Origin of the sequence: Aurantibrevibacter litoralis (assembly GCF_034651555.1) — a bacterium.
In the GTDB taxonomy this organism is placed as follows: domain Bacteria; phylum Bacteroidota; class Bacteroidia; order Flavobacteriales; family Flavobacteriaceae; genus Aurantibrevibacter; species Aurantibrevibacter litoralis.
The window spans coordinates 115343-230685 of record NZ_JAYEEQ010000003.1 but is presented as its reverse complement, the minus strand read 5'-3'; the positions used below and the strand labels follow the sequence as shown (position 1 = coordinate 230685).

Genomic DNA, 115343 nt, shown 5'->3' with positions numbered 1-115343 from the left:
AAATTTCGATCAAAATAGATAATAATACGAAAGTTATGAACTTTGATACGAAGATTTTTTCGTTATTTGCAACATGAGTAGATTTAGTATTCTTGTATTTTTAGGCTCCTTTTTTTTACTGAGTTGTTATGAGCCATCCAGAAACTGTTCCCAATTTAAGAACGGTACTTTTACATTTACGACAACCATAGACGGAGAGGCTAAAACAACTACTTTTAGAAGAAATGAAGGCGTAGAAATCGAGGTTTTTGAGGGTGAAAGGGATACCGCTGATGTGCGATGGATTAATGATTGTGAGTATATTGTAAAAAAGATAAACCCCAAAAGTATTGCAGAAGGAAAGGCCATTCATATAAAAATATTGAGCACCACGGCAGATGCGTATACCTTTGAATACGGATTGGTAGGGAGCAGCGCAAAGACCGTTGGTACCGCAATTAAAAGTAAATAACAAAGATGGAGGTAAAGGTACGCATCCACCTAGCAATAGTACCCATTCCACAATCAGAACGCACAGAATGCGCATTATATTCAGATTTTTCCGGTTAGCGTTTGGAATATTATGCTGGAAATGAGCGCATAAAAATTGGGCGTAAAATTCAAAAAATACCCTACAGTACAATGAACCTATGAGGTTCTTACCAATAGGCTTTGCTACATTACGCATAGGAAAATTTATGAAGCTATTTATTGCGAAAACAGGAACGCAGGCCGGTTTTTAGGGCATCTCCTAGTTAGGCCTACTAAAGACCATTTTGGGTTGCTCTTTTTGCTGCTTTTTAAACAAACGTTGTTGCTGCTTTACGGTAAGTGTGCTGCCGTCCGGACTCCAACCCGGAGGCCCAAAAATGTACATGAACGCATGCCACAGGTTTTTGGAATTCTTTACATCTCTAATAATGTCCTTGTATTCATGCGTTAAAATCACAATCGGATTATAAGAATCGGGTGCATGAATTACGCCGTATTTCACATCAATATTATCATCTAACTCCTTCCAAGTACCGAATATTTTATCAAAAATATTGAGAAATCCGCCGTGGTTCTTATCTAAGTATTCTACATTTTGAGCATGGTGCACTTGGTGCATGGTATGTGTATTGAATATTTTTTCGATAAAGCCCATTTTTGGAACGTAAACCGAATGCAATTGAAACTGCCATAATGCTTCTATACCTAAGCAGACCACAACCATTTCGGGAGCAAACCCTACAGCGGGCATCCACATATAGAATAAGGGTTTGTATAAAATAGTAAACCATCCGTTACGAACAGCGGTGCCCAAATTAAAATTATCAGACGAGTGGTGCACAATATGCGCCGCCCAAAGCACACGAACTTCGTGGTTGGCTCTATGAAACCAATAATAGGTAAAATCATCGGCTAATTGGCATAAAAGCCAAACGTACCACGCATAGCCAAAAGATTCGTAGCCCAGTATATTTGTCCGAATACCGTTGACCTCAGGATTAAATAGGCCATACACATATTCAAAAATAACCACAGCAGAAACCACTTTTATTAAGGGTGCTATAATAGCCGAACCTACGCCCATAAAACCACTGGCAAACAAATCTTTCCATTCGTAAAGATGGTCATCTCCATGTACTTTGCTATAAGTAAGTTCTAATAAGATGAAGGCAATAAAACAAGGTACTCCGTAAACAAGTGGGTTTGTAAAATCCATACAATTTTTAATATTTCGGCTAAATATAAGGTTATTTACATAGTTTGAAAAGAACTGTATACATTTTAAATCTAGAATAAGGTGGGTTGCCCCGGATTTTGTGTATTGTCTTTAGTGTTTAGTGTTTCTTCGTCTACCACATCGATATCTTCGGGTTCTTTATCTTCTGGCTCTTGATACGGCTGAGAGGGTAATGCATTTACATGTTTCACCTTTTCGGGTGTTAATTGATTTCCCATGGCTTTAATTCCTTTTATAGCAATAAAATCATCTAGCTCAACAATAAGATTGTCTTTAGGATCCTTACCCTTAATTTTGGCAAATGCCACTTCAATCACCGGTCTCCAATCCGTAGAAACCAATTCTAAAAAGGATTTGGGGTGTTCCGTTATAAAGACTTCTTCTTTGTTTTCCTGTTCTACCAAAAATCGCTTTACATAGTAGCGGTCTTTTTCACCTTCATAATAGATAGCGGTTATGGGTTTCTTCGGATTCCATTTTTCCAAAACAATCATATCGTCATCAAAATGACTGGTTAAATCGGGTACCATAGTTTTTACAACTCCTTTTTGAGTAATGACCAACAAAAGATCATCGCCTTTAAATTCTCCCAATAACGCTCCTCTATCATCTACATTTAAACGACGTACGATTTCATCGTACCAAATTTTTCTTGGCTTTAAGGTTGAAACCCCTTTTTCTTTTAATTCTATGCGCTTTATGGCGTATTTAGTAACAATATTTCCTTTAGACGCCCTTCCTTTTATAAGGACATCGGCAAAGTCGATATCCCACTTTAGCTTTTTTATGCTGCCTGCCTGTCGTAGATTTACGGTAATTATTTCTGCTTCTCCATTAGGGTTTTCAGAAAAATACAGAATTTCGGAATTGGGTTTGCCTGTGGTAAGGTCATAGGTTTTGTCGCGGGTAATTCCGGTAACGTTAAACCGTTTAATGTAACTAGCACCGCCTTTTCCGTCTTTATATATGAGATTATAAATTGTTCTGCTATCTTTTTTCTTAAAAACAGCAACATGAATAATATTTTTTCCTATAAACGTTTTGGCATCTACCTTGGTCACGGTCATTTTACCGTCTTTGGTGAACACGATAATGTCATCTATATCACTGCAATCCGTAACGTATTCGTCCTTTTTTAAGGCAGTACCTACAAAACCTTCTTCTCGGTTTACGAAGAGTTTGGTATTTCTGATGACTACTTTAGTAGCCTCAATATCATCAAATACGCGAATTTCAGACTTCCGCTCTCTACCTTTTCCGTAGGTTGCTTTAAGGTTTTTAAAATACGTGATTGCATAATCCGTCAAATGAGCTAAATGATGCTTTACTTCTGCTAATTTAGCTTCTAAACTATCTAGTAACTGTTGCGCTTTGTCTAAATCGAATTTTGAAATTCTTTTGATGCGGATTTCGGTAAGTCGAAGAATATCTTCTTCCGTTACTGCCCTTTTTAGATGCGCAGTAAAGGGTTTTAACCCTTCATCTATGGCCTTAATTACGCCCTCCCAAGTTTCTTCCTCTTCAATATCGCGATAAATTCTGTTTTCGATAAATATCCGCTCTAAGGACGCAAAATGCCATTGTTCTTCTAATTCTTTGCGTTGAATTTCCAATTCCTGACGCAGGAGTTCTACCGTATAGTCCGTAGAACGTTCCAACATTTCTGTTACGCCTATGAATAAAGGTTTGTTGTCTTCTATAATACAACCCAAGGGCGAAATGGAGGATTCACAGGCGGTAAAGGCATAGAGCGCATCTATTGTTTTGTCCGGAGATATGCCGCTGGGCAGGTGTATCAATATTTCTACTTCAGCTGCCGTATTGTCTTCAATTTTTTTTATTTTAATTTTCCCTTTGTCGTTAGCTTTTAATATAGAATCAATTAAAGTAGAAGTGTTAGTTCCGTACGGTATTTCATTAATAACCAGTGTGTTTCTATCTAATTGATTTATTTTAGCCCGTACTCTAATTTTACCTCCTCTTAGACCATCATTGTAATTGGTTACATCGATAATCCCGGCCGTAGGAAAATCAGGAAAGAGCGCAAAACGTTGCCCTTTTAAATGTTTTATGGAAGCATCAATAAGTTCATTAAAATTGTGTGGTAACACTTTCGTTGAAAGTCCCACAGCAATACCTTCTGCGCCTTGAGCCAAAAGTAAGGGGAATTTAACGGGTAAGTTTACAGGCTCTTTTTTTCTGCCATCATAAGACAATTGCCATTCCGTAATTTTTGGACTGAATACGACTTCTAAGGCAAATTTGGAAAGGCGTGCTTCAATATACCGAGGAGCGGCAGCCCCATCTCCCGTAAGAATGTTACCCCAATTTCCCTGAGTGTCTATGAGAAGTTCCTTTTGCCCTATCTGCACCATGGCGTCCCCAATACTGGCATCTCCATGCGGGTGGTATTGCATGGTGTGACCCACCACATTGGCTACCTTATTATACCTACCGTCGTCTAATTCCTTTAATGCATGCATGATACGCCGTTGTACAGGCTTAAAACCATCTTCAATGGCCGGTACAGCACGTTCCAAAATAACATAAGAAGCGTAATCTAGAAACCAATCTTTGTACATCCCCGTAACCTTGGTCAACGCTTCTTGGGATCCTTCTTGTTTTTCCGTATTACCCGGATTTAATTCTTTATTATCTTCCATAGATGAAAACTAGGTATTCGTTTGTTTTATAGTTAGTTTTCTTCAATTAAGTCTATTTCTACTTTAAGATTATTGATGATGAATTCCTGACGATCCGGTGTGTTTTTTCCCATGTAAAACTCCAATAACTGCTCTATAGATACCGCTTTATCCATCATCACCGGCTCTAGTCGAATATCGGCACCAATAAAATGTTTGAATTCGTCCGGAGAAATTTCACCTAGTCCTTTAAAACGAGTAATTTCCGGTTTTCCTGACAGTTTTTCTATTGCTGCTCGCTTTTCATCTTGACTGTAACAATAAAAAGTTTCTTTTTTATTTCGTACTCTAAACAAGGGTGTCTGCAAAATAAATAAGTGATTCTCTTTTATGAGTTCCGGAAAAAATTGCAAAAAGAAGGTAATTAGCAGCAAGCGAATGTGCATGCCATCGACGTCGGCGTCTGTAGCAATTACGATTTTATTGTATCGCAAGTCTTCCATAGATTCTTCGATATTTAATGCGGCTTGCAACAGGTTGAATTCTTCGTTCTCGTATACAATTTTTTTAGACATCCCATAAGAGTTCAATGGCTTTCCGCGCAGGCTGAACACCGCCTGTGTATTTACATCGCGCGATTTGGTGATAGAGCCTGATGCCGAATCGCCCTCGGTTATAAAAAGGGTACTTTCCAAACTCCGATCGTGTTTTGTATCGCCCAAATGAACGCGACAATCTCGTAGTTTTTTGTTGTGTAAGCTTGCTTTTTTAGCGCGATCTCTAGCTAATTTGCGTATGCCTGAAAGTTCTTTTCGTTCTCGTTCGGCTTGCATAATCTTTCGCTGCAATGCTTCTGCTGTTTCAGGATTTTTATGCAAATAATTATCGAGTTGCGTTCCAATAAAATCATTAATATAGGAGCGAACCGTGGGCAAGTTTCCACCCATATCCGTAGAGCCTAATTTGGTTTTGGTCTGACTCTCGAATACTGGTTCCATAACCTTAATTGCGATAGCCGAGATAATTGATTTTCGAATATCGGCAGCCTCATAATTTTTACCGTAAAAATCCCGAATGGTCTTGGCCAAGGCCTCCCTAAAAGCAGCCTGATGTGTGCCTCCTTGAGTGGTGTGCTGCCCATTTACAAAGGAGTGGTATTCTTCACTGTATTGCGATTTGCTATGCGTAAGCGCAACCTCTATATCTTCGCCTTTGAGGTGAATGATAGGGTACACCATATCATCCAAACTATTGTTGTCTTCTAAGAGATCTTTAAGTCCATTTTCAGAATAAAACTTTGTTCCATTAAAAATTATGGTAAGACCAGGATTTAGGTACACATAATTTTTGAGCATGCGTTCTACATACTCGTTGCGGTATTTGTACTTTTTAAAAATAGATTCATCGGGCACAAAAGTAACCCGAGTACCCTTTCGCTTGGTCGTCTCTGTAGGCCCTTCTTCTTTCACCAAATTACCTTGCGAAAATTCGGCAGCCTTCACCAAATTTTCCCGAGAAGATTGTACCTTAAAATAACTGGAAAGTGCATTTACTGCTTTGGTGCCTACCCCATTAAGTCCAACGGATTTTTTAAAGGCACGGGTATCATACTTCCCCCCCGTATTCATTTTGGAAACCACATCGACCAATTTGCCCAATGGAATACCACGACCATAATCCCGAACATCGACAATATTATCTTTGATATTTATTTCGATGGTTTTTCCGGAACCCATGACAAATTCGTCAATGCAATTGTCTATCGTTTCCTTCAATAAAATATAAATACCATCATCTGCCGAGGAGCCATCGCCCAGCTTACCAATATACATTCCTGGACGCAAGCGAATATGCTCTTTCCAGTCCAGCGAACGTATATTATCCTCTGTATATTGGGTATTTTCTGCCATTGATTGGGATTATTGAGAAGTCTCCGCTAATATAGGAAGTGTTGCAAAAAGATAAAACCCCTAGCCCTTAAAGTAATTAACAATGCAAAAGCGGACAATGTTAATAGCACTGTCTACGTATAGAAAGGTAAATAAGCCACAATACGTACTACATTGGGCTGCTACACATTAAACCTAAAGTGCATAATGTCGCCATCCTTAACCACATAATCCTTACCTTCTACACGCATTTTACCGGCTTCCTTTACTTTGGCTTCACTGCCAAAAGCAATATAATCATCAAAAGCAATTACTTCGGCTCTTATAAACCCTTTTTCAAAATCGGTATGGATTACGCCTGCCGCCTGCGGGGCGGTGGCACCTTTGGGAATTGTCCATGCCCGAACTTCCTTTACCCCTGCCGTAAAATACGTTTCTAAATTCAATAATTTGTATGCCCCTCGGATCAATTTTGCAGAACCGGGCTCAGTTAATCCTAAATCTTCCAAAAATAGTTGACGCTCTTCAAAGGTTTCTAATTCCGTAATATCGGCCTCAGTACCTACAGCAAGGACTACAATTTCCGCATTTTCCTGCGCCACGGCCAATTTTACTTTTTCTACATACGCATTTCCTGTTACTGCGGCATCCTCGTCTACATTACACACGTACATGACCGGTTTATCCGTAATCAGTTGCAATGGGGTTACAAATTCCTTTCTATCTTCAATCCGGATGTCAATGGCTCTTATTGAAATTCCTTTTTCCAAGCCCTCTTTAAGCTTTGTTAAAACCGATTCTTCTTTCTGCGCCTCTTTATTTCCTGTTTTAGCAGCGCGCTTTACCTTGTCCATTTTTTTCTCAACCGCTTCCAAATCTTTTAGCTGTAACTCCATGTCTATGGTTTCTTTATCGCGGATGGGATTTACGGAACCATCTACGTGCACAATGTTATCGTTATCAAAACAACGTAATACATGCAAAATGGCGTCCGTTTCCCGTATGTTTCCTAAAAATTGATTTCCTAAACCTTCTCCTTTACTGGCACCTTTCACCAAACCCGCAATATCTACAATCTCTACTGTGGCTGGCACCACACGCTCTGGATTCACTATGGCTTCCAATTTTTGCAATCGGGTATCCGGCACATTAACCACCCCAATATTGGGCTCAATGGTGCAAAAGGGGAAATTGGCACTTTGTGCCTTAGCATTGGATAAACAATTAAAAAGAGTAGATTTTCCTACATTGGGCAACCCTACAATACCTGCTTTCATTTTCTTTTTTTAGAGCGGCAAATATACTATTTCCGTTTCTTTTATGAGAACATCTACAAGAGTTAAATAGATTACGTAATCCTAGGACGTATAACTCACTATTCATTTGGCAGTCAGACAAGGTAATTCCCTTATGCGGCATACTAAATACCTAGCCATTTTTCTTGCAGCATGCACACCATTAAACGCATGTGTATGGAGTATACCGTTACAAATATTTTTTAAGATGTGCCTTTACAAAGACCGCACTATCCGTAATACTCTGCATGGAATTGTATTTAAAATTACCGCCTTGTTCTATATAGTAGTATTCCAACGCATCATGATCTAAGGTGGCTAACATGGAAACATAGTCAATGGAGCCATTGCCCATTTCGGAGTAATCGCCCGTTACTTTGTCCATATCCTTAATGTGCCACATTACAAAACGTCCCGGATTTTCGGCAATCCACTTCGCTGGACTCTTGGCAGACGATTTTACTACCCAATACATATCCATTTGCAATTTTACCCATTTCGGGTCGGTTTCTGCTAGGATTATATCATATCCTATTTGACCATCGTGATCTGTAAATTCAAAATCGTGATTGTGGTAAGCAAAACCGAGTCCTGCTTGGGTCACCCGCTCACCAATACGATTTAATTTTTCGGATAATAGTTTAAAATTGTCAAGGGTTCGGTATTCCGGTGCCAACCAAGGCCAAGTAATATATTTGGCGCCAATACTCAGGGAGCCTTCTATGCATTGATCCACATAGCGTTGCAATGTATCGCTGGACTTATCAAAATAGCTGGAAAAATCATAATGTCCGCTACTCACGGTAAAATCTAAATCCGTGATCATTTTTTTGAATTCTTTGGCCTTAATGCCGTAATAAGCGCCTTTTTCGCCATCAAATCCATAAATCTCTCCATCCTCATACCCCAAAGCTCTTACCGTGCCTAATGTAGAAACAGGGTCTTTGGCCATCGCATCCCTTATGGTAAAAAGCTGTATCCCCATTTTATAGGAAGCTAAAGAACTATTGGAAAATCCGGTAATCGGTAATACCGCTGTGGCTATAACCACCCCAGACTGTTGGATAAACTTTCGTCTACCAGGATAAGGAATTGAATTCATTTGCAGTGAATAAGAGTTTTTTCAAAGATACTATAAGCTGATATTTAAAATACCCGCTTCCTTCTATTTTTAAATAAAAAATTTCTTGAAACTGACTATCCCCGAGGCAAGCCATAGGGGTATACTTCTACTACGTTCAGTACGGGTTTCGCCAGTTTCATTTTGGCCTTTGGGCCAAAAACCAAAATTTTGTATTTTACTTCACCCGGAACTGCAAAAAGGCAGTTCCAACCCTCTAAAGGAGCGATAAATAGGAAACCCTGACCTAAGGGTCGGGGACTCTTTAGATTGAATGGCATTGCCATAAAAACAGCCGTAGACGAACGATCCCTGTAAAAAAAACAGCGACAGCGAACCTTATTTTTATGGAATAATGAGCTCTTTTTATGCTAAGATTACCCTAGGTATTTCTTAAAGAACGCTATGGTTCGTTGCCACGCCAATTCGGCAGCGGCTTTGTCGTATCTGGGCGTAGTGTTGTTATGAAAACCGTGGTTAACCTCGGGGTAATTTATAAACTCATAGGTCTTTCCATGTTTTTTTAAGGCAGCTTCGTAAGCCGGCCAACCTTCATTCACCCGGGTATCTAGGGCGGCGTTTTGGATGAGTAAGGGGGCTTTTATGTTTGCAATATCTTCCTGCGGTTGCCCGCCATAAAAGGGTACCGCAGCGGCTAAGTCGGGTAGTTTTACGGCCAACATATTGGATACCCAACCTCCAAAACAAAATCCCACAACACCCACTTTTCCACTACAATGCGGATGTACCTTTAGATAGTGGTAGGCGGCAATAAAATCTTCTAAGATTTCGTTACGATCGCGTTGGCGTTGCATTTCGCGTCCTTCGTCATCATTCCCAGGATAGCCGCCTAAAGGCGATAAAGCATCCGGCGCTAGCGAAATAAACCCTTCCAAAGCCGCTTGCCGAGCCGTATCTTCAATATAAGGATTAAGACCTCGATTTTCATGCACCACCAGAATACCACCCAACTTTTTAGTATTCCCGGCAGGTTGCGAAAGCAATCCTTTTATCGTACCTCCTCCTTTGGGGGAATCGTAGCTTATCACATCGGAATCTAATCTGGGATCCTCCGGTGAAACCACAACAGAATCCATGTAATTCGGCATTAAAAAACTCATTAGTGAGGCTACCGTTATGCCGCCAACGGCGTATACCGACAGTTTTTCTATAAAGGTGCGACGCGCTATGCGATTGTGGGCATAATCATCATATAAATCAAATACTTCTTGGGTAAGGTGTTCTTTGCTGATTTTCATGTGTTTATTTTTAGTACTGTTACGTGATCCCATGGAACGCCCTACGATAATTATACTCCTGTGCGTCACTATTTTTACATGAGTGTTTCATTTACCTTCATTTATCGTAAGCCTTCATCATGGCTTTTTTTATGTAGGTTTCTGCAGTTCTTCCTAATAAAACCTGCTGTAGGTTTTTAGGAGTATTGTGATCTTATGGGTGCTATGGTTGTGCTTTCGAAATATAGGTAGTTTTACCGATTAAATAAAATGAATTTGTTATAAAAGCACATAATCGATTACGGATATTGTGCCTTAACAACGAAAATGTAAATCAAAAACCTTACTTTTAAGCCTATTTTAACTTAAACAACAACCGATGAATATGTTACGAAAGAACACACTTACGAAATCGCTTTTTATGCTGTTTTTTGCGATGGCTTTGTGCAGCAGCTATGGCCAAAAAAAACTAGGAGGATTGGCCTTGTACACCGTTAGGGATGACATGGGAATTAATGCGCGCGCAACCTTAATGGCCGTTGCCGATGCCGGATACAAAAATATTGAAGCCGCAGGCTATGCCGATGGTAAATTTTATGGAATGACTCCTGTAGAATTTAAAAACCTACTAAAAGAATTGGGTCTAAACCCTATTAGTACCCATCAAGGCTCTGTGACCTTAGAAAATGCCGATGCCATGATTGCTGATGTAAAGGCAGCCGGATTTAAATATTTTGTGATCCCGGTACCGCCAATGGGTACGTTTACCTTTGATGCAACTACGCGAACTATGGGAATGACCGGTGGTGCAGCGCAACTGGCCAACGTACTCACCACCTTGGGAGAAAAATGCAAAAAAGCCGGATTACAGTTGCTGTATCACAACCATGATTTTGAGTTTAAAAAAGATAAGGACGGGATTGTTCCTATCGATTATTTGCTGGAGAATACTGATCCGAAATTAGTAAATTTCCAGATGGATCTGTATTGGGTAACCAAGGCAGAAGCGAGTCCTATTGCTTATTTTAAGAAATACCCCGGTCGTTTTAAAATTTGGCATGTAAAAGATATGGATACTGAGGGAAAATTTGCTCCCGTGGGCAATGGCACTATCGATTTTAGCAAAATTTTAGCCAACAAAAAATTATCCGGGATGAAGTATTATATGGTAGAACAAGACAACACCTTCGACCTTAAACCTTTAGAAGCCATTAGAATTAGCCATAAAGGCATTCAAAAATTTGGATTTAAATAACGCCTTTTTATCAAATTACGACCGAATCCATTTTAAACATCCGTCTCTTGAACTTTCATGAGACGGATTTTTTTTGAATCTTTAGGGCAGTTAATAATCCTTATGGTCAACATTAGGGATCCGCATGTTGAAGTTTTAATCAAAACCGATTATTTTGTACCTTACTGTCTGGAAAAACAAAAAAACAACGTATTTGCATCGGAAATAAGTAAACACCTGCACTAACAAAGTCCATCATTACCTATTTTTATGTCCATAAAAGGATTGTATATTCTAATAGTATTCGCTTTCATAAGGACGCTATCGCCAATAAAGGCTCAAGAACTGTCTCAACATGTTTGGAAGGACAGAGTGCTAATCGTGTTTTCAACAAATGTCACAAACCCTAACTTTTTGCATCAAATTTCGGTATTGCAGCATGACATACAAGGAATGAACGAGCGCAAATTGGTGGTTTATCAATGTATGCCAAAACAATACAAAATGGGGCTTCAAAATAAGAGCACCTGGCGTAACGGAGCCCAATGGTACCAACGCTATAAAAAGGAGAAAAGTGATTTCGAAATCGTACTCATCGGTTTAGACGGTGGCGTAAAGCTTCGAAAAACACAATGGGTGTCTCTAGAAACACTTTTTACGCTCATAGACGGCATGCCTATGCGACAGGCTGAGTTGCGAAATCCAAAGTAAAAAACCGTCTCAAATACGCAGAGACGGTTTGCTTTGTGATGAAATTACAACTAAGGTTTAAGGCAGCACTTCGGTAGCAATGAGTTCAAAATTTTGAATCGTCTTATTACCTGCTGATATGGCGATGCCTTCTTCAGATTGTGATTCAAAACCTTCCAATTCCACTTCCACATCATAGGAGCCTGCAACAAGCCCCATTACCGTATACCCTCCTGTAACATCGGTAAAAGCCGTTGTGTTCAGGGTATCTGCTGCGAATATAGCAACCTGTACCCCTTCTAATCCAACAGCCAATGCCTCTTGGGTAGTGGTAACCACCCCTGCAAGCGTTCCTGCGGTAGTCATATTACTGGCTTTAATCACCGGTTTAAAGTTAAACCCCGTAATTCCTCCAATATCGTGACGACCACCCTTCGGAATGAAAGAACGGCTTACATCAAAATCGAGCAAGAGATCGGAAGACAAACCACCACTTACGACCAAGTTGGGTTTAATAAATACTTTAATCCCACTTTGTGATCCACTAGGTACTTGCAAATCGTAGGTAGTGCCATCGGTAAGCACCACATTAATACCCTTTACAAATACCCTTATTAGATCATAAGATCCTACAGGCACATCGGCATTCACCAATTGAGCCGAAATGCCATTGGTAAGATCCAATAAATTTACAGTAATCTCATTCTCCATGAGCACTTCAAAAGAAGCAGCTTCGTCGGCTGCCTCGTCTATTTCATTACTTTCTCCTTTTAAGCGGGCATCCAATTTAAAAATGGTCACATTAGCCTCAGCCACTAAATCGGATGGAAAAGGGGCGTCCGTAAGTATCACGCTTAAGCGACCAGTAGCACTACTACTATCATTAGCATCTGAACAGCCAAAAAATAAGACGGCTGCAACACTTAATACGATAAACAAATACGTATTTTTCATAAGTTCTGATTTTAATTTAAAAAATAATTCAACTTTTTGGTTTCGCCTCCTAATAAGGGTACACCTTTAAAACAGCGCAAGTTGCTTATACCCTACCTAAAAAGCGCTCTTTATCTATTTTTTTCGATGAACTACCCCATTTATTTTAAACGTTTTAGGCTTATACCTAACCAACGTCCTGTAATACCCCATATTGCTTACTTTTGAATTTCCATTACAGGTTTTTTACCAATAAACACAATAGATCCTTTTATGCCACAGGTTCATTATAAACTGTACAAACCCTTCGGAATGTTAAGTCAATTACATTCTAATGATCCCAAAGAGATGCGTAAAAAACGGTTTTTAGACGCACTGTTCCCTTTTCCAAAAGGCAGCATGCCTATAGGGCGCTTAGATGAAAAATCGGAAGGTTTGTTACTCATGACCACCGATGGTAAATTGAGTGATACTGTGAACAGTTCAGGAATTGAAAAAGAATATTATGCGCAATTAGACGGCGAAATCTCTGGAGATGCGGCAGAAACATTAGCTAAAGGCGTCCACATTGGAATCTGCGGAAAAAAATATCTAACTAAACCTTGTCGTGTAAGGGTATTGGGGGTAACGCCAAATTTACCAAAGGCCGATATCAAATTGCGTATAGATCGCCACAGACCCAGTTCATGGATTAGCATAACACTCACAGAAGGCAAGTTTAGACAAGTTCGTAAAATGACAGCCGCCGTGGGATTTCCTACCTTAAGACTGGTACGCGTACGCATTGCCGGTATATCCCTTGGAACTATGGCTCCCGGTGAGGTAGCTGCCTGCAATCTACCCCACCTCTTGCAGTAATTTTTTAGATTTCCGATACGGAAAAGAATTGAAAATACTGCGTTTGGCAAACCGATATTGTTTTGGTGAATTAATGAGTTTACTATAAATATTTTTCGACACTCCAAAATATTCGTAGGTACTCCCGTCCAAAAATGTAACTTCTAACAAAAGACCTTTGTGTTGAAAATCGGCTATACCAGATTCCGTTATGGTTTTGGTATAGGCAACCAAATTGGCTGCTTTGGTTTCCGGTGCCATGCTTACCAAAAAATGATAGCCATCTATAATCGTTCTACTTCTAATTTCCGCTTCCTCACGGAGTGGGTCGCCCTCCTGAAACTTGTCCGGGTGCCATTGCTTTACCAAGTCCCGATATTTTATTTTTAGTGTTTTCAATTCGATTTCCTTTTCAATGGAAAACATTTTTTTGTATTCGGTAATACGTTTCATAGGTATCGATTTTAATAACCAGCCGCGAAAGTACTCCTTTTATGTGGATGTGAAGGTCGCTACCCCCAAACGAACGTCAATTCCCGTAAAGGGAAGAGCTACTGAAACCTATTTTTTACTATATTGGATCTTAAAGTGAATTCTTTGTAATCTAAACACTGCTACTATGCCTCATTTTAAGACACTGCCAACGCTACTTTTAGTACTTACCACTCTGTCTTCATGTGGCGAGTCAAAAAAAGCGTCCAAAAAATTGCCGGAACAGCAAAGCACCACCGAAGCTGCTAGTTTTATTTCCATTTTTGACGGTCAATCTTTAGAGGATTGGGAAGGAGATCCCACCTACTGGCGGGTAGAAGACGGGAATTTGGTAGGCGAGGTTACACCTACTACCCTACTCAAAAAAAATACCTTTATTATATGGAAAGGTGGACAACCTTCTGATTTTGAATTGGAATTGGAGTTCAACATAGCAGATGCCGGAAATAGTGGCATTAATTACCGCAGTGAACGATTAGACAGCGTACCTTTTGCGCTCCGGGGCTACCAAGCCGATATTGATGGTAAAATCAGATATACGGGGCAAAATTACGAAGAACGCAAACGCACGACTTTGGCTTACAGAGGTGAAAAAGTAACCGTAAGTACACAACCTAACCCTGAAAAAGAGGGATCGTTTCGTGCCAACATCGCACAAAATGCCTGGCAAAGTAGAGCGGTGGTGGGCTCTTTGGGACATATAGATTCTTTAAAATCAAAAATTAAGCATGAAGACTGGAACAGCTGTCGCCTTGTCATTCAAGGGAATCGTATGCAGCACTATATCAACGGAATTTTAATGAGCGATGTTATGGATAATGACACCATAAACAGACGGTTAGCAGGCTATCTGGGGGTTCAGGTGCATGTAGGCCCTCCTATGAAAGTGGCCTATCGCAATATTCGTTTAAAAAAGTTGTAGTTCCTATTTTTTAAGGCAACACCTTGATTCCAGCACTAGCTACCTTAACCATCACCTTTTCTTGCGTTTGTTCAACGCCTTATCTCCTCGGGTTTTGGGCTTTTTGTATTTTACTTTTATGGTGCGTTTGTATTTGCTTCCTAGGTTTGTTTTTTTGTTTTTTTCGGACTTCTCATGAAAACTAGCACCTTTAGAACCGTCTTCCGAAGGTTTTATCGGGTTATTCGGCTCTGTGTTTTTAGGCGTCTCTTCCGGTGTTAATTGCTCTGAAATTTGGACTTCCGGAGGACAGGCTAAGGTCGGTATTTTCATTTGCATCAGCGCTTCTATTCGCTCTTTGGCAGGGCGTTCTGTTTCCGTAAAAAACAAAATGGCTTTGCCTTTTTCTGTTGCCCGCCCGGTTCTTCCTATTCTATGGATGTAGTTTTCAGGAAACATAGGGGTGTCAAAGTTAATGACGTGCGAAATTTTCTCCAAATCCAGTCCGCGTGCCATGACATCGGTAGTGACCATAATTCGATTTTTGCCCTCATCAAATTGTTTTATAGATCGCAATCTGTAGTTTTGGGTTTTGTTAGAATGAATAAGGCATAACTCTTCCCCAAAAAATTCATCCAAGGATTCAAATAGGCGATCGGCACTTTTTTTGTTAGACACAAAGACCAACACCTTATGAAAAACGACGGTGTCCTGAAGCAAATGGATTACAACGTTTACCTTCGTATAAAAATTGGGAACGGCATACGCTTGTTGCGCAATATTTTCTAAAGGGGTACCGCTAAGGGCTACTGATACTTTTTCCGGCTGCACAAAAAAGTCATTAATAAGAGCGTCCACCTCGTCCGTCATGGTAGCCGAAAACATGATGTTCTGACGCCGTTCGGGCAAAAGTTCAAAAATATTGGTCAGTTGAAATCGAAAGCCAAGATCGAGCATTACATCTACTTCATCAATCACCAACTTATGAATCAATTTTAGGCGAAGCGCACCACTCAATACCAAATCGTACAATCTACCGGGCGTGGCCACCACAATATCAGAACCATCGGCTAAGGCATTTTTTTGTCGGTTCATAGGCACACCACCATAGACACCAACGGTTTTTACACTTGTGTATTTGGCAAATTTTTCAATTTCGCTAACCACTTGCACCACCAGTTCTCTGGTGGGTACCAGGACCAACACCCTTGGATGCCGGTCTTTATTAAAGGCAAATGTTTGTAAAATGGGCAACATATACGCTAACGTCTTTCCTGTTCCGGTCTGGGCAATGCCTACCATATCTTTCCCGGCGGTAATCACTCCATAGGAAGCCGATTGTATAGGGGTGGGCTTCTCAAACCCCATATCCGATATCGCATTGCGTAAGGCTTGTGAAATTTTAAAATCTTCAAAGGTAGCTGTCATCTTTTTTATGTTGCATTTTTTTTGATGTACGATTTAGCATTCTGCGGGACAATATGCACTCTTTGGTCACAGCGCTATTAAATGAGCGTGATGCGTACTTTTTTTTGTTTTAATTTAGTTTTGTTTAAATGCGTCGCAAGCGTTTGAGCAATTTCTACTGGCACTGCGACAAAGGTACAATCCTGTTTTAACTCAATTACCCCTAGTTGATCGGGATGAATGTTACCTTGCTTGAAAAACAATCCGGCAATATCGCCCTTAGAAATCTTATCTTTTCGCCCTCCGGACAATAATAATGTTTGCCAATACGGCGGTTTCACCTTCGCCTTTTTTCCAAGGGTAACGATGCTCGAATCTTTAATAAAATCTGGCAAAACCTCCTTTTCCCATTGCAGCACATAGGCGGTACCCTTGGCATTTACGCGTGCAGTTCTTCCATTTCTGTGTGTAAATTCCTTTTCTTGTAACGGCAATTCTAAATGTACAATATACTTCAATTCGGGAATATCAATGCCTCTGGCCGCCAAATCGGTCGCTATAATAATCTTATAACTGCCGTTTCTGAATTTTATAAGGGTGCGTTCCCTTTCCTTTTGCTCCATATCCCCGTGAAAACAGCCGTGGACAATATTATTTTTATCTAAAAATCGGCTCACTTTCAGAATACTTTCCCTGAGGTTACAGAAAACAATTCCGGATTGGTGTTCTTCTTCTTGTATAAGATCAAAAAGGGTGGCTAACTTATTCTTCTGCGAGGCTAATACCGTTTTTAAAGTTAATTTTGAAGCAACTCCTCCTAAATAATTGACTGTTTTGGGTTGTTGTAATCGCACAAAAGCGGGAATGCGAACACTTTCGGTGGCAGAGGTTAAAATTCGTTTGCGAACGGCAGGCAGGGCTCCTAAAATAAATTTCATCTCGTCTTCAAAACCCACTTCCAGCGATTTATCAAACTCATCCAAAATCAAGGTCTTTATGTGCTTTGTGGTAATTCTTTCATTGTCAATATGATCGGAGATACGCCCCGGGGTGCCAATTAAAATCGTGGGGGCATGTTTTAATTCCGTTTTATCTTTGGCCATGGCTCTGCCACCATAGACTGCATTAACCTTATAGCCAGAACCCATTTCGCGAATTACCTGCTCTATTTGCAGGGCCAGTTCCCGGGAAGGCACTAAAATTAAAGCCTGAATTTCGGGCAGGTTTGGATCTAAAATTTCGATAATGGGCAACAAAAATGCCAAGGTCTTGCCAGTGCCTGTGGGACTGAGCAAAATGGTGTTGGTATTGGCGCAGATGACCCCTATTGCTTCCTCTTGCATGGGATTTAGTTGATGAATATTTAATTTTTCTAAAATATCCTTTTGTGTTTTTAGCGCGTTGGCCATAGGTCTGTTTATATTTCTGCTACTGTATGTCATTTGGGTGATCGCTATTACCATGGCTTCTCATTTACGAAAACACAGGCTGCTGTATTGTACTTGTAAAGCTCAGGGATACCAAAGAAATATAAGATTACCCTAGATAATCTTTCTGTTGCCGTAAAGATAGCTACTCTTTTGTCAGAAAATGGCAAGCTGTAAATTTTTGAGAATCAGGAGGCATTACAATCATGCTCTTGTGAAGCTTAAAATAGTGCTATTCCCCGATTTCCTTTTGAGGATTTCGCTCTCAGATTTACGCTATGGCTAACCCATACAACCCACTTTGCTGTTACTCCAATGAATTAGCAAGGACTTAGGATTTCCCTACACTCCGAAATCTCGAAAACAGCGCCAATTTTTTCTTCGTGTTAATAAAATATACGCCCGTAAGCATCAAAATAGCGGCTAAGACCGATTGCGTGGAAATTTGTTCTTTTAAAAAAAACCAACCTAAAAGTAATGCGACAATAGGGTTTACATAGGTGGAGGTTGCTACTTTTTCGGGCGACACTGTTTTTAAGAGGTAATTAAAGGACGTAAAAGCTACAATACTACCAAAAAGAACAAGCAGTACCATCGAAATCTGCACGGGGCTGCTCCAGGCTGTTGGTAGTGACCAATATTCTCCAAAAAGCAAACTTGCAATACTCAGCATGATGCCTCCGGTAACCATTTGATAGCCTGTATTTACAAAATAATTAGAGGGAAGATCTGATGTACCTACAAAGATGCTCCCATAAGACCAACTGATCATACAAAAGAAAATCATTACCATACCCGCAACCGAGCCTTCTTGGGTTAGTACCTGTTTCTGACTTACTAACAAATAAATGCCGATGATGCCCAATACCACACCCACCACAGACATGGCCTTAATTTTCTTTCCTTGCAATACACGCATCAAGAGTAAAATTACAAGGGGTTGTGCCGATATTTCTAATGCCGCAAAACCACTGTCTACAAATTTTAGTGCCCAAACCACTACCCCATTTCCAAAGGTAAGGAACAGAAATCCGGCAATGACCGTATTTTTAAATTGCTTCGGTGTAATGCGTATAGAAATTCCCATTATTTTGGCAATGATAAAAATGAGAATACCGGCGGTCAAAAATCGTATAGCAGCCAACATGAAAGGCGGGAGTTCTGAAACAGCAATTTTATTGAGCAAATAGGTAGATCCCCAAATTACGTAAATGGCAAAGAAGGCAAGGATAATTAGCGACGTTTTTGGCAGCTTGGCCATAGTTTATGCTGTTCTATTGTTGTACAAATTTATTTTAAAGCCCATTGGGGTCGCAATTACATATGCACAGCAAAGGTACAGCCTTATGGTTTCTGGTTGTAAAATTACACAAACGAAACAAACTGCACTCAACTATTAAAAAATGTTACTGTGTTGGCGGAATGAAAAGTGACTACGACCGCATGTCCTGAGAAAAACCTTGTAATTCAAAAATTTCAAGATCAAAATACGGGACGGCGGCAATGATGTGGTCAAAAATATCGGCCATGATATATTCATAATTCTGCCATCGTTTGTCGGCACTAAAGGCATAGATTTCTAACGGTATTCCCTGAGTGGTGGGTGCCAACTGTCGGGTCATAATCATCATATCTTTGTTAATTGCAGAATGCCCTTGTATGTAGCTTTCGATGTATTTCCGAAAAACCCCCAAATTGGTCAGGTTGCGTCCGTTGAGCAACAGCGTTTTGTCTATTTCTTGTTGATGATTGTAGTTTTTGATTTCGGTTTGACGATGGTGTAAATAGTCGGCAATAATCGTTATAGCACGAAGTCTATCCACATCAGTTTCCGTAAGATATTTAATGCTCTTCATGCGAATATTGATGGCTCTTCGAATACGTCTACCTCCGGATTCGGACATACCGCGCCAGTTTTTAAAAGAGTCGGAGATTAAGGCATAGGTGGGTATGGTGGTGATGGTTTTGTCAAAATTTTGCACTTTAACAGTAGCCAAGTTAATTTCGATGACATCGCCATCGGCACCGTATTTTTCAAAAGTAATCCAGTCCCCTATGCGCACCATATCGTTTATGGAAACCTGAATACTGGCCACAAACCCCAACAGCGTATCCTTAAAAATCAATAAAATAACCGCAGAAACGGCACCTAAACTGGTGATAAAAGTGACGAATTTTATCTCTGTTAGGATGGCTATGGCCGAAAAGATGCCCAATACCCATATAAATATCATAAACACCTGTACGTAGCTGTCTATGGGTTTTTGTTTAAAATTATCTAAGGTCTTTAAATAATCCTTGCAGGCATTTAGCACACTGCGCACTAGCCATAAAAGTAGCACTATAGCAAAAACCCATAGTGCTTTTTCCACCAAAATTTCTACATAAGGAAAATCGGAAAATACTGTGGGCACAAATTCTAGCGCCAGAAGAAAAGGTACAATATGGGCTATATTGCGGGGTACTTTATTTTGTATAACAATATCATCAAATTTGGTTTCCGTACGCTTCGCAAATTGCGTAAAGGAACTTAAAATCAATTTTCGCAAAATAAAATCGATAAAAAAAATCAAGAAAAGCAATGCGATGAGTAAGAGTACCGCATTGGCTATCTCTATCCACAACGGATTAATTTGAAAATCGGAAAGTATCTCCGTGAGCCATTTTTTTAACATACCAATACATCTATACTATATGAATTGCAAAAATACACATTGCACTATGAATGTAAGAGATGTATTTGCCTTTTCCGCTTTACGATATCATTACGATTTGCATATAATCTCCAGAGATTTTACCACTATTCCTTTTAACCTAATGTTTTAGGCAGCTAATACCCGGGCCACTTCTATAAGGTCCGAACACGTCAGGTCTGCCTCGGCAACCAAAGGATACTGGAATTGCGACGGACGTGCAATAAAACAACTTTGAATACCTGCTTGTTGTGCGCCCATAATATCCCAGCCGTGTGCTGCGATCATCATGGCATCATTCCCAGCACAATTCATAGTTTTAAGGGCGTGCGCATACGCATTGGGATGAGGTTTATAATAGCCAACACTTTCCACACTTAAAACCATATCAAAATAAGGACGTATTCCGGCGTAATTCAGTTGGGCTTCAGCTACTTTAAGGTCGCCATTGGTTAGTGCTGCTATTTTATATTGTGCCAACTTTAGATTTGTAAGTCCTTCGGCAACATCAGGATGAGCAGGTAGTTTTGTAATGGTACTCAATATATTTTGAATATCAGCGGGAGTCAGAGACACATTAAACTGTTGCGACACCATTTCAAAGGTGGCTGCTGCAATGGCGCTAAAACTTCGATAACGTTGCGACACGGATTCTACAAGGGAATAATGAAGTAATGTTGAAAACCAAATTGCAAAAGCAAAATCGTTTTTTAGCGCAAAATTTACCTTAGATTTTAAGGGTTGCATATTGAGAAGCGTCTCGTTTACATCAAAAATTAATAACTTAGGCTTTGTCAACATGGATGAAAAGATATAATAGGCAACGTAGTTTAGAGATTTCCTGTAGCGTTAAGTCGATCTAATTCCTCGTTGGTAAATAGTCGAGATCGAATCATGAATCGGACTCCCATAGGAATTTCTAGTGAAAAACTAGAACCACGCCCTTTGGTGACATCTAGTGTAAGGTGGGTATGTTTCCAATATTCATATTGATCTCTCGACATGTAAAACGGACAATCGTGTACCCTACCCAATAAGATATCGCTCTCGCCAATTTTAAATTCTCCGTATTCAAAACACATGGGAGATGAGCCATCGCAACAGCCACCACTTTGGTGAAACATTAATGGTCCGAAGCGTTTCCGTAGTGTTTCTATGACTTCTTCGGCTTTAGGGGTTGCCTCTACTCGTGTTACTGCTATAGTATTCATACGTTTATTTTTAAGGATGATACACCATCTTTAGGTTGCAAAATTTTATTAAAAATTAAAGAGAAGGTAGCGGATTACCTTCTCTTCAAAAATTAGATCACTATCTTCTTAGATTGATCTAAAAAAAACCTAATTTCTTCTTATCGTAAGAAATAAGCATGTTCTTGGTGTTTCTATAATGGTTAAGCATCATCTTGTGGTTTTCTCTACCAAATCCGGATTTTTTATACCCTCCAAAAGGCGCGTGAGCCGGATAAGCGTGATAACAATTTACCCATACCCTACCCGCTTTAATAGCACGTGGCATTTGGTAAATTTCATGCGCGTCTCGGGTCCATATTCCGGCACCCAAGCCATATAATGTATCGTTGGCAATGGCTATGGCTTCGTCTGCATTTTTAAAGGTGGTTACGGAAGTTACAGGACCAAAAATTTCTTCCTGAAAAATTCGCATTTTATTATGTCCTTTAAAAATGGTAGGTTGTATGTAATAGCCGTTTTCTAAACCGGAATTGAGGTGTGCCGAATCTCCTCCACAAAGCACTTCGGCTCCTTCTTGTTTTCCTATGTCTAAATACGAAAGAATTTTTTCATATTGATCATTCGATGCTTGTGCCCCCATCATGGTATCGTCGGCCAACGGATGACCCATTTTTATAGCCTTGGTTCTGGCCACAACCCGTTCCATAAAGCGGTCATAAATAGATTCATCTACCAAAATTCGGGACGGACAGGTACATACCTCTCCTTGGTTCAAGGCAAACATAACGGCACCTTCTACACATTTGTCAAAAAAGTCATCATCGGCATCAGCAATACTCTTCATAAAAATATTGGGCGATTTCCCTCCCAATTCCATGGTCACAGGAATAAGGTTTTCCGAGGCATATTGCATAATCAATCTGCCGGTAGTGGTTTCTCCTGTAAAGGCCACTTTAGCGATCCGAGGCGACATGGCCAAGGGTTTTCCTGCTTCGGTTCCAAAACCGGTAACCACATTTAATACGCCCGGAGGCACAATATCTTGAATTAACTCCATAAGCACCATTATGCTGGTAGGCGTTTGTTCAGCAGGCTTTACCACCGTGCAGCAGCCGGCAGCCAGCGCAGGTGCTATTTTCCATGTGGCCATAAGCAATGGAAAATTCCAAGGTATAATCTGTCCAACCACACCTAGGGGTTCTTGCAGATTAATACTGATGGTATTAGAATCGTGTTCGGAGATAGAACTTTCATCGGCTCGTATGGCACCTGCAAAATATCTAAAATGATCTATACAGAGCGGTAAGTCGGCTGCCCTAGTTTCCCGGAGTGCTTTCCCGTTGTCCACGGTTTCTATTCGTGCTAAAAATTCCAAATTTTCTTCAATGACATCGGCTATTTTTAGGAGCACGTTGGCTCTCGCAGCGGCGGAAGTGGTAGACCATTTCGGAAATGCCGCATGGGCCGCATCTAATGCCCTATTAATATCGTCTTTGTTTCCTCTCGCTGCTTGTGTAAAGACTTTGCCGTCTATAGGGCTAATATTATCAAAATACTCCCCACTACTGGGTTTTACCCATTCACCTCCAATAAAGTGATCATACCTTTCTTTAAATTTGGGTCGTTCTACGGTATTGTAGACTGCTTCTTGTGTTTCCATATTCGCTTATTTATTAGATTATTTTCTCCTAAGAAAGGTACTAAATTTATTCTTTTTGAAAGAAAATTAGATTCGCTAAGTATCAACAATTATGATTATTTAACAATATTAATCCCTGTATTTTGTCAATATTATAATTTGAAGGGTTATTTTTGGTTTTTCAATGAATATCACCCGTCGGGTTACGAATCATAGAATGAATTTTTAGGATATCTATTGGGTTGAAAAAAAATGAATTAAGGTACTTGCTGACTGTCTTCTACCTCTTCATTAAGATCTAATTTTCGAAATTTCGGAGCCCATAATGCCGTACTACTTACTGTAATCAGGGTCATTATTCCTCCAAAAACGACTGCATTAACGGTACCCATCAGTTTTGCCGTTAATCCACTTTCGAACGCACCTAACTCGTTGGAAGATCCTACGAAAATAGCGTTTACAGAAGCCACTCTACCTCGCATATGATCGGGGATTTTTAATTGCAATATCGTTTGGCGGATGATCATTGAAATACCGTCTGTAACGCCGCTAAAAAATAAGGCCATCACCGAAAGCCAATACCACGATGAAAGCCCAAAAACAATAATACAAAGTCCAAAACCAAAAATCGCAACAAGTAATTTTAGTCCGGCCTTTTTAGTTAAAGGGAAATATGCCGACAAGAACATCATTAAAAAAGCGCCTACAGCAGGAGCAGCGCGCAAAACGCCAAATCCATCTGCGCCCACTTTTAAAATATCTTGTGCAAAAATAGGCAACAAAGCCACAGCACCACCAAATAACACCGCAACCATATCTAATGCAAGGGCAACGAGAATTACCTTGGTATCTCTTACAAATTTCAGTCCCACTTTTAAGCTTTTCCACAGGGGATCTCTCAAATTAGGATTTAATAACGGCTTTTTTTGGATGCGGCTAAGGCTCAGCATAGCGACACCAACAAAGGCAAGAATGAGACACATAGCCCAATGAACCCCAATCCATCCAATGGCAAATCCTGCAAGAGCAGGGCCAAGTACCGCGCCTATTTGCCATACCGAACTGCTCCAAGTAGCCGCATTAGCATAGACTTTTTTAGGAACAATTAAGGCAAAAAGTGAAAAGACGGTAGGTCCTATAAAGGCACGTACTAACCCTCCGAGAAAAACCAAAAAATAGATGGTGTACAGGGTGGCAGTAAACGATATTGTACTCGTTATTCTAGGCCAAGTGAGTAGAAAAAGTCCGAAACTGATCCCGAAAAACCCCAATAAACACCAAAATAAGAGTGTTCTTTTTTCCTTCTGATCCACAATATGACCCGCAAACAGTGCCATGCCAACCGCAGGAATAACCTCCATTAAACCGATAATCCCTAACGATAGTGGATTTTTTGTAAGGCTGTACACTTCCCATTCTATTATTACAAATTGCATGGACCACGCAAATACCATGGCAAAGCGTACAATAAGAAATATATTGAACTCTTGAAACCGCAAAGCGGCATAAGGATCCGATTTGGTCATAAACAATGAAACCCTCATCGAGGGATTTAGTACAGTAATGTACATTGCCTCTCCCACCGAAAAGGGAAAACCAATAGTAAATTTGCAGGTAAAACGGTTTCTGTAACAACCCTAACCATGTCACCTTAAATGATTACATTACCTATATTATAAAGAAACTACAAACTTCTATGAGTTGTTTTTGCGACGAAGTATGACCCAAATTGACAACAGTTCAACGGTATGTACCGAACTACACTTTCTTTACTCTAACAGCGTTCATGCCTTTTTGCCCACGCTCCAATTCAAAAGAAACCTTATCGTTTTCTTCAATGGCTTCGAGGACACCACTTACATGTACAAAATACTTTTCCTGGTTTTCACTGTCTATGATAAAACCAAAACCTTTAGAACTATCAAAAAAAGAAACTTTACCCTTCCGAATAGGATCTTCGGGTTCTTGTTCTTCCTTTTTAGGTACCCCAATAACGATACTCTCAGCATCCACTTTAATTCTTTTCGATGGATCTGGCGGCGTATCGGTAAGTTGACCAAATTCATCTACATAAACCAACATATTCTCCAAGCCTCCACCGGTAGCATTGGCCTTTCGTTCTACTTTCTTTTTCTGCTTTTCCTCTTTTTTCTTTAAGCGTTTTTTTTCTCTTTCCTTTTTACCAAAGGTTTCTTGAGCTCTCGCCATAGGTGCTTTTAATTTTTTAAGTTAATTTTAATTACAGATCTCTGTTACCCGCTTATAATAGCAATAAAAAATACGAAGTATTTGTTATAGTCTAATTCAATTTGCCAGGAAGTTTACGGTTGCGCTGTAATTTAACACTAAAAAAACAACACTCCAATATCCGTTACAAATATAAGGTGCAATTTTTGATTATTATGGATTGTTTACGCAATTGATGTTCAAAAACACAGACAAAAATAACAAGCCGTTGCTAAAAGCGTAGTATTACAGCACATCTACAGAAAGTAAAAAATCGTCTGCGGTAATATATAGCGTATGTTCGTCTGCCGAAAATGTACAATTTGAAGTCGCTAATCCTGTGTGAATCCTTGCAATAGCCTTGGCTTTTTCGGTAAAAACCCAAACACCACCCGGTCCTGTAGCAAAAAGATAGTTACGAGAATGCATTACCATGCCATCGGGCAAGCCCTGTTCCCCTTCTTTTCCTATGAGATGTGTAACATCATAAAACAAATGTTTGTTGGCTACCTGCCCGGGATCCTCGATATCATAGGTATACCAAACCGCATGCGATTCGTCTGAAACTGCCACGTATAAGGTTTTTTCATCGGTGGAAAGTACAATGCCATTAGGCCGTGATAGTTTATCCAATAGAATTAGTTCACCATTGGTACGCAAGAAATACACGCCTTGAAAATCGAGTTCTTTGCTCGGGTCTGCCATCCCAGCTGGAAGGCCATAAGGAGGATCTGTAAAATAGAGGTTACCTTCTCTGTCGAATACGCCATCATTGGGGCTATTCAATTTTTTTCCTTGGTAATTGTCTACAAGGGTTATGAAATTGGTCGACGGTGCATCTAAAGGGGCGTTCATTTTAACAATTCTTCGATCGCCATGTTGCATGAGCACCAATTCGCCCTGCGGATTAAGCAATAGTCCATTAGCACCGGGTTCTTTACTGTAATAGCCGGCACCGCTATAGCCCGATGGTTGCAGGTAAACCGTAGTGTCGTTTACAGCGTCCCATTTATACACCTTATTCCCGGGGATTTCTGAAAAAAGCAAATAATTTCCCGATGAAATCCAAAGAGGCCCTTCAGTCCATTGAAAACCCCCTGCTAGAACTTTTAGTTCAGCTTCGGGATCTAATAGATTCAGCGCTTCATCGTCCAAAATTTCAATCGAAAAATGGAATTCTTTTGTTTCCGGTTGAGAGATTTCCTTTTGTGGCACTTCCTTACAGGCCAACAAAAGGATGGCAAATGGCAGTAAGGTTATTCTAAGCTTTTTCATTCTTAACAGTTTCTCATTTAACTACTTCTAAAGATACACTTTTAAAGAAAATAGCTAGTGGTTTTTGATGAAGTAGAAAATCTATTCTTAAAAATTCAATTTCACAGGTTATAGGTATACATGCTATCCTGTTTTTTGTTAAATTTATAACAAGCAACCTGAATTTCAGATTGCCAAATAACAATTTCACCGTAAAATCGTTAGGAATATAACCTTAAAAGTATAAAGCTATGCAGTTTCTATCGCCGCAAATCGCATCGTTGATAAAAAAGAAAAAAGAAAAATCACTCATTAAAAAGGAGAACTCCTGTGGTATTTTTCAGGATTACGGTAAAAATGTAAAGCCAATGTCCACTACTGAACCGTAAGCTTATTTTGGGCATTTACTATTCAAATAACTTTTTATCCAGTCCGGGTATAAGTTTTAATGCGTTTTCATAATATACCTTCCTTAGCACATTATCTGGCAAATCTAAACCATACATAGCCCAAAAGGCATGGTACTTTTTATGATATGGAAAATATTCGTCTGCCGTTTCCAGCACCCGGAAATAGGTAGGAAATTCTTCCGGGATCCAACTGTCTTTTCCGAACAAAATACGGTCTTGATAGGTGATAAAAAATTGCCTGGCATGCCGCGGTTGCCTTCCGAGTTCAGCGATAATGGCTCCTATGCCTACAGACATGTTGGGGTACTTGTCCATTAATTTTCCTAACGTATCCAAATCATTGGCATACCACCCCATGTGGGCATTTATAAATTTTGTGTTCGGATGCTTGGCAAACACGCGGTGCTGTTCCGATATAATTTGTTGCCAGGGTGCCGGATCGGTATCGCTCCTTTTTCTCCCCGGTCTTGTTTTTAATTCTAACCATCGTTCATTGTCGCCATTGACATCGTCCCAAAATGATTTAGGGTCAGCAGCATGTATAAGCACCGGAATGCCCAACTCCCCACATTTTTTCCAAATAGGATCTAACCGCACATCATCTATAGCCAAACGATTTCCATTTTCGTCCGTATCTCTAAGTCCTAAACCTTTGAATACTTTTAACCCTTTTGCTCCATTTTTTACGTCTTCTTCAAGTTGTGCAACAGCCTTTGCTGCCCATTGGGCACCCCCAGCCCCATTAAATTGCACGTTCGCAAAAACTACAAATCTGGAAGGATAGTTTTGACTGATGTTCTGTACTGCACTTTTGATAGCCTCTCCGGAACCGCCACTGAGGTTTACCATAATCCCCATGTTCAGTTTATCCATGTCTGAAATTAATTGGGATAAGTCCTGACTCCCCATATTGCGTTGATGACTATGTACATCAATAAATGGAAATTTCGCTTTTTTTACCTCATGTGCTGGCACAACCAAGGTAGATTTGGGGTTGTAATCTTCAAAACTCATTTCTTGTGCTTTCAAACTAGAGAAGATTATGGCACAAAGTACCAGAGACAACATAATTTTTCGCATACGTTTAGAATTTTAAAGGTTTTCTGTCAAGATTCATTTTTCAGATTATAATTTTTAAGTCGCACGTAATCTTCCGGACTATCAATATCTGCAGTTTTTCCAGCGGATTTCATCGCTAAAATACGGTCTTTATAGTTTTCTATAATCATTTTAGCGCCAAAATCATCATGCAACATAGCCAATTCCCGAAAGTAATCCGGACTAAATAGGGCAGGCACGCCATATCTGTTCTTGTATTTTGTAGCTATAATGCTGTTGGGAGCTTCTTCAAAACGAAGCATCATTTCGTTGAGAAAAGCAGTATTTACAAGCGGTTGATCGGCAAGCATTAGTAGCACACCTTTCGGTTTGTTTGGGTGATTTTGAATATATTGTACTCCAAAGGCAATGGAAGTGCCCAAACCAGATGCCCAGTTTTTGTTCTCTAAGTATTTTACACCGTGTATCGGTTTATTTTTTTTAATTTTTTCGGCATGAGCTCCTAAAATCACAATGACCTCGTTAGCATGCGAGGCCGTAGCTTGCTGAATGGCGTTTTCTAGTAAGGTGCCATTTTTCCACGGTAACAATTGCTTGACGCTTCCCATACGAGAAGAATTCCCGGCAGCGAGAATGAGGATCACGAACTTCTTCATTGTGCGCTGTATTTAATCATGTATGCCGCCTTTTTTATCTTTAAGCATCATTGGGGTTTGCTTCCGAATTACGGAAAGGATCTCAGCTATAATAGCAATGGCTATTTCTTGTGGCGTCTCTGCCCCTATATTGATACCGGCGGGTCCGTGAATGCTTTCCACAAATTCTAGAGCTACATCCGGGTCGTGCTCCATAATTGCGGCCAATATCTTTTCCCTACGTTTGGCAGGTCCTAAAAGACCGAGGTACAACGGTTTTGCCTCACGCAACTGCAACATATACTTTAAATCTTTTGCATAACTATGTGTCATGACTACCACGGCCGTTTGTGCGTCTATAGCACTACAGTCTAAGGCTTCAGGTAATGCTGTTATAAGTTCTTCTGCCCCTATAAAATCCGTTACTTCTTTAGCCTCCATGGGGGTAGCCACAATACCTACTTCCCAACCCATAAAGGCCGCACAAGAAGAAAGCTGAACTGCGTCATGTTCCGTACCAATGATCATTAGCTTATAACAGGGTTTCATGCGTTCCTCAAAAACGCGTAGTTCACTTTGTCTTTTATTCATCGGATGCACAGGCATGCTTTTGTCCTGAAATTGCACATGCGTACCCAATCCATCCGTGGTACCTTCCTGTAGCTGAAAATAGGAGCCTATTGTAAAATGGGCTCTATGTTGCATGGTTCTTTTAAAGATTTCTAAAAAATCCGATGTCGGGGCAAAAGGTTCTATCAGGATGTATAGGATGCCTTCGCAACCCAAACGATACCGTCCATCATAGGTCATCATTTTCGGTTTTTTTGTCGTAAAAACACTAGCGGCTTGGCGGTACACTTCTTTTTCTACGCAGCCTCCGCTTACAGCACCAACCATGTGACCGTCTTCTAGGATGAGCATGCGTACTCCCGGTTTTCGATACGAAGAACCTTCCAGATGCACCACTGTAGCCAAAACGGTAAATTTTCCATTTTTTAGAGCCTTTTCATAGGCTTGTACTATTTTTTTGAACTCGTGTGTCATTTAAAACTAGGTATAACAGGTACAAAGGGTACCACACTGCCTTTATCATACGTTTCCTCCTTTGGCGACAGTCTTACAAAACCATCGACCCATACCAAACTTGTTAAATCGCCAGAACCGTTTTCGTTGATTGGCCATGCCCACAAAACGCCATCTTCCAATTGGACTTTTACCCCCATAAAACGTGTTAAGCTACCCGAAACTTTTGCGCTTTCCCTTAACTTTACCGTTCCTTTGGGAACCGCTAATCCCAAGGAAGTAGCGAGCCAATCTTTAAAATAAACATGGTAATTTACAAAAGTAGATACGGGATTCCCCGGAAACGAAAAAATTAACTTTCCGGAAGCCTGATGGTGTCCAAACCAAAACGGTTTCCCCGGCTTTTGCAACACGCCGTGAAATATTTTTGTAACCTCCAATTCCGAGAGTATTTCTGGAATAAAATCGAATTTTCCCTTAGACACGCCTCCGCTTAGCAGTAGTAGGTCCGACTCACGCAAGGCATCTGCAAGCTCCCTTCTCAGCACTGCTTTGTCATCTGGCATATGCCGCAAATTGGGCGTAATCCCTTCATGGCCTAACAAGGCAAACAGGGAATGTACATTGGATTTTCGGATTTGGTGTGGCAGCGGTATTTGATCCACTTCTACCAATTCATCTCCCGTTGAAACCAGTGTTATTTTCGGTACTTTTTTAACCAAAACCGAGGCTTTACCCACGCTTGCCAATACTCCAATAGACGCCGCTGTAATTTTGCTGTTTGCCTCTAAAACAACACTTCCCTTTTTTGTGTCGCTACCTTGGTAATGCACATTTGCTCCTTTTTCAGGTATGTTATGAAGGATAACCGAATCATTTTCTATGGAAATATCTTCGTACATCACTACCGTATCGGCATTTTTTGGCAGCACTGCTCCGGTCATAATTTCCAAACAGCATTCCATATTGTTAAGCGCACCTTGTGCCGTTCCGGCCGCTATAACACCAACTATCCGAAATTGACTGCCGTGTTGCAAGCCCTTAAACGCAATGGCAATACCGTCTTTAGTAGCTCTATCGAACGGCGGAAAATCCCGATCGGCATACACAGGCTCTGCCAACACCCTACCCAATGCCCTAAACAACGGTACTTCCTCTGTGCCGTAGTGCCTTTGGGCAGCCAATACATGGTCATAGGCCTTAGCAAATGTAATCATACCATTTTTTTATTTTTTATACATGCTACTGCATCTTTTCAATTCTTAATTTTTCAAAAAAAACAGCGGGTATAAAACCTCCTTGGCAAAACGTTGAGGATCACGTTATAAATTATTTTCCGTATCAAGCCGTAGTAACTGTCATTTTGTTAATACCACCAACCACGTTGTAAATAGTGGCTCTTTCCGAAATTTTTTGTAGCGCTCCTGCCGCTGCTTTACTTCGAATTCCGGACTGGCAGACGGCATAAATAGGTTCTATAAAGTTGATTTCGTTTACGCGTCTTTCCAATTCGTTTAGCGGAATATTGATGGAGTTTGGAAGATGAAAGGTATCGAACTCTTGTGGGGTGCGCACATCCAGAATTTGAAATGATTTTCCGGCATGAATTTCCTTCTGAAAGTCGCCCGCATGTATCTCTTGCGTCGTAAAACAATGTCCCCATTCATAAAAATCTCGAAGAATCTTTATGGTCTTATTTTCTGATTTTACCGGAAATGACATCTTAACTATAGATTGATTTAATCCATTATATAGCAATAATTTACCAGACAACACCTCACCTACTCCTGTAAGCACTTTAACCGCTTCTAAAGCCTGAAAATTACCAATAATTCCGGGAATTACACCTAAAACACCATTGTCATTGCAATTGGGAATTTCATTGGGTGTGGGCATTTCCGGGAACAAGCAACGGTAAGTAGGTCCGTCTTTGTAATTAAACACACTTACCTGACCTTCAAAAGCGTGCAAAGCCCCATATACAAATGGCTTTTTAAGGATCACGCATGCGTCATTGATTAAAAAACGAGTGGCAAAATTATCGGAAGCATCTACCACTACATCAAACTCAGCAATGAGGTCGAGCGCATTTTCCTTGGTTAGAGCGACTTCATAAGGCTTAAAAATTGTGGTTGTATTTTGCGCTTTTAAAAAGGACAATGCCACCTTCAGTTTAGATTTTCCCACATCCCCTTCGGTGTACAACACTTGCCGCTGAAGATTTGTGATGTCAATAGTATCATGTTCTACGAGGCCTAAAGTACCTACACCCATAGCATTGAGGTATTGCACTACCGGAATGCCAAGTCCACCAATACCTACTACTAAAACCTTGGATTCACTCAATTTATGTTGCGCATCAGCACCGAATTCCTTCAGCACCGTCTGACGTATATACCGATTGGTTTTCATTTTGAATTCAATTTTGAAATAGCCTCCTCATAGTCTTCTTTGGAATTGGCGTTGAGCAACACTTTGTCATTTACGGGATACACCAATGCCACTTCCGAATTTATTAAAAATTTCCTCGGACAGGTTACCGTACCATTATTCAGAAAAAGGAAGGAATCTTTTAGCCCGTCGGGTTCCCAAATAGCACATAAGGGTTCGGGAAGTCCACTCTCACGGGTCGCAAATGCAGTCGCTTTTTTTTTGGGATCGCGATGCGCTATTAACTGTCCTAAAGCTGCTGAATCCATTAAGGGCAAATCACATGCGAGAACCAGCCAAGCTGCATCAGGATAATCTAAATGAGCACTTAGAAGGCCATTGTAAGGCCCTTTATATTCATTTTTATCTACAATAACAGGAATGTCATTGGGCAGTTCTTGTACTTGATCTGTTCGTACACTTAAAAATGTTTTATCGCACACTTGGTTCAATAAATGATATAAATGTTCCCGTTGCGGAATACCATGGTATGCAATGGTACTTTTGTCGCTGCCCATTCTGCTACTCTTACCGCCAGAAAGTACCAATCCGTATAATCTATCGCTACTCATCACCTTTACATCTCATTTTTTAGCCCCCTATAGACGTCATGGAGTTATTAAATACATTTTCGTAGTTTTCTTGTGCTTCAAAACCTGTCTTAGCTCTGCTTCCAACAGCCTTTAAAATAGCGTTCTTAATATTTGATTCGGAATCTCCTCCACGTAATATGCTCCTTAAATTAGAGGTTGGTTTGCCATACAAACAGGTAATTACATCTCCGGTCGCAGAAATTCGGAGTCGGTTACAGCTTCCACAAAACGTACGGCTAAACGAAGGAATAAGACCAAAGGTACTTCTATGACCTTCTATTTTATAATTGATGGAGGTTGATGTTTTTGGAGATTCTAGCTTTTCAATTTCCGGAAAGGCAGATGCAATATGCTCCAAAATGCGTTTATAGTCCCAATGAATGGTATTGAATTTTTTTGAACCCCCGTTAAAAGGCATTTCTTCCAAAAAACGTACCGAAACCGGATAATGCTTCATCAATTCTAAAATGGGAATAATATCTTGTATGTTCTGATTTTGGAGCACTATAAAATTGATACGCACATTAAATCCCTCCGAGATTAATCGAATTAAATTATTGTGTACCGTATCGTATTGGTTTCGCCGTGTAATACGTTCAAAAGTATCCCTGTTGATTGCATCTAAACTTACATTAATATTCCGAATTCCTAAGGCCTTTAATTCATCGATGTGGGCGCCAATTAATGTGGCATTCGTGGTGATCGATATATCTTTAAGATCCTTTAATAGCGACAAATGTCGTAGCAATTTCATCAAATCTTTACGAACAAAAGGCTCGCCTCCAGTTATTCTAATTTTATCGATACCTTGGCTCACCAGTATCTCACTTAACCTACAAAGTTCTGCTATGGTAAAGAGTTTGTTGTTTTTCACAAAATCAATTCCTTCCGAAGGCATGCAATAATTGCAGCGCAGGTTACAGCGATCTGTAACGGCCAAACGCAGGTAATTAATAATTCTATTGTGATTGTCTATAAGCATCTTCTAACCTGTTTTTACTATCCTCCACTTACGGGCGGAATTAAGGCAATTTCATCAAAAGTATCAATTTTTTTATCGTCCGTAGCATACGCACTATTCACAGCAATGGCTAAAGAGGAAAGTTGTAATAATTGTGGGTATTTTTCACCTAAATACCGCTTTAAATCGCCCACGGTTTTTTTTCCGCCTTGCGCAAAGACACTGTCTTTAGGAATTGTTAATGCGGAACTTCCTACGATATCCTTGGTAATTCCAAACAGCAATACAGTCATGATATCTTTTCTTTTGTTAATCCCTAAGGCAAGTTACTAAAAATGCTAAGGACCCGATCTACTTTAACAGATATTTAAAGGAAAATAGCACTCCATTTTGTCCGTTTTAGTGCGGCAATCTATACAAACAAGGCTGTTTGATAGTAAATTACGTAGACACCGGCCAGAACAAGTAAAAATGCGGTAATCCGTTCCATATAAGGCAGTATTTTCCTTAAATAACGCAGTAGAAAATTCTTGGCAAACATAGCTAATAAAATAGTGAGTATCATCATGCCGCTTATCCCTGAAAAATACGCAAGAATATAGGCACCGCCCTCCAAACTACTATCTGCCGCCATCGCCTGAGTAGCTACAATAAGAAATAATGGGAACAAACACCCTAACGCCCCTATGGCATAGGCGATACCGAATAAAAAAGCCTCGATAGCTTCGGTTTTAGGATTCGAATTTTGAAGCTGCAAGGAGAATGAAATTGATTTACCTAAAAGCATTAAAACACCTAAGATGATAAGTACAAGTCCCATGCCTACCGTGATCCATTTCATATAGGCTTTAAGTATTTGCGCCGCCATTATAATCATGACTCCCGCCAACAAATAAATAAGAAGTATGCCCAAAATACTTAAAAAAGCCAATTTAAACCCTCGCAATAAACGGATGGAAAGTTGGGATTCATCGGTGGTATTTCGCGAAATAAATGCGAGAATATACCCGGGTAATAATGCTACGGCACAGGGCGCAAAAAAAGCAAGCACACCTTGTAAAAATGAGAAGCCTACAAAATCCATTTAATTTAAGAGCTGCTCAAATAGCTTGCGATATTCTTCCTCGGAAAGCGTACTTTTATTTTTTTGGAATAGAATATCCCCTTCTTTGTTAATGCCAACCGTGGTCGCTTGACTCTCTACACCAAAATCTAACATGACTTTTGGGTTTCCCGGAGCAACCGGAAATTGGAATGCCTTATCCTTGGCGAGATTAGTCATGACCTCTTTGTCATCCGTGGGATCTATACTTATGGCCACAAAGTTTACTTTGTCTTTGTATTCCGGATAAGCAGCGGAAATTGCCGGCCAATTTTTGGCACACATGGGGCACCAAGATGCGGTAAAGTAAACTACCGTAGGTTTGTTTTCCGCCAAAGATTGTTTCAAACTTACCTGCGCCCCGGTTATAGTAGTTACCTCAAATTGAGGGGCCTTTTTTAATTCCTCTTTTAATGCTGTTTCTACTTTCTCAGGCGTAGCTTCCACCGCATTTGTGGCATCGGATTTTTTAAAATTACACGCAGCTAAAACCATGACTACAGAAAGAACTAATGCGTATACTTTTACGGGTTTTATCATAATATGGGTATAATGATTTTTACTATACTGTTCGCTTCCTTCTAAAAAACTTAGGTTATCAATAAGGAATAACGATTGCTATAAAGGTATTCAAATTATCAGGGGCTTCCATGTATTTAACAGATTTTTAAAGAGGAATCCTTAGGGAAATGTGCTTTATAAATTCAGCCAATAGGTCATTTTAAGAGTGATAGACCAATCCCTCCCCGTAAAGGGAGCCGTTAGATAATTATTGGTATAGACCAAAAACAGGTCCGAAGCCGGCTTGTAACGCCATTGAAACCGGGAGTTGAGATTGAAATTTTTAGTTTGCTCATTGTACTGGAACAAATTGGCAAAAAACAGGGTATTGGTAAAAGTGATGTCTACTTCGGAGCCCACGAGCCAAAATTCGGTTTTGTTCCACGGATCTGGCATATTGATTTGATTGTAATTAACATTGGCACTAAGACTTACAAAAGGTTGAAAACGATATCCCAACTCACTGGCAATACTCGTACGGTTCCCATGGAGGTAATAGCCCCCATAGCGTCCGCCAATAGCATAGGTAAAGAGGCTTTGGGGTTTAGACACAAAATCGATCGAGATACCGTTCCAATTACTTTTTGTTCCGGTAGCCAAGGAGTCCTTTCCCGATCGCGTAGGATCGAAAGGAGCAAGCAGTTCTATCTGTTCATTTTGGAACGCCATATTTAAGGTGCTGCGACTTCTGAATTCTACCAAATATTCCATCGCATTAAAATTGTCGGTTCGCTTTAGGTCTTCTGTAAAAAAATAACTGCCGTTTAGCCTCGGTCCATGGCTTAGGATAAAACCCTCCTTTGGAAAAAACAAATACCCTGCAAAAGAATTGATGTTCACATAGCCTCGTCTGGGTACAAAGCCCACTTCTGCTGTATACTTTTCTTCCACCCATTCTTCTTGAATACGCCAATTCCAGTGCCTACTTTTATATTCCAAATGGGCTGCCTGGGTAATTCCATTACCGATTTTTCCTGGAGCATAGGATTGTAAAAAGAAAGCTTTTCCGGTCCATAAATTGTTCGGGGAGGCCAAATTGTACTCCAATCCCAAATTGCGGTTAAATTTTGGAAAGATGGTGCGGATGGAATCGTTGTCGATAGGGTAGTTTAGTGATTCTTTATTTACAAACAATAAATTGATATTAGATCTGCTGAACATTCTTCGCTGTAGGGAAACAACACCAAAATTTTGATTGGGCAACCCTATATGATCAATGCTCGATGTTTGGATATCCATGACCCCCAAACGCCACTTTTCATTGAGATTACCACTAAGTCGAACCCCAGCATCAATAGGAACCCCCAAGCCAATGCGCCTTGAAAAGAACGGACGAATATTGGTATAGCCAAAATTGGCAAACAGATCGCCATTTTCTAAAAAGAACTGTCGGCGTTCCGGAAAAAAAAGCTCGAATCGATCCAGATTGGTTACCTGCCTGTCCACTTCCACTTGCGAAAAATCGGGATTCACGGTAACATCCAAATTTAAAGATGAGGTAAGGCTCCATTTTAGATCGCCCCCTATTTTACCATCCAATTCGGTATCGCCATTGGCAAGAACATCCCTCGTTGAGCTCCCTAAAACATAAGGGATTAGGGAAATATTAGTGCCGGGCGAAGGTGGTGGGGCATCCCAAACCAACACCCCGGTATAGGCTAGGGAAGCCGTTGGAAATTGGCGGGGAATGGGTGTCCAACTCGATTTTTCACCCGATTTAAGATCGAGCCGGCTGAAATTTATACCCCATTCGGTAACATCGGCTTCATAGCGAATGGATTTAAACGGGATGGCCATTTCCAGCACCCACTTTTCATCGTCCTGGGTTACCTCGGATCGCCATTTGGTGTCCCAGTTCAAATCCACGTTTCCTCCATTGTACATGGTTCCGTCCCATTGCGCTCCAAAGGCATTGGCACCAAAGGAAAAACCGGTTGTTTGGTTGTTAAACGGATCTAAAAAGAGTAAGAAATTGTCGTTTTTACCAAAAATAAAATCCCTACGAAGCGATTCTACAAAATAGGCCGCTTTGGTAGCGTTGTAAAAAGTGGCTAGTACGTACAGGTTTTCAGTATCATACGTCATCCGTATCTCGGTGGTTTCTTGGGCTTTTCCCGTGTCCATGGGCAGCACCATAAAAAAATCTTTGGCCACATCGGTATCTTTCCAAGCTTGTTCATCGCCCACGCCATCGAGTATGATCGGAAATACGGTTTTACGGATGTGTATCTTAAAAGACTCATTCTTTTTTTGGGCATGTAATGGGGAAAAGAGCGCTATAAAAAAAAGGAACAGGCCCATTCTTAGATAGGGCACATCGGAACAATATGCATTACGGCCAAATATAAAGCTATTCATTAAACACAAACAGAGGTTGGTTAAAACGCTCTAAATTACGGGTTTTTTAGGGTTACGGCACCAGATGGAGCCACAATTTGTATAGAGACACCTTATCATGAACCTAAAAAATATGCGTAGAAGGTAAAAAACCTCACTTTCCCCTCACTATTTTATCTCGTATCTCTCGCCAAGTGACCAATACAATGTTATTTTCTTTCAACAAGGCATCATTTGCGGTATCAGAAAAGAACTCATAATCGGCTTGGCGCCATGCCGCTCCCCATTCGGGATGATCTACCGTAACGGCTTGCATTTCTGCATCGTCAAAAGCGAGATGAATCAACAAACAATTAAGTCCGGGGTTCAAATTGTTTAAAAGTGTCTCGTAGTATTGATGCGTTCCTTTTTCCTGATCTTCGGGTAATTTGGTGGGAATGGCGTCGGCAACAACGTCAGTTTCATTAAGTAATTCGGTTATGGTACTGCCCATAGTATAAATTCTACCATCTAAAAGTACCGGAAGCTGAAATTCCTTCCCTATTTTAATATAAACTTCAAGAAATTTAGGAGTGCTCACCGCAGCACCCATATGCGCATCTAAATGGGTAACGTCAATGCCAAATTGATACGCTTTTTTAACTTGGTTTCGCAATTCAATTTCCACATGTTTCGGAGAAGCATGCGCAATTAGGCTATCTACGGAGCTATAGAAATACCCATCTTCGTTCACTAAACTCGGTACCACGTCGGTTGAGGTTACAGGTCCCCATTTATAGTATTTCCATTCACTTGTTAAGGTAAGGTGCAGTCCTAAATCGGCTCCCTTGTTCTTTCGGGCATAGGCTGCAATTTCGGGAAACCAAGGACAAGGCACCATAATGCTGGCCGAGTTAACAGGTGTTTCCTCTAAACCGGCTATACTGGCTCGGTTTTCTGAATGAGTTACACCCAAGTCATCGGCATGAATGATAAGCAATTTAGCGTCTTTAGCATAACCCAAACGTTCTGCTACAGTTAAACTTTGCGAAAATAGGGGTGCAAAAAACAACAGAAATAAGGCATTCAAAATGAATTTAGAGTTCATGAAGATATTATTTACATATTGAAAATAAATTAGTTACAGTATATTCAGGCAACTATCAATCCGCTTTAACAATTATTAACAAACTTTATTGAAAGATATATAATTTTATCCACAAATGGACGTTTCATAGCCGAACATTAATTTATTTGAAGATGAAATTTTATCAAAAGATCAGCACCCTTTTTATAGCCACTTTTCTTTTTTTTTCCTGCGGAAATGCCGATGATGACGTTTCTTTTAATCCTAATCTTAATGGTGATTTAGGAGCGGGTAAGCCCGTTGACAACTGCTTAAATCTGGGCGAAAATCAACTGATATTATCGATACAAGACCAATTTACAACGCTCCCGGGTAAGGTTTCTATTTTGTTTAAAGTATCTGACACGAATGGGGCACCGGTGCCAGGATTAACAGCGAATCAATTTACAATTTACGAACAGGGTCGTAATGACGATTGTTTTAATACCATTTCTACATCGGAATCTTTTGCGAGAATTTCTCCCAATGCTCAAGTATTTAACAGCAAGACCATTTTGGTGCTCGATTTAAGCAATAGTGTCCTGAGCAGCAGCCTGCCTGAATTAAAATTGGCTTCGATAAGTTTTGTGAATAATGTAATGCCGCAAACTACTCAAGAGGCCTTTAAAATGGCGATTTATTGGTTTGATGGTGAAAACAAATTACATTTATTAAATCCGCTTACGGCTTCCAAGGACGCATTAATAACTGCTATAGAAGGCATTACAACCGATATTAGCAAGGATCCGTCCACAGATTTGTATGGGGCTGTTATTAAAGCAACGGATATTGCCTCCAATCTTTTACGGGAAAGTGCCAATCAAGATATTATTAGTGCAGCCTCGGTAGTTATTTTTACCGACGGTACAGACCAAGCGTCTCGTTTTACCAAGGATGCCGCTCTAAAAAAAGTTAATGAAGCCAATCCTAATATTTCGTTCTTCAGTATCGGACTAGGTGCGGAAATAGATACTCAAGTATTAGAAGATATCGGCAAAACCTTTAGCGTTTTTGCCGGAAACAAAGCCGAACTAGAAAATACGTTCAACGCTATTTCCTTACGTATTTCGGAGCGTGCCAACAGTTTTTACTTATTTGAGTACTGTACGCCCAAACGCGATGGCAGCGGGGAAAGTAACTTGGCAATACAGGTAAGAGACGGCAGCCGCCAAGGTGCGGTACAATCTAAGTTTAACGCCAAAGGATTTACGGGAGGTTGCGAATAACAAAACGAAATACCTATTAAAAGGAGTTCCGTAAAGGGTACTCTTTTTTCTTTGAATATGCCTGCCTATAAATAAGGCCTATTTAAGCATTAAGGCGTTTTTAAAATCACTAGTTCCTGTAGTTAAATCTATAAGATAGCCGTTCATAACGGCATATCGTATTTCACCTTCCTTTTCTAATAAAAAGGTAGCATTTGCACCGGGCTGTAGTTTTAGATTGCGCCGTTTGTAGTTGGCACTTACCACATGTATCGGAAGGGTCACATGCTTTATATTATTTGGTACATTTTCTACCCGTACATGGGTGTAACCCGATTTTAAAAGTTGCAAAATATCCATTTTGGATAAGACGTCAATGGATTTAATTATTTCCGGAACCAATTTCCCTTCTTTTAACCTGTAGGTATTGGCATCAAAGGTTTCATAGCCATAATAGGTCGATAAATCGCCCTGATCTGCTATTTGTCCAGCCACATAAAAATCTTTATTCCCTGGAAAATCATTTTCGACACGATTAATGCCTATATCCAACCTATAGTCTTTTCCAAGCAGATGGTAGGTTACCCCTTCTATTTTAAGGTCAAAAAGTTTTCGGTCGTTTTCCGGTATCTTTTCATAATCGGCAACAGGTATATTCATATAACTTTTGTTGGCAATAGTAGCTAGGGCAGATAAAATGGAGACGTAATTAAGCTTTCTAATTTCTTGTTTTTCAATATCATTGGGATATCCACCCGATTCAATTAAAATTGCACTGGTGCCCCATTTCTGAATATTGTCGCCAAAAGCTCGGGGTTCAAAATCATCGTTATACCGACCTACCTGACCCGGTGCGTAATTTTGTATGATGCTGTTCATATACACGATAACCTTCATGGCATTGGCACGAACGGTATTGATGTCCTTTTCATAGTTAAAAGCCGGTGCCAAATATGATATTGTCGCCGGTTTTTCTGTCCGCTCCGCATTATAATAGGTGCTTTGGTCGTGCAAGTTAAAACCAAAATCGGCCTGCAAACTATCTCGCACTCTTTTCAAAATTCTACTTTCCGGAGATTGTAGTTGCAGGGCATCCCTGTTGATATCGATTCCCAGCGTATTCCTTCGCTGAAAGTTTTCTGCACCATCCGGATTCAGCATGGGTAAAAAGTGGAGGGTAAGCGCCGCTAGCATTTCCTTTTTCTCTGCTACAAAATCATCACTTTGTAAAAAATTAAAAATATCAAAAATGGCTTGGGTTGCCGTAGGCTCATTGCCGTGCATTTGCGACCATAAAAATACATCTGTTTCCCCTGTGCCAATACTGATAAGTGAAATACTGCGCCCTTCAATAGACTCTCCCACTTTTGCAACAGTGAATTCATCTACAGCTTTAAGTTTAGCTATTAAAGGCTGTAGCTCTGAATGTTTTATACGACGCTCGGCGAGCGTACTTTCTTGGTATTTTTCGTAGCTATCGTATAAGGCCGAAGTTACATTATTTAATTGTCCGAAGGCATTACAAACATAGCCTAAAGCCAATAGCACTAGTAGATATTTTATTTTCATTGGTTCACTTTATTTTTGGTGTGGGTTTAAAATTAAGATTTTTGGTAGCTTTTTTTACCTTCCGTAGAAATTCTTTTCCGGGATCGGTCTTTTGCGTTCGGTAGGCACTATCTTTTTCTAGCCATAACGCATGCTGCTCAAATTGGGTGTATTCATAATGGCCAATAAGGTAATCGATGGGATATTTGCGTTTCAAATAGTGAACCAACCAAATGTTGGCTTTTTTTTGAGCTCGTGTCAGCGGACGTTCCTCAGTGCCTCCTACATTTTCGATCCCGATAGCACTATGATTAAGCCCGATTACATGCCGCGCCATAGTAGTTTCCGGCATTAAGCGATATATGGTTCCGTCCTGATCTACCAAAAACTGAGAAGACACATTAAGGCCACTTACACCTTCTAATTCCGGCCTCCAATTTGGTAGCGTAGGCTGATTAAAGGCTGAGAAAGATCCTTTTAACGTTGGTATAGCTGTCCAATGCAGCACAATCATCTTGGGTACAATAGTACTTGTATCTTGCGCTATACCATACCGTTGAACCATATATTGCCGGGTAAGCAGCTCCCTTTCTTCATTAAACAAAATAGGAATATCCACGATTTTTTGGGATGATTTACAAGCTGTTATCAGCAATAGCATACCGAGGATTCTAATTTGCTTCATGTATTCCTTTATTTTAGTCGTTGCGGTTTATAACCATAGTACTTATTCATTACGAACACGGGTGGATTTGATGGGTCATTTTAGATCATTGTGCACGTATTCTATACGCTAATCAAAATTTAGATGCTCCTACACATGCCTACCATTATCATCGCCGTCCTTAAGGACAAGGGCAGACATCGAAACTTACGGTAAAGGTTCCTTTTGAAGCCTTGTTGATATGCTTCGAGCTTATTTATTTTGTTTTAGATTCCGTAGGTGCTGTCATTGCAGCACTATCTTTCTTAACTGCATATTGAATTTCAATTTTTTTCCGGCCCCATTCTTTGGCTATTTTTTTGTCTAATCCCATATAAATATCGATTCTATTGCGCCATCGGTGATGCATTTTATCCTTGACCAAATAAATACCTTCAAAACCATCAATTTTAACCATTGTATTGTATTGCAGTCCTTTTTTTAGCAAATCTCTGGATACTGCAATATACTTTAAGCCCGGTTTTAAGGAATCTCCCCAAGCGGTGATACCGGAATGCTCATAAGACGTTTGGTTAGGCAACGAATTATAGGCGGTTGCTGTAACCACCATAGGAATCCATACATAGGGGTCTTCTTTTTCTACAGGGCTGCAACCAAACAGCAGTGTACTAAAAATCCAGATGAGGCCGTATGTCCGCGTCATGATAGTCTCATTTTTTTAGTGTACTGTATTTTCGAGCCACAGGATATCTATATCACTTTCTTTCCAAACATCCGATAATTTCTTAGGTACCGGCGTAAAGGCATACGTAAAAGAACTTAACACAATATCTTCGTCGCCGTCGCCGTCCACATCCGCAGCATCCATCAAAAACCAACGACCTAACGCCGCATCTGTAAAAGTGTACGGTTGAAAATGGTAGTGCTGCGGCATCTTATTTTCTAAATATACAAATGAAAGTTCAGGTTTGGCATCATAATCTGGAAAAGTTGAAAGCAGCCCAAAATCGATATCTCCATCCTTATCAAAATCTCTTGCAACCACACGGGTTGCACCGTTTAAGGGATAGAAATAGGTTTCTTGAAAATTATTTTGGCCATCATTTAAATGAATTCGCATCCCGTGATAGGGTTTATGCACGTACGATTTATCGGCATTATCACCATTTACGGTAATGATGTCCATATGACCGTCGCCGTTGTAATCTGCCAACTCAAACCAGCTGCTGCCATACACAGGACTAAACCGGATAGCCTGCTGCATAGCGAATTGTAAGTTTTCCTTTTGATATAAAATGGTGATGCTTTCATTACCTTGCGAAGTAAGCACCACCAAATCGTCCTTCCCGTCTTTGTCCATATCTGAGGGTACAACACGGATTACCCCGGGTTGCTTTAATAGCACTGTTTTTAGAAAACTTCCGGAAATATCCTTTTTTAGCAGGGATAATTGACCGGTAAAATCACCAAATTCGCTCACTATAATCTCATCAATTCCATCCTTGTCCAAATCATGAACTAAGGTATGCACAGGCCTATGCAAAGAGTCGGCTATTATTGTATTTTCCCCCTTTTGCCACATAACAATACTCCCTAAGGCCTGTTCGGAAGGATCTAAATACCCCACTAAAGTACTATACGAGGTATCTTGTAAGTGCGTATGGGCTGTGATACCGCTACGCATATTCGAAATCAAGGTGTTGGTTTGCTTTGTTGTAAAATCGTAAGACCGTAAATTACCCCTTAAATCTCCCGTTAGTAAAACCTTAAATGGTTTGTTATATTCCATAAAAGTTAGGAGCGATCCTTTTGTGCTATCCAAATTTATGGGTTGAGGTTTAAATAGTACCAATTCTTTAGATGCCACGCCGGCTTTAACCGCTTCTAAGGTGTCCGGCGCTAAAGTCAACACATAATTTTTTAAGAGGTGCCAATCCGATTCGGAAATTAAGGGTGCATACGGATAAACTCCTGCTTGTAAAATAAGGCCTTGCTCATGAAACGAAACGCCTTTGAACTTGTTGTATGAAGCGTCCTTTACGCCTAAACGGGCTCCCATTTCGGGCAATATGGCAGATTCCCAAATCGTTTCGGGCAAGGCGTCAATGGCCGGCAATACATGACAACTGCCACAATAATTTTGATAAAGCGCCACCGCCCTTTTTTCTTTGGGAGAGGAACAGGAAATACTTAAACTAAAAAAGACCCCCCATATAGAATACCGCGGAATCATAACCTTTATTTTTCTCATTGTAGCCAGTCGCATTAAAAAATGAAGATAGGCATAGGACGTATGGCATCCAAAACAATAGCTAAAAAAATCCATTATTCTAGGATGTCCTTCGAAGGTCTATACTAGTACCGGTTGCACTTTAAGGGTTGAAAACACTCCCATGAGATATCCCTCTGAGAATTGGTTCTACGCTTGTAAATGGAACAAATTCATCGTTTTAAGTAGATTGCAAGGCTTCGCTTCACTTTTTAAAATAGGTGAACTATCTTTTTACTACATTCATTTTGAGTGGAACAAGAAAAGGGTCGTTCTGTGCACTCCCCCAAAAAGTAAAAACCTTACATTAGTGGTCTGTATTGATTTTCCCTTTTTTGAATGAAATAGCGTATTTATGAAATTATTGAAAAGACTACTGCTTGTACTTGGCTTGCTGCTCGTTCTAGCTATCATTTATAATTATCCTAAACTACATATTATTTCAGGGTTTGCAGCTAAAAATATGGCGTCTACCGTGTTTATTGCGAAAAGATCCGTAGAATCCATCAACAAAAATGACCATAATGTACCCTTAATTAAATTGGCAAACTCAGAGGTTGATAAGGAAAATCAGAAAGCTTCGGCCAGCGTTTTTGGTCTCATGAAAAGGGAAGCAGTATACCGTGATGGACTGGGAGCTGTGCTCTTAAATTCACACGACACCTTAGTAAATAGTACGCCGAATAGAACCCCAGTCCGCCGAGACGCACCATTTCCGTACGGCCAAGGAGAACCTCGGGATACGATTTTTGAAAACGTAGATTATCCTATGCTCGAGGCTGCCATCGGCAAGGCATTTTCCGATTCGGAAACACAAAAGACGAGAACGGTTCTCGTACTGTATAAAGATCGAATTATTGCAGAACACTATACCGATGGGTTTACCAAAAACACCCCTATTTTGGGATGGTCGGCCACCAAAAGCGTATTGGCAACATTATATGGCATTTTAGAATATCAAGGTACGCTAAACGTTACGCAAACTGCCTCTATTGAAGCGTGGAAAAACGACAATCGGAGGCAAATCACCCTTAACCATTTGCTGCGTATGCAAAGTGGCTTGGCCTGGGATGAAGATTACGCGGCTATTTCCGATGTTACCAAAATGTTGTTTTTGGATGGTGATATGAGTTTGGCTCAAAAAAACAAACAAGCTATTGCAAAACCCGGAGAAAAGTGGAACTATTCATCCGGCACTTCAAATCTGTTATCCGGTATCTTACGGCAGCAATTTAAGTCGCATCAAGCCTATTTAGATTTTCCATACCACGCCTTAATCGATAAAATTGGAATGCATTCTATGCTGCTAGAAACCGATATGGTTGGTAATTTTGTAGGTTCTTCGTATGCTTGGGCAACCACACGCGATTGGGCCAAGTTTGGCTTGTTATACCTACATAAGGGCAACTGGAACGGCGAACAGCTCTTTAAACCGTCTTGGGTAGCCTATGTTACTCAACCCACCGAACATTCTAATGGCACCTATGGGGCGCATTTTTGGCTCAATGCCCACGGAAAATTTCCTGACGTACCCCGGGATATGTATTCCGCCAACGGCTATCAGGGACAATATGTGTTTATAATTCCGTCCAAAGAAGTGGTGGTGGTACGTACCGGATTGGCTGAAAACCCCAAGTTCGACGTAAATTTATTTTTAAAAGATATTTTAGCGGCCATTCATTAGTTTTTTAACGCAACCACAAAGAATGGCCATACCAATACGTCATTCATTGCGATCTATATATCGTATTAGGATACACAAATCGGTAGCTATAAAGTTTTGGTTTTATGTACCCGCAGCATTTTACAAGCTAAACTTTCAACCTAAAAAATAACCCGCGACAGCGTATAAAGAGACGTTAAGATAATTAAAGTTCCCACGATGATTAACAACTGTCTTTTCGGGATTTTTTTGGTGATATAAGCCCCCAGAGGAGCCGCAATGGTACCTCCTATAATGAGTCCTAAAATTATTTGCCAGCTCTGAATTCCGGCAAAATAAATTAAAATTCCAGCACTGGTATACGTCACAAAAAACTCCGCAGTATTTACCGTGCCAATAACCTTTGCCGGAGTATTGCCCTGATTAATAAGGTTTGATGTAACTATGGGCCCCCAACCCCCACCCCCAATGGAGTCTAGAAACCCTCCTGCTAAGGCAAAAAGGGAAGCATTTTTAGTGTTCTCTTTGGTGTTTATATTTTTTTTAAATGCTTTTAAGAGAATTAAGATCCCCAAAATCAACAAGTAGGCCATAATATAAGGCCGTATCACTTTTCCATCTAAGACATCGCCCAAAAGATAGGCACCTAAGGAGGCACTTAAAATACCCGGTACTAGGAGTTTAAAAAATAATTTTTTATCAAAATTACCAAATTTCATATGCGAGAGACCCGAAACACCGGTAGTAAAAACTTCCGCTGTATGGACTGCCGCAGAGGCCACTTTGGGCGAAAGGCCAAAACCGAGCAGAATGGAATTTGAAGTAACCCCATAGGCCATGCCCAACGCACCATCTACAATCTGTGCCATAAACCCTGCCAAAATAAACCATAAAAAAGTTTCATTAAAGGTTAAATCCTCTTCTGTAGCCTGAGGTAGGTATTTAAAAGCTACAATAGCGATTAGGGAGATTTTAAGAAAAACAATTAGGATTGAAATATGCTTTATTTGTATTTTTTCCATTAGTGCTTTAGGATTTAATTACTTCATTTTAATTTCTGATGATGTCTAAAATAATCGAGGAAGTTGACGGACAGTTCTACGTATAAAAAATTGGATACACTTGCATTTTCTCCATTTGCGGCGAATTGCCTGTTCTGTATAAAGTCGCCAAAACGGTAATGCGTATATCCCATATTCACATCTAAAAAGGGCGTTGGAGCAAAGCGAGTTCTAAAATCGAGCCCATGCCCTAAGAATTTGCCGGAGTTCCCGGAAGAATCTCGGTTAAGTGTTGTGCCTCCCAGCAAATTAGCAAAGCGGTCGGTATTGCTCGCCAGCCAATAAAAACTGTATCCACCATCAAACTTAAATAAGAGTCCTTTGATACGAGATTGGAATTCTACCTTTAGTTTTGGCGTTACTATGTTCTCCATCACCACGTAATCATCAGAAGACCAGGGACGGGCAAAACCAAAATAGCGTTCAAATCGGTTATTTCTGTTATCGTTCGGATTCTTATCGCCGCTTACATATCCGAAAAAAGCACTTACGCGGGGTTTTAATGGGGTAGATTTTACAGTATAGCCTATTTCTGATGTAAAGGCATACGCCCTATGATCTTGCCCGTTATCTTTCCCTATTTGATACATTCCCGTGAGATCATAATTAAAACCTGAGGTATGTATCCAACCATATAGCCGAAGGCCAAAACCATGTATTTCTCTGATCCTGTTATTATTTTCTATAGTTGCGTTTTGCTTTAGCCCCAAATAATAAGGTTCAATCGTTACGATTTGCGACCACTTACGCCAATGGCCCATTAAAGCATAAAACCACCTCTCTTTATCGGTACGATCTAAGGCACTAATATCTCTATTTATGGGTTGTACCAAAAGGCCATCAAGTTGCCAGTCATTCTGTTCATCTCCTAAAGCCAATCTCAGTCCCGTGAAGGTATTGGTGGTGTTTCGCCAATTGTTTCGTGCAATGAGGCGTCTATCCAAAAATTCAAAAGCCATGCGTCCGTAGCGGATGGAAATGGGTCTTGCGTTGCCCAACGCATCGGTACCAAGCGCCTTATTAAAATACAATTCGGCATAGGCTTGTATCATTTCTGTTTTGTTCGCTTCTCTGTTCGTTATTGGGTAATTACCGTTATTTTGTCGTGCATCCTCCAATTCAACAGCCACACGTAGAGGATCGAGCACATGTAGCACACCCAAATAGATACGTTGTCTTAAAAGTAAAGTGAAATCTTCATTAAAACTATCAGACCTTCGGATATCGTTGTACCGCAATTCTATACGGGCTCTACTATCCCACCCTGCTACAAGCCCATCATAAAATCCTGAACTGCGAACACCCAACGTTGAAAAGCGGCGTGCATAATTCGGAATAGCCGGTTCTCTTTTAGTCCCTAAAGATCCTGGCTCTATATAAAATGAGGTGCGATTTAGTGGTGCCTTGGCAGTAGACAAGGAATCGGAAACCCGTTCTTGCGCTTGTACACAAATTCCGACGTGAAGCAGAATGCCAACAATTATGAAGATGCTATTTTTTATCTTAAGGGTATTTAGAGTAACAAGGGGCAAATGTAACAAAATAGAAACAATCCTACTACTCTACTAGGGTATAAATCTATAAAAAAATAGAGCTGTCATAAAACACCAACCACACGAATAACCTATTTGACCACAATATCTGTAGCATTGGCAACTTCTATTTTACAGGGCTCCTTACAGATCGTACTTTAGTCCTGTATTTAAAAAGGAAGTTAATTTTTTCATTTTCATATAGTGTTCTCGATAAAAGAGTCTTGTCTGCCGATAAGACTCTTTTTGGTTTAAGCTAGCGGTTGATAGTTGACGGTTGATAGTTGAAAGATTGCAGCGCGCCTTGAAACCATAAACTAATACTATGTGACATTCTACTTGGGACTTTGGCTTAAAACTTCACGTTTTTAGTATTTTAAGGAATCCATTTGTCACTACCAAAATTGGGTTTTCGTTTTTCTAAAAAGGCATTCCTACCTTCTTTAGCTTCTTCGGTCATGTACGCTAAGCGCGTGGCTTCACCCGCAAAAACCTGCTGCCCTACCATACCATCATCCGTCAGGTTCATCGCAAATTTCAACATTTTTATGGATGTGGGCGATTTTGCCAAGATTTCTTGTGCCCACTCAAAAGCGGTTTCTTCTAAATGTTCATGAGGTATAATGGCGTTTACCATTCCCATATCTAAGGCTTCCTGAGCGGAATAATTCCGCCCTAAAAAGAAAATTTCCCTTGCCTTCTTCTGACCCACCATTTTTGCTAAATAGGCAGATCCGTAACCACCATCAAAGCTGGTTACATCGGCATCGGTTTGCTTAAAAATAGCGTGTTCCTTGCTCGCCAAGGTAAGATCACAAACTACATGAAGACTGTGTCCGCCCCCCACAGCCCAACCGGGAACAACGGCTATGACCACTTTAGGCATAAATCGAATTAAACGTTGTACTTCCAAAATATTTAGACGATGCATGCCGTCTTCTCCCACATATCCTTGCGCTCCTCTCGCTTTTTGATCTCCGCCACTACAAAAGGAATACACCCCGTCTTTGGGAGAAGGTCCTTCGGCCGAGAGTAAGATTACACCAATTGAAGTATCTTCTTGCGCATCGTAGAATGCTTGGTACAATTCGCTTGTTGTTTTTGGTCTAAAGGCGTTGCGTACTTCGGGTCTGTTGAATGCAATGCGAGCCACTCCTTGGCATTTTTTATAGGTGATGTCTGTAAATTCTAGAGCTGTAACCCAATCGATATTCGTCATTAGTTTCAAGTTATGTGTTTAAATATACGTATAATTAGACTTTTTGCGACCCTTTTGATCTGTTTATAGAGCACCAACCTTTAGTTTATCGCATTCTTTAATTGAATCCATCGCGACATATATTTGGTGGCTGCCATGGTTTGATGCTGCAGTAGCGCTCCTGTAAAATTTGCTGCCCTATGAACTTCTAATTTTTTTTGTTTTAGGCTTAGTATATCCTGCAATCTTTTGAGGTGATCTATCCTATTAAATCGTTCTGCCAAAATGTGAACACCCTTGGTCTGTGCCTGTAACCATAGCGCTTCATCATGATATAATTGCACGGCAGCTTCTGCAAATTCTACGGCATCATTTTGCACAAAACCACCCCAAGGAAGGGTATCATTTATTCCTTCTGCCCCAATAGGGGTGGTTACACTTGGCGTTCCGTACTGCATCGCATCCACTAATTTTCCTTTAAGTCCGGCACCAAACCGCAAAGGAGCCAAACACACTCTTGCCTCCGAAATAACTGTTTTGGCCTCTTTTGCCCAACCCAACACATAAAACCCATCTTTGGGTTGGTGCATTTGCATAATAAATTCAGGAAAATACGAACCGTAAATTTTAAGTTGCGCCGATGGCATTAATCTGCGTATTGCAGGCCAAATATCGTGCTTTAACCATTTGATGGCGTCTATATTTGGAGCATGCTTACCCGTTCCTATAAACACAAAATTATTACGCTCCTCATAGCTTGGCCATTGCGCTTTTTCTTTTTTAGTAAGGTTTTCTACCAAAAAAGGTAGATAAAAAAGCAAGTTCTTATCTATTTTTAGTTCCGTTGTAAGCAATTTCATTTCAAAAGAAGAGATGATAAGGGACAGGTCGCATCGGTAGACACTGGCTATTTCACGTTTGGTTGTTTCGTTTTGTACCCAAACAAGGGGCGTAAAAGGAATTCCCACTTTAACGCAGTGCTCTCTTGCGGCTCTTAAGGAATGTAGATCTTCCGTATCTAAAATACGCAGGGCATCGGGTACTTGCTCTGCAATGCGCCACCCAAATTGTTCTTCGGTATAAAACCGATCAAAAATAACGATATCCGGATTTAGATTTCGAACAAAATCATCAAAACTATCATGATTTAGCGTAATTGATGCTGTAACGACATCCTTCATGAGAAGCACATGAGCATCGGTTGTTACCGTTGCTGTACTTGCAAATGTAATCTTACACTTTTGGGCAATAAAAAATTGAATGAGATGCATTATGCGTATGCCCGCAGCGGTAGCGGTTGGCTCGGGCCAAGAAAGACCTATAAATAATACGTTCTGTGGTATCAAAAGGGGGTTCGCATTACATTTTTTCTGAAAATTTTTGAGAAATACGAAGTCGTAGCTTACGCTCGTAATCTTCCTCTAACCATTCCTTATAATTCTTTGTGTTGTTCATTATACAATACGAGTATTGGCGTACCCGGTATGCAATTTCTTCTTTAAGCTGTTTGGCTAGGATTCGCGCTTCAAAAACATCCTTGCTATTTTCTACGCAAAGTTGGGCGTGCTGCGCTATGCTCATTTCCAAGACCGTTTTAGATCGAAGACCCTGCGCCATTATTTTTTTGTACACTTCTTTAATATTGAACTCCAAGTTCGATGATTTTCCAAATTTAGCTCTTAGTTCAAATGGCATTTCATATACAAACTCGCGCTCTATATCCTCGTCATTTTTGATATTTTCCAAATAGAAATCTGGAAAATGAAATATCTCCTGCCAATCAATAGGGGCATCCCAAAGTCCAAAACGAGCCACATTATTTCCCATATCGATCACATTAAAGGTGTCTTTATTAGGCAATATCCGCGAGCCTCTTCCAATCATTTGGAAATATAAAGTCAGGGATCTTGTGGCCCTATTTAGAATGATGGTCTCCACCGTAGGTTCGTCAAAGCCTGTAGTTAGAATACTCACCGAGGTTAAGATGGCATCCGGTGTTTCAGAAAACCAATTTAAAATATCGCGTCTTTCTGATGCCGTGTTTTTATTATCTAAATGCTGAATGTTGTACCCCGCTTTCTTGAAGATTTCATACACATAGCGTGATGTATTAATACCGTTATTAAAGATTAGGGTTTTGGTGCCTTTACCCACTTCTTCGTAGGCGTGCATTAATTTGCCCAACATGTTTTGATTGCTGTAAAGCTCATCTGACGATTTTATGGTATAATCGCCGCTAATACCCAATTTTAAGGTTCTAAGACTCACATCGTAATTATAAATTTCCGCCTTGGCTAAAAACTTTCTTTTAATAAGCGAGGGTATCGATTCTCCAACAATAAGTTTGCTGTAGTTGTCCTTCATGGGCAACTTTACGTTAGAACTAAGTGGCGTAGCGGTAACACCTAAGATCACAGATTTTCTGAAATATTTAAAAAGCTTTCGAAACGAATTATAATGGGCTTCATCAATAATTACCAGGCCAATATTGTTTATTTGGATCTTTTCTTCTTGCAGCCTATTATTTAAGGTCTCTACCATGGCCACAAAACACATATAATCATCCTGATCTATCAATTCCTTTACGTCGCTATTGATGATTTTGTTTTTGACACCAAAATCGTTCAACATTTTCGACGTTTGTGCACTAAGTTCGATGCGATGCGTAAGCACCACCACCTTTTTTTGGGTGTTGGAAATATACCTTCGGGCTATTTCAGAAAAAACCACCGTTTTGCCGCCTCCTGTAGGAAGCTGATACAACACATTAACATCGTTCGGTGCTTCCTCGAGATAATCAAAAATGGTATTTAAATCTTGTAATTGATAATTGTAAAGCGTTTTCTCCTTTATGTCTTGTTGTACCTCCAAATTTAGGGCTGTTTTTGTAAATAAATAAACCTTACAAAATTAGCAGTTTTTTTAAGCTTAAAAGAAACTTTGGCGAACAAATCCGGAATTTTGTATCTGAGATGTTTAAATTAAAAGTAACCAATTGATATTTAAGTAGTTATTTGTAATGATTTTTTTGGATAGAGCTACTACATCCCGCGATACGTGTTTTAAGTGTTTATTTTTATTGCTTTTAAGGGATGATATGAAAGGCCCTACCAATCATCCTCCTAGGCGTTGATAGTTTCGCTTATGCCTTTTATGTGCATATCGATAAGGCGTGTTTCCTTATTCCGGCACATGCGTTACAACCCATGAAAACGCTTCGCTATTAGGCCATTGCATTCTCTTTATGTATTCGTAAAATTGGCAGATACGGCTTTTAAAATCGGGCCACAATTTATGGTAAATAATATGTTGCAATGCGCGGTTAAAGGAAGTCAACATACTTTTATAGAAGGCTTCAGCTACCCCTTTTTCCATGCTATAACGTTGCGCAATTTCCAAATTGTACATCATCAAATCGGCTAGCATAGAAGAATCCATGCCTAAACTTTTAAAATGCGTGATGTATTTTTGAGCCACAGAGCGTCTTGCTTTTGGGCGCCTTGATCGCAATGGAAAATATTCGTTGTAAATCTTGCGTTTAGCTTCTTGTATGAGTTGCTCTTCTTTAGGATTAAAAACAAAATCATAGTAGGTTTTCACCACCGGAAAGCGATCATAAAGATCGATCAACTGTTGCGCAACTGCCTTTTTATCTAAAGAAGAAACATAAGAAATTAGTGCTCGTTTGCTCATAAGTCCAAATAGTGTTATTCATTGTTTTGCTGAAGAAGATCGTTCATTCGTCCAAAAATAAGGATTGTGGAGTAGAATTAGCTCATTTGACCTTTGTTTGTAAGGGTATCTTAAACTTCTCATAAATTGTGTATAACAACTCTCATATTTTTTGGATAATACAAGAGAAAGGTGTAATATGTTAGCTATAACTAAAAGGTAATATATGAGGCAATTAAAGATCATCAAACAGGTTACAAACAGGGAATCGAAATCACTTGACAAGTACCTGCAAGATATCAGTAAAATAGGATTGATAAACGCCAATGAAGAAGTAGAATTGGCACAAAAAATACGTGCAGGAGATCAGGCTGCATTAGAGAAACTCACCAATGCCAATCTAAGATTTGTGGTTTCTGTGGCAAAACAGTACCAAAATCAAGGGTTAACCTTACCGGACTTAATTAACGAAGGAAATGTGGGTCTTGTTAAGGCAGCCGGCCGGTTTGATGAAACACGGGGGTTTAAATTTATTTCTTATGCGGTTTGGTGGATTCGTCAATCTATCCTTCAAGCCTTGGCAGAGCAATCTCGAGTGGTACGGCTTCCGCTCAATAAAATAGGATCGATCAACAAAATTAAAAAAGCCTTTTCGTATTTGGAACAAGCACATCAGCGCCCGCCTTCGGCAGAAGAAATTGCCACCGAATTAGAAATGACGGTAAATGAAGTAAAACAGTCTATGAAAAATGCCGGCCACCATATCTCTATGGATGCGCCTTTGCGGGAAGGGGAAGACTCTAATTTGTACGACGTATTGCGTTCTGGTGAATCGCCTAGACCAGACATGCATTTATTACAACAATCATTGAACACGGAGATAAATAGGGCGTTGGAAACCTTGTCGCAACGCGAAGCAGATGTGGTAAAATTGTATTACGGAATTGGCGATAATGAGTCGATGACTTTAACGGAAATTGGTTTAACGTTTGATCTTACACGCGAACGGGTACGCCAAATACGTGAAAAGGCCATTCGGAAACTGAGACTAGATTCTCGAAATAAGTTGCTAAAAACCTATTTGGGGTAATCCTAAGACAAAAAAAAGAGCCCGCTCACATGGACTCTTTCTTAAAATAGAATTCGTATTTTAATACTGATTTAATTTATGGATGTTATAGTCCATTAAAATTTCGTTTAAATTTTCAAGAAAATTTAAATACGCGGTGCTGTCGTGGTTTTGATGTGCCATACTTTTTGTTTTTAATTTAAGAATAGCCGAACGGAATTACATAAAATCCAATTCGGCTAATTCGTTTACACTTAAAATTTCATTTAAATCTTGAAGGAACAATAGGTATTCCTCTCCGTAGGTGTCGTACAACATGGTTCGATTTGGTGTTTGTGTTGTTATTCGGATTTGGGTTCTAAACTTATGTTAAACTTAGCGCTTATGCCTTAAACGATCAACAAAATGTGGTGTAGGATCTATTTTTTGTTGCGAAACTAAAATTTTGGTGTGTATAGCGAATCTTATGTAGCTCATAGTGCACTGTGAAGCTCGTGTTGCTTTTAACATAAAATAGTTCACTTTGCAATTTTTGGATATTTACTGTTGTGAGTTTCGTTCATTTTTTAGCCGTTCAATCTCAAAATGGATGGCGTTTTCCGCAATCGGATACGCTGCGACAAATTCTTGATACAACAAGGCTATCCCAGATATATCGGTTTTTTCTTTGGCATTTTGGTGTATGGCTATCATTTTTTGATGCAGTCCGTTTAGTTGCATCATCAAAAGTCCCGGTTTCATTTTATGAGCGGCAAATTCTATTCCTTTAAAATCCTTCTTTTCTAAATGATTTTTCGTTTTTTCGATAAACTCCAGAACATTTTGTTGAAACAATTTGATCAACTCTTCCATGAGATCTATTTGCCCCATGCATTCCGCTAAGAGCGGCCTAAGATGTATACGTTCTTTCCCTTGTTGCGTGTTACGGGGTATGGCATTTTTAGATTTTGACACCCCTTTCTGCTGCGCGCTAATACGTTTCAGATGCGCTATTTTTGATACTAATTGGGGAGCGCTGTACGGTTTCAATATAAAATCATTAATTCCGACCGCACCGCAACGGGCTTTATCATTGCCACTAAAGTCTGCTGATAGGGCTATAATCGGTATTTCAGACGCACCGGATATACCGCATTCTTTAATACGACGCGTTACTTCAAAACCATCCATTTCAGGCATTCGCAAGTCCATCAGAATGAGATCGATGCTACTGTTTTTTAATACGGTAAGTCCGTAATTCAATTGATCCGTAATATGCACCTTACATCCCCACGATTTCAAACGTTCCGCTATAAGTCGTTGATTAAGGATATTATCTTCAAAAACAAGAATCCGCATGCCCTTTACAGTATTGAGATGTGCGTTTGTGGCTATTTCCTTTTGCTGTTCCTGTGCGTGTATCAACGCTTTCTTTGCTTTGGCAAAAGGCAATTGAAAGGTAAAGGTGGTTCCTACACCTAGGGTACTGCGTACCGCAATTTTTCCCCTTAATTGAGTTATTAGCTGATGTACAATGTGAAGTCCAAGGCCGTATCCTCCGTATTTCTCGAAGGTGTTTTCTTCTGCTTGTGAAAATGCATTGAAGATGTTTTGTAATTGGTCTGTTGCGATGCCTATTCCTGTATCTTTCACCTCAAATGCCAACCAATGAATTCCGTCTTTTTGATGCATCCATTGAACATTAACATGAATAGTTCCTTCATTCACAAACTTTATGGCATTACCAAGCAAGTTCAATAAAATCTGAGAAAGTTTGGAAGGATCGCCTTGCAACACAGCGGGTATATTAGGGTCTATCTCTAGGGCAATGGATACCTTTTTATTTAAAATTAGTGTATTGCATAAAAAAGTTACGTTTTGTAAAATGCCTTCAAGATTAAAATCGATCATGGCTAGCTTTTCCTTTCCGGAAGAAAGTCTGCTGTACGCTAACAACTCGTTAATCACTTCCAATAAATGATGAGATGCCGATCTTATTGCTTTTACATGACCTTGTTGCACCTCGTTTAGTGGTGTTTCATCGAGCAGGTCGGTAAATCCAATAATCCCATTTAGTGGTGTCCGTAAATCGTGGCTTACATGGGCAATTAGTGTTTCGGGTTTCATTTCTTGTTGCCCTAAATTATGGGAATCTTTTTCGCCGAGTGGCGCTTTTAAAAGTGGTTGGGTAGATTCGCTTTTATGCCCTGCTATTTTCGATTGCAAGATGCATTTAAAATCGTCAAACGCATTTTTCACGATTTGGGCATCTAATGTGGATAGTTCCGCTACAGAAAAACCACTTAATTCTTTTTCTACTTCAACTATACACGCTAAAAGTTGATGCGATGCTAATGGCTTTGGTTTAAGATTGCTCAAAAGATATAAATTTGGTTGTTTAACTAATTTTTTTTGCTAATGAAAGCACGAATTGCATCTTAAAATTCCACCTTTTTTCTAACAGAACCTATTAAATGTTACCTACAGCCCTATTTTTGTGGTCAAAATGCGTAATTTGTAAGTGAAAATAATGAACTGAAACAAGCCATGCGAAAAAGTGTACTCTACAGAGAATGCGCATTGGCGCGTTACATCTGACCGAGTTAATAAATTAAATATTTACGTAAATGAAACAGTTTATCGGATTTTTAAGCATTATATCGCTACTTTCTTGCAAACAGTCTACAAACCCGGTGGAAGAAAGTAGCGCAGAAAAGGCACTGAAAATTCACAAAAAAGTCATTACCATTGACACGCATTGCGACATCAATGTGAAAAATTTTACGGACAGTATAAATTACACACAAAATTTAGACACCCAAGTTACCCTTCCCAAGATGACTAAAGGCGGTTTGGATGTAGCTTGGTTTATTGTATATACAGGCCAAGGTGCATTAAGCGAAGAAGGGTATGCCAAAGCCAAAGAAAACGCTAATGCTAAATTTGATGCTATTCACCAACTTACTACCCGTTGGGCTCCGGATCAAATAGCATTGGCGAGAACCTCCGAAGAAGTCCGCCGCATTCATGCATCCGGAAAAAAAGTAGCCATGATTGGCGTAGAAAATGCGTATCCCATTGGGGAAGACCTTTCGGAAATAGAAAATTATTACCATTTAGGTGCCCGATATATATCCCTATCCCATAATGGTCACAGTCAATTTTGCGATTCTAATACGGGAGAAGCGGATAACGAATGGCTGCACAATGGTTTAAGTGATTTAGGCAAACAAGCGGTGGTAGCAATGAATAGATTGGGCATAATGATCGACATTTCGCACCCTTCTAAAGAGTCGATGAAACAAATTATTGCGCTTACCGAAGCTCCGATTATTGCATCGCATTCCTCGGCAAGAGCTTTGTGCGACCATAGCAGAAATTTGGATGACGAACAATTGTTACTGCTCAAAGAAAATGGCGGTGTCGTACAGGCGGTTGCCTTTTCGGCATATCTGAACACCAAAAAACATGAAGATTACAATGCGTACATGAAGCAAGTGTACGCCAGCATAGCCGATTCGCTACAAATAGAATGGTTTGAGCGATCTCAGTTTTCCGAACTAAGCACTACGCAGCAAATGACTTTTATGGAAAACTATCCAAAAGTAGTGAAAATGGCCAAAGAAAAGGTAAAGCGTCTAAACGATGTGCCTCCGCAAGTAAATGTAGCCGATTTTGTAGATCATATAGACTATATGGTAAACCTTATAGGTATTGACCATGTCGGTATTAGCTCCGATTTTGATGGCGGTGGCGGCATTGAAGGCTGGGCTGATGCCTCCGAAACGTTTAATGTAACATTAGAATTGGTACAAAGAGGCTATACCGAACATGATATTGAAAAACTTTGGGGCGCCAATCTTTTAAGAGTTTTGGACGAAGTTGAAGCCGTTGCCAAAAAGATGGCTGTACACTAAAAATCTTCGGCAAGGCGATCTTTTACATATTCAATTTTTGTTTTGCCGTGGGGTGCCGGTTTGCCGTTTTCATCCAAGTTTACCATTATAATATTATCAACCGTAACAATGGTTTCTCGTGTCATTTTGTTGCGTACCTCACAATTGAGTGTCAGCGAGGTTTTTCCAAATTTAACCACCTCTACCCCAATTTCTATAACATCGCCCTGCTTTGCCGTACTCATAAAATTAATTTCGGACATGTATTTGGTTACGATGCGCTTACTTTCTAATTGAATAATGGTATAAAGCGCAGCCTCTTCATCAATCCAAGCCAAAACCCTTCCGCCAAAAAGCGTTTCATTAGCATTTAAATCTTCCGGTTTAACCCATTTTCTAGTGTGAAATCTCATCGTATCTTCGTTTTCTTCTACAAAATTACAATAAGACTATCGTTTAAAAATCGTAATTAACAGAAGCACAAAAGGTTTTAGCGAATTGTTGTTGGTTCTATCCAATTTTCCAAAACATCGCAATATTGCCATGCCATTTTCACGGAGTTGGCAACGCCATCGCTTACTATGATATTGCCATTTTAACAAAACGCCCAAGGCTCTACTCATAATAGGAATTCCATAAACAGCGCTAACCTAAAAAGGCATGTACACGTACCCTTCCGTGTTCATAAAGCCGTTAAAAACTAAATGGCATGTTCCTATCTGTTGCCACCTTATTCTTTAATTTTATACAAACAGAGGATTCCTATGGATAGAGCTACACAATTAATCCAAATTAGACCCCATATTCCGGCAGCAAAGACTAACGAACACATGGGTAAAAATGAACTTTTTCAAAACAGCACCTTACGGCCTATTCTAAAATTGCAAAACCATTTGTTGTTGGCAGTCTTTAAAAACTACATTGCAAAGCACAAAAATTCGTTTTATGAATTAAGCCTTCAAAAAAAGCTTGCCTACATTGAAAATGCGATACAAAAAGATGTAAAATTTAGGAATTCGTTGAAAGGAATTATTATAGGAATGTTTACCCTGGCGGAATATGAAACCTATATTTTAGATTCTTCGGCTCTTAACAAAAGAATGATGCAAATGGTCATTGAGCGTCTAAAAGACCAAATTCAATTTTTTGAACTTCCTGTTTTAGTCTAATAAAGACTCGCCATTCAAGTTGGTGGTCAAAATATCGCTCATAAGATCGAAATAGGGTCGAATGGCCTTAAAGGATTCATCAATTTGGGTACTAAAAGTTGGGGACAGCACTTCTGTATCCTTAAAATTACGAACAAATATAAACTGCTTCTTGCGAATCAAACCAATGTTGGGATGTTCTTTGTGGAATCCTTTAGGAGCTGTTTTTACTTCATCGCCTTGCAACGTACCCCAAATTTCTTGAAAATAGCGTTGTTGGCAGATTTCATTAAAATGAGAGGCATCCGATTCAAATTCCTTTCGTATCCGAAATAGATCATCTTTATTGGGTTCCCAAAACCCGGTGGCGATAAAACTATTTCCGGGTTTTAAATGAAGGTAATACCCGCCTCTCAGACGTGCACCCCTTCGGGAAAAAGAGCCTCCAAAATGGGTTTTATAGGGAGTTTTATCCTTGGAAAAACGAACATCCCTGTATATTCGGAAGAGTTTCACCTTTTCTATATCGTCATGATGCTTTAAATCGTCCATGATTGCCGTGTAGTAGGTCCTCACCTCTTTTTCCACTTGTGTAAACGTATCTTTATGCGCTAAAAACCACTCCTTATTGTTGTTGTTTTCCAATGCCTTAAGAAAATTAAAAATGTTTTTAGTTAGTACGGCCCGTTGCATGCGACTATGTCCCTGTTTATTTTAAGCTAAAGTTAACCATTTTGGATAAGTTACTTTAGAAATATTGGTTAATTTTGAACTCCTAACAACCATTTCATGAACAGAAAATCGATCATAGAGCAGATCAATGAACACAAAAAACAGCCCAACCTAAAATATAGATTAAAACGCAAGACAGAAACATTTACAGATCTCTTATTCTACACCCTATTTGATAGTGAAACCCCTGTAGATGAAAATTTGAGTGAACTTGCGATACAATTTGATGAATTGGTAACCTTGGCGTGTTGGGAGGTAGATAGACCTTGCAAAAAAGTTTGGGAAAATTATGTGGTGAAATTGCCTTATATTTTAGAAAAACTAAATTTAGATGCAGAGGCCTTTCTAAATTGCGATCCTGCGGCTTCTTCTATAGAGGAAATTTACTTGGCCTATCCCGGTTTTTATGCTATTGCAATTTATCGTTTGGCACACGAACTGTACACGGAAGGTTTTCCACTAGTACCCCGATTAATGACAGAATACGCACACCGACAAACGGGCGTAGACATTAACCCGGGGGCTACCATAGGAAACTCCTTTTTTTTAGATCACGGTACAGGAGTGGTTATTGGCGAAGCTGCAGTAATCATGGATCACGTACGCATTTACCAGGGCGTTACCTTGGGTGGTTTATACGTGGCCAGAAATTTAAGAAAGACCAAAAGGCACCCTACTATTGAAAGTAATGTTACCATCTATGCCAATGCCACCATTTTAGGAGGAAAAACCGTTATAGGTGAAAACAGTGTTATTGGGGGAAATGCATTTATTACCTCTTCCGTACCCAAGAACTCTACGGTGTACCAAAAATCGGAAATCAAAATAAAAACGAGTCCGAATGCCACATAGCATTGTTGATTTAATTGGGAATACCCCCATGGTAATCTCAAGGGTACTAAACCAAAATAAAAATGTACGCTTGTATTTTAAACTTGAAGGGAATAATCCCGGTGGAAGTGTAAAAGACAGGGCTGCATTAAACATGATTAAAAGCGGGTTAGAACGAGGGGATATCACCAAAAAATCACGTCTTATTGAAGCTACCAGTGGTAATACGGGTATTGCATTGGCCATGATTGCCGGAATATATGGTTTGGAAATTGAATTGGTAATGCCCGAAAACTCGACCAAAGAACGGGTACAGACCATGCGTGCCTATGGTGCCAAAGTAACCCTTACCCCTGCGGATATTGGTATTGAAGGCGCGCGCGATTATGCAGAAGCCAAAGTTAAAAATGAAGGTTTACTCATGCTAAACCAGTTTGGCAACAATGACAACTGGCAGGCCCATTACAAAACTACGGGCCCGGAGTTGTGGCGAGATACCGCTGGGAAAATTACCCATTTTGTGTCTTCTATGGGAACTACCGGCACCATTATGGGAACCTCAACCTTTTTAAAGGAAAAAAATAAGGCCATTGAGATTGTTGGGGTGCAACCTACAGATGATGCCAAAATTCCCGGCATTCGGAAATGGCCGGAAGCCTATTTGCCTAAAATATTTGATCCCAAAAAAGTAGATCGGATTATGGAAGTAAATGAAGCAGAAGCCGTAGCCATGACCAAGCGATTGGCCAAAGAAGAAGGAATATTTGCAGGCATGAGCAGCGGCGGTGCGGCAGCCGCTGCGTTGCGACTTGCCGAAACCCTAGATAGCGGTGTTATTGTATCCATTGTTTGTGATCGGGGCGATCGGTATTTGTCCTCCGATTTATTTGAATAAAAAATTTCTTAAAATTGACTATCCCCGAGGCTTGCCTTAGTGGGTATCCCTTCGTTGTGCGGCATACAAAAAAAGCCAACCGTACTTACAGCACGTTTGGCTTTTGCCAACGCACGGACAGGGAAACAGACATAAAAAAAGTAAATTTGACACGAACAGAAAATATATAGATGAACAATAAACCTTTTGAGATTTTGACGCCCGACAAAAGATGGGCACCAGGACAAGCTCAACTTGATGCTTTTAAGAATAAATATGAAATGCTTCTTGCACCGCTTGTACACAAAGTCAGAAAAGCAGTTGAAGAATGGAGAAACAGCGAGTATGAAGGAGCAACCGAGACTACAAAAGCACTTTTAAACCATTGGTTTAACCGAGAACACACCAATGAAAACGGACAAAAATTTAGTTTCTATTTTTCACAGAGAGAATCTGTAGAGTCTGTAATTTACTTATATGAAATAGCCAAAGCCAAGGACAAATTCGAGTTACTGAAATTTGACGGATCGGGTCGTGTGAGTACTGGTATGTTTGACGAAAATTGGACACGCTATGTAATTAAAATGGCAACAGGAACAGGAAAAACCAAAGTCTTAGGCTTAGTGTTGTCTTGGTCGTACTTCAATGCTAAATATGAAGAAAACACAGGACTTTCAAAAAACTTCTTGGTAATTGCACCAAACATCATTGTTCTCAATAGAATTAGAAAAGATTTTGACGGTCTTAAATACTTTTTTGAAGACCCGTTTATTCCAGAAAATGGTTGGGCAGACCGTGATTGGCTCAATGATTTTCAACTGACATTACACATTCAAGACGAACTTAAACCTATAACTGATTCAGGAAATATCTTTTTGACAAACATTCATAGAGTATTCTTGAATGAAGATGCAGAGCCAAGTGTAGAAGAAATGTTTTTGGGCAAAAAACCCAAACCAGATGCCGACACTTCCAAAGGACTTGACCTTGGGAAAGTATTGAGAAGCGATAAAATTAAAGATTTGGTTATTCTCAATGATGAAGCACACCATATTCACGACCCATCTTTGGCTTGGTTTAAAAGTATAGAAGACATTAGCAATAAATTAAAGCTTAAAACAGGCAAACATATTGGTTTGCAATGTGATGTAACTGCAACCCCAAAACACAACAACGGAGCAATTTTCGTACAGACCATTTGCGACTATCCTTTAGTGGAAGCCATTCAACAAAATGTAGTGAAATCGCCCGTTTTGCCTGACGAAGCATCAAGACATAAATTAGAAGAGAAGCCATCTGATGACGTAGTAGAACGTTACAAAGACTTTATTCATTTGGGCTACATTGAATGGGAAAAGCAATATGAAGAACTGAAAAGCCAAAAAACACCTTTGCTTTTCATTATGGCAATGACCACAAAAGAATCTGATGCCATTGCTGAATATTTAGAACGAACTTACCCATTGCTAAAAAATGCAGTGTTGAGTATTCACACCAACAGTAAAGGGGAGATTTCAGAATCATCAAGCAAAAAAGCCAAAGATGAATTGGATGTTTTGAGAAAAGCGGCTGATGATGTGGACAAAGACGATTCCCCTTATAAAGCCATTTGTTCCGTTTTAATGCTTCGAGAAGGTTGGGACGTCAAAAATGTAACCACCATTGTTGGGCTTCGCCCATTTAATGCTGATTCTAAAATTTTGCCTGAACAGTCCATCGGTCGTGGCTTGCGTAAAATGTTCTCTTTAGATGTTCACGAAACTTTGTCAGTAATTGGAACGCCTGCCTTTATTGAGTTTGTAGAGTCGCTAAAAACAGAAGGTGTAGAATTTCAATATTCACCTATGGGCAAGGGTAAGCGTGGCAAAAACCCAATCATTGTGGAAGTGGACAAAGAAAATCCTAACAAGGACTTAGATGAATTGGACATTCCTATTCCGCAAATGACCCCAAGAATTTATAGAGAATACAAGAATTTGGAAGAGTTGGATATTTCGACATTGAAATTTGAAAAATCACCTTTTAAAACATTCAATTCGGAAGAACTAAAGGAAATTGTTTTTAAAGATATTGAAGATAAAATTTCACACACCACCATATTTAAAGACAGCATTGCAGATTATAGAAACGTAATCAGCTTCTTTACGCAAGCCATTTTAAAAGAAAGTCGTTTGGAGAGTGGTTTCAATATTTTATACCCCAAAGTAGAAAGCTTTATTCAGTACCAACTATTTGGTAAATCGGTTGATTTATCAGATGCTCAAAGCATTCGCAACCTTTCTGAAGCACAACCAAAAGCGATTCTTTACAGCACGTTTAAAAACGCTATCAATGACCTTACGGTAACCGATAGCGGTAGAGCAGAAATCAAAAATTACATATCGCTAAAAACGGTTCGCCCAAAAGTTACAGACGAGCAACCTTTCTTGATTCCTAAAAAGTCCATTTTCAATAAAGTCATTGGCGACAACCCTTTTGAGTTAGAGTTTGCTTCTTATTGTGAAAATCGTTTTGCAGATGTTGTTTCTTTTGCTAAAAACACAATGGGAGACGGTGGTGTAAATTTCAAAATCGAATATCAGGCGGAAGACGGAAATATTAGAGAGTACTTTCCAGATTTTTTCGTGAAAACAAGCGATAAAACCGTTTTTATAGTGGAAACCAAAGGACGTGAAGATTTGGACGATATACGCAAAGTAAGGCGATTGGCCCAATGGTGCACAGATGTGAATGCCCAGCAAAGCGATAAAACATACACCGCTATCTACATCAAGCAAGAAGATTGGGAAAAACACCAAGCCAGTTTAAAATCATTTCATGACGTTAAAGCCATATTTCCGGCAGAATAAAACAAACACTATGGCGAAGAAGAAAAAAATTGAAGTAAAGGGTACAGAAATCACTATCGTAAAGGATAGTAAGGGCGACTTTGTATCACTTACCGATATGCTCAAAGCCAAAGATGGCGATTTTTTTATTTCTGATTGGCTTAGAAATAGAAATACTGTTGAGTTTTTAGGCATTTGGGAATCGGTTTTTAATCCAGATTTTAATTATGGCGAATTCGCCATAATTAAAAGTCAAGCAGGACTGAATAGTTATAAAATAAGTGTGAAAGAATGGGTAGAAAAAACCAACGCTATGGGCATCAGGGCCACTTCGGGTAGGTATGGCGGTACTTACGCCCATAGTGATATCGCTTTTGAATTTGGTATGTGGATAAGTGCCGAGTTTAAGGTCTATCTCATTAAAGAATTTCAACGCTTAAAAAACGAAGAAAGCGACCGCCTAAAACTTGAATGGAATTATCAACGACACCTTACCAAAGTAAACTACCTCATTCATACCGATGCCATTAAAGACAATTTAATACCCGCTGAAATTGACAAAAAACAAACGGCTATTATTTATGCCAATGAAGCTGATGTACTAAACATAGCCCTATTTGGTAAAACGGCCAAACAATGGCGAGACGAAAACCCCAACGAAAAAGGAAACATCCGCGATGTGGCTACTATTGAGCAATTGGTGGTGCTCTCTAATATGGAAAGCACCAATGCCTTGCTCATTCATCAAGGCATACCACAAAGCGAGCGGTTAGTGCAACTCAATGGTTTGGCCATCACTCAAATGAAGTCCTTATTGAAGCACCAAAACACAAAAAAATTAAAGTAAATGAATCTTTCAGATAAGGAAAAAGAATGGGTTATTCAGGCGATTAAAAATAATCAGCCGATACCCAAGGAGTACATCTACAAAATGCACAGTGATGAAGAAGACGTTTTCTTGTTTTGGAATGGCAGAAAAGAAGACATCACCAATGTGGCGCTGCCTTTTCATCACATTGAGCATATAGACGAACCACGTAAAGAAGCTAATGAAGCCAATTTATTGTTTGATATGAAAGGCAGACAAAAAGCAGGTTGGCACAACAAACTCATTTGGGGCGATAACAAGCTCATTCTTTCTTCTTTGGCAAATGGCCCTTTGCGTGAAGAAATTGAAAAAGAAGGCGGACTAAAACTCGTGTATATTGACCCACCTTTTGCAGTTGGGGCTGATTTCAGCCATACCATAGAACTAAATGGCGAAACCGCCACCAAAAGCCAAAGCGTTTTAGAAGAAATTGCCTATCGTGATACTTGGCAAAAGGGGATTTCTTCTTATTTAAGTATGATGTATGAACGGTTGAAACTTATACATAACCCTTTTTGGCAGAAGATGGCACAGTATATTTGCATTGCGATTGGAGAGTAAATGCACAACTAAGATTTTTGTGTGATGATATTTTTGGGCGTAATAATTTTTTGAATGAAATTATATGGACATATTTTGCCTTCAAGCGAAAAACATCAAAAAAATTCCCTCAAAAACACGATTATCTTTTTTCTTACAAAAAAAATTCGGACAATTTCACTTGGAACACACAATTTAAACCGCATAGTGAAGACTATCTGAAAAGGTGGAAAAAGGATGAATCAGGAAGATTATATCGAGATGACGTTAACCCAACAAAAGGTGGAACAAGAATAATTTACCTTGATGAACTTGAAGGAGATATTGTTGATTCCGTTTGGGATGATATTAATCCAGTTAACCCTATGGGTAAAGAGAAAGTAGATTACCCTACTCAAAAACCAGAATCATTATTAGAACGCATCATCAAAGCCAGTAGCAATGAAGGGGATTTAGTGGCCGATTTCTTTTGTGGCAGTGGCACTACGGCAGCCGTAGCCGAGAAACTGAATAGAAAATGGATTACCACCGATTTGGGACGATTTTCTATTCATACCACCCGAAAACGGCTTATCAATGTTCAAAGGGAACTCAAAGAAAACGGCAACGATTTCAGAGCATTTGAGATTTTGAATTTGGGCAAATACGAACGCCAGTTTTTTATAGACGATTTGATAAACGGACAACGCAAACGCAAAGAAGAAGCCTATTTGGACTTAATTTGCAGAGCCTATTCCGCTCAACGCATAGAAAACTATGCTACCCTTCACGCCAAAAAAGCCAGCCGTTTTGTACACATCGGCCCTTTGGATATGCCCGTAACCCAAAGCAGAGTGCAAGAAATTTTTGAAGAATGTAGAACCAATTTGATAACGCAAGTAGATGTATTGGGCTTTGAGTTTGAAATGGGCTTACAGCCACGCATCAACCAAGAATTTAAAGAACAGGGTGTTGATATTCGCTTGCGATACATTCCAAAAGATGTTTTCGACCCAAGAGCAGTGGACAAAGGACAAGTAAAGTTTTATGATGTTTCGTATTTACAAGCCAAACCCATCATAAAAGGCAATAAAGTAAAAATAGAACTCACCGACTTTGTAACCAACTACACGCAAGACGATATAGAAGACATACAAGAAAGTATGCGAGCAGGGAGCAAAGTAGTCATAGAAAACGGTCAAATCATCAAAGTAACCAAAGACAAAAACGGTATTATAAACCGTGAAACGTTAACTGAAAATTGGCACGATTGGATTGACTATTGGAGTGTGGACTTTGACTATAACAGCAAAAAAGAAATCATCCGCATAAAAAACGAAGCAGGAGAAATAGAAGAAAAATGGACAGGCAACTATATTTTTGAAAACGAATGGCAGACCTTTAGAACCAAGCAAGACCGAACATTGGAATTTATTTCTGCCGAACACGAATACACGCAAAAAGTAACATTCAGAGTAATGGTAAAAGTAGTTGACATTTTAGGAGTAGATACAAGTCAAATTTTAGAAATCAAACTATAATGCCAACGCTAAAAGCCATACACATTTGCAATTACTCACGTGTTTTTAATTTGTTTTTGGAGTTCGTAAACTTCGTTTCGCACCATCCAACTCTGCAACCAAAAATTGCAGGCAGCGTATGTCTTTGCCAACGCTGACAGACGGACGAAAAAAAAGTACGAAGGCCTAAAAAATGCCACAATTAGTTTATCGATGCACGCAGCGCAGGTTTCGCCCGTCTTATTTACACTTAAAGGTCAAAACCGACATTCATTATTTTACCTAACCCGAAACTACCAATAGCAGTTTTAATCGCTTCAAAGAAGAAGTAGATGCGGAAACCCCAGAGCTTGCCGAGGAGAATTTTCTAGATTAAAGCCATTTTTTTCTTTTGAAATACATCAGCATCAGTACAAATAAAACTGCCATAATTCCTAGTAGAATAAAATAGCCATTTTTCATTTGCAGTTCCGGCATATACTCAAAATTCATCCCGTAAATTCCTGCCACAAAAGTAAGAGGAATAAAAATGGATGCCATAATGGTAAGAACCTTCATCACCTCGTTCATTTTATTGCTCATATTACTCATGTACATTTCCATAAGGCTGATGGACATTTCCCTATAAATTTGGATGCTGTCATTAATTTCTATGGTATGATCTAGAATATCTTTTAAAAATAATTTCGTCCCTTTTTTGATCAATGGGTTTTCAGTTTCAATTAACCTATTTACCAATTCCTTCACCGGATATATGTAATTTCGAAGTTTTAAAATTTCCTTTTTTAGCAGTTGTATTTTTTGGGCAACCTCCGGGGTAGGATTGGCATATACGTCTTCCTCCAAAACCTCAATTTTATGATTGATATGTTCTAAAACCAAAAAATAATTATCAATGATGGCATCTAAAAGGGCAAAAAAAAGATAATCGGAACCGCTACTCCGAATACGGCCTGCGGGCAATGTTATGCGCTCCCGTACGCCCGTAAAAACGTCATCTTGAAGTTCCTGAAATACCAAAACGCAATTCTCCAGTAGCACCAACGCCACATGTTCGGTGATTATGTGTTGATCTTCATCTAAATAGATCATTTTAAATACTCCAAAAATATAATCCTCATACACATCTATCTTGGGTCGCTGATTGGTATTTACTGTATCTTCAAGAATTAAAGCATTTAGCCCAAATTGCTTCCCCAGTATACCAATAAATGCTTCGTTACTAATCCCTATCACATTTATCCAAGAAATCATGGGCCCGGTTTTAAGAGAAAGCAACGCTTCCAAGGTAATTGCTGTTTTCTCATCAAACCCGTCTATGTTGTAACTTATACTGTTAACCAGGCTCTCCCCTCCTTCCCTAGTTCCCATATAGGTAATAGTGCCCGGCGATTTTCCCATTTTTTGATGCAATCGCGACTTCTTTTTTCCGGTAGTCTTTAGGCCTGTTTTTTTCTTACTCATGCGATACGTCCGCTTTAGGATAACTAAATATAAGGATTAACTTTTGAATTCCGTTTTGTTCAATACCAAACCAGAACCGGGAGCAACGAACGAAATTGCCAATGCTTTACCTCCCGTAAGCGATGCGGCAATGGCATCTAGGGAAAGTGCTCCTTTGCCCAAAAGAATTAAAGCTCCCATAATCATCCTTACCTGGTATCGCATAAAACCCTCACTTGCCATACAAAGCGCATAACTTTTTTTCGGAAAGAAGTTGGCTGTGAGATACGTATTGGGCGAAATGGTACAATGCGTTAGGGTACGAATAACCTTGGTGTTTTCTTGTGGTCTTGCCGTATAGCAGGAAAAATTATGCGTGCCCACAAACAAACAGGCCCCTTCTTGCATCAAGCTCACATCAAGTTCGTCCATTATATTGGCCATAAATGGTGCTGCAAACGGATGGTTTTTTTGTCCAAAAGAAAAGAGATACACATATTCTTTTTGTTTGCTGTGTTGAATGATATTAAAACTTGAATCTACCTCGTGCATGTGTAGCACTCGGATATCCGGAGGTAGGTTTTTGTTGAATAGAATTACAAATTCAATAAGGTTATCTATAGGTGTGCCCCACACAAAAAGCTCAAAAGCCATGTCTAGTGCCGATACTTTGGCATCGGTTCTCCCGGCGCTCAGAATTTTAATTTTCCGATCGGGAATTATAAATTTCAAGGTTTTTATAAGCATGCTTTCCACGGTTCTTTGGCCCGGCTGTTTTTGCCAGCCACTATATCGGAATCCTAAATATTGAAGGTGAATTACATAATAAAAACGGGGTTGCATAGGTCGTATGATTTGAACACTGTTGGATTACGTAAGATGGATGCAAGCTAAATTAATTAATTAGGGTTACCAAGTATAACCCTGACTGAAACCCATATTCTAAAACTTTATATGGATATGCAACCGAATGCTACAACGAATTGAGAGCGTTTCAAAAGACGAATTCACCACACTTTTTTATGGATACCCAACATTCCCGGCGGTTCATCGATTAATTTAAAATATCTCGATACCCTTGCCGTTCTTTCCATAAACTAAGTTCCCCCAAACCCTTTGAACCCTACTTGTATGAAATTTATCTTGCGATCCGTATCTTGGAAAACCCTTATGGTACTATCCGTAAGTACACTTATACCTTTAATTATTCTAAGCTTCTACGGTCTTTATACCCACAAATTTTACTTTTTTAAATTCGATAATTATATTTTTCCCCTGCTAACAAGTATTCATTTTGTGTATTTGTACGTAATGCAGTTTAAAATTCGAGAACAAGAACCAAGCGATCCGCAAATGCGGAATTTGGAATATGCCTTATACATTATTTTTATTATTTATGTCTTTAAGGGGGTAGATGCCCTAATGATACTTCTAAGTTATCAGGATTTCGAAAGTCATTTAATACCGATCACATTTATACCTATGGGGCTACTTGTGGTAACCTTGCATTTTGTTTTACTCGTCTTAACGCTACTAAGCTTTGCCTTTAGAAAGGCCTTTGTAGGAGCCTATTCTTTTGAAAATAACAACCAAGCGATAGACCCATGGGAATGAAGTTTGCATCTTTGTTGGGTATTGTTATTCCTATTGATGGCATTCTACCCTAGACTTCGTAAGGTTGCTATATAGACTTTCAGCGAAGTTCATCAAATAAAAATAGGATAGCCTTGTCAGGTTTAACTTCCTTCTGCGTCTAATAAAGTGTTCCTAGTTTGAGTGTTGCAGCAAAACGATTCTGAAAAAATGTTTTCGGAAAATGAATTGCTATGAATTACAAAGCCCCTTATTGTAATGGTAAGGGACTTTGCTATTTTGGCTTATAACCTGTTGATGATACTGCCGTATAAATCCTTAAACTGATATCCTTTAACAAAGCGATGTTTGCTTAGTTTTTTATAGGCAACAAGACCCCATAAAATAATTTCCTTTACAAAATAAACATCCGCTTTCGCTAAAGAAGGTTGGTATCTTTTTATTAAATCTGTTAATGGCGAAACACTGTCTAATTGTTTTTGATACATCTCGTCTGTAGCATCATCGAGCAATTCAAAGCCTTCACCTTCAAAAAACCAAGCAATTAAATCATCATAGGCTGTATCGGCATCTTTGCGCTGCAATTTTTCTATCTTAGGAAAATAAATAGAAAAAATGCTTTTTATAGCGTTATCTATAAGTTGCAAGGCCACGCCATCGGCTCCTTCCTGTTCCCCTTCATACACCAATTCAATTTTTCCGGTAATAGCGGGAATAATGCCAATAAAATCGGTTAAACGCACCGCTGTAGATGTTTCCCCATTGCGTAAAGCGCGTCGTTCTGCCGTGCTTAATAAATTTTCAAAAGCCGTTATACTCATCCGTGCACTTACACCGCTTTTGGCATCTACATACTCACTTTTACGAGCCTCAAAACTAATTTGCTCTAACAGATCTTTGGCCAAATCGGGAACATAGACCGAATTTACCTGACGGCTATCCAATTTAGACTCTTGTTCTGTAATTTTCCTAGCTGTTTCCAGGTTTTCGGGATAATGCGTTAGTATTTGAGAGCCTATTCTGTCCTTAAGAGGGGTAACAATACTTCCTCTATTGGTATAATCTTCCGGATTTGCCGTAAACACAAATTGAATATCCATCGGTAACCGCAATTTAAAACCCCGTATCTGAATATCTCCTTCTTGTAAAATATTAAATAAGGACACCTGAATACGCGCCTGTAAATCGGGCAACTCATTAATGACAAAAATAGAACGATTCGCTCTCGGTATCATCCCATAGTGTATGACCCTATCGTCGGCGTAAGACAGTTTTAAATTTGCTGCTTTTATAGGATCTATATCGCCAATTAAATCGGCTACCGTAACATCGGGAGTGGCTAATTTTTCGTAAAAACGCTCATCGCGGTGTATCCATGAAATTGGCGTCTTCTCGCCCTTTTCTTTTATCAATTCTTTGGCATATCGGGAAATAGGTTTCAGCGGATCGTCATTTATTTCTGAACCTTCTACTATCGGAATCCATTCGTCCAGCAAATTCACCATCAATCGGGCAAGGCGTGTCTTGGCCTGTCCGCGTAGCCCTAATAAATTGATATTATGTCGTGATAGAATTGCACGTTCTACTTCCGGAATCACAGAATTTTCAAACCCCCAAATACCGGAAAAAGTATCTTCCCCTTTTTGTATTTTATGAATGAGATTTTCCCTTAGTTCATCTTTAATGTTTTTACTTTTATACGCAGATGCTTGTAATGCTCCTAGTGTCGTAATTTCTTTGTAATTGATGTTCATTCGCGATTTTTTTTTGTTGCTTGCTAATTTCGTTATTGTTTGCTGTTGGGTTTTGGCTGTTGGCATTTGGCTGTTGGCTGTTGGCTTTTTCCTTTTGGCGGTTGGTTTTTTCCTAATTATAATTCCATGGTTATCAATACTTTGTACTAAATACCTGCTACTGAATACTGACCGCTTTCCGCTGCTACTTCAGCTTTTTCCTTCGATTGGCCTCATAATCTTCAAAAATCATTTCACCCAAACCTTTTAAGCCTGTAAAGAAGGCTTTTCCTTTGTTGGCTTCTGTAAAGTGCCTAATAAACTGCATCAAATAGGGATCTTGCGCGATCATAAACGTGGTGATGGGAATATGTAGTTTTCTGGCCTGCCGTGCCATATTGTAGCACTTTTCCACAATCAAATCATCTAAACCCACGCTATTTTTATAGTAATCTCCATTGGGCATACGCAAACAGCTTGGTTTGCCATCGGTAATCATAAAGATTTGTTTGTTGGTATTGCGCTTTCTCCGTAACATGTCCATGGCCAACTGTAAGCCTGCCACGGTATTGGTATGGTAAGGCCCTACTTTTAAATACGGGAGTTCTTGAATTGAAATAGGCCAAGCATCGTTACCGAAAACCAGAATATCTAAAGTATCCTTTGGATACCGAGTAGTAATTAACTCTGCCAAGGCCATGGCCACTTTTTTTGCCGGAGTGATGCGATCTTCACCATATAAAATCATGCTATGACTAATATCAATCATCAAGACGGTGCTCATTTGTGCCTTGTATTGGGTATCCTCTACTACCAAATCATCTTCGGTAAGTGAAAAACTATCCATCCCATGATGAATTTGGGCATTCTTTAGGCTTTCGGTCATCGAAAGGTGCTCCAATCCATCACCAAAACGGTATTCTCGGAGTTCCCCGGTGTGCTCATCGCCTTGACCTGATTTACCTGTCTTATGATTTCCGGCACCACTGCGTTTCAGTTTTCCAAAAATTTGATCTAAGGCTTGCTGCCGGATAATCCGTTCCATTTTTGCAGTAATGGCCAGATCACCCTTACCGGGTTCAGTGCCTTTGCCATCGCCTTCTTTAAATTCCTCTCTAAGAAAACCTTTTGCCTTTAAATCTTCAATAAAATCATCGATGGTGTAGTTCTCGTCTGTAAGTTCATATTCCTTATCTAACTCACGAAGCCAGTCGAGCGCTTCATCTACATCGCCCGAAGTATGGGTGACGAGTTCCCTAAAAATCTCAAAAAGTTTATCAAAAGGTGCTTGTTCGGGCGCTTCGTATACTTGAAAACGAAACCCTTTTCTTAAATTCATAGCCATAGCCTAAAATTAACATATTTCCGGCATTCACTAACGGATTTAGCGAAAACTTAACGATTTATAACCTATGGTAGATTAGGACTACCTTATGCGGTGTCTGGACTCTAAAACGGAGACAATATCCTTTAAAAAGAATCCTTTAGCCTGCAATAAAATAAGGTAATGAAATAATAAATCTGCACTTTCATCTAAAAACAGTTCATCATTATTGTCTTTAGATTCAATAACTACCTCAACGGCCTCTTCCCCTACTTTTTGTGCTATTTTATTTATTCCTTTTTGAAAAAGCGACGACACATAACTCTCCGATGTCGCAGCATTCGTTTTTCGATCGGTAATGACGTCCTCTAACTGGCTTAAAAATCCAAAATTAATGCGATTCTCTTCTTGCCAGCAGGTATCGGCACCGGTGTGGCAGGTGGGTCCTACAGGGGTTACATATACGAGTAAGGTGTCGCTATCACAGTCGATTTTAATATCGATCAAATTCAAAAAATTCCCACTTTCCTCTCCTTTTGTCCACAAACGTTCTTTTGTACGACTGAAAAAAGTAATTTTTTTTGTTTTCAACGTTTTTGCCAACGCCTCCTGATTCATATATCCTAGCATCAACACCATTCTCGTCTTTGCATCCTGTATAATGGCCGGTACCAGACCGTCTTTATTTTTTGTAAAATCTACTGTCATTTCTTTACTTTTATTTTCGTTGTTGGTTGCTCGTTGTTGGTTGCTCGTTAATCATTATTCATGAAACGAGAAACCCTTTAAAGTATAAACCTATAATACATAAACGTTTAAAGCCTTACCAAAATTCCATTTTGCTTTAATTCTTCTTTTAAATCTTTAATTTTAATTTCCTTAAAATGAAAAACACTGGCTGCTAAAGCGGCATCTGCTTTTCCTTGGATGAAAGTGTCCGTAAAGTGCTGCATATTGCCGGCACCCCCGGAAGCAATAACGGGAATGTTTATTTCCGCAGATAACCGAGCCAGAGCTTCGTTGGCAAAACCGTTCTTGGTGCCGTCATGATCCATGGACGTAAATAGAATCTCCCCTGCTCCCCTCTTCTCCACTTCTTTTGCCCACTGAAACAAATTGATTTCTGTAGGTACTTTACCCCCCACTAAGTGTACTAGCCATTCGCCGTTCACTTGCTTGGCATCTATGGCAACCACAATACATTGGGAGCCAAATTTAGCCACCAAATCATTAATTAATTGAGGGTTTTTCACTGCCGATGAATTAATAGACACTTTATCGGCACCATTTTGCAACAAAATATCTACATCTTCAACGGACGAAATGCCACCCCCTACGGTAAACGGAATATTTACCTTTTCCGCTACGTGATATACTAAATCTGCCAGGGTTCTTCTGCGTTCTTCTGTGGCAGAGATATCTAAAAATACCAGTTCGTCTGCGCCCTCATTGGCATAAATTTCCGCAAGGGCCACAGGATCTCCGGCATCTCGTAAATCTACAAAATTTACGCCTTTTACGGTGCGTCCATTTTTAATATCTAGGCAGGGTATGATTCGTTTTGTTATCATAGTTTTTTGGTTGTTCTTTGCTTGTTGCTCGCTTTTGGTTGCTCGTTGTCCGTTTATGGTTGAACCTCTCTTATCCCCTCCCAAGGAGTTGGATGTGGTATTATTACATTTTCAAATTGCTACATTTTCAAATTTTCAAATCATTGTTGGTTGTTCGTTGTTCGCTTTTGGTTGCTCGTTGTCCGTTGACGGTTGTTCGTTTCGTACTTCTCACTTCAAATTTACAACTTCTTATTTCTTACTTCGTACTTTGTCTTTGTACTACTTACTTTGTACTTTAAGCTTTCAATTTTTGCTGAGCTATAAATCATTTTTATTATTAAGGTCTGTGCCTTCATAGAATCCCAAAGGTTTGTTCTTTGCTTGTTTTACCCAAAAGGCGATTTGTCCCGTATGATACGAATAGTGCTCTACCACATGCATGATGATTCCTATTCCGGTGAGCTCAAAGCCTTGTACCTTTCTCAACCTTATTAAATTATCCATGGAACAATTTTCTATCACTTCTTTTGCTTTGGAGACCGTTGCTTCCAATTTAGCTAATAATTCTGCCTTGGAAAGGCCATTAACAGTTGTAAATTCCGCATCCCGATCTCGGGTATCCAATGTCTCCCCTAAGGAAGAAATAGCATATTGGGTAATGTTCCCGCATAAATGCAATAGCTGATTTCCTATACTATTCGAAATACCGTTAGGTCGCTCCCAAATCTTGGCATCTGAAAGGTCTTTTAAGGCGATAGCAATCATGCGACTGCTCTCATCCATTCTGTATAATGCAGCTGATTTTATTTCCTCAGCCAAAATGGATTCTTGGTTACGCATGTAAAATATAGTTTTCCAATTGTTTTAAGCTAATCTTGTTTTCATAAATGGCTTTACCAATAATAACCCCTTCGCAACCTATTTCTGCCAATTTCGGCAGTTCATCAAAAGTAGAAATTCCACCACTTGCAATAAGGCGAATTCTAGTAAGTTTAGAATGTTCACCAGTCCATGTCTCAGCTAAAATTTTCTCATATAAATCAAAAGAAGGCCCTTGCAACATGCCGTCTTTACTGATATCGGTACAAATAACATAGCTAATCCCTTTTTCATGATAGGCTTTTATAAAGGGTATCAATTCTTCTGTTGATTCTTCCATCCACCCGGAAACAGCAACCTTTTCATCCAACGCATCAGCACCCAAAATAATTTTTTCGGCTCCAAACCGACCAATCCACCCCAAAAACACTTCCTTATCTTTTACTGCAATACTACCGCCGGTAATTTGATTTGCCCCGCTTTCAAAAGCTATTTGCAAGTCCGCATCGGTTTTTAATCCCCCGCCAAAATCAATTTTCAAATTAGTTTGCGAAGCTATTTTTTCCAAAACTTTATGGTTTACAACGTGTTTGGACTTGGCTCCGTCTAAATCTACCAAATGCACATACCGTATGCCATGGGCTTCAAATTCTTTGGCCACTTCAAGCGGATTTTCATTGTAAATTTTCTTGGTACTATAATCCCCTTTGGAGAGTCTTACACATTTACCGTCTATGATGTCTATGGCTGGGATGATACGCATGAGTTAAGTATTTAGTTATCAGTACTAAGTAGTCAGTACTAAGTAGTCAGTACTAAGTAGTTATGACTCTTTAATTAAACTTCTTTGAAGTGAATAATTCATCTTTCTAATTTCCTTGCACAAATTCAATAATGGAATAGTTCTATTTTCTTCCATTAAATTAAGTCTATTGAGAAGCAATAGTTGTGTCTCTAATTCTGCTGTTGAGCCATTTGCTATACTTAAAAATCGAATAAATTCCTTTTTAGAGTTCCTTCCTACCCCCTCAGCAATATTTGAAGGTATAGAAACGCTGGATCTTTTAAGTTGTGTAACCAGTCCATACTTTTCATCACTTGGCAATTCACTGGCTAAAAAATAGGTTAACTCAACAAGATCCATTCCCTTTTTCCAAACTTTTAAATCTTCATACTTGTTCATTTATTCCTCTTATTTAACTATGTGTTTACAATGCTTTATTTAATACTTTGTACTGTGTACTGTGTACTTTGGTCTTTGGTCTTTGGCCATAAACTAAATAAGGAGAAAATTTTCAAGAATTTTACTTCCAACTGTACTACTCTTCTCCGGATGAAACTGGGTGCCGTAAAAATTATCTTTTTGCAAAGCGGCACTATAAGATAATCCATACTCAGTAGTGGCAATAGTTTCTTTGCACAAGGGAGCGTAATAGCTGTGCACCAAATAAATATATTCCTGATCTGATATACCTTTAAATAAGGGCGATTTTAAATCGGAAATTTGATTCCAACCTATTTGCGGTACTTTCAAGGTGTTGGCAAATTTCAGTACCTCTACATCAAAAATTCCCAATCCTTTGGTGTTGCCTTCTTCAGAAGAATTACACATTAATTGCATTCCCAAACAGATTCCCAGCACCGGTTGGGTTAATGTTGGGATGACCTTATCGAGCCCGCTGGCAACCAATTTGGTCATGGCACTGCTGGCCTCACCCACACCGGGAAATATAACCTTATCGGCATTCCGGATTTCTTCAACATCATCGCTCAGAACTGCATTATAGCCCAGACGATTAATAGCAAACTTAATGCTTTGTATGTTTCCCGCGCCGTAATTGACAATTACAATCTCCATTCTAAGTACGAATTTAGAAGTACGAATTTAGAATTATGAAATGAATGAGTGTTAATGGGTCTATTGAATCCTAAACACATCTAATCATACTAAACCCGTATTTATATTTAATTTTAACTATTACTTTTATTTTTTCTTGTTGTAGTTATGGAAGCTATCGTAATTACCAATAAATCAATTACTCCATGCTTTATTTTTTAATCGCACGGGGATTTTGTCTCATTAATATTATCAATCTAAAGAAACCTTTGCATTCTTTCTCTTAAATCCCTAACCATTGCCTAACTACACTTTTAACTTCGTATTTCTAATTTCGTATTTCACCTAATTCCCTTTAGGCTTACAGCATTCCCTTTGTACTTGGCAGCACCATTTTTTCTACATCGCGCTTCACCGCCATTTTAATGGATTTGGCAAAGGCTTTAAAAATAGCTTCAATTTTATGGTGTTCATTGGTACCCTCCGCTTTTACATTCAGGTTGGCTTTGGCTCCGTCGGTAAAGGATTTAAAAAAATGATAAAACATTTCAGTAGGCATTTCTCCGATTTTTTCACGTTTAAAATCCGCTTCCCATACCAACCAATTCCGGCCGCCGAAATCGATAGCTACTTGCGCCAAACAATCGTCCATCGGCAAACAAAACCCATAGCGCTCAATTCCTAATTTGTTCCCCAAAGCGTTATGAAATACTTCTCCCAACGCAATGGCTGTGTCTTCAATGGTATGATGTTCATCGACTTCCAAATCGCCATTTACTTTGATCTCCAAGTCCATTTGTCCGTGGCGGGCCAATTGATCTAACATGTGATCAAAAAATGCGAGTCCGGTAGCTATGCTACTTTTTCCCGTACCATCGAGATTCAATTTAATTTGAATATCCGTTTCGTTGGTTTTTCGGGCGATTTCTGAAACCCGCTCTTTTAATTTTAGAAATTCATATATTTTTTCCCAATCATTCGTTTCAAGGGCAATATAGGAATCCAATTCATCTCGCTTTAAGGTAATTTCCCCAGTTCCTAAATGGGTCTCATCGTTGATAAAAATACCTTTGGCACCAAGATTTTTTGCAAGTTCTATATCGGTTAACCGATCTCCGATGACAAAAGAATTCTTTAAATCATAGGCTTCAGAAAAATATTCGGTTAACAATCCGGTTCCCGGTTTTCGGGTATTGGCATTTTCGTGCGGAAAGGTGCGATCTAAAAAAACCTGATCAAATACAACTCCTTCGTTTTCAAAGGACTTAAGTATGAAATTATGTACAGGCCAAAAAGTTTCTTCCGGAAAAGAAGCCGTTCCCAAACCGTCTTGATTGGTTATCATCACCAATTCATAATCTAGCTCCTTTGCAATTTTTCCTAAATACGTAAAGGCTTTTGGATAAAAAACCATCTTTTCAAAAGCGTCGATTTGCTCGTCTACCGTCTCTTTGATGATGGTGCCATCCCTATCAATAAAAAGTACTTTTTTCATTATATATCCTTTAAAACTTTAATCAATTTTATATTTTCTTCTGGCGTTCCCACCGTAAAGCGTAAAGTGTTCTCGCACAAGGCCTGAGTAGTTCTGTTTCTTATCACAATACCCCTTTCCAAAAGTTCTTGATACCTTTTATTGGCATCGTCTACCTTAGCTAAAACAAAGTTAGCATCCGTGTCATATACTTTAGAAACAAAATGAACTGCTTGCAAAGCCTTCGACAAGGTGTCTCTTTCCTCTAAAATGGACTTTACTTCCTGAGTAACCCTGTCCACATTTAAAACCCGTTCCATAGCCCTTTGTTGGGTAAGTTCGTTTACATTATACGGGGGTTTTATTTTGTTTAAAATGGCAATAATTGCGGTGGAGGCGTAACAAATTCCCAATCGAATTCCGGCCATGCCATAGGCTTTGGACAAGGTTTGGGTAATGATCAAATTGGGATAGTTATGCAATTGAGTTAACCAGCTCGTATTTTTCGAGAAATCGATATACGCCTCATCGATAACCACTAGTCCATGGAAATTTTTTAATAAATAAGAAATTTTATCCTCTGTAAAACTATTTCCTGTAGGATTGTTTGGCGAACACAAAAAGACAATCTTAGTAAAATCATCAACTTCATCCAAAATGGCTTCCAAATTGGGTTGAAAATCCGCTGTAAGTACAACTTGCTTATTAAAAACTGAATTGATATTGGCTAAAACAGCATACATACCATAGGTGGGCGGCAAGGTGATAATATTGTCTATCCTGGGCTCGCAAAAAGCCCTAAAAATAAGGTCCAATACCTCATCGCTCCCATTACCTAAAAGTATATTTTCTATTCCTACTCCTTTTTGCCCGGCTAAAACAGATTTTAAATTGCGCTGTTGGGGATCCGGATACCGATTTACGCCGTTCTGAAATGGATTTTCATTGGCATCCAAAAATACCATTTCCGACCCATTGGACACATACTCATCCCGGGCGGAAGAATAGGGTTTTAAACCTTTTACATTCTCCCTAATGATATTATTTAAGTTAAAACCCTTGTTCATTTTAAGCTATTTAATCGCAATGTAACCGCATTTTTGTGAGCTTGTAGTCCTTCTGCCTCTGCCATAATCTCAATGGCTTTTCCGATGTTCAGAATCCCTTCTTTAGTCAGTTTCTGAAAGGTCATGCTTTTCATAAAGCTATCTAGATGTACCCCGCTGTATTGTTTGGCATACCCGTTGGTGGGCAGCGTATGGTTGGTTCCGGAAGCATAATCTCCGGCACTCTCAGGGGTATAATTTCCAATAAACACAGAACCCGCATTTATTGTGTTTTCCAGATAAAAATCTTCATTTGCCACACACACAATATAGTGTTCGGGACCGTATTCATTGATTAGGTCGATGGCCGTTTGATCATCTTCCACGTAAATGAGCTTGCTATTATCAATTGCTTTTTGGGCAATATCCTTTCTGGGCAGCACACTAATTTGGTTTTCAATTTCTGATTCGACTAAATCTATAAAATCTTTGGAAGTAGATATCAGAATAACCTGACTATCTACACCATGCTCTGCCTGACTGAGTAAGTCTGATGCAACAAAAGCGGCATTGGCTGTATCATCTGCAACTACTAACAATTCACTGGGTCCGGCGGGCATATCTATGGCCACCCCATATTTGGTTGCAATTTGTTTGGCTACCGTTACGTACTGGTTTCCGGGTCCAAAAATTTTATAGACCTGTGGAATGGTTGCTGTTCCAAACGTCATCCCGGCAATGGCCTGAATACCACCGACTTTAAAAATTTGCGTCACCTCACATAACTGCGCGGTATACAGAATGGCGGGATTAATTTTTCCTTCTTTGTTGGGAGGCGTACAAAGTACGACCTCTTTGCATCCTGCTATTTTGGCCGGAATGGCAAGCATCAAAATGGTTGAAAATAAGGGTGCTGTTCCTCCGGGAATGTACAATCCCACTTTTTGAATGGCTCTTTTTTCTTGCCAACACAAGACGCCTTTGGCGGTTTCAACTTCTACTCTTTCTGTAACCTGAGCGTTATGGAATTTTTCGATATTTTGCTTTGCCAGCTGTATCGCAGCTATCAGTTCGTCTGAAATCAGGCTAAGGGCTTCATTGATTTCAACATCAGAAACGGAAATGGATTCTAATTTGACTCCATCAAACTTTTCTGTAAATTCCTTTATGACCCGATCCCCTTCTTTTTCCACTTGTTTGAAGATGGTATTGACTGTATCTTCTATATCAGTGAAATTCTGTGTGGGCCGTTTTAAAACCGTTTTCCAATCTGCTTTGGCTGGTTTGTATATTTTGTTCATTTCTATTTATAATACCATTTTTTCAATAGGACATACCAAAATACCTTCGGCTCCTGCCTTTTTCAACTCTGTAATTACTTCCCAAAATTTATCTTTGTTGATTACCGTATGGACGGAACTCCATCCCTCTTCTGCTAAAGGCAATACGGTCGGACTTCGCATGCCCGGCAAAAGCGCGATAATTGCATCTAGCTTGTCATTGGGTGCATTCAACAACACATATTTAGATTGTCTTGCCCTGAGTACAGACTGAATCCGAAATTGTAACTGCTCCAAAATAGGTATTCTTTCCGCCGAGATTTCCGGAGAGACTGCAAGTACGGCTTCACTGGTTAGCATCACTTCAACCTCTTTTAAGTTATTTTTGAAAAGCGTGCTGCCACTAGATACAATATCGCAAATGGCATCTGCCAGTCCTATGTTGGGAGCTATTTCCACCGAACCACTAATAATGTGAAGTTCCGCTGTGATTCCTTTGGCATCCAAATAGGCTTTTACCGTATTGGGATAGGAGGTTGCAATCTTTTTGCCTTGAAAATCGAGAACAGAATTATATGCTACGGCTTTAGGCACTGCAAGCGATACCTTGCATTTTGAGAACCCCAACTTTTCCGCAATTCGGATGTCGCCTCCTTTTTCAATTAATACATTTTCGCCGATAACAGCGATGTCTACCACACCATCTTTTAAATATTGCGGAATATCCCCATTGCGCAAATAAAAAACTTCCAAGGGAAAGTTTCGTGAAACTGCTTTAAGTTGATCTCGTCCGTTATCTATGGAAATTCCGCAATCCTTTAACAACTGCAGCGAATCTTCATGTAGCCTGCCTGCCTTTTGTATGGCGATTCTAATTTTTGTCATTTTTAATATATTAGCTTTTACGTGCTTTGATTAACTAAAAAACCCGTTTGATTCCTCAAACGGGTTTTAAATATGTTGTAACACTACAATACATTTTTACCTCGCCTGAGTGCAAGTATAAAAATGATGGTGTGTATTTTTTATTTTCATGATGGTGTAAAATTAAAATTTATTTTAATTCAAAAAAACTTTAATTCTATAATTTTTAATTATTTCCCAAAATTAAGGGCATCCCGCCATCGCCGCCGCCAATAACAACCACTTTAGAATTTGGAGATTCTGATAGTTTTAAGGTTGCATCTATACCCTTGTCTTTTAAAATCTGGTCGTTGAGCGATGCACTCAAAATTCTATTGGCATCGGCTTTTCCTTGTGCCTCAATCCGTACCTTTTCGGCTTCCTTTTCGGCGGTAACCAATCTAAATTCATACTCTAAAGATTCCTGTTCTTGGCGTAATTTCCGCTCAATGGCTTCTTTTATAGTAGGGGGCAAGGTTACATCGCGAACCAAAACTTCATTTAATTGAATATACTGACCGTCTACAATTTTCTTGGTTTCTTGGTAAATTTCATCTTGAATGGCATCACGCTTACTGGAATATAGTTGTTCCGGGGTGTAGCGACCTACAACGCTTCTTGCAGCCGAGCGAATGGTAGGCAACAAGACCCGTTGTACATATTCTTCTCCCTTTTCCTGATGCAGTTTTCCGAGGGTAGACCGTATTGGCTCGAACCAAATAGAAGCGTCCAATTTGATTTCAAGCCCGTTGGAAGACAACACCTGCATTTTTTCATATACTTCTTGTTGGCGAACCTCATAAATTGTAATATTGTTCCATGGTGCTACCAAGTGAAACCCTTCACCCAATGGAGGTTGATCGGTTACCACCCCGCCACCAAACGTTTTATATAGCACACCGGCTTGTCCGGAACCAATGGTAATGGCCGATTTTGAAATTAAAATAATGACAATAATCATAATAAATATTGCAGGTAATGCAACTTTGGGTAACTTATCCATTTGTTTCTATTTAAATTAATCCGTTATATTTTCTGATAAACCACTCCGAAGCAAAAGCAATCACTATGAGTGCTAAGAGCCATCGAAAATCGATCAAAGATACAACATTTTGTTCGCTTCTTTGTATAGGTGCCCATTGCGGATCTGTGATAAGACTTTGAAGTAATGTACTTCCTTCAGAAGAAAAATAAAGTTTTCCATTGCTGTTGTTAGCTAGGGTCTGCAATTTTTGATAATTAGCCGACAAAAATTGTTTTTCAATATCAAAATCTTGTATTATAAAACTCCCGGACTTCGACATATTGGTTTCGGAAACCGTGGCGACAAATTCGTAACTTCCCGCTGGAAGGTTGCTTAAATCGGCTTCGTAATAATTTCCCTTTAAAAGCAAAGGTATCTCCATAGACGAGCCTGTATCTTTGTGTACTACTTTTATGGTTATGTTTACGGTAGTATCAAAAATATAAGTTTCATCAAAATACGTCGCTTTTAGTACAGCTTCACTACTGCGCTGATAAATAGGACTATATTCCAAATTAAAGCGGTTTTTCGTCGGCGTCATGCTTAAATTCAGCATGATTTTCCCAATAAAATCATCAAAATTTTTAAAATGCTGATCATTCCTATAGCTTTGCATCCGCCATTTCCAAATATTCTCACCAAAGAGTACTGCATTTCGGACAGGATCTTCCGTAATTATAGAAAGTAAAGGAGTGTTTAGGTCTACTCCCTTGATACGTTGCGTTAAAATCGCATCATTTTTCCCGGTAAGCACTATTTCGCCCAGAATGCCTTCCAAGGGCGGAAATCCATCTAAAGAAAAATCGGAGACATCAAAATAACTAAAGGCAGCATTTTTTACGGCACTTACCTCTTCTTTTTGTCCATAACTCTCTACCGTAAAACCCGTTTGTATTGCGTTCAAAAAATTCCAGTCTGTTTTGGTTCCTGTAATCGTGAATGCATTGGCCTTTTTTTTCGCCATAAAATCATAAATAGGTGCAAATGCAGCATTGGGCTGGTACAACAGGAACACATCTGCATCTTCGATCTCGGCTAAGGCTACTGACGGTTTCACAAGGGTTACCGTTCGCTGTTCGTTGCTTTCTATGGACTTCTTAAGGGCTCCCACATCAGGATGCATTACCTCGGAGACCAACGCAATTTTCGTTTTTTCATCAATCACCTCTACGGCCAACTGCCGTTGGTTATTTTGCGTATTTTTTTCGTTGGCGAAAGGCTGTAGTTTAACGGTAATATTTTTAACACCGACGGTACTCGCATGTAACAAAGTTGTTAGGTACTGCGAATTTTGTGTCGCAGAAAAAGGCAATACCTTGGTAAACACTACTTTTCCGTCCATGATTATCGAGAGCTGAGCGTTTACCGCGCCGGTACCCTCGTATGAGGCAAAAATCTCAATGGGAAAGGAATTTTTTAAAAAGGCAAAACTATTGCTATTTATCCGATCTATTTTTAAGTCCTGATAGCGGGTAGTGTCTCCTACCGCGATGGGAAATATGGGATGTTTTATCTGATCAGCCAGAAACACATAATCATTTCCAATGGTTTGGTTACCATCGGTTATTAACAAAATGACGCTCGGGGTATTTCCGTAAATGGAAGCAACCGACGTCAGTGCTTTCGCAATATTGGAATTGGATTCGTCAAAGGTGAGGTTGGTATTGGTATTTAATCCGGTTCCGAAACTGTGTTTGCGTAGGTTAAACCTAGCTTCCAATTCCGTATTTTGATCAACTTGATCTATAAGGGAGGTAATCTCACTTGCGGCATCCAATTCGGTTATCGAGGCCGAATTATCTTGCAACACTATAAGATTGGGTTTTTCGGTAAATAAAGCCGTTTTGGTCAATTTTGGATTAATGAGAAGAAGTAATACCCCAAAAATCGCAACAAAGCGCAATCCCCTTAGGAACCAGTATAAGGTTCCTTTTTGCTGTTGCTTATGGCTATACTGAAACCAAACGACGGCTACGGAAACGACAAGGGCAAGTAAAATCAGAAAAAACGTTTCTATAGGCATCGATACAAGACTCTTTCATGGCCAAAGGGACACTGAATTTAGGTAAGCATTCCACCATCTACATTTAAAACCTGACCGGTTATATAGGCCGATAAGTCGGAAGCAAAAAACAAACAGGCATTGGCTACATCAGCAGGTGAACCACCTCGTTTTAAAGGAATACCATCGCGCCATCCTTGTACCGTTTTTTCGTCTAGTCTATCGGTCATTTCTGTTTCAATGAAACCGGGCGCAATGGCATTACACCGAATGTTTCGCGATCCCAATTCTAAAGCAACGGACTTTGTAAAACCTATCATTCCAGCTTTTGAAGCGGCATAATTGGTTTGGCCTGCATTACCCTTTACCCCTACCACACTACTCATATTTATGATAGACCCGCTTCGTTGTTTTAGAAAGGTTCTTTGAATGGCCTTCGTCATATTAAAAACAGATTTTAAATTGGTCTCTATCACCGTATCAAAATCGGCTTCTCCCATGCGCATTAATAAATTATCCTTTGTAATACCGGCATTGTTAATCAATACATCTACACCGCCAAAATCTTCCAAAACTTGCGTTACTAACTGTTCGGCCTCGGTGTAGCTTGCTGCATTGCTTTTATACGCTTTTGCCCTAACCCCTTTGGCCTTAAGTTCTTTTTCGAGCACTAGTGCCGGAGCTTCGCTTGCGCTGTAGGTAAAGGCCACATTAGCCCCATGATCGGCAAATACTTCTGCAATACCCCTACCAATTCCCCTGCTGGCACCCGTGATGATTACATTTTTTCCTTCTAACAATTTCATTATTTGCGCTTTTAGTACGATGTTTTCAAAGATCTAGTTTGAACTGGTAAATTACGAAAAAAATCCCGACGATTGCGGGATTTTTAACCTCAAAAGAAGGATTTTATCCTAGAACCTCTTTTACTTTTTTTCCAATTTCTGCGGGAGAATCTACTACGTGAATACCGCATTCTCGCATGATGCGTTTTTTGGCCTGAGCAGTATCATCACTACCACCCACAATAGCACCGGCATGACCCATAGTACGACCCGCCGGGGCAGTTTCGCCGGCGATAAACCCAATTATTGGTTTTTTACTGCCACTATTTTTATACCAGTTTGCGGCATCGGCCTCTAATTGTCCGCCTATTTCACCAATCATCACCACGCAATGCGTTTCGGGGTCATTGATTAATAATTCAACCGCTTCCTTGGTTGTCGTTCCAATAATTGGATCGCCACCAATACCTATTGCTGTGGTAATACCCAAGCCTTGACGTACCACTTGGTCTGCAGCTTCATAAGTTAAGGTGCCTGACTTAGACACAATACCCACATGACCTTTTTTAAATACAAATCCGGGCATAATGCCAACTTTGGCTTCCTCGGGCGTAATTACACCGGGGCAGTTGGGGCCTATCAGCCTACAATCCATATTTTTGATATAATCATATGCTTTTACCATGTCTGCAACAGGAATACCTTCTGTGATGGTAATAATCACCTTTATGCCCGCATTAGCCGCTTCCATAATGGCATCTGCCGCAAAAGCCGGCGGTACAAAGATAATTGACACATCGGCACCAGCCTTTTGTACTGCATCCTCCACGGTATTAAACACCGGTCTTCCCAAATGCTCTTGCCCCCCTTTACCCGGAGTAACCCCGCCTACTACATTGGTACCATAATCGATCATTTGTTCTGCATGAAAAGTGCCTTCACTTCCTGTAAACCCCTGAACTATAATTTTGGAATTTTTATTAACTAATACGCTCATAACTCTATTTGGTTCTTATTATATGCTTTAAATGGATCACAAAAATAGGGCATCAAAAAAGAATATCTATTATTCTTTCATTTTTTTTAAAATTTCAGGAATTCTTTTGATGTGCGCCATCTGCTTTAATTTTTCTCTAGCCTCTTCTGCCGGACTCCCAAAATAGGTTTTGCCTCCCTCTAAGGATTTTGCCACCCCGGTTTGGGCAAGTACTACCGCTTTTGCTCCTATAGTTGCGGCACTTGTGATACCTACTTGACCCCAAAGCGTAACTTCGTCTTCAATAACAACACAACCGGCAATACCTGTTTGTGCCGCAATGAGACATTTTTTACCAATAACGGTGTCATGCCCCACTTGCACTTGATTGTCTAGTTTTGTGCCTTCCTTAATTCTGGTGTCTCCCGTAACTCCTTTATCTATGGTACATAGAGCGCCAATGTCAACATGATCTTCGATAACCACCCTACCTCCAGAACGCAATTTATCGAATCCTTCCGGTCTTTTCTTATAGTAAAAGGCATCTGCGCCAAGCACTGCCCCTGCATGAATTGTTACATGATCTCCAATAATGCAATTGTCATAAATAGCCACATTGGCGTGTATAAGACAATGTGCTCCTATTTCCACATTATTTCCTATAAATACATTGGGCTGTATAATGGTGTTTTCTCCAATAATGGCCGAAGGTGCAATAGTATGGTGCGATTTTTCGAAAGGTCTGAAAAAATCCGTTAATATATTAAAATCACGAAAGGGATCGGTAGAAATTAATAGAGCCTTACCCTCTGGACAAGTGACATTTTTATTTATAAGCACCACACTTGCTTTGGAATGCAAGGCTTTGTCATAATATTTGGGATGATCTACAAAAACAATGTCACCCGGTTCTACCACATGAATTTCGTTCATCCCTAGTACAGGAAAATCGGCATCACCTACAAAATCTACCTTAAGTAGGTTTGCTATTTGTTTTAGACGGTATGGAACAGGAAATTTCATTTAATGATAATATTTAATATCCTATTTTTTTCGGTGGAACTATTCGATGATTTTAAAATAAGGCACCTTTTCTGCTATTGATTTTTAGTTTCTAAGAATTACACCTAGACGCTACCTTTTTTGAATGTTTTTTATAGCCCTGAATACATACAACGCAACCAATACATTTCAAAAAGGCATGCATAAAACCGTTTTCGTTGCCGTTATTTTACACGTTCTACATAGGATCCCTTTTCGGTATCAATTTTAATTTTATCGCCTTCATTTATAAAAAGAGGCACATTTACCTTAGCGCCTGTTTCTACTGTGGCGGGTTTGGTGGCATTGGTTGCTGTATTTCCTTTAACACCGGGTTCGGCGTGTATTACTTCTAAAACTACATTTGCCGGCATATCTACAGACAAAGGCATATTGTCTTCCGAATTGAATAAAATCGTAACCACTTCACCTTCCTTAAGTAATCCCGGGGCATCCAAAGCACTTTCTAAAAGACTAATTTGGTTATAGTCGTCCGTATTCATAAAATGGTACGTTTCTCCTTCAGCATACAAAAACTGATAGTTTCGTGTTTCTACCCGTACATCCTCAATCTTATGGCCACCAGAAAATGTATTATCTATAACCTTTCCTGTGGTAACGCTTTTCAATTTAGTACGTACGAAAGCGGGACCCTTGCCGGGCTTCACATGTAAAAATTCAATAATTTTAAAAATATCATTGTTGTACCTAATGCACAACCCTTTTCTAATATCGGATGTTGTTGCCATATATTGTGTTACGTTAAACTAAAATATCCTTTCATTATGCCGCGTTGCGAATCTCTGATAAACTGCAAAATTTCGTCCCTTTCCGGGGTAGCCTCCATTTCGGCTTCTATAATGCGAACGGCCTGCGAATTGTTATAATTTTTTTGATATAAGATGCGATAGATGTTTTGTATCTCCCGGATTTTATTAGAATCGAATCCCCTACGTCTAAGTCCAACCGAATTGATGCCTACATAAGATAATGGCTCGCGCGCTGCTTTTACATAGGGCGGTACGTCTTTACGGACTAAAGATCCGCCGGTTACGAAGGCGTGGTTTCCTATAGATACAAATTGGTGTACCGCAACTAAACCTGCCAGAATTACATTATCGCCTATGGTTACATGACCCGCCAAAGTAGAATTGTTAGAAAAAATACAATTGTTTCCAACGAAACAGTCATGTGCAATATGGCAATAAGCCATAATAAGGCAGTTGTTCCCAATGACGGTTTTTAGCCGATCCGAGGTTCCTTTGTGTATGGTTGCGCATTCTCTTACCGTAGTATTGTTTCCTATTACTACCGTGGTTTCTTCCCCGTTGTACTTAAGATCTTGGGGTGGTGCCGAAATAACTGCACCTGGAAAAATATTACAATTTTTGCCAATACGGGCACCTTCCATGATGGTCACATTTGATCCTATCCAGGTGCCTTCACCAATGATTACGTTATTGTGAATGGTGGTAAAGGGTTCTACTACTACGTTCTTCGCTATTTTTGCACCGGGGTGAATATAGGCTAGGGGTTGATTCATTTACTGCTTTTTTACAATTTGAGCCATCATTTCGGCCTCGCACACGAGTTTGGAATTGGCATAGGCATAGGCTTGCATGTGGCAAATTCCTCTTCGTATTGGCGAAATAAGGCTACAATGAAAAATAAGGGTATCGCCGGGCAACACTTTTTGTTTAAACTTTACATTGTCTATTTTCATAAACAAGGTAAGATAATTTTCAGGATCGGGCACGGTACTTAGCACCAGAATACCTCCAGTTTGCGCCATGGCCTCTACCTGAAGTACGCCGGGCATTACGGGGGCACCAGGGAAATGCCCAATAAAAAAGGGCTCGTTCATGGTAACGTTTTTCATACCAACCACATGACTGTCTGATAGCTCTAAGATTCGATCGATCAGTAAAAACGGAGGTCTGTGGGGCAACATCGCCATAATTTGATGGATGTCCATCAATGGGGTTTTGTTGAGATCGTACTGAGGTACACTATTCCTTTTTTCCAACTTTATTATTTTGGATAATTTTTTTGCAAATTGGGTATTTATATAGTGCCCGGGTTTATTGGCGATAATTTTACCTCTTACTCGGGTACCAATTAAGGCTAAATCGCCAATGACATCTAACAATTTATGGCGTGCCGCTTCGTTGGGTTGATGCAGCGTTAAATTATCTAATATACCATTTGGTTTTACGGATAATTTTTCCTTGTTAAAGGCTTTCTGCAATTTCTTCATCGTTGCCTCCGAAATCTCCTTATCTACATATACTATGGCATTATTAAGGTCGCCTCCCTTAATTAATCCATTTTCCAAAAGCATTTCTAATTCGTGCAAAAAACTAAAAGTTCGGGCATTCGCTATTTCCGATTTAAAGTCGGATAAGCGATCCAATGTAGCGTTTTGGGTGCCTAGCACTTTGGTGCCAAAGTCGACCATGGCGGTTATCTGGTAGTCATCGGAAGGAATAACCGTAATTTCACTCCCCGAATCTTCATCCTTATAGGTAATTACCTCTTTTACGATATATTCTTCGCGTTCTGCTTCTTGTTCTACGATCCCGGCAGCCTCCAATGCTTCTACAAAATATTTTGAGGATCCATCCATAATGGGAGGTTCCGGTGCATTTAGTTCAATAATCGCATTATCAATTTCCAAACCTACTAAGGCGGCAAGCACATGCTCTGAGGTCTGAATCTTTACCCCTCTTTTTTCTAGGTTGGTTCCTCTTTGGGTATTTACCACATAGTTGGCATCTGCCTCAATTATGGGCGATCCGTCGAGATCTACGCGCTTAAAAGCATACCCGTGATTAATGGGTGCCGGTACAAACCTTAAGGTTACATTTTCTCCGGTATGCAGCCCAACGCCTGTAAGCTCAACCTCTTTGGCAATGGTTCTTTGCTTGGTTGTATTTTTATTCCCCATTCCTATTTTTTTTCAAGTTTATCGATTCTTTCAACTACCCTCGGTAAATTTTTGAAATGCACATAGGATTTATTATAGTCGCCATAATTTAATGCTGGTGAACCCTGTAGCACTTCATCGTCCTTTACATTTCGGCCTATACCGGATTGGGCTTGTATCCGAACCCTATCGCCTATAACAATATGCCCTACAATACCTACCTGACCTCCAATAAGACAATGTTTACCAATTTTTGTAGATCCTGCAATCCCTGTTTGCGCAGCAATTACGGTGTGAGCACCTATTTCTACATTATGCGCCACTTGTATTTGGTTGTCTAGCTTTACACCCTTTCTCAGTATGGTTGCGCCTAAAGTAGCCCTGTCTATGGTAGTACCTGCTCCTATATCTACGTCATCTTCCAAAATTACCTTACCGGTTTGCGGTACTTTGGTGAATTCACCATTTTCGTTAGGACTAAATCCGAAACCGTCTGCTCCCAAAATTACCCCACTATGTATTACACAATTGTTCCCAATTTCCGTTTCGGAGTAAATTTTGGCTCCTGCAAAAACAGTAACGTTGTTTCCAATAGTTACATTATCACCAATATATACATTGGGATATATCTTTACGTTGTTGCCCAAATTAACATTGGCACCCACGTACGAAAATGCCCCTAAATAAAATTCAGAACCATAGGTTACGTTATCCGATACAAACACCGGATTTTCTATTCCCACCTTATTGTTTTTTACCTGATTGTAATACTCTAAAAGTTTAGAAAAGGATTTATAGGCGTCTTCCACTTTAATCAGTGTGGTGTTTATGAGCTGATCGGGAATAAAGTCTTTGTTCACTATGGTTATGGACGCCTTTGTCGTATAAATAAAAGAGGTGTACTTTGGATTGGCCAAAAACGTAAGCGATCCTGTTTCTCCTTCCTCTATTTTAGCAAGTTTATGAACGGCTACATCGGGATTTCCTTCGACCTCCCCTTCTAAGATGCCTGCAATTTGACTAGCGGTAAATTCCATGGTGACAAAAGTAAGAAAAATTGTTAAACTCCCTCCTTGGGAAAACACATATAATATTTTGTCACTTCCTTAGAGAGGGCTCTAATATTGACATGGTCGGAGGCTTTGGCTATATCCTGTAATTTTCCGTTTCTTTTAAGAATACGAATTGTTTGATAGTTGGGATTATATGCAGTGTTCGTCACCCTACCCGAAAACACAAAGTAGGCAGCCTCTTCGGAGGAAAGGTCATGCCGCTGTTGAAATGCCTTTTTACACTTTTCTACCTTTTCTGCACTAAAAGGTTGTGTTCGCATTTTTGTTTTAAGCAGCTCCCTATTTACCAACATAGTACATAGTTTAGACAACACAAAATCCGGATGGTATTGCCATGCTTTTAACGCACCCAAAATATCCACATCATCAAGTTGGGCAAAAAGCGCTAAGGTAGCGGCGTCCAAATGGTCTTTATTAATAGTGTTTTGCATAAAAAAAAGCAGTCCGCTACTCCCTTCAAGTGCCACGCCTTGCCCCATAAGGCTCTTGGCACGTTGTAAGGCGCGAATTAAAAGCTGTTCTGCCACAAGACCGGTTTTGTGAAGGTACACCTGCCAATACATAAATCGCCTTGCCATTAAAAATTTCTCAACAGAATAAATGCCCTTCTCTTCTACTACCAAATCGCCCTTAACTACGTGTAACATCGTAATTAGGCGTTCGGCATTAATATTTCCCTCGGCTACACCGGTATAAAAACTGTCTCTTTTAAGATAGTCTAACCGATCCATATCTAGTTGGCTGGACACCAACTGATTTAAAAATTTCTTTGGATGCACTCCTTTAAAAATGTCGAGCGCAAGCGTTAAACTCCCGTTAAACTTCTGGTTCAATAGTTGCATAAACAGCAATGAAATGTGTTCGTGACTCACATTGGTCACAATACTATTTTCCATGGCATGCGAAAAGGGCCCATGCCCCATATCGTGCAATAAAATGGCACATAAAAGCCCCTCTTCTTCAGCTTCAGATATTTCAACTCCTTTAAAACGAAGTACTTGAATGGCCTGTTGCATTAAATGCATACTACCCAAAGCGTGATGAAAACGGGTATGATGCGCTCCGGGATATACCAAATAAGAAAGTCCCATTTGCGAAATGCGGCGCAGTCTTTGAAAATAAGGTTGGGCAATCAGGTTAAAAATGAGTGTACTTGGTATGGTAATAAATCCGTAAATTGGGTCATTAAAAATTTTAAGTTTGTTCGATTTTGTCAAAATAAATGTTTTTACAATCAAAAAACCAAAGTTAGGCAATTGCGTTGAGATCGGGAATGGGAAATGCGCGCCATATCTTCGATTATTTTTGCCACATACTACATCCTATTAATTGCTGCAAAATACCTATTTAGAATGAGTAGAATAACCATACTGTGGGCCGATGACGAAATTGATTTATTGAAGCCACACATCTTTTTTTTGGAGAATAAAAATTATCGAGTAATTACCTGTAAAAGCGGACGAGAAGCACTAGAGGAAATAGAAAGACAAAGGATAGACATTGTGTTTTTAGATGAAAATATGCCCGGTATTTCCGGCTTAGAAACGTTGACTGAAATTAAGAACATAGACAATTCCATTCCTGTGGTAATGATCACGAAAAGTGAGGAAGAGATGATTATGGAAGAAGCCATTGGTTCTAAAATCGCCGATTACCTTATCAAACCCGTGAATCCCAATCAAATTTTGCTGTCCCTAAAAAAAAGCCTGGATCATTCGCGTTTGGTATCAGAAAAAACAACATCTAATTATCAGCAAGAATTCCGGAAAATAGCCATGGAACTGGCTGTGGTAAACAGCCACGAAGAATGGGCAGATCTTTATAAGAAATTGATTTCATGGGAATTGCGCTTGGAAGAAATTGAGGATTCTAATATGTTTGAAATATTGGAATCGCAGAAAACAGAAGCCAATCAACAATTTGGGAAATTTATCGAAAAAAACTATGCCGATTGGTTTTCCGAAAATGATGCCCCGGTGATGTCGCATACCCTTTTTAAGGAATACATTATACCCGAGTTGCCTCAAAAAAAAACCTTATTGATTGTCATCGATAATTTGCGATACGATCAGTGGCTTGGCATTGAGGATAGTTTTGCGGCCTACTATAAAAAAATAAAGGAGCGCTCTTATTACAGCATATTACCCACCGCTACCCAATATGCCCGTAATGCTATATTTGCTGGATTAATGCCAGCCGATATGGAAAAAAAATACCCGAAATGGTGGAAAAACGATACGGAAGATGGCGGTAAAAATTTGTTTGAAGCCGAATTTTTGGGGGAACAATTAAAACGTTTAGGCAAAGATGTACGATGGGAATACCATAAAATTAGTAGCCTGAAACAAGGTAAGCAGTTGTCACAAACTTTTAAATCGCAAAAAGACAACGACCTCACTGTGATTGTCTATAATTTTGTAGATATGCTTTCGCATGCAAAGACCGAAATGGAGGTGATTAAAGAATTGGCTGCCAACGACAAAGCCTATAGATCTTTAACCAAAAGTTGGTTTAAGAATTCGCCTTTATTAGAGATTATTCAACAGGCACAAACCATGGGATTACAAATTATTCTTACCACCGATCATGGCACTATAAATGCTAAACAGCCTTCTAAAGTGGTAGGCGATAAAGAGACCAGTCTAAACCTAAGGTATAAAACCGGCAGAAGTTTAACCTACGACACCAAAGATGTGTACGAAGCAAAAGATCCAAAAAAGATACATTTACCCAACATTAACGTAAGCAGTTCTTTTATTTTTGCCAAGAATGACCTGTTTTTTGCATACCCCAATAACTACAACCATTATGTAAGTTATTACCGAAATACGTACCAGCACGGTGGCGTTTCTTTGGAAGAGATGATTGTACCTTTTGTAGTTTTGGAGCCGAAGTAAATCCAAAATATAAATTAACAAAAACAACCTTTTCCTTAAACCATGAATTACAAGATTGAAATTTCCTTGTTTTTTATACCTTTGAGCCCTCTGTAAACAGCCAAGAATATAATGTTTTCTTAATGCCTACCCTAACTTATACGGAAAAAGACCTTCCCAAGGTTGTAACAGAACTTATTGCTCGTGTACCCAGCAAAGTTTTGGCTTTTCATGGTGCCATGGGAGCTGGGAAAACCACCTTGATAAAAGCGTTGGTAAAAGAACTCGGTGGAGCCGGTAATGCCAACAGTCCCACCTTTGGATTGGTTAATGAGTATCATTGTACAGACGGTACGTTGTTGGGCTATCATTTTGACTTTTACCGTTTAAAGAATGAAATGGAGGCGCTAGATATGGGTCTGGAAGAGTATTTGGACCAAAAGGCGTGGGTTTTTATGGAGTGGCCAGAGAAAATTGCTTCTCTGTTACCTGTTGAAACAACATCGATTTATATTGAAATAATCGACCCTAAGTTGCGGACGATCTCTTGGTGACACGGAACGCCATCTAACACCTTTTTTGTAACAACCTCAACGGCATGATCTAAACCCCTATTCTTAAAATAGCACCGAAGCTTCCATAAAAGAATTAAACCTACATTCTGTATCTTTACGGAATGATCTTCAATACACTATGAAACAAAAATCCATTACCCTTTTTTACGTCGCACTTTTGATGCTTGCCATAATCGGTTGTTCTGGTGGACAAAAAGTACAGAACCCTCATTTTGAAAGCAATTTTACAGCGGCGCAAATGGAGATGATTATGGCCGGAGACAGTAGTCAGCCTATGCGGGTTTTCAAAATAAACAAAGCATCAGATTCTATTTTATTACGTACTAAAAGTGAACCGGTAATCGTGAATCCTAAGGATCCTGTACTGACCCATTTTATTAAACGTCTGTTTGCCACCGTAAGAGACAGTATGTCACTGGGGGTGGGTATTGCTGCGCCTCAAGTAGGCATTTTAAAAAATATTATTTGGGTGCAACGATTTGATAAGGAACATATGCCTTTTGAAGTGTACCTAAACCCTAAAATAGTTCAGTATTCTAAAATGACACAAGATTGTCTAGAAGGTTGTCTTTCTATCCCGGATCGTAGGGATACCACTAAAACACGTGCGTATGCCCTATTGCTAGAATACGATACCCTTGAAAATACGCAGGTTACCGAAATGGTAGAAGCCTTTACCGCGGTCATTTTTCAGCACGAAATAGACCATCTCAACGGCATACTTTATTTGGATCATTTAGAAAAAGAAGTGAAAGGTAGTGCACACCAATAACGTTTCATTGCGGTTTGGTTTTATTGGCAACAGTATACCCATCGCCTTCATTTTTCCTGCTTTCTTAACCATAGTGAGATGCTAAAAAAAATATTAAAAATTGCTTTGGGATTGATTGTTTTGGTCATCGCAATCTTTGGAATCCTTTACTTCATGTATAACGAACCATTGCCCAAGGGCACTTCCGGAGCCGAAGCCGATCAATTAGCTTACAAAATGCTAGAGGCCATTAATTATAGTGCTTACGAGAAGACTCAATTTTTGGAATGGACTTTTGCCGGCGGAAAACACAGGTATTTTTGGGATAAAAAAAATAGTACAGTTAGGGTTGCATGGGACACTTATGTGGTAGACTTACATCTACAAAACCACGCAAAAAGTACCGTGCTTAAAAACAAGCACCCGGTTTCTGGAAGTGAAAAAGCCAAGCGCATCGCTACTGCGATTTCTTATTTTAACAATGACTCTTTTTGGCTGGTAGCTCCCTTTAAGGTTTTTGATGCCGGCACCGAACGCCGTAGTGTGCACATGCCAGATGGCACACTAGGTTTATTGGTTACCTACACCACAGGTGGCAGTACCCCGGGAGATTCCTATCTTTGGAAATTAAATGAAAATGGTTTTCCGGAAAGTTTTAAAATGTGGGTAAACATAATTCCTATTGGTGGTTTAAAGGCCACTTGGGACGATTGGAGAATTTTGGAAAGTGGTGCCTTTTTGCCAAGTTCGCACCAACTTGGTCCTATAACCTTGGACATGGGGAATGTTAAAGCCTATACGCCATGAACCTTAAAAGATTAACCTCCGAAGACTATACGCCTGCACTGCGCAATGAAATTATTGGGCTTTTTCAACAACTTAACCCCAATATAGCGACAATACCTCTTGAAGCGATTTTAAAAAAAGACAATAGCATTATTCTGGTGGTGTGCGAGTTCAATGGCACCCTTGTAGGGATGGCCTCTGTGGCCACCTACCGCGTTATTTCGGGTCATAAAGGAATGATAGAAGATGTGGTGGTGGATAAAAATCATAGAGGACGAGGCATTGGGCGTGCCCTGATGCAAAAGGTAGTGGAAGAAGCCCTAAATCTTAAGGTAACATCCCTTTTACTATATACCGGTCACCACCGTATCGCTGCCATTGCACTCTATCAAAAGCTGGGTTTCGTATTAAAAAATAGTGGGTTATATACCCTGGATCTCAACTCGAAGCCTGTTGTTTAAATTGGCGTTTTAGTTCGTCCATCGATTCTTGTAGCTGCCGTAATAAACCGGTTTCGGTAGTGGCATCTACGGCAAAGGTGATCTTACTGGTTACTAGCCATATTTCTTGAATCTGAAAGGGTTTTATTTCATAGGGTGGATAGGTCTCATTTAAGGAAATTAACGTAACATTATTGCTGTTTGGTTTTTTGATCACCTTTTTTACCAATACGGCATCCTGTAGTACCACCACGTACATTTTGTTGGGATTTACGTCATCGATATGCTCAATGGCGCGGGCCAACACCCATTCTCCCGGCCTTAGATTGGGCAACATGCTATCGCCTTCCACTTGGAAACCCCTGTAGGTAGCGTTCCGAAACTCGGGCAAGGGCAGATCGAAAGCGGGCAATTGTCGGTACCATGACGTATCCTGAATATTTTGCGGATACCCGGCAGCAGCCTTGGCATTGACCAGCACCATATTGTCATTTTCCTCAGAATCTACGGTAACTACTTTGGGCATGACACTGGTATTCGACGTTTCCAGATACTGTTGTTGGCTCTCGCCAAATAGCCAAAGGGGATTGATTTTAAACTGTTTTAAGAGTTCTGCCACCACTTTTCCGGAGAGTTTGGTGCGGCCCCGTTCTATATCCGCCGTGGTATTAGAAACGCCCAAGAGTTCGGCAAACTCCGCCTGAGTGTAGCCCAGATGCCTGCGAATTTCTGTAAATCGTTTTAAGGTGAGTTCGTTTTCCATGATCGTTTTTTATAGATGTCTCTTTTGTGCTATGTTCGTTAATTTTTGGCCTTTGGCCAATTTCCTCAGGGTGCTGGCAATTCGGTTTACTTTTGTGGTATCGGTCTTGGCGGCATAAATCCAGTCGATGAACGCTTTTTGTTCCCCGTTGGTGCGGCCCAAAAACGTTTCAAGGGCGTTAGGTTCCTCCAACAAGCAAAGTCGCAACGCTTCCGGTATTTCGGTCGGTTCGTTATCGGCATATAAGGTAACGTGCACATAATCGCCCGCCTGTTTTCTTAGTTTCTTTCGGATGTCGGCCTTTACGGGTAAAAACAGTTTTCCGTTCCCCATGGGCATCAGATGGTAATTTTTAATTTCAAAATCGTCTATGGTTCCCCGAACCCGTACCCAGCCAAAAGGGGCATTTTTGTCCGGCAAAATTTCGGGGATTTGGGCATACGTCCACCCTCCTTTTCCGGGAAACTTTTCAAGCCTGTATTCCATATCTACCAAAACCGTTGCCAAGTACCCTTATTTTGTTTTGCTCTTTGTTACCTCAACCCAATGCCTATATATCGGAATAAACCTCTCAATACCTCGACAAGCTCGGTACAAGCGGCGAGGTAAATAGGAAACCCTGACACCGAGAAATTAGGAAATCTTTACATTAAGATTCAGACAACGCTAGGCAATCCTAAATTGGTTATATTTTATACACCTTATTTGATATATCTATCATTATACGTTCAACGGTATCGTTAACTTCTTCTTTTATTTGAAATTCAAGGCGGTCTAATGCAATAGCAGATTTTCCTTTTCGCAACTCTGCGTATAATAATCCTTCGAGATAGTCAAATTCATTGGCACCAACACCAAAATAATCAAAGATTAATGCGTCATGTTTATCGAAATCACATATCAACGCCATAGCTTTTCTTTTACCAATAAGTAGATTCTTTACTTTTTCTTCAAGATATAATTCTAAATATTCGCTAATACGCTTAGCTTTTTTTATATCATTATTTAACTGCTTATTTAAATATTCTTCAACGGTCAAGGATCTTAAAAATCTTCGAATTCCTCTTTCAGAATATTCCTTTGTCCATTTAAGCTTGAGTCCTTTTCTTTCAAAATATTTTAATAAATCGAAACGAAATCTATGAACTAAATCATTTCCTATAGAATCATTGTTAGGTAAACAAATTCTTATTAGTTTTCCCGACTTCAAATCAAATTCTGGAATAATAATTCCATTTAATTCAAATTCTGGACTATGAAGGATATGGTTTTTCATTATGCTGACTTCTTGTTCTTATTTTATAAAACCTATTTTACTTCAAAGACACAACTAAATAACATAATGACCAATAGTTATGTTTTTACGTCATTTCGTTGTCGTCATTTCGTTTCTTTTGCTTGTACCAAAGTCTTACACACCACAAACTAAAAACATTCTCCTCCGGAAATTACCTTTTTAATTTCCTCAAACATACACCATTTTGGATTTATTCCAAAATAATTTACGGAATATTTCCATATTCAGGAAATAATCCCTAAATTAATGCTGCATAAAGCCTCGCTCCTTAAGAAAACCGCAGCAACATTGGTCTGTGACCTGCAATTGCAAGGTGAATTGTAGCCAAATGGTATTTTATTTATACAATGGGTTGCGATCGGTATTTGTTGGGTAAGGATGAAGATAAATACCCTAACGATTTAGCTTTGTAAGTGCCTCAATTGAAAAAGATCGACCAAGACGTTATCTACCTTTTTTAGTTCTTCGTCGGAAAGTTCACCAAGCTTACCTAAAACCAAATCCTTGTCAATGGTAGCCAATTTAAAGAGTCGTATTAAAGAAGTCTTTTTGAGCCCATTAGTTTGCATTGGTTCTATTTTAACATCAAAATCTTCTTGCCACTTTAATTGAGTAGTCATAAAAGAAACTGTTACATCCGCTTCCCCCACAGCGAGAATTAGGGCCGGTCTATTCTTTAATCCAGAAAGATCTGTAAATGGAAATGGTATTAAAACGATATCACCCTTTTTCACTTATAGCGTTCTTTTAAATCTTCTATGGAATAAAGATTATCATCAGCCTCTAAGAAGTCGAATGATTTTGAATCTGACACCAACTTTTGAATCCCCTCCGTAAGTATTTTATTCTCAATGCTATGCAATAGGTATTCGGCAAAGTCAGAAACTTCCTTTAAATTTTGATCAGGAAGTTTAGCCAAGCTATCTAAGGTTTTCTTTATCAAAGCTTCTCGTGTCATTGGTTTCATTTTATTCCAAATTTACACAATTATTTTCTAGTTTCAGATGCTTTCGCAGCCAAGTCACAGCGCACAAAATGCCATATCCCCAAATAGCAGACCATTCCACATTAAAGTTAGACCGTCTTTCCAATACTCTATTAAATTTGGATTTATTCCAAAATAATTTACGGAATATTTCCATATATAGGAATTATTCCATATTTTTGGATTAATTACAAAACATCGCGCTATGGATACTTCAACCACATTAGTTTACGACGGTTCTTTTAACGGCTTTCTAAGCTGTATTTATACCGCCTTTGAGCGTAAAAACAAGCTTACTTCCATTACAAAGTCCGATAGGGGTACTCAAGACTTATTTGGCAAGGAACATTATGTAGCTACGGACATTGTTTTGGCAAAATTAGTATGGAACGGTATCAGTCAAAAAAAACCTGCAGCCATAAAAACAATCTACTTTGCCTTTCTAAGTGAATCGGAAGGGGTAGAAATGCTTATTTACGCCTATATCCGTCATATAATGAATGTAGCCCGTCCGGATGAATTTGTTGTGTTGCATCAAATAGAGCTCACACTTAGTCAATTAGAGGAAAAAGTAGCTAAGGAAAAACGAAGAATGGAGGCTTTTGTAAGCTTTCAACTTCGGGAAGATCAGGTTTATGTGGCAGAAGTGAAACCCAAATACAATGTAGTGCCTTTATTATCGAAGCATATCAAAACCCTGTTTAAAGCCAAAGATTGGCGCATCTACGACGCTAAACGCAATATTGGGATTGCATGTACCCAAGGCCAACTGGAATTTACTTCAGGTCATGAAAAAATGAGTGAAGCCGTATAGGAATAACAAAGGCCTATTTGGTTTTTTCGCCCACAAAATGGTCGCTTTGGTTTTTAAAGAGTACGTTAAAGGTAGTAAGGCTCCCATAAATGCGGGTAATGTATTGCTGCAATTCTATTTTGTCTTGATCGTCTAAAGCCGAACTTGAATTTATTTTTTGCTCCATAACACGTATACGATCACGTACCATTACAATTTTATGAAAAAAGGTATCTATGGGTATTTCTTTATCTGTAAGGTTCGCATTCCCCGGTTTTAGCACCAAACTTCCTCCTTTCCATTTATCGGCAATAGGGGTAACTTGGGAAGTATCACTCCACCGGCGCAAAATGGAGATAAGTGATTGTTCTACTTCTGAAAAACTTATGGTATCTACTTCATCTTCCAACACTTCTATAACCTCAAAATCGGCATCAATAGGAATCGTTTCTAAACCATGCGTAATAAAAGTAACCCAATAATGTTTAGAGGTTACATTGGTGACTACTCCCTTGCCATATTCTTTATGATCTATCCGAGATCCTATCCCTAAAAGTTGCATTTTCTTAAATTTGAATTCAGCGCACTAAGGTAAGTGTTATGATGCCAATTAACAAAAATCTAAGTTAAGCAAGCGTCATTTTTAATGTCAAAATTGTAACTTCGCCCCTTTGCTATTGAAAATGAAAAAGTACGAGGAGCACATTGAGATTACAGGAGCCCGAGTCCATAATCTTAAAAATATTGATGTACGCATACCCAGAGATAAATTGGTGGTCATTACCGGGCTTTCGGGAAGTGGAAAATCTTCCTTGGCCTTTGATACTATTTATGCAGAAGGACAGCGGCGCTATATCGAAACTTTTTCGGCCTACGCCAGGCAATTTCTTGGCGGGTTAGAGCGCCCTGATGTTGATAAGATTGATGGTCTTTCGCCCGTTATTGCGATTGAGCAAAAAACCACTTCAAAATCGCCCCGTTCTACAGTAGGCACCATCACCGAAATTTATGATTTTTTACGACTATTATTCGCCAGAGCTTCGGATGCGTATAGCTATCATACCGGAGAGAAAATGGTAAGCTACAGTGATGCTCAAATTAAGGAATTGATTAAAGCGGATTATAAGGATAAAAAAATAAATATTTTGGCGCCGGTGGTGAAATCTCGCAAAGGCCACTATAGAGAGTTGTTTGAACAGATTGCCAAGCAGGGTTTTGTAAAGGTGCGTGTAGATGGGGAAATCAAGGACATTGTAAAAGGTCTGAAAGTAGATCGCTACAAGACCCATGATATTGAGATTGTTATAGACCGATTAAAAGTTAGCTCCGGTGATGAATTGGACAAGCGCATTGCCGAAACCCTAAATACAGCCATGTACAGCGGTAATAATGTTCTCATGGTTCTGGAAGAAGGTACTACAGCCCCCCGCCACTTTAGTCGCGATCTTATGTGCCCTACCACCGGCATTAGTTATCCATTACCGGAACCCAACACCTTTTCGTTTAATTCTCCTAAAGGCATGTGTCCCCATTGCAATGGTCTGGGGCATCTATATGAGGTAAACGAAACCAAAATTTTTCCGAATAAAAAATTGTCTATTTCCGCCGGTGGCATTGCTCCTTTGGGTGAATACAAGAAATCTTGGGCGTTTAAACAAATAGAAACCATTGCACAACGGTATCATTTTAAATTAACGGATGCCATTGCCGAAATTCCGGAGGCGGCTTTGGATGTCATTCTTAATGGAGGAAAAGACCGCTTTGAAGTTAATTCTGAAACGCTGGGTGTAAAACGAGATTATAAGATAGATTATGAGGGCATAGCCAACTTTATAAAGGCGCAGTTTACCGAATCTGAATCGGCTTCTATAAAACGTTGGGCTAAGGAATACATGGATAAAATATCTTGTCCGGAATGCCAAGGCACCCGTTTGCGCAAAGAATCGCTTTTCTTTAAAATAGACAGTAAAAACATAGCGGAACTGGCGGAACTGGATATAAGTGATCTGGCTCTTTTTTTTACCGATTTGGAAAAGCGATTGGATAGCACTCAAAGCATCATCGCTGAAGAAATTTTAAAGGAAATAAACGCAAGAATTCAATTTTTACTCGATGTAGGCTTAGATTATTTGGCCTTGGGAAGGAGTTCTAAATCACTTTCCGGTGGTGAAGCACAACGGATTCGGTTGGCAACCCAAATTGGATCCCAATTGGTAGGTGTGCTTTATATTTTAGACGAACCCAGTATTGGGCTGCATCAAAGAGATAATGAACGGCTTATTAGTTCGCTGGAGTCCCTCCGAGATATTGGCAATTCGGTTCTGGTGGTAGAGCACGATAAGGACATGATAGAACGGGCAGATTATGTGATTGACATTGGCCCGCGTGCCGGAAAACACGGTGGTGAAATTATCTCAGAAGGGAGCCCCGAAGAAATAAAGCATCACCGAACCCTTACTGCCGACTACCTTTCCGGTATTCGAAGCATTAACGTACCTCTAACACGTAGGAAAGGAAACGGAAATTCTATAGTGCTTTCCGGCTGCACGGGAAACAACCTTAAAAACGTTACAGTAACCCTGCCATTAGGCACCATGATTGGGGTAACCGGCGTTTCAGGAAGCGGCAAATCAACGCTCATTAATGAAACCCTCTACCCTATTATGAACGCTCATTATTTTAATGGCGTAAAAGTACCTATGCCGTACAAAAAAATCACCGGTTTGGAGCACATTGATAAAGTCATCGACATTAATCAATCTCCCATTGGGCGAACACCAAGATCTAATCCTGCCACCTACACCGGTGTCTTTAGCGAAATACGCGCCTTATTTACACAAACCCCGGAAGCAGCTATACGAGGGTATAAACCGGGTCGATTTAGTTTTAATGTGGCCGGAGGACGCTGTGAAACCTGCCAAGGTGGAGGTCTTCGGGTTATAGAAATGAATTTCCTACCTGATGTATATGTAGCATGCGAAACCTGTAATGGGAAACGCTTTAACCGAGAAACACTGGAGATCCGTTATAAAGGAAAATCCATTGCCGATATCTTAGACATGACCATCGATGAGTCTGTTGCCTTCTTCGAAAACATTCCAAAAATTTATCGAAAATTGGTAACTATCCGCGATGTGGGTCTAGGGTATATTTCCTTAGGACAACAATCTACCACACTCTCCGGCGGGGAAGCCCAGCGGATTAAGCTGGCATCGGAATTGGCTAAACGCGATACCGGAAACACCTTTTATATTTTAGATGAACCTACCACAGGCCTCCATTTTGAGGATATTCGTGTATTGATGAATGTGTTGGATACGCTGGTAAATAAAGGCAATACCGTATTGATTATAGAACACAATATGGATGTCATTAAAATGGCCGATTATCTTATCGATATTGGCTATGAAGGTGGTCGCGGTGGCGGTATGATCGTTGCCAAGGGAACCCCTGAGGATGTAGCGAAAGACCCAAAAAGTTACACCGCACAATTTTTAAGAAAAGAATTGAATACAAAAGCTATTACAGAAAAGGTGTGCTAAATAGGAAAACACCATAGGAACTATAAAAACCCAAAACGTGCACAACATATAAAAATGAGTTCATCGCTCATAGCAATTTAAAAAGCAGATTGCGTACTATTGCGCCATCAAGTGCTAAAAACATTATAACACAATACCAATGCGAAAAGAACAACACCCTAAAGGATGGAATGAAATTAAAACAAACGACTCCTGGGCCATATTTAAAATTATGGGAGAATTTGTTTATGGTTTCGAAAAAATGAGTCAAATAGGCCCGTGTGTGTCCATCTTCGGTTCGGCCCGTACCAAACTGGGCGACACCTATTACGAGTTGGCCGTTTCTATATCCAAACGTATTTCGGAAGCCGGATATGGAATTATAACCGGTGGTGGGCCCGGAATTATGGAGGCGGGAAACAAAGGAGCCCATTTAGCAGGAGGCACTTCGGTGGGCTTAAATATTGATTTGCCTTTTGAGCAGCACGATAATCCCTATATAGACGGAGACAAAAGTCTCGATTTTGATTACTTTTTTGTGAGAAAGGTAATGTTTGTGAAGTACTCTCAAGGTTTTGTGGTAATGCCCGGTGGATTTGGCACGCTGGATGAGCTGTTTGAGGCCATTACTTTAATACAAACCCATAAAATAGGAAAGTTCCCTATAATTCTTGTGGGTGTCGACTTTTGGAGTGGTCTTTTTAATTGGATAAAAACAACCATGTTAGCGGCAGGTAACATAAGTCCGCAGGATTTAGACCTTATAAAAATAGTAGACACAGAAACGGAAGTGGTAGAAATTATCGATAATTTTTACAAGGGCAGAAACCTAAGCCCAAATTTTTAAATCTGAAAATGCGTATGCGCAGCACACGTTTCGTCATCAAACTAGGTTACACCGCTTTATTTTTTCTCGGTGTAGCAGAAATGCGTGCCCAACATATAAATACCCTTACGGCCAATTTAAACGGAGAAGATAAGACGATACGCATTCGTCAAGAATTTACCTACAAAAATGATTCGCCCGACACCCTACGTGTGCTTTATTTTAACGACTGGGCCAACGCTTATTCTAGCAAAAAGACACCTTTAGCAAAGCGTTTTGCGGAAGAATTTAAGCGAAGTTTACACTTGGCCAAAGATCAGGATCGAGGGAGAACAGATATTGTAAGTGTAGTAGATGCCGACCATGCCGGATGCACTTGGAAACGTGCTCCAAAACGAGATTTGATTCAGGTAACGCTCAATAATCCAGTCCTGCCCAACGCCTCTGTACCCCTATTTTTTACCTACACCGTAACATTACCTCCCAATAAGTACACCCCATACGGGTATGGGCCGCGAAACGAATACTATTTAAAGGATTGGTATTTAACACCAGCTGTTTACCAAAATGGTCGCTGGGAACTGTATTCTAATAAAAATTTGGAAGATCTTTATACGGGCATAACCAATACCAAACTTGTTTTCATCTATCCCGAAAATGTCTTTCTTGTATCTAATTATAAGACCAGCAACAACACGAAATTTCCGGGTGGACAGCAGCTTACACTGTACGGAAATAATCAAACCAGTGCGGAAATAATCCTTTCGCCTATTACTAAATTTACGAAACACGTCACCCCATATCTCACTTTAACCACCGATATCACGGTAAGTAAGTACGACGAAATTTCCAAAGGACTGTCCATAAACAAGGTAGCCGAATTTATAAACGAAACTTTGGGAAACTACCCACAGGGCGAATTGTTGGTCAGTGAAATTGATTATGCGAAGAATCCGCTCTATGGCATAAATCAGTTACCTTCTTTTATGCGGCCCTATGAAGATAAATTTCATTTTGAAATGAAGCTTTTAAAAACGGCTTTAAAAAGCTATGTAAGAGAAACCTTCTTCTTTAACCCTAGAAAAGAAAAATGGATTAACGATGCCATGGTAAATTATCTGATGATCTTGTATGTGGATAAAAACTATCCCGATCAGAAGTTAATGGGGAATTTATCTACTATTTGGGGATTTCGAAATTTTCGATTAGCACAAATGGATTTTAATGACCAATATGCATTTTTATATATGCTGTCTGCACGCAGAAACACAGATCAATCTCTGTCAACTTCCGGAGACGACCTCATTAAGTTTAACCATAAAATCGCCAACCCCTATAAAGCTGGTCTCGGAATAGCCTATATGGCCAGTTATTTAGGGAAGGATAAAATCAATGAAAATCTTACCTCATTTTTTGAAATGTATAAATCGAAACCGGTTGCTGCCGATGATTTTCGAAGGGTTATGTCCCAAAATACCGAGAAAGACATCGATTGGTTTTTTGACGAATACGTAGCTACCAGTGATCAAATCAACTTTAAAATTAAGAAGATTGTGAAATACGAAGATTCAATCGCCGTTACCATAAAAAACAAACAAGGTACTAATGTTCCTATCTCGCTTTTTGGGCTAAAAAAAGATTCGGTAGTTTCCAAATATTGGTTTTCTAACATTGTAGACCAAAGCACCTTTACGATTCCAAAAAATGGAGAGGATCGTTTGGTACTAAATTATGATCATAATATCCCGGAACTAAACGAAAGAGACAATTGGAAAACCCTCAACGGATTTTTATCGAGCAATAAAAAATTGAAACTTCAATTTATGAAAGATGCCGAAGATCCGTACTACAACCAGATTTTCTATGTGCCGGTGCTTACTTTTAATATTTATGACGGTGTTACACCCGGTATGCGATTAACAAACAAGACCTTATTGCAAAGGCCGTTTATTTTTGATATGGCACCTTCTTTTGGTTTACGTGAAAAAGCTTTGGTAGGATATGGACGCTTTAACTATCAGAAAAACCATGGCAAAAGTGGCTTGTATATTTCCAATTATGCGCTTAATGCTTCTTCCTTTCACTTTAATGTAAACTCTCGTTTTACCACCATAACGCCATCTATAAGCTTTGGGTGGCGTCCAGATGATCTCATTTCTAACAAACGAGAATTTCTCACCTTGCGTCACGTAAACGTGATACGAAGTATTGATGAAAACCTGAGTCTGGAAACCGATCCGGATTACAGTGTGTTAAATGCGCGCTACATTAATTCTAATAACGGCATCATAGACTACTTCTCTTGGTTTGTAGATGCCCAGCACGCCAGCGATTTTTCCAAATTGGCGGTAGATGTAGAATATCGTAAACTTTTTGAAAACAACCGCCAATTTAACCTACGCTTTTTTGCGGGTAAATTTCTTAGAAATAATACCAATTCTGATTTCTTTAGTTTTGCGTTAGACAGACCTACCGATTATCTGTTTGATCTAAACTATTTGGGAAGATCCGAGTCTTCCGGCATTTACAGTCAGCAAATAATTATTGCGGAGGGTGGTTTTAAATCCAAATTACGAGATCCGTTCGCCAATGATTGGCTTGCTACAGTAAATGCAAGCACGAACATTTGGCGGTGGGTAGAGGCCTATGGCGATATGGGTCTCATGAAAAGTACAGGGCAAAATACCCGTTTTGTGTATGACTCCGGTATACGTCTTAACTTGGTAACCGACTTTTTCGAATTATATTTCCCGGTGTATTCTAACAATGGTTGGGAAATTGCACAACAAGATTACGAAGAAAAAATACGCTTTATCGTAACATTGAGTCCAAAAACCTTAATACGATTATTCAATCGGAAATGGTTTTAAATTTTTGGCGTATTCTCAAAAATCATCCCCCCTATTGCATTTTTCCTAACGAAATTACACTATTTCCTTAACTTTTTAATAAAATAGCAAGAGCCTGCTTGAGTAGTTGTTGTAAAACCCATCCTATTTTGATACTTTTGTAAAAACCTGTAATGCCTAAATGAAATTAGAGCCCAAAACCAGCAATGATATTTCCTTTGATGATTTTCAGACTCAAATTCTTAGAGATTATGAAATCGCATTTACCAGTAGGGAATGCAGTATATTAGGAAGACGCGAAGTACTGACCGGTAAGGCAAAATTCGGAATTTTTGGTGACGGCAAAGAACTTCCACAATTGGCCATGGCACGCTCTTTTAAAGACGGCGATTTTAGAAGTGGCTATTACAGAGATCAAACCTTTATGATGGCTATTGGCGAATTAACGCCGAAGGATCTCTTTCATGGGTTATATGCCACCACCGACATTGAAAAGGAACCTATGAGTGCCGGTAGGCAAATGGGTGGGCATTTTTTAACCTATAGCCTTAATGAAGATGGAAGCTGGAAACATCTAACCCAAATAAAAAACAGCAGTTCCGATATTTCTCCTACCGCAGCGCAAATGCCACGATTATTGGGTCTTGCTCAAGCTTCGACCATATATAGAAATCTAAAGAATATAGATGCTTCTAAATTTTCTAACAACGGCAATGAAGTCGCTTGGGGTACTATTGGCAATGCCAGTACCAGCGAAGGTTTATTCTTTGAAACTGTAAATGCCGGTGGTGTTTTGCAAGTACCTATGGTGATCAGCATTTGGGACGATGGATATGGCATTTCTGTACCGGCCAAATACCAAACCACCAAAGAAGATATTTCTAAAGTAATCATTGGTTTCCAAAGAGATGAGCACCATGCCGGTTACGAAATTTTTAAAGTAAAGGGCTGGGATTACACCGCCTTAATACACACCTATGAAAACGCTTCCGATATTGCGCGAGAGGCACATGTACCGGTCATTATTCATGTTACCGAATTAACGCAACCCCAAGGCCATTCCTCCTCAGGTTCGCATGAGCGCTATAAAAGTGAGGAACGTTTGGCTTGGGAACGAGATAACGATTGCAACACCCGTTTTAGAGCTTGGATTTTAGAGAATGGAATTGCTACAGAAGACCATTTAAAGTCCCTTGAAAAATCGATAAAGCGCGAGGTAAGTAATGCCAGAAAAGAGGCATGGGCCGAGTTTCTGGCACCGCATAAAAAACTAAAAAAAACCCTTATAGATCTGTTAGATCAGGTGGGCGCACAAAGTGTAAACCGAACCTTTATCACAAAAATAAAAAATGACCTTATTGCCTTAGAAGAACCCTCTAAAAAAGATTTAGCTTCAAAATCCAGAAAAGCCTTACGTTATTTGTTGGATGAAGATACGCCTGAAAAAAAGGCGTTAGCCCAATGGGTAACTACATTTGTACAAGAGAATCAACCTCTTTTCAGTTCTCACTTATACAGTGAGCAACCCACAAAAGCAACAAATATTCCGGAAGTAAAACCTACTTATGCGCCAAACGCTGTTCAAGTAGATGGCCGTATTATTCTTCGCGATAATTTTGATGTATTGTTCAGCAAGTATCCCGAAGTACTTATATTTGGTGAAGATAGCGGCGCTATAGGCGATGTGAATCAGGGCTTAGAAGGCTTGCAAAAAAAATATGGCGAATTGCGAGTCGCGGATGTAGGTATCCGAGAAGCGACTATTATAGGTCAAGGCATAGGTTTAGCCTTACGAGGGTTAAGACCCATTGCCGAAATTCAGTATTTAGATTACGTCTTGTATTGTATCCAAACACTAAGCGATGACTTGGCTTCGTTACACTACAGAACCGTTGGAAAGCAAAAAGCGCCCTTAATTATCCGTACCAGAGGGCATCGTCTGGAAGGTATTTGGCATTCCGGTTCTCCCATGGGAGGGTTAATTCATTTGCTTAGGGGCATGTACATTGTCACGCCGAGAAACATGACCAAGGCAGCCGGTTTTTACAACACCCTTTTGAAAAGTGACGAACCGGCTTTAATCATTGAAAGTCTTAACGGGTATAGGCTAAAAGAAGCAATGCCTACTAATTTGGGCGCTATTTGCACCCCCATCGGGGTGGTAGAAATTGTAAAACAAGGTACAGATATAACCGTGGTGTCCTATGGATCAACCCTAAGAATCGTACTACAGGTTGCCAATGAACTAAAAGAATTAGGAATTGATGCCGAAATTATTGATGCCCAAACTTTATTGCCTTTTGATATTCGCCATGATGTGGTAAAAAGCATTCAAAAAACCAATCGATTATTGGTGGTAGATGAAGATGTACCCGGTGGTTGTTCTGCCTACCTGATGCATGAAATTCTGGAAAAGCAAGGAGCGTATGCCTTCTTGGATAGTGCCCCGCAAACCTTAACGGCCAAAGCCCATAGACCGGCATATGCATCGGACGGCGATTATTTTTCTAAGCCTAATGCTGATGATATCTTTGAGAAAATCTATGCCATTATGCACGAAAGCAATCCCAGCGATTTTCCACGTTTGCGCTGAAAAAAGTCGTACTTCAAGAGGTTTTAGCTATGGAAGAACTTAAAAAAATCCTTGAGGAGCACTACCGCCTCCAAATTTTGGAGATTAGCGCATTAGAGGGCTATGACAGTCTCAACTACAAGGTGCGCACAACGGCTGCCACCTATGTATTAAAAGCCCATCCGTATTCTGAAGAAAACGTGAGCCTGCTGGCAGGAGAACAACAAGTTCTATATAAGTTACAGCCGTTGTTGCAGAATGCCTTTCCAGAACCACAGAAAACAAATAAAGGTGCCTTTCATGTAATGCTGCATAATACCATGTACCGCTTACTGTCTTATGTAGAAGGTGAATTTTTAGCACGGGTAGCACACACCCCTAACTTACTTTATTCTTTCGGACAATTTTTAGGGCGACTGGATGCACAAATACATCTTATGTATGTCCCAGCCGTGGCAAGCAAAATAAGCGCATGGGACATACAACACCTTCCATTAAGTAGGCCTTTATTACCTTATATCGCCGACGCAAAAAATCGAAATTTAGTCGATTATTTTTTTGTGCAATTTGAAGCACAGGTAGTGCCCTTACAATACCAACTTAGAAAAGGTATCATTCATGGGGATGCCAATGATTGGAATGTGCTTACCCAAAAAGAGGCCGTATCGGGCATCATCGATTTTGGGGATATGTGTTATTCTTGGATCATCAATGAAGTAGCTATTGCGCTAACCTATGCCATGATGGGAAAAGCAGATCCGCTTGAAAGTGCGGTTCCGCTACTACAAGGTTTTCATGCGATTTTCCCGTTACAGGAAATTGAACTAAAGGTACTTTATTATTTGGTGGCCGCGCGATTATGCATCAGCGTCTGCCAATCGGCCTACACCAAAACTCTAAAACCTGAGTCGGACTACATCACCATAAGCGAATCTCCGGCTTGGGAATTGCTTCACCACTGGATTACGATAAACCCTTTAAGGGCGCAACATTTATTTTTAAAGGCGGTAGGTTATGCTACAGCAAAAAAAACAACGCTGAATGTACAATTGAGCCGACGCAAAACCTATCTTAGTGAGGCACTTTCACTTAGCTATAATCGACCAATAGCCATGGAGCGATCTGCGTTTCAATATATGTATGACAGTGATGGCAACACCTTCCTTGATGCGTATAACAATATCATGTTGGCGGGACATTGCCACCCTAAGGTGATACAATCGGCACAAAGCACGATCGCCAAATTAAATACAAACACGCGCTATATTTATGACGAATTGTTGGCCTACAGCGAAAAATTAGTAGCCAAATTCCCAGCAACATTGCAAAAAGTGTTTTTTGTAAACTCCGGAAGTGCAGCAAGTGATTTGGCGATCCGTATGGCCTTAACACATACGGCAAAGAAAAAAATAATGGTCGTTGAACATGGCTACCACGGAAACACCAAAACAGGTATCGAAATTAGTCATTATAAATACAGTACATCGAATGGCGTAGGAAAACAAGATTATATTGAAGAAACTGCACTGCCCAATCTATTTAATTCCGGTTATAAAGATCAGCAGTCAGCCGCTACACACTTTATCGATGGAGCTATTTCTAAAATTGAAGAAAATCGTGGCCAAATTGCGGCCTTCATAGCCGAGCCCATTGTGGGTTGCGGCGGGCAAGTACCTCTTGCAGAAGGGTATCTTCAAAGTGTTTACAAAGCCATTAGAGCGCAAGGAGGGGTTTGTATTAGCGATGAGGTTCAGGTAGGATTTGGTCGTTTGGGTGCTTATTTTTGGGGATTTGAAATGCATCACGTAATTCCGGATATGGTGATTCTGGGCAAGCCCATGGGTAATGGCCACCCCATTGGAGCTGTGGTTACGACTTCAGAAATTGCGGCGAGTTTTACCAACGGCGTAGAGTTTTTTAGCTCTTTTGGTGGAAACCCGGTGTCCTGCGCTATAGGAAGCGCTGTTTTAGAGGTGATTGAAGAAGAAGCATTACAACAGCATGCTCTGGCCGTCGGAAATTATTTAATTACGTTACTCAAGAACTTACAAAATGAATATTCAGAAATTGCAGATATACGAGGAAGTGGTCTATTTTTGGGAGTGGAACTTTGGGACCATCAAGGCAAGCCGAATACAAATTTAGCCGCTCATCTAAAAAACGGATTACGTGAAAAGCATATCCTTATTGGTACAGACGGTCCTTTTGATCATGTGCTAAAAATAAAACCCCCACTGTCTTTCACCAAAGCTAACGCCGATACGCTAGTTGGGGCGTTGAGAGCGCTCCTTAAAAAAGAGGGTCGAACTACGCATAAAATTCGTTAGCTTTGTACTGCTTCAAATCCTAAACAAATGAAAAGTACCTTAAAAAACGACATTGCGTTGGCGTTACTACGTATCGCACCCTCTGCTTTATTATTAACACATGGCATTCCAAAACTTCAAAATTTGATCTCCGGAAACATCGAATTTGGAGATCCCATTGGTCTTGGTCCGGCACCTTCTCTTTTTTTAACCGTCATTGGAGAAGTAGTTTGCCCCTTGTTAATCATCATTGGTTATAAAACACGCTGGGCTGCAGTTCCCTCGGCGATTACCATGTTGGTAGCCGCATTTATTGTTCACAGTGCAGACCCCATAGGGGTTAAGGAAAAGGCGTTATTGTTTTTAACTTTCTTTGTACTCATCATCTTATTAGGTTCCGGGAAGTACAGTATAGATAAAAAGTAGATTAGATAACTTTTACCAAGAGTTCTTTTAAAAGATCGGCCTGAGATAGGTTGTTGGCACCTACTCCTTTCCCTTTCATATCCAATTCTCGTAATGTGGCTATGATTTGACTCACCCTTTTCATGGGATAATTTTTAGCTGCGGTTTGAAATTCTGAAACAAAATAGGGATTAATTCCCAGCACCCGAGCTACATTTTTTGAAGAATGGTCCGTGAGGCCGTGAAACTGTAAAAGTTGCGAAAAAAAACTGTGTAAAAGCGTAATCGTAACCAAAAAGGGATTGTCCTTAGGGTTTTGGGCAAAATACGTTATAATTCTGGTAGCTTTCGTAATATTTCGTTCTCCTATGGCTTTTTTTAGCTCAAAATTGTTATAATCCTTGCTTATTCCAATATTTTCCTCGAACGTATTCGCTGTAATTTCCGCATTTTTAGGAAGGATCAACTGCAACTTTTCCAGTTCTTTGTGAATCTTACTTAAATCCGTTCCCAAAAATTCGACCAACAAACTGGCAGCTTTAGGTGCTATACTATACCCACTTCCTTTGAGAACTTTAACAATCCAATTGGATACCTGATTTTCGTATAACTTTTTACTTTCAAACAATACACCACTACTTTGAATTTGTTTGTAT

At 39.7% G+C, this 115343-nt stretch carries 105 protein-coding genes and 1 pseudogene (2 of these 106 running past the window's edge); 31 read left to right on the top strand and 75 right to left on the bottom strand.

What is annotated here, in order from left to right; translation table 11 throughout:
- Window positions 1-22 carry the 3' end of a helix-turn-helix transcriptional regulator gene (locus U1E44_RS04650; RefSeq protein ID WP_322929887.1) on the top strand. The gene continues 353 nt to the left of window position 1, outside the view, so only the last 22 of its 375 coding nucleotides appear in the window; its start codon lies beyond the left edge, outside the window; it ends in the stop codon at window positions 20-22.
- Between the two features lie 51 nt (window positions 23-73).
- Window positions 74-451, top strand: coding sequence for a hypothetical protein (locus U1E44_RS04645; RefSeq protein ID WP_322929886.1), 378 nt, complete (start codon window positions 74-76; stop codon window positions 449-451).
- 279 nt (window positions 452-730) lie between these two features.
- Here U1E44_RS04645 and U1E44_RS04640 read toward each other — a convergent pair whose 3' ends face one another.
- From U1E44_RS04640 to U1E44_RS04610, 7 genes are all read right to left on the bottom strand, one after another.
- Window positions 731-1687 carry a sterol desaturase family protein gene (locus U1E44_RS04640; protein WP_322929885.1) on the bottom strand — a complete coding sequence of 319 codons (957 nt, stop codon included), beginning with the start codon at window positions 1685-1687 and terminating at the stop codon, window positions 731-733.
- Window positions 1688-1758: 71 nt separating this feature from the next.
- A complete protein-coding gene (locus tag U1E44_RS04635) occupies window positions 1759-4371 on the bottom strand; it encodes a DNA gyrase/topoisomerase IV subunit A (protein ID WP_322929884.1) in 2613 nt (870 codons plus the stop codon).
- Window positions 4372-4403: 32 nt separating this feature from the next.
- On the bottom strand, window positions 4404-6260 hold the full coding sequence (locus U1E44_RS04630) for a DNA topoisomerase IV subunit B (RefSeq protein ID WP_322929883.1): 1857 nt from the start codon (window positions 6258-6260) through the stop codon (window positions 4404-4406).
- Between the two features lie 161 nt (window positions 6261-6421).
- Window positions 6422-7516 (bottom strand): redox-regulated ATPase YchF, encoded by a 1095-nt coding sequence (gene ychF / locus U1E44_RS04625; RefSeq protein WP_322929882.1) that lies wholly within the window; start codon window positions 7514-7516, stop codon window positions 6422-6424.
- Window positions 7517-7724: 208 nt separating this feature from the next.
- Window positions 7725-8636 carry a sugar phosphate isomerase/epimerase family protein gene (locus U1E44_RS04620; RefSeq protein ID WP_322929881.1) on the bottom strand — a complete coding sequence of 304 codons (912 nt, stop codon included), beginning with the start codon at window positions 8634-8636 and terminating at the stop codon, window positions 7725-7727.
- A gap of 95 nt (window positions 8637-8731) precedes the next feature.
- The gene (locus U1E44_RS04615) at window positions 8732-8941 is read right to left on the bottom strand and encodes a hypothetical protein (RefSeq protein WP_322929880.1); all 210 of its coding nucleotides are present in this window, start codon (window positions 8939-8941) and stop codon (window positions 8732-8734) included.
- Window positions 8942-9031: 90 nt separating this feature from the next.
- Window positions 9032-9913: a dienelactone hydrolase family protein gene (locus U1E44_RS04610; RefSeq protein ID WP_322929879.1), complete on the bottom strand. Its 882-nt coding sequence runs from the start codon at window positions 9911-9913 to the stop codon at window positions 9032-9034.
- A gap of 358 nt (window positions 9914-10271) precedes the next feature.
- Between U1E44_RS04610 and U1E44_RS04605 the strand changes: the two genes are divergently transcribed.
- Together U1E44_RS04605 and U1E44_RS04600 are read left to right on the top strand one after the other, a co-directional pair.
- Window positions 10272-11147 (top strand): sugar phosphate isomerase/epimerase family protein, encoded by an 876-nt coding sequence (locus U1E44_RS04605; RefSeq protein WP_416242045.1) that lies wholly within the window; start codon window positions 10272-10274, stop codon window positions 11145-11147.
- A 249-nt stretch (window positions 11148-11396) separates the two neighbouring features.
- On the top strand, window positions 11397-11837 hold the full coding sequence (locus U1E44_RS04600) for a DUF4174 domain-containing protein (protein WP_322929877.1): 441 nt from the start codon (window positions 11397-11399) through the stop codon (window positions 11835-11837).
- A 57-nt stretch (window positions 11838-11894) separates the two neighbouring features.
- Here U1E44_RS04600 and U1E44_RS04595 read toward each other — a convergent pair whose 3' ends face one another.
- Window positions 11895-12770, bottom strand: a complete 876-nt coding sequence (locus U1E44_RS04595) for a DUF4382 domain-containing protein (protein WP_322929876.1) — start codon at window positions 12768-12770, stop codon at window positions 11895-11897.
- Window positions 12771-13022: 252 nt separating this feature from the next.
- On the opposite strand from U1E44_RS04595, the gene U1E44_RS04590 reads away from it, so the two are divergent.
- On the top strand, window positions 13023-13607 hold the full coding sequence (locus U1E44_RS04590) for a pseudouridine synthase (RefSeq protein ID WP_322929875.1): 585 nt from the start codon (window positions 13023-13025) through the stop codon (window positions 13605-13607).
- On the opposite strand, the gene U1E44_RS04585 is transcribed toward U1E44_RS04590, so the two are convergent.
- Complete coding sequence (locus tag U1E44_RS04585) at window positions 13587-14039, bottom strand: KTSC domain-containing protein (protein ID WP_322929874.1); 453 nt, start codon at window positions 14037-14039, stop codon at window positions 13587-13589. The two genes, U1E44_RS04590 and U1E44_RS04585, sit on opposite strands and share 21 nt — an antisense overlap.
- 166 nt (window positions 14040-14205) lie before the next feature.
- On the opposite strand from U1E44_RS04585, the gene U1E44_RS04580 reads away from it, so the two are divergent.
- Complete coding sequence (locus U1E44_RS04580; protein ID WP_322929873.1) at window positions 14206-15000, top strand: 3-keto-disaccharide hydrolase; 795 nt, start codon at window positions 14206-14208, stop codon at window positions 14998-15000.
- A gap of 51 nt (window positions 15001-15051) precedes the next feature.
- Here the strand turns inward: U1E44_RS04580 and U1E44_RS04575 are convergent, their stop codons facing one another.
- From U1E44_RS04575 to U1E44_RS04530, 10 genes are all read right to left on the bottom strand, one after another.
- Complete coding sequence (locus tag U1E44_RS04575; RefSeq protein ID WP_322929872.1) at window positions 15052-16407, bottom strand: DEAD/DEAH box helicase; 1356 nt, start codon at window positions 16405-16407, stop codon at window positions 15052-15054.
- A 77-nt stretch (window positions 16408-16484) separates the two neighbouring features.
- Complete coding sequence (locus U1E44_RS04570; protein WP_323673847.1) at window positions 16485-17795, bottom strand: DEAD/DEAH box helicase; 1311 nt, start codon at window positions 17793-17795, stop codon at window positions 16485-16487.
- Window positions 17796-18144: 349 nt separating this feature from the next.
- A complete protein-coding gene (locus U1E44_RS04565; protein WP_322929870.1) occupies window positions 18145-19074 on the bottom strand; it encodes an EamA family transporter in 930 nt (309 codons plus the stop codon).
- A 172-nt stretch (window positions 19075-19246) separates the two neighbouring features.
- The gene (locus tag U1E44_RS04560) at window positions 19247-20488 is read right to left on the bottom strand and encodes a mechanosensitive ion channel family protein (protein ID WP_322929869.1); all 1242 of its coding nucleotides are present in this window, start codon (window positions 20486-20488) and stop codon (window positions 19247-19249) included.
- A 147-nt stretch (window positions 20489-20635) separates the two neighbouring features.
- Window positions 20636-21307 (bottom strand): haloacid dehalogenase type II, encoded by a 672-nt coding sequence (locus U1E44_RS04555; protein WP_322929868.1) that lies wholly within the window; start codon window positions 21305-21307, stop codon window positions 20636-20638.
- A 29-nt stretch (window positions 21308-21336) separates the two neighbouring features.
- Window positions 21337-21717 carry a DUF779 domain-containing protein gene (locus U1E44_RS04550; RefSeq protein WP_322929867.1) on the bottom strand — a complete coding sequence of 127 codons (381 nt, stop codon included), beginning with the start codon at window positions 21715-21717 and terminating at the stop codon, window positions 21337-21339.
- A 118-nt stretch (window positions 21718-21835) separates the two neighbouring features.
- The gene (locus U1E44_RS04545; RefSeq protein WP_322929866.1) at window positions 21836-23359 is read right to left on the bottom strand and encodes an aldehyde dehydrogenase family protein; all 1524 of its coding nucleotides are present in this window, start codon (window positions 23357-23359) and stop codon (window positions 21836-21838) included.
- 236 nt (window positions 23360-23595) lie between these two features.
- Complete coding sequence (locus tag U1E44_RS04540) at window positions 23596-24864, bottom strand: MFS transporter (RefSeq protein WP_416242046.1); 1269 nt, start codon at window positions 24862-24864, stop codon at window positions 23596-23598.
- A 232-nt stretch (window positions 24865-25096) separates the two neighbouring features.
- On the bottom strand, window positions 25097-25546 hold the full coding sequence (locus U1E44_RS04535; RefSeq protein WP_322929864.1) for a cold-shock protein: 450 nt from the start codon (window positions 25544-25546) through the stop codon (window positions 25097-25099).
- A 264-nt stretch (window positions 25547-25810) separates the two neighbouring features.
- Window positions 25811-26839, bottom strand: a complete 1029-nt coding sequence (locus tag U1E44_RS04530) for an SMP-30/gluconolactonase/LRE family protein (RefSeq protein WP_322929863.1) — start codon at window positions 26837-26839, stop codon at window positions 25811-25813.
- A 230-nt stretch (window positions 26840-27069) separates the two neighbouring features.
- On the opposite strand from U1E44_RS04530, the gene U1E44_RS04525 reads away from it, so the two are divergent.
- Window positions 27070-27207 carry a hypothetical protein gene (locus U1E44_RS04525; protein WP_322929862.1) on the top strand — a complete coding sequence of 46 codons (138 nt, stop codon included), beginning with the start codon at window positions 27070-27072 and terminating at the stop codon, window positions 27205-27207.
- Between the two features lie 18 nt (window positions 27208-27225).
- Here U1E44_RS04525 and U1E44_RS04520 read toward each other — a convergent pair whose 3' ends face one another.
- The 12 genes from U1E44_RS04520 to U1E44_RS04465 form a co-directional block, all read right to left on the bottom strand.
- Window positions 27226-28308, bottom strand: coding sequence for an amidohydrolase family protein (locus U1E44_RS04520; protein WP_322929861.1), 1083 nt, complete (start codon window positions 28306-28308; stop codon window positions 27226-27228).
- 26 nt (window positions 28309-28334) lie between these two features.
- On the bottom strand, window positions 28335-28943 hold the full coding sequence (locus U1E44_RS04515; RefSeq protein WP_322929860.1) for a nucleotidyltransferase family protein: 609 nt from the start codon (window positions 28941-28943) through the stop codon (window positions 28335-28337).
- 12 nt (window positions 28944-28955) lie between these two features.
- The gene (locus U1E44_RS04510) at window positions 28956-29966 is read right to left on the bottom strand and encodes an XdhC family protein (RefSeq protein ID WP_322929859.1); all 1011 of its coding nucleotides are present in this window, start codon (window positions 29964-29966) and stop codon (window positions 28956-28958) included.
- Window positions 29963-31162 carry a molybdopterin molybdotransferase MoeA gene (locus U1E44_RS04505; protein ID WP_322929858.1) on the bottom strand — a complete coding sequence of 400 codons (1200 nt, stop codon included), beginning with the start codon at window positions 31160-31162 and terminating at the stop codon, window positions 29963-29965. The genes U1E44_RS04510 and U1E44_RS04505 overlap by 4 nt, the downstream gene beginning before the upstream one ends.
- A 124-nt stretch (window positions 31163-31286) precedes the next feature.
- Window positions 31287-32357: a HesA/MoeB/ThiF family protein gene (locus U1E44_RS04500; protein WP_322929857.1), complete on the bottom strand. Its 1071-nt coding sequence runs from the start codon at window positions 32355-32357 to the stop codon at window positions 31287-31289.
- Window positions 32354-32947 (bottom strand): NTP transferase domain-containing protein, encoded by a 594-nt coding sequence (locus tag U1E44_RS04495; protein ID WP_322929856.1) that lies wholly within the window; start codon window positions 32945-32947, stop codon window positions 32354-32356. Before U1E44_RS04495 ends, U1E44_RS04500 begins: the two co-directional genes overlap by 4 nt.
- Before the next feature lie 19 nt (window positions 32948-32966).
- The gene (moaA, locus tag U1E44_RS04490) at window positions 32967-33950 is read right to left on the bottom strand and encodes a GTP 3',8-cyclase MoaA (RefSeq protein WP_322929855.1); all 984 of its coding nucleotides are present in this window, start codon (window positions 33948-33950) and stop codon (window positions 32967-32969) included.
- A gap of 17 nt (window positions 33951-33967) precedes the next feature.
- Window positions 33968-34222: a MoaD/ThiS family protein gene (locus U1E44_RS04485; protein WP_322929854.1), complete on the bottom strand. Its 255-nt coding sequence runs from the start codon at window positions 34220-34222 to the stop codon at window positions 33968-33970.
- A 119-nt stretch (window positions 34223-34341) separates the two neighbouring features.
- Window positions 34342-35013 carry a cytochrome c biogenesis CcdA family protein gene (locus U1E44_RS04480; protein WP_322929853.1) on the bottom strand — a complete coding sequence of 224 codons (672 nt, stop codon included), beginning with the start codon at window positions 35011-35013 and terminating at the stop codon, window positions 34342-34344.
- Window positions 35014-35571: a peroxiredoxin family protein gene (locus tag U1E44_RS04475; protein WP_322929852.1), complete on the bottom strand. Its 558-nt coding sequence runs from the start codon at window positions 35569-35571 to the stop codon at window positions 35014-35016. It abuts the gene before it with no gap.
- A gap of 156 nt (window positions 35572-35727) precedes the next feature.
- Complete coding sequence (locus tag U1E44_RS04470; protein ID WP_322929851.1) at window positions 35728-37950, bottom strand: carbohydrate binding family 9 domain-containing protein; 2223 nt, start codon at window positions 37948-37950, stop codon at window positions 35728-35730.
- Window positions 37951-38083: 133 nt separating this feature from the next.
- A complete protein-coding gene (locus U1E44_RS04465; RefSeq protein ID WP_322929850.1) occupies window positions 38084-39016 on the bottom strand; it encodes a polysaccharide deacetylase family protein in 933 nt (310 codons plus the stop codon).
- 152 nt (window positions 39017-39168) lie between these two features.
- On the opposite strand from U1E44_RS04465, the gene U1E44_RS04460 reads away from it, so the two are divergent.
- Window positions 39169-40260: a vWA domain-containing protein gene (locus U1E44_RS04460; RefSeq protein ID WP_322929849.1), complete on the top strand. Its 1092-nt coding sequence runs from the start codon at window positions 39169-39171 to the stop codon at window positions 40258-40260.
- 78 nt (window positions 40261-40338) lie between these two features.
- Here U1E44_RS04460 and U1E44_RS04455 read toward each other — a convergent pair whose 3' ends face one another.
- The 4 genes from U1E44_RS04455 to U1E44_RS04440 all read right to left on the bottom strand — a co-directional run bounded on the left by U1E44_RS04455 (window position 40339) and on the right by U1E44_RS04440 (window position 44702).
- A complete protein-coding gene (locus U1E44_RS04455; RefSeq protein WP_322929848.1) occupies window positions 40339-41808 on the bottom strand; it encodes a M14 family metallopeptidase in 1470 nt (489 codons plus the stop codon).
- Between the two features lie 4 nt (window positions 41809-41812).
- The gene (locus U1E44_RS04450) at window positions 41813-42472 is read right to left on the bottom strand and encodes a peptidoglycan recognition protein family protein (protein WP_322929847.1); all 660 of its coding nucleotides are present in this window, start codon (window positions 42470-42472) and stop codon (window positions 41813-41815) included.
- Between the two features lie 235 nt (window positions 42473-42707).
- Window positions 42708-43154: a 3D domain-containing protein gene (locus tag U1E44_RS04445; RefSeq protein ID WP_322929846.1), complete on the bottom strand. Its 447-nt coding sequence runs from the start codon at window positions 43152-43154 to the stop codon at window positions 42708-42710.
- 15 nt (window positions 43155-43169) lie between these two features.
- On the bottom strand, window positions 43170-44702 hold the full coding sequence (locus tag U1E44_RS04440) for an FG-GAP repeat domain-containing protein (protein WP_322929845.1): 1533 nt from the start codon (window positions 44700-44702) through the stop codon (window positions 43170-43172).
- Between the two features lie 373 nt (window positions 44703-45075).
- On the opposite strand from U1E44_RS04440, the gene U1E44_RS04435 reads away from it, so the two are divergent.
- Entirely contained in the window at window positions 45076-46404 is a 1329-nt protein-coding gene (locus U1E44_RS04435; RefSeq protein ID WP_322929844.1) for a serine hydrolase domain-containing protein, read from the top strand.
- A gap of 140 nt (window positions 46405-46544) precedes the next feature.
- Here U1E44_RS04435 and U1E44_RS04430 read toward each other — a convergent pair whose 3' ends face one another.
- From U1E44_RS04430 to U1E44_RS04405, 6 genes are all read right to left on the bottom strand, one after another.
- The gene (locus tag U1E44_RS04430) at window positions 46545-47405 is read right to left on the bottom strand and encodes a sulfite exporter TauE/SafE family protein (protein WP_322929843.1); all 861 of its coding nucleotides are present in this window, start codon (window positions 47403-47405) and stop codon (window positions 46545-46547) included.
- Between the two features lie 23 nt (window positions 47406-47428).
- Complete coding sequence (locus U1E44_RS04425; protein WP_322929842.1) at window positions 47429-48985, bottom strand: alginate export family protein; 1557 nt, start codon at window positions 48983-48985, stop codon at window positions 47429-47431.
- A gap of 367 nt (window positions 48986-49352) precedes the next feature.
- On the bottom strand, window positions 49353-50195 hold the full coding sequence (locus U1E44_RS04420; protein WP_322929841.1) for a 1,4-dihydroxy-2-naphthoyl-CoA synthase: 843 nt from the start codon (window positions 50193-50195) through the stop codon (window positions 49353-49355).
- A gap of 80 nt (window positions 50196-50275) precedes the next feature.
- Window positions 50276-51520: a glycosyltransferase gene (locus tag U1E44_RS04415; protein ID WP_322929840.1), complete on the bottom strand. Its 1245-nt coding sequence runs from the start codon at window positions 51518-51520 to the stop codon at window positions 50276-50278.
- A 13-nt stretch (window positions 51521-51533) separates the two neighbouring features.
- The gene (locus tag U1E44_RS04410; protein WP_322929839.1) at window positions 51534-53045 is read right to left on the bottom strand and encodes a DEAD/DEAH box helicase; all 1512 of its coding nucleotides are present in this window, start codon (window positions 53043-53045) and stop codon (window positions 51534-51536) included.
- A 309-nt stretch (window positions 53046-53354) separates the two neighbouring features.
- Window positions 53355-53867: a DUF6155 family protein gene (locus tag U1E44_RS04405; RefSeq protein WP_322929838.1), complete on the bottom strand. Its 513-nt coding sequence runs from the start codon at window positions 53865-53867 to the stop codon at window positions 53355-53357.
- A 205-nt stretch (window positions 53868-54072) separates the two neighbouring features.
- Between U1E44_RS04405 and U1E44_RS04400 the strand changes: the two genes are divergently transcribed.
- On the top strand, window positions 54073-54936 hold the full coding sequence (locus U1E44_RS04400) for a sigma-70 family RNA polymerase sigma factor (protein ID WP_322929837.1): 864 nt from the start codon (window positions 54073-54075) through the stop codon (window positions 54934-54936).
- 519 nt (window positions 54937-55455) lie between these two features.
- Here U1E44_RS04400 and U1E44_RS04395 read toward each other — a convergent pair.
- Window positions 55456-57273 carry a hybrid sensor histidine kinase/response regulator gene (locus tag U1E44_RS04395; protein WP_322929836.1) on the bottom strand — a complete coding sequence of 606 codons (1818 nt, stop codon included), beginning with the start codon at window positions 57271-57273 and terminating at the stop codon, window positions 55456-55458.
- Window positions 57274-57521: 248 nt separating this feature from the next.
- Here U1E44_RS04395 and U1E44_RS04390 point away from each other — a divergent pair, with 248 nt between their 5' ends.
- A complete protein-coding gene (locus U1E44_RS04390) occupies window positions 57522-58811 on the top strand; it encodes a dipeptidase (protein WP_322929835.1) in 1290 nt (429 codons plus the stop codon).
- Here U1E44_RS04390 and U1E44_RS04385 read toward each other — a convergent pair.
- Entirely contained in the window at window positions 58808-59203 is a 396-nt protein-coding gene (locus U1E44_RS04385; protein ID WP_322929834.1) for an acyl-CoA thioesterase, read from the bottom strand. The genes U1E44_RS04390 and U1E44_RS04385 overlap by 4 nt on opposite strands.
- A gap of 351 nt (window positions 59204-59554) precedes the next feature.
- Here U1E44_RS04385 and U1E44_RS04380 point away from each other — a divergent pair, with 351 nt between their 5' ends.
- On the top strand, window positions 59555-59959 hold the full coding sequence (locus U1E44_RS04380; protein ID WP_322929833.1) for a hypothetical protein: 405 nt from the start codon (window positions 59555-59557) through the stop codon (window positions 59957-59959).
- Here the strand turns inward: U1E44_RS04380 and U1E44_RS04375 are convergent.
- The gene (locus U1E44_RS04375) at window positions 59951-60631 is read right to left on the bottom strand and encodes a DUF2461 domain-containing protein (RefSeq protein ID WP_322929832.1); all 681 of its coding nucleotides are present in this window, start codon (window positions 60629-60631) and stop codon (window positions 59951-59953) included. The genes U1E44_RS04380 and U1E44_RS04375 overlap by 9 nt on opposite strands.
- 96 nt (window positions 60632-60727) lie before the next feature.
- Here U1E44_RS04375 and epsC point away from each other — a divergent pair, with 96 nt between their 5' ends.
- The 6 genes from epsC (at window position 60728) to U1E44_RS04345 (ending at window position 68131) form a co-directional block, all read left to right on the top strand.
- Window positions 60728-61522 carry a serine O-acetyltransferase EpsC gene (epsC, locus tag U1E44_RS04370; RefSeq protein WP_322929831.1) on the top strand — a complete coding sequence of 265 codons (795 nt, stop codon included), beginning with the start codon at window positions 60728-60730 and terminating at the stop codon, window positions 61520-61522.
- Window positions 61512-62396: a cysteine synthase CysM gene (gene cysM / locus U1E44_RS04365; RefSeq protein WP_322929830.1), complete on the top strand. Its 885-nt coding sequence runs from the start codon at window positions 61512-61514 to the stop codon at window positions 62394-62396. The genes epsC and cysM overlap by 11 nt, the downstream gene beginning before the upstream one ends.
- Before the next feature lie 170 nt (window positions 62397-62566).
- Complete coding sequence (locus U1E44_RS04360) at window positions 62567-65224, top strand: DEAD/DEAH box helicase family protein (RefSeq protein WP_322929829.1); 2658 nt, start codon at window positions 62567-62569, stop codon at window positions 65222-65224.
- A 10-nt stretch (window positions 65225-65234) separates the two neighbouring features.
- Window positions 65235-66050, top strand: coding sequence for a KilA-N domain-containing protein (locus U1E44_RS04355; protein ID WP_322929828.1), 816 nt, complete (start codon window positions 65235-65237; stop codon window positions 66048-66050).
- Window positions 66051-66632: a site-specific DNA-methyltransferase gene (locus tag U1E44_RS04350; protein ID WP_322929827.1), complete on the top strand. Its 582-nt coding sequence runs from the start codon at window positions 66051-66053 to the stop codon at window positions 66630-66632. It begins immediately after the preceding gene.
- The gene (locus U1E44_RS04345) at window positions 66587-68131 is read left to right on the top strand and encodes a DNA methyltransferase (RefSeq protein ID WP_322929826.1); all 1545 of its coding nucleotides are present in this window, start codon (window positions 66587-66589) and stop codon (window positions 68129-68131) included. The genes U1E44_RS04350 and U1E44_RS04345 overlap by 46 nt, the downstream gene beginning before the upstream one ends.
- A gap of 351 nt (window positions 68132-68482) precedes the next feature.
- Here U1E44_RS04345 and corA read toward each other — a convergent pair whose 3' ends face one another.
- Together corA and U1E44_RS04335 are read right to left on the bottom strand one after the other, a co-directional pair.
- A complete protein-coding gene (corA, locus tag U1E44_RS04340) occupies window positions 68483-69574 on the bottom strand; it encodes a magnesium/cobalt transporter CorA (RefSeq protein ID WP_322929825.1) in 1092 nt (363 codons plus the stop codon).
- Window positions 69575-69610: 36 nt separating this feature from the next.
- Complete coding sequence (locus U1E44_RS04335) at window positions 69611-70396, bottom strand: tRNA pseudouridine synthase A (RefSeq protein ID WP_322929824.1); 786 nt, start codon at window positions 70394-70396, stop codon at window positions 69611-69613.
- A gap of 288 nt (window positions 70397-70684) precedes the next feature.
- On the opposite strand from U1E44_RS04335, the gene U1E44_RS04330 reads away from it, so the two are divergent.
- Window positions 70685-71167, top strand: coding sequence for a hypothetical protein (locus tag U1E44_RS04330; protein WP_322929823.1), 483 nt, complete (start codon window positions 70685-70687; stop codon window positions 71165-71167).
- A 263-nt stretch (window positions 71168-71430) separates the two neighbouring features.
- Here the strand turns inward: U1E44_RS04330 and U1E44_RS04325 are convergent, their stop codons facing one another.
- The 22 genes and pseudogenes from U1E44_RS04325 to U1E44_RS04220 all read right to left on the bottom strand — a co-directional run bounded on the left by U1E44_RS04325 (window position 71431) and on the right by U1E44_RS04220 (window position 94159).
- Window positions 71431-72900 (bottom strand): sigma 54-interacting transcriptional regulator, encoded by a 1470-nt coding sequence (locus tag U1E44_RS04325; protein ID WP_322929822.1) that lies wholly within the window; start codon window positions 72898-72900, stop codon window positions 71431-71433.
- A 184-nt stretch (window positions 72901-73084) separates the two neighbouring features.
- Window positions 73085-74224, bottom strand: coding sequence for a vWA domain-containing protein (locus tag U1E44_RS04320; protein WP_323673845.1), 1140 nt, complete (start codon window positions 74222-74224; stop codon window positions 73085-73087).
- Window positions 74225-74305: 81 nt separating this feature from the next.
- Window positions 74306-74923: pseudogene (gene hisIE, locus U1E44_RS04315) on the bottom strand (bifunctional phosphoribosyl-AMP cyclohydrolase/phosphoribosyl-ATP diphosphatase HisIE); the annotation flags it as partial.
- Between the two features lie 95 nt (window positions 74924-75018).
- Window positions 75019-75774: an imidazole glycerol phosphate synthase subunit HisF gene (hisF, locus tag U1E44_RS04310; protein ID WP_322929820.1), complete on the bottom strand. Its 756-nt coding sequence runs from the start codon at window positions 75772-75774 to the stop codon at window positions 75019-75021.
- 300 nt (window positions 75775-76074) lie between these two features.
- The gene (locus U1E44_RS04305; protein ID WP_322929819.1) at window positions 76075-76596 is read right to left on the bottom strand and encodes a DinB family protein; all 522 of its coding nucleotides are present in this window, start codon (window positions 76594-76596) and stop codon (window positions 76075-76077) included.
- Window positions 76589-77338 carry a 1-(5-phosphoribosyl)-5-[(5-phosphoribosylamino)methylideneamino]imidazole-4-carboxamide isomerase gene (gene hisA / locus U1E44_RS04300; RefSeq protein WP_322929818.1) on the bottom strand — a complete coding sequence of 250 codons (750 nt, stop codon included), beginning with the start codon at window positions 77336-77338 and terminating at the stop codon, window positions 76589-76591. The genes U1E44_RS04305 and hisA overlap by 8 nt, the downstream gene beginning before the upstream one ends.
- Before the next feature lie 60 nt (window positions 77339-77398).
- Window positions 77399-77758, bottom strand: a complete 360-nt coding sequence (locus tag U1E44_RS04295; protein WP_322929817.1) for a four helix bundle protein — start codon at window positions 77756-77758, stop codon at window positions 77399-77401.
- A 93-nt stretch (window positions 77759-77851) separates the two neighbouring features.
- Complete coding sequence (gene hisH, locus U1E44_RS04290; protein ID WP_322929816.1) at window positions 77852-78433, bottom strand: imidazole glycerol phosphate synthase subunit HisH; 582 nt, start codon at window positions 78431-78433, stop codon at window positions 77852-77854.
- A gap of 340 nt (window positions 78434-78773) precedes the next feature.
- Window positions 78774-79907, bottom strand: a complete 1134-nt coding sequence (hisB, locus tag U1E44_RS04285) for a bifunctional histidinol-phosphatase/imidazoleglycerol-phosphate dehydratase HisB (protein ID WP_322929815.1) — start codon at window positions 79905-79907, stop codon at window positions 78774-78776.
- Window positions 79907-80953, bottom strand: a complete 1047-nt coding sequence (gene hisC / locus U1E44_RS04280) for a histidinol-phosphate transaminase (RefSeq protein ID WP_322929814.1) — start codon at window positions 80951-80953, stop codon at window positions 79907-79909. Before hisC ends, hisB begins: the two co-directional genes overlap by 1 nt.
- On the bottom strand, window positions 80950-82233 hold the full coding sequence (gene hisD, locus U1E44_RS04275; protein WP_322929813.1) for a histidinol dehydrogenase: 1284 nt from the start codon (window positions 82231-82233) through the stop codon (window positions 80950-80952). Before hisD ends, hisC begins: the two co-directional genes overlap by 4 nt.
- 6 nt (window positions 82234-82239) lie before the next feature.
- Window positions 82240-83097 carry an ATP phosphoribosyltransferase gene (gene hisG, locus U1E44_RS04270; RefSeq protein ID WP_322929812.1) on the bottom strand — a complete coding sequence of 286 codons (858 nt, stop codon included), beginning with the start codon at window positions 83095-83097 and terminating at the stop codon, window positions 82240-82242.
- 205 nt (window positions 83098-83302) lie between these two features.
- Window positions 83303-84118 carry a prohibitin family protein gene (locus U1E44_RS04265; RefSeq protein WP_322929811.1) on the bottom strand — a complete coding sequence of 272 codons (816 nt, stop codon included), beginning with the start codon at window positions 84116-84118 and terminating at the stop codon, window positions 83303-83305.
- Window positions 84119-84128: 10 nt separating this feature from the next.
- Window positions 84129-86162, bottom strand: coding sequence for a vWA domain-containing protein (locus U1E44_RS04260; RefSeq protein ID WP_322929810.1), 2034 nt, complete (start codon window positions 86160-86162; stop codon window positions 84129-84131).
- Window positions 86163-86200: 38 nt separating this feature from the next.
- Window positions 86201-86947, bottom strand: a complete 747-nt coding sequence (fabG, locus tag U1E44_RS04255) for a 3-oxoacyl-[acyl-carrier-protein] reductase (protein WP_322929809.1) — start codon at window positions 86945-86947, stop codon at window positions 86201-86203.
- Window positions 86948-87050: 103 nt separating this feature from the next.
- Window positions 87051-87923: a succinate--CoA ligase subunit alpha gene (gene sucD, locus U1E44_RS04250; protein ID WP_322929808.1), complete on the bottom strand. Its 873-nt coding sequence runs from the start codon at window positions 87921-87923 to the stop codon at window positions 87051-87053.
- Between the two features lie 69 nt (window positions 87924-87992).
- Window positions 87993-88925 (bottom strand): UDP-3-O-(3-hydroxymyristoyl)glucosamine N-acyltransferase, encoded by a 933-nt coding sequence (locus U1E44_RS04245; protein WP_322929807.1) that lies wholly within the window; start codon window positions 88923-88925, stop codon window positions 87993-87995.
- Window positions 88926-89128: 203 nt separating this feature from the next.
- Window positions 89129-89692, bottom strand: coding sequence for an elongation factor P (gene efp, locus U1E44_RS04240; RefSeq protein ID WP_322929806.1), 564 nt, complete (start codon window positions 89690-89692; stop codon window positions 89129-89131).
- Between the two features lie 8 nt (window positions 89693-89700).
- Window positions 89701-90486, bottom strand: a complete 786-nt coding sequence (lpxA, locus tag U1E44_RS04235) for an acyl-ACP--UDP-N-acetylglucosamine O-acyltransferase (protein ID WP_322929805.1) — start codon at window positions 90484-90486, stop codon at window positions 89701-89703.
- On the bottom strand, window positions 90487-91890 hold the full coding sequence (locus tag U1E44_RS04230; protein ID WP_322929804.1) for a bifunctional UDP-3-O-[3-hydroxymyristoyl] N-acetylglucosamine deacetylase/3-hydroxyacyl-ACP dehydratase: 1404 nt from the start codon (window positions 91888-91890) through the stop codon (window positions 90487-90489). It abuts the gene before it with no gap.
- Window positions 91891-91892: 2 nt separating this feature from the next.
- Entirely contained in the window at window positions 91893-92906 is a 1014-nt protein-coding gene (gene lpxD / locus U1E44_RS04225) for a UDP-3-O-(3-hydroxymyristoyl)glucosamine N-acyltransferase (RefSeq protein WP_322929803.1), read from the bottom strand.
- Between the two features lie 23 nt (window positions 92907-92929).
- The gene (locus tag U1E44_RS04220) at window positions 92930-94159 is read right to left on the bottom strand and encodes an HD domain-containing protein (RefSeq protein WP_322929802.1); all 1230 of its coding nucleotides are present in this window, start codon (window positions 94157-94159) and stop codon (window positions 92930-92932) included.
- A 135-nt stretch (window positions 94160-94294) separates the two neighbouring features.
- Here U1E44_RS04220 and porX point away from each other — a divergent pair, with 135 nt between their 5' ends.
- The 5 genes from porX to U1E44_RS04195 all read left to right on the top strand — a co-directional run bounded on the left by porX (window position 94295) and on the right by U1E44_RS04195 (window position 98391).
- A complete protein-coding gene (gene porX / locus U1E44_RS04215) occupies window positions 94295-95839 on the top strand; it encodes a T9SS response regulator signal transducer PorX (protein WP_322929801.1) in 1545 nt (514 codons plus the stop codon).
- Between the two features lie 122 nt (window positions 95840-95961).
- Complete coding sequence (gene tsaE / locus U1E44_RS04210; protein WP_322929800.1) at window positions 95962-96372, top strand: tRNA (adenosine(37)-N6)-threonylcarbamoyltransferase complex ATPase subunit type 1 TsaE; 411 nt, start codon at window positions 95962-95964, stop codon at window positions 96370-96372.
- Between the two features lie 139 nt (window positions 96373-96511).
- Window positions 96512-97165: a peptide deformylase gene (locus tag U1E44_RS04205; protein WP_322929799.1), complete on the top strand. Its 654-nt coding sequence runs from the start codon at window positions 96512-96514 to the stop codon at window positions 97163-97165.
- A gap of 78 nt (window positions 97166-97243) precedes the next feature.
- A complete protein-coding gene (locus U1E44_RS04200) occupies window positions 97244-97951 on the top strand; it encodes a hypothetical protein (protein ID WP_322929798.1) in 708 nt (235 codons plus the stop codon).
- Complete coding sequence (locus U1E44_RS04195; RefSeq protein ID WP_322929797.1) at window positions 97948-98391, top strand: GNAT family N-acetyltransferase; 444 nt, start codon at window positions 97948-97950, stop codon at window positions 98389-98391. Before U1E44_RS04200 ends, U1E44_RS04195 begins: the two co-directional genes overlap by 4 nt.
- On the opposite strand, the gene U1E44_RS04190 is transcribed toward U1E44_RS04195, so the two are convergent.
- From U1E44_RS04190 to U1E44_RS04170, 5 genes are all read right to left on the bottom strand, one after another.
- Complete coding sequence (locus U1E44_RS04190; protein WP_322929796.1) at window positions 98369-99133, bottom strand: XRE family transcriptional regulator; 765 nt, start codon at window positions 99131-99133, stop codon at window positions 98369-98371. The genes U1E44_RS04195 and U1E44_RS04190 overlap by 23 nt on opposite strands.
- A 9-nt stretch (window positions 99134-99142) precedes the next feature.
- Complete coding sequence (locus tag U1E44_RS04185; RefSeq protein ID WP_322929795.1) at window positions 99143-99640, bottom strand: YdeI/OmpD-associated family protein; 498 nt, start codon at window positions 99638-99640, stop codon at window positions 99143-99145.
- Between the two features lie 178 nt (window positions 99641-99818).
- Window positions 99819-100409, bottom strand: coding sequence for a hypothetical protein (locus U1E44_RS04180; protein ID WP_322929794.1), 591 nt, complete (start codon window positions 100407-100409; stop codon window positions 99819-99821).
- Window positions 100410-100831: 422 nt separating this feature from the next.
- Window positions 100832-101164: a type II toxin-antitoxin system PemK/MazF family toxin gene (locus tag U1E44_RS04175; protein WP_322929793.1), complete on the bottom strand. Its 333-nt coding sequence runs from the start codon at window positions 101162-101164 to the stop codon at window positions 100832-100834.
- Entirely contained in the window at window positions 101161-101388 is a 228-nt protein-coding gene (locus U1E44_RS04170; protein ID WP_322929792.1) for a hypothetical protein, read from the bottom strand. Before U1E44_RS04170 ends, U1E44_RS04175 begins: the two co-directional genes overlap by 4 nt.
- Window positions 101389-101620: 232 nt before the next feature.
- Between U1E44_RS04170 and U1E44_RS04165 the strand changes: the two genes are divergently transcribed.
- Window positions 101621-102229 (top strand): TIGR03915 family putative DNA repair protein, encoded by a 609-nt coding sequence (locus U1E44_RS04165; protein ID WP_322929791.1) that lies wholly within the window; start codon window positions 101621-101623, stop codon window positions 102227-102229.
- A 13-nt stretch (window positions 102230-102242) separates the two neighbouring features.
- Here U1E44_RS04165 and U1E44_RS04160 read toward each other — a convergent pair whose 3' ends face one another.
- On the bottom strand, window positions 102243-102770 hold the full coding sequence (locus tag U1E44_RS04160) for a hypothetical protein (protein WP_322929790.1): 528 nt from the start codon (window positions 102768-102770) through the stop codon (window positions 102243-102245).
- A gap of 121 nt (window positions 102771-102891) precedes the next feature.
- On the opposite strand from U1E44_RS04160, the gene uvrA reads away from it, so the two are divergent.
- The 6 genes from uvrA (at window position 102892) to U1E44_RS04130 (ending at window position 114708) form a co-directional block, all read left to right on the top strand.
- Window positions 102892-105750, top strand: a complete 2859-nt coding sequence (gene uvrA, locus U1E44_RS04155) for an excinuclease ABC subunit UvrA (RefSeq protein ID WP_322929789.1) — start codon at window positions 102892-102894, stop codon at window positions 105748-105750.
- Window positions 105751-105889: 139 nt separating this feature from the next.
- Window positions 105890-106576, top strand: a complete 687-nt coding sequence (locus tag U1E44_RS04150; protein WP_322929788.1) for an LOG family protein — start codon at window positions 105890-105892, stop codon at window positions 106574-106576.
- A 14-nt stretch (window positions 106577-106590) separates the two neighbouring features.
- Window positions 106591-109425, top strand: coding sequence for a hypothetical protein (locus tag U1E44_RS04145; protein WP_322929787.1), 2835 nt, complete (start codon window positions 106591-106593; stop codon window positions 109423-109425).
- Window positions 109426-109585: 160 nt separating this feature from the next.
- The gene (locus U1E44_RS04140; RefSeq protein ID WP_322929786.1) at window positions 109586-111997 is read left to right on the top strand and encodes an alpha-ketoacid dehydrogenase subunit alpha/beta; all 2412 of its coding nucleotides are present in this window, start codon (window positions 109586-109588) and stop codon (window positions 111995-111997) included.
- Between the two features lie 29 nt (window positions 111998-112026).
- Complete coding sequence (locus U1E44_RS04135) at window positions 112027-114303, top strand: aminotransferase class III-fold pyridoxal phosphate-dependent enzyme (RefSeq protein ID WP_322929785.1); 2277 nt, start codon at window positions 112027-112029, stop codon at window positions 114301-114303.
- 27 nt (window positions 114304-114330) lie between these two features.
- On the top strand, window positions 114331-114708 hold the full coding sequence (locus U1E44_RS04130; RefSeq protein ID WP_322929784.1) for a DoxX family protein: 378 nt from the start codon (window positions 114331-114333) through the stop codon (window positions 114706-114708).
- Between the two features lies 1 nt (window position 114709).
- On the opposite strand, the gene holA is transcribed toward U1E44_RS04130, so the two are convergent.
- Window positions 114710-115343: the 3' portion of a DNA polymerase III subunit delta gene (gene holA, locus U1E44_RS04125; RefSeq protein WP_322929783.1), read on the bottom strand. It continues 368 nt past the right edge of the window; 634 of the gene's 1002 nt are visible here — the last part of the coding sequence; its start codon lies off the right edge, out of view; its stop codon occupies window positions 114710-114712.

Excerpts from the sequence above, each read along its gene's own strand:
- U1E44_RS04645 (WP_322929886.1), top strand. The coding sequence starts at position 74 with ATGAGTAGATTTAGTATTCTTGTATTTTTAGGCTCCTTTTTTTTACTG.
- U1E44_RS04640 (WP_322929885.1), bottom strand. The coding sequence starts at position 1,687 with ATGGATTTTACAAACCCACTTGTTTACGGAGTACCTTGTTTTATTGCC.
- U1E44_RS04635 (WP_322929884.1), bottom strand. The coding sequence starts at position 4,371 with ATGGAAGATAATAAAGAATTAAATCCGGGTAATACGGAAAAACAAGAA.
- U1E44_RS04630 (WP_322929883.1), bottom strand. The coding sequence starts at position 6,260 with ATGGCAGAAAATACCCAATATACAGAGGATAATATACGTTCGCTGGAC.
- ychF (WP_322929882.1), bottom strand. The coding sequence starts at position 7,516 with ATGAAAGCAGGTATTGTAGGGTTGCCCAATGTAGGAAAATCTACTCTT.
- U1E44_RS04620 (WP_322929881.1), bottom strand. The coding sequence starts at position 8,636 with ATGAATTCAATTCCTTATCCTGGTAGACGAAAGTTTATCCAACAGTCT.
- U1E44_RS04615 (WP_322929880.1), bottom strand. The coding sequence starts at position 8,941 with ATGGCAATGCCATTCAATCTAAAGAGTCCCCGACCCTTAGGTCAGGGT.
- U1E44_RS04610 (WP_322929879.1), bottom strand. The coding sequence starts at position 9,913 with ATGAAAATCAGCAAAGAACACCTTACCCAAGAAGTATTTGATTTATAT.
- U1E44_RS04605 (WP_416242045.1), top strand. The coding sequence starts at position 10,272 with ATGAATATGTTACGAAAGAACACACTTACGAAATCGCTTTTTATGCTG.
- U1E44_RS04600 (WP_322929877.1), top strand. The coding sequence starts at position 11,397 with ATGTCCATAAAAGGATTGTATATTCTAATAGTATTCGCTTTCATAAGG.
- U1E44_RS04595 (WP_322929876.1), bottom strand. The coding sequence starts at position 12,770 with ATGAAAAATACGTATTTGTTTATCGTATTAAGTGTTGCAGCCGTCTTA.
- U1E44_RS04590 (WP_322929875.1), top strand. The coding sequence starts at position 13,023 with ATGCCACAGGTTCATTATAAACTGTACAAACCCTTCGGAATGTTAAGT.
- U1E44_RS04585 (WP_322929874.1), bottom strand. The coding sequence starts at position 14,039 with ATGAAACGTATTACCGAATACAAAAAAATGTTTTCCATTGAAAAGGAA.
- U1E44_RS04580 (WP_322929873.1), top strand. The coding sequence starts at position 14,206 with ATGCCTCATTTTAAGACACTGCCAACGCTACTTTTAGTACTTACCACT.
- U1E44_RS04575 (WP_322929872.1), bottom strand. The coding sequence starts at position 16,407 with ATGACAGCTACCTTTGAAGATTTTAAAATTTCACAAGCCTTACGCAAT.
- U1E44_RS04570 (WP_323673847.1), bottom strand. The coding sequence starts at position 17,795 with ATGGCCAACGCGCTAAAAACACAAAAGGATATTTTAGAAAAATTAAAT.
- U1E44_RS04565 (WP_322929870.1), bottom strand. The coding sequence starts at position 19,074 with ATGGCCAAGCTGCCAAAAACGTCGCTAATTATCCTTGCCTTCTTTGCC.
- U1E44_RS04560 (WP_322929869.1), bottom strand. The coding sequence starts at position 20,488 with ATGTTAAAAAAATGGCTCACGGAGATACTTTCCGATTTTCAAATTAAT.
- U1E44_RS04555 (WP_322929868.1), bottom strand. The coding sequence starts at position 21,307 with ATGTTGACAAAGCCTAAGTTATTAATTTTTGATGTAAACGAGACGCTT.
- U1E44_RS04550 (WP_322929867.1), bottom strand. The coding sequence starts at position 21,717 with ATGAATACTATAGCAGTAACACGAGTAGAGGCAACCCCTAAAGCCGAA.
- U1E44_RS04545 (WP_322929866.1), bottom strand. The coding sequence starts at position 23,359 with ATGGAAACACAAGAAGCAGTCTACAATACCGTAGAACGACCCAAATTT.
- U1E44_RS04540 (WP_416242046.1), bottom strand. The coding sequence starts at position 24,864 with ATGACCAAATCGGATCCTTATGCCGCTTTGCGGTTTCAAGAGTTCAAT.
- U1E44_RS04535 (WP_322929864.1), bottom strand. The coding sequence starts at position 25,546 with ATGGCGAGAGCTCAAGAAACCTTTGGTAAAAAGGAAAGAGAAAAAAAA.
- U1E44_RS04530 (WP_322929863.1), bottom strand. The coding sequence starts at position 26,839 with ATGAAAAAGCTTAGAATAACCTTACTGCCATTTGCCATCCTTTTGTTG.
- U1E44_RS04525 (WP_322929862.1), top strand. The coding sequence starts at position 27,070 with ATGCAGTTTCTATCGCCGCAAATCGCATCGTTGATAAAAAAGAAAAAA.
- U1E44_RS04520 (WP_322929861.1), bottom strand. The coding sequence starts at position 28,308 with ATGCGAAAAATTATGTTGTCTCTGGTACTTTGTGCCATAATCTTCTCT.
- U1E44_RS04515 (WP_322929860.1), bottom strand. The coding sequence starts at position 28,943 with ATGAAGAAGTTCGTGATCCTCATTCTCGCTGCCGGGAATTCTTCTCGT.
- U1E44_RS04510 (WP_322929859.1), bottom strand. The coding sequence starts at position 29,966 with ATGACACACGAGTTCAAAAAAATAGTACAAGCCTATGAAAAGGCTCTA.
- U1E44_RS04505 (WP_322929858.1), bottom strand. The coding sequence starts at position 31,162 with ATGATTACATTTGCTAAGGCCTATGACCATGTATTGGCTGCCCAAAGG.
- U1E44_RS04500 (WP_322929857.1), bottom strand. The coding sequence starts at position 32,357 with ATGAAAACCAATCGGTATATACGTCAGACGGTGCTGAAGGAATTCGGT.
- U1E44_RS04495 (WP_322929856.1), bottom strand. The coding sequence starts at position 32,947 with ATGAGTAGCGATAGATTATACGGATTGGTACTTTCTGGCGGTAAGAGT.
- moaA (WP_322929855.1), bottom strand. The coding sequence starts at position 33,950 with ATGCTTATAGACAATCACAATAGAATTATTAATTACCTGCGTTTGGCC.
- U1E44_RS04485 (WP_322929854.1), bottom strand. The coding sequence starts at position 34,222 with ATGACTGTATTGCTGTTTGGAATTACCAAGGATATCGTAGGAAGTTCC.
- U1E44_RS04480 (WP_322929853.1), bottom strand. The coding sequence starts at position 35,013 with ATGGATTTTGTAGGCTTCTCATTTTTACAAGGTGTGCTTGCTTTTTTT.
- U1E44_RS04475 (WP_322929852.1), bottom strand. The coding sequence starts at position 35,571 with ATGATAAAACCCGTAAAAGTATACGCATTAGTTCTTTCTGTAGTCATG.
- U1E44_RS04470 (WP_322929851.1), bottom strand. The coding sequence starts at position 37,950 with ATGAATAGCTTTATATTTGGCCGTAATGCATATTGTTCCGATGTGCCC.
- U1E44_RS04465 (WP_322929850.1), bottom strand. The coding sequence starts at position 39,016 with ATGAACTCTAAATTCATTTTGAATGCCTTATTTCTGTTGTTTTTTGCA.
- U1E44_RS04460 (WP_322929849.1), top strand. The coding sequence starts at position 39,169 with ATGAAATTTTATCAAAAGATCAGCACCCTTTTTATAGCCACTTTTCTT.
- U1E44_RS04455 (WP_322929848.1), bottom strand. The coding sequence starts at position 41,808 with ATGAAAATAAAATATCTACTAGTGCTATTGGCTTTAGGCTATGTTTGT.
- U1E44_RS04450 (WP_322929847.1), bottom strand. The coding sequence starts at position 42,472 with ATGAAGCAAATTAGAATCCTCGGTATGCTATTGCTGATAACAGCTTGT.
- U1E44_RS04445 (WP_322929846.1), bottom strand. The coding sequence starts at position 43,154 with ATGACGCGGACATACGGCCTCATCTGGATTTTTAGTACACTGCTGTTT.
- U1E44_RS04440 (WP_322929845.1), bottom strand. The coding sequence starts at position 44,702 with ATGAGAAAAATAAAGGTTATGATTCCGCGGTATTCTATATGGGGGGTC.
- U1E44_RS04435 (WP_322929844.1), top strand. The coding sequence starts at position 45,076 with ATGAAATTATTGAAAAGACTACTGCTTGTACTTGGCTTGCTGCTCGTT.
- U1E44_RS04430 (WP_322929843.1), bottom strand. The coding sequence starts at position 47,405 with ATGGAAAAAATACAAATAAAGCATATTTCAATCCTAATTGTTTTTCTT.
- U1E44_RS04420 (WP_322929841.1), bottom strand. The coding sequence starts at position 50,195 with ATGACGAATATCGATTGGGTTACAGCTCTAGAATTTACAGACATCACC.
- U1E44_RS04405 (WP_322929838.1), bottom strand. The coding sequence starts at position 53,867 with ATGAGCAAACGAGCACTAATTTCTTATGTTTCTTCTTTAGATAAAAAG.
- U1E44_RS04400 (WP_322929837.1), top strand. The coding sequence starts at position 54,073 with ATGAGGCAATTAAAGATCATCAAACAGGTTACAAACAGGGAATCGAAA.
- U1E44_RS04390 (WP_322929835.1), top strand. The coding sequence starts at position 57,522 with ATGAAACAGTTTATCGGATTTTTAAGCATTATATCGCTACTTTCTTGC.
- U1E44_RS04385 (WP_322929834.1), bottom strand. The coding sequence starts at position 59,203 with ATGAGATTTCACACTAGAAAATGGGTTAAACCGGAAGATTTAAATGCT.
- U1E44_RS04380 (WP_322929833.1), top strand. The coding sequence starts at position 59,555 with ATGGATAGAGCTACACAATTAATCCAAATTAGACCCCATATTCCGGCA.
- U1E44_RS04375 (WP_322929832.1), bottom strand. The coding sequence starts at position 60,631 with ATGCAACGGGCCGTACTAACTAAAAACATTTTTAATTTTCTTAAGGCA.
- epsC (WP_322929831.1), top strand. The coding sequence starts at position 60,728 with ATGAACAGAAAATCGATCATAGAGCAGATCAATGAACACAAAAAACAG.
- cysM (WP_322929830.1), top strand. The coding sequence starts at position 61,512 with ATGCCACATAGCATTGTTGATTTAATTGGGAATACCCCCATGGTAATC.
- U1E44_RS04360 (WP_322929829.1), top strand. The coding sequence starts at position 62,567 with ATGAACAATAAACCTTTTGAGATTTTGACGCCCGACAAAAGATGGGCA.
- U1E44_RS04355 (WP_322929828.1), top strand. The coding sequence starts at position 65,235 with ATGGCGAAGAAGAAAAAAATTGAAGTAAAGGGTACAGAAATCACTATC.
- U1E44_RS04350 (WP_322929827.1), top strand. The coding sequence starts at position 66,051 with ATGAATCTTTCAGATAAGGAAAAAGAATGGGTTATTCAGGCGATTAAA.
- corA (WP_322929825.1), bottom strand. The coding sequence starts at position 69,574 with ATGAGTAAGAAAAAAACAGGCCTAAAGACTACCGGAAAAAAGAAGTCG.
- U1E44_RS04335 (WP_322929824.1), bottom strand. The coding sequence starts at position 70,396 with ATGCAACCCCGTTTTTATTATGTAATTCACCTTCAATATTTAGGATTC.
- U1E44_RS04330 (WP_322929823.1), top strand. The coding sequence starts at position 70,685 with ATGAAATTTATCTTGCGATCCGTATCTTGGAAAACCCTTATGGTACTA.
- U1E44_RS04325 (WP_322929822.1), bottom strand. The coding sequence starts at position 72,900 with ATGAACATCAATTACAAAGAAATTACGACACTAGGAGCATTACAAGCA.
- U1E44_RS04320 (WP_323673845.1), bottom strand. The coding sequence starts at position 74,224 with ATGGCTATGAATTTAAGAAAAGGGTTTCGTTTTCAAGTATACGAAGCG.
- hisF (WP_322929820.1), bottom strand. The coding sequence starts at position 75,774 with ATGATAACAAAACGAATCATACCCTGCCTAGATATTAAAAATGGACGC.
- U1E44_RS04305 (WP_322929819.1), bottom strand. The coding sequence starts at position 76,596 with ATGCGTAACCAAGAATCCATTTTGGCTGAGGAAATAAAATCAGCTGCA.
- hisA (WP_322929818.1), bottom strand. The coding sequence starts at position 77,338 with ATGCGTATCATCCCAGCCATAGACATCATAGACGGTAAATGTGTAAGA.
- U1E44_RS04295 (WP_322929817.1), bottom strand. The coding sequence starts at position 77,758 with ATGAACAAGTATGAAGATTTAAAAGTTTGGAAAAAGGGAATGGATCTT.
- hisH (WP_322929816.1), bottom strand. The coding sequence starts at position 78,433 with ATGGAGATTGTAATTGTCAATTACGGCGCGGGAAACATACAAAGCATT.
- hisB (WP_322929815.1), bottom strand. The coding sequence starts at position 79,907 with ATGAAAAAAGTACTTTTTATTGATAGGGATGGCACCATCATCAAAGAG.
- hisC (WP_322929814.1), bottom strand. The coding sequence starts at position 80,953 with ATGAACAAGGGTTTTAACTTAAATAATATCATTAGGGAGAATGTAAAA.
- hisD (WP_322929813.1), bottom strand. The coding sequence starts at position 82,233 with ATGAACAAAATATACAAACCAGCCAAAGCAGATTGGAAAACGGTTTTA.
- hisG (WP_322929812.1), bottom strand. The coding sequence starts at position 83,097 with ATGACAAAAATTAGAATCGCCATACAAAAGGCAGGCAGGCTACATGAA.
- U1E44_RS04265 (WP_322929811.1), bottom strand. The coding sequence starts at position 84,118 with ATGGATAAGTTACCCAAAGTTGCATTACCTGCAATATTTATTATGATT.
- U1E44_RS04260 (WP_322929810.1), bottom strand. The coding sequence starts at position 86,162 with ATGCCTATAGAAACGTTTTTTCTGATTTTACTTGCCCTTGTCGTTTCC.
- fabG (WP_322929809.1), bottom strand. The coding sequence starts at position 86,947 with ATGAAATTGTTAGAAGGAAAAAATGTAATCATCACGGGTGCCAGCAGG.
- sucD (WP_322929808.1), bottom strand. The coding sequence starts at position 87,923 with ATGAGCGTATTAGTTAATAAAAATTCCAAAATTATAGTTCAGGGGTTT.
- U1E44_RS04245 (WP_322929807.1), bottom strand. The coding sequence starts at position 88,925 with ATGAAATTTCCTGTTCCATACCGTCTAAAACAAATAGCAAACCTACTT.
- efp (WP_322929806.1), bottom strand. The coding sequence starts at position 89,692 with ATGGCAACAACATCCGATATTAGAAAAGGGTTGTGCATTAGGTACAAC.
- lpxA (WP_322929805.1), bottom strand. The coding sequence starts at position 90,486 with ATGAATCAACCCCTAGCCTATATTCACCCCGGTGCAAAAATAGCGAAG.
- U1E44_RS04230 (WP_322929804.1), bottom strand. The coding sequence starts at position 91,890 with ATGGGGAATAAAAATACAACCAAGCAAAGAACCATTGCCAAAGAGGTT.
- lpxD (WP_322929803.1), bottom strand. The coding sequence starts at position 92,906 with ATGGAATTTACCGCTAGTCAAATTGCAGGCATCTTAGAAGGGGAGGTC.
- porX (WP_322929801.1), top strand. The coding sequence starts at position 94,295 with ATGAGTAGAATAACCATACTGTGGGCCGATGACGAAATTGATTTATTG.
- tsaE (WP_322929800.1), top strand. The coding sequence starts at position 95,962 with ATGCCTACCCTAACTTATACGGAAAAAGACCTTCCCAAGGTTGTAACA.
- U1E44_RS04205 (WP_322929799.1), top strand. The coding sequence starts at position 96,512 with ATGAAACAAAAATCCATTACCCTTTTTTACGTCGCACTTTTGATGCTT.
- U1E44_RS04200 (WP_322929798.1), top strand. The coding sequence starts at position 97,244 with ATGCTAAAAAAAATATTAAAAATTGCTTTGGGATTGATTGTTTTGGTC.
- U1E44_RS04195 (WP_322929797.1), top strand. The coding sequence starts at position 97,948 with ATGAACCTTAAAAGATTAACCTCCGAAGACTATACGCCTGCACTGCGC.
- U1E44_RS04190 (WP_322929796.1), bottom strand. The coding sequence starts at position 99,133 with ATGGAAAACGAACTCACCTTAAAACGATTTACAGAAATTCGCAGGCAT.
- U1E44_RS04180 (WP_322929794.1), bottom strand. The coding sequence starts at position 100,409 with ATGAAAAACCATATCCTTCATAGTCCAGAATTTGAATTAAATGGAATT.
- U1E44_RS04170 (WP_322929792.1), bottom strand. The coding sequence starts at position 101,388 with ATGACACGAGAAGCTTTGATAAAGAAAACCTTAGATAGCTTGGCTAAA.
- U1E44_RS04165 (WP_322929791.1), top strand. The coding sequence starts at position 101,621 with ATGGATACTTCAACCACATTAGTTTACGACGGTTCTTTTAACGGCTTT.
- U1E44_RS04160 (WP_322929790.1), bottom strand. The coding sequence starts at position 102,770 with ATGCAACTTTTAGGGATAGGATCTCGGATAGATCATAAAGAATATGGC.
- uvrA (WP_322929789.1), top strand. The coding sequence starts at position 102,892 with ATGAAAAAGTACGAGGAGCACATTGAGATTACAGGAGCCCGAGTCCAT.
- U1E44_RS04150 (WP_322929788.1), top strand. The coding sequence starts at position 105,890 with ATGCGAAAAGAACAACACCCTAAAGGATGGAATGAAATTAAAACAAAC.
- U1E44_RS04145 (WP_322929787.1), top strand. The coding sequence starts at position 106,591 with ATGCGCAGCACACGTTTCGTCATCAAACTAGGTTACACCGCTTTATTT.
- U1E44_RS04140 (WP_322929786.1), top strand. The coding sequence starts at position 109,586 with ATGAAATTAGAGCCCAAAACCAGCAATGATATTTCCTTTGATGATTTT.
- U1E44_RS04135 (WP_322929785.1), top strand. The coding sequence starts at position 112,027 with ATGGAAGAACTTAAAAAAATCCTTGAGGAGCACTACCGCCTCCAAATT.
- U1E44_RS04130 (WP_322929784.1), top strand. The coding sequence starts at position 114,331 with ATGAAAAGTACCTTAAAAAACGACATTGCGTTGGCGTTACTACGTATC.